This window comes from Longimicrobium sp. (assembly GCF_036388275.1).
In the GTDB taxonomy this organism is placed as follows: Bacteria; Gemmatimonadota; Gemmatimonadetes; order Longimicrobiales; family Longimicrobiaceae; genus Longimicrobium.
This window is the reverse complement of record NZ_DASVSF010000022.1, coordinates 1-115,343: the sequence shown is the minus strand read 5'-3', so window position 1 is coordinate 115,343 and position 115,343 is coordinate 1. Positions and strand designations below refer to the sequence as shown.

The following is a 115,343-nucleotide window of genomic DNA, read 5'->3' as shown; positions in this document are numbered from 1 at the left end:
GCATGGGAGGGGGTTCACACCGATGGAGGGAGAGCGCGTTCAGCCCCTGGGACCAAGCACGCGCAACGCGTTTCAGATGCTGGCGGGAACGGAGCCAAATTGAACGCAATTCGGGGCTTACGTCAACCCCACCGCGGCCCGCATCTGCTTGGTGATCGACTGCCGCGTGGTCCAGTACTCCGCCCACGGGTCTCCCTGGAGCGACTGGATACGTTCGGCGACGGCCTGGGGCGTGAAGTCGTCCGTGCGGAGCTCCGCCGTCAGCTCGTCCCAGCCGATGGGGACCGAGACGGCGCCGGTGGGACGGGCCCGGACGCAGTAGGCGCAGATGGCCGTAGCGCCGCGGCCGTTGCGGAGGTAATCGAGGAAGATCTTGCCCTTGCGTGCCGCCTTGGTGGCCTTGATCAGGTACTTGCCCGGGTTGGCGGCGCTCAGGTCCGCCGACAGGGCCTTGGTGAAGTCCTTGACCTCGTCCCACGACGAGCGCCGGGCGATGGGAACGACCACGTGAAGCCCCTTGCCGCCCGTGGTCTTCACCCAGCTGCGCAGCCCCAGCTCGTCCAGGCGGTCGCGCACCTGGAACGCCGCCGCCACCACGCGCGCCCACGGCACGTCCGGCGCGGGATCCAGGTCCATTACGAACTGGTCGGGCTTCTCGAAGCTGTCGCGGCGCGCGTTTGAAACGTGAAGCTCCAGCGCGCCCATCTGCACCATGGCGACGAGCCCCGCGACCGAATCTACGTAGGTGTAGACGCGCGGATCGCCGTCGTTCTCCAGGATGGTCGTCCGCCCCACCTGCGCGGGAAAGTGCTCATCGCCGTGCTTCTGGTAGAAGCACTGTCCGCCCACCCCCTCCGGGCAGCGGACGAGCGTCAGCGGGCGATCGACGATGTGCGGCAGCATCCACTCGCCGATGGCCTCGTAGTAGTGCGCCAGGTCCAGCTTGGTGGTGCCCAGGGCGGGGAAGAGCACCTTGTCGGGATTCGACAGGCGGATCCCCTCCACCTCCACGTCCGGCGCCTTGCCGCGCCGCGGGGATGCGGACTTGGTCGACGGCGGCACGGGGCGGCTGGACGGGGCCGCGGGCGCATCCTTCGACGCGCCGCGCGCCGGCGCGCGGGCGCGGCCCTTCGCGTTGGCGGCATCGGACCCCGCGGCCGCGGACTCGCCCGCGGGGAGGGCGCGCGGGTCTTCGCGCACCACCTGCGTGGCCGGCTTGTCTTCGCGCAGCCCCTGGAAGACGGGGTGGCGAAGGATGCCGTCGCCGGTCCACTCGGTGAACTCCACCTCGCACACCAGCGTGGGCTCCACCCAGGTGACCCCGGCCGGCTGGCGCCCCCGCCGGCCGAAGTCGGAGAAGGGCGAATCCGCCCGCTTCAGCTTCTTCAGCCGGGCGTGCACCTGGCGCAGCACCTCTTCGTTGAAGCCCGTGCCCACCTTGCCGGAGTGCACCAGCTCGCCGTCGCGGTACACGCCCACGTGCAGCGCGCCAAAGTGCGACCGTGAGCCGCGCGGCTCGCTGAAGCCCCCGATGACGAACTCCTGGCGCAGCAGGCACTTCACCTTCAGCCAGTCCTTCGTGCGTTTCTGCGCGTACGGCGCATCGGCCCGCTTGCAGATGATGCCCTCCAGCCCCATCGCGCACGCCTGCTGATGGAACACGCCCCCGCTCCCCACGATGTGGTCGCTGAACCGCACCGCGCCGGCGGGATCGCCCGCCAGCAGCCCGCGCAACGCTTCCTTGCGGGCCAGCAGGGGAGACCCGCGCAGGTCCATCCCGTCCAGGTGCATCAGGTCGAAGGCGTAGAACACCAGGTCCGCCGTGCGGCCGCTGCTCAGCACGTTCTGCAGCGCCTGGAAGCTCGAGGTGCCGCCAGGCGTCAGCATCACCAGCTCGCCGTCCAGGATGGCGTCGCGGGCGGGCAGGGCAGAGAGCGCCCCGGCCATCTCGGGGAACTTGTCCGTCCAGTCGTTGCCATTGCGGGTAACCAGCCGCGCCTTGCCGCCGCGCAGCATCACGACGAGGCGATATCCATCGTACTTGATCTCGTGGATCCAGCCGTCGCCGGCCGGCACCTCGTCGACCAGGGTGGCCAGGGCAGGGGTGAACTCGGCAGGGAACGCCGCCTTGCGGGCGCCGGGCACGCCGGGAGCGGGGGAGGCCACGGGCTTGGCGGAGCGGGTGGATTTCGGCTTTGCGGCGGGCTTCTTCGCGGCCTTCGAGGGCTTGCCGTCGCGGATCAGCGCCTCGGCCGCGGGCGCCTTCGAGTCCCAGCGGGCGTCGGCGTCGGCGGCGATCTCGTCCATCGTGCGGCCCGTGGCCACGCTGGTGACGAATTCCTCCGTGATGACGCCGGCAGACTCGGAGCGCGCGACGTCATCGTCGTCCTTGAAGAGCAGCCACTGCTCCTTCTGGCCCTCCTCCCGCGGCCGCCGCGAGCGCACCAGGTGCCATCCGCCGGACAGCCGCTCGCCGTGGAGGTGAAAACGGATGTGTCCCTTGCGATAGCCCTGGTGCGGGTCCTCGTCCGGCGTCCAGCGGCCGCGGTCCCACAGCATCACGGTGCCGCCGCCGTATTCCTTCCTGGGGATGATCCCCTCGAAGACGCCGTACTCGATGGGGTGATCCTCGACGTGAACGGCCAGGCGCTTGACGGACGGATCCAGGCTGGGCCCCTTGGGGACGGCCCAGCTCTTCAGGACGCCGTCCAGCTCCAGGCGAAAGTCGTAGTGAAGGTGGCTGGCCGCGTGCTTCTGGATGCAGAAGGAGAGCACGTCCCCCGCGGGGTGGACGTGCCCTTCTGGTTCTGCGGTGACGCGAAAGTCGCGCTTACGCTTGTACTCGTCGAGGCCCATTCAGGCGCGCGGGTTCAGGCGGCCTTGCGCTTCTTGCTGCTGCTGGCGCGCGGCTTGGCCGGCGCGGCGGAGCGGGGCGAAGGCTTGCTGGCCGAGGCCGCCTTGCGTGGCTTGGCGGCAGACTTCGCCACCGCCTTGGGCGCGGCTGCGGGCTTGGCCGCGGCGGGCTTCGGCGCCTTGGCCGCGGGGCGCTCGGCCTCGTCCGCGTCGTTGGCGCCACCGGTCGTGGCTTCGACGCTGCGCTTGAGCAGCGACATGATGTCGATCACGTCCCCGCGCGCCTCGCCCACCTCGGGCACCGGCGACTCGTCGGGCTCGTTGGTCTGGCCGCTGTCGATGCGCCCCTGGATCAGGCCCATCAGGTCTTCGCGATACGTGTCGTGGTACTTCTCGGGCGACCACTCGGCCGTCATGCCCTCTACCAGGCGCTCGGCCATCTCGATCTCGCGATCGTTGACGCCCATGGCCTGCAGGTCTTCGCCCGGCACCTCCAGGTCGTCGGTGGCGCGGATCTCGTCGGCGAAGCGAAGGATTTCCAGCACCAGCACGTTGCCCTGGGGCACCACGGCCGAGAGGTACTCGCGCGAGCGGATGACCACCTTGGCGATGCCCACCTTGCGGGTGCGCTTCAGCGCCTCGCGGAGCAGCGCGTAGCCCTTGGCGTTCTTGCCAGTTGGCGCCAGGTAGTACGGTTTGTCGTAGAACACCGGCTCGATGTCCTCGAGGTCCACGAAGTCGGTGATCTCGACGGTCTGCGTCTTTTCGGGGTTGGCCCGGAGCAGGTCTTCGTCGCTGAGCACGACGTAGTGGCCGCTCTCGTACTCGTAGCCCTTGACGATCACGTCGCTCTCGACCTCTTCGCCGGTGGCCTTGTTGTACTTCCGGTAGCCGACGGGCGAGAGGTTGCGGCGGTCGAGCTGACGGAAGCTCAGGTCGTTGGTCTTCTCGGCGGAGAAGAGGCCCACCGGAATGTGGACCAGGCCGAAGCTGATGCTTCCTTTCCAGATTGCGCGTGCCATCTCGTTGGCTCCTGGGTCAGATGGGACTCGGGCCAAGCGCAATCCCTGAACCAATGCGTATAATATACATTATGTAAACTAAATCATGTGGAGAAGTGTGGATAAAGGCGGGAGCGCTGTGGATTGCGGGATTTGCCACTGGTTGGGGGGTGTTTCAGGCGGGAGATCGTGCCACAGGTGGCGCGTCGATCCGACACGAGAGTTCGGAACCGCGACAATGCCCCGCTGCCACGTTTCGGCCTCAGGAGACGACGTCCCGGCCGTCATCGGCACGCACGGGATCGGCTCCCGGTGTCATCCCGATGGAGCGGCGACGACAGACCTGCCTTCACACCGGAGATGGCAGCGACTGAGGGATCCGCCACACACTCGTCGCAGCGCGCTCAGGATCAGCCCGCATCACGCGAGCTGTGTGGCGGATCCCTCAGTCGCTGCGGAGGGTGGTGTTCGGGCGAGGATGCGGAGGGCGCTCCTTCGGGATGACAGAGCGGCTTGAGGCACGCAACCGAAGCCTCGCGGGATCTTTGCGAGGCTCTCGGCTGTCAGCCGCTCTCAGAGGCTGGCCAGCAACCTCTTCGCTTCCTCTGCCAACTCGTCGCGGCCCGTGGCGACCGACTGCAGCGCCTCGCGGGCGCCCGGCGTGCGGATGCGGGCGATGGCCTGCAGGGCCGCCATCTTGAGGCGCGTCACCTTGTTGAGCGAGAACAAGGAACGCTTGTTCACCACCCCCAGCAGCCCCGGCAGCGCCTCGGCCGAGCCGATGCGGCCCAGCGACTGCGCGGCGAGCGCCTGCAGCTCCTCGTCGCTCCCGTCGTTCAGCACGCGCGCCAAAAACGGAACGGCCGCGGTCTCGCCCAAGCTGCCCAGCCCCTGCACCGCCTCGCGGCGCACCACGCGCTCCGGGTCGCCCAGCAGGTCCACCAGCACCCGCAGCGACCCGCGCCCGCCCAGCGCCGCCGCGGAGCGCGCCGCGTCCGCGCGGATCCCCGCGTCGGCGTGCCGCGCCGCCTCGGCCGCCCAGCGCCGCGCCACCTCGGGGTCCACCCCCGGCCCCCCGGCCAGCTCCAGCAGCGTGCGCACCCGCACCGGGTTGGGGTCCTGCACCGCGTGCGCGATCAGCCGGTCCGCCGTTCCCTCCGCCGCCAGCAGCGTGCGGAACGCGTCGGACCGCGACTCGGCGTCGGGCGAGCGGTGGATGAAGCCCTCCAGCATCAGCAGCGCGTCGCCGCCCGTAAACGCCAGGAAGCGCAGGATGCGCTCGCGCTCAATGCGGCCGTGCCCCAGCAGCTCCACCAGCCGCTGCAGCGTCTCGGCCGAGCCCACCCGGCGGATGGCCTGCAGCGCCGAGTCGCGGAACAGGCGCGTGCGGTCCGGCCGCTGCGCCTCGCGCACCAGGGCGTCGAGCACCTCCACGGCCTCGGCGTGCGCGTCGGAGCGAAGCAGCTGCACCGCGGCGCGCACCGCCGTGTCGGCCAGCTCGTCGAACCGCGACACGTTGTCCGTTGCAGCCAGCAGCCGCGGAAGCGCTTCGGCCTGCTCGTCCGCCGAGGCCGAGGTGCGGAAGAAGTGGAACATGTCGTTGACGGGCGGCTCGTCGCGCCCGTGCTCCCCCGCCCCACGCGACGGCGAAGCGGGGCTCCCTGGGCTGCCCGGAGGGCGCGCGAGAAGGGCGTCCGCGTCCAGGATCTCGAACTCCCCCAGCTCCGTGCTCTCGAAGTCGCTGTCCGACCACGCGCCCGGCGTCACGGGTTCCACGACGGCCGGAGCCGGCGCGTCCACCGTGACAGATGGCGCCTCGGCGGGAGCCGACCGTGTCTCGGCGGGCGACGGCTGTGCGGGAGCAGCGGCGGAGGGCGGTGGTGAGTCGGCCGCGGGCGCAGCGGGGGTGCGAGGGGCGGGCTTGTAGACCTCGGCCGAGGAGGTGCTCAGGTACACGCCGTACGGGCGCGCGGCCGCCATCGCCCCGACGATTCCGCCTTCGCCCAGCTCGCCGGTGCCGCGGGCGAGATGAAAGAAGGTGTCCTGCAGGTCCGCCGCGCGCGCGTCGGGGGTAAAGCCGATGCGGTTTACCCGCAGGGTGATCAGGTGCCCCGCCGCGCGCAGCACCTGTGGATCCACCCCGCCCACGAGCTGGCCCTTGTGGGTGAAGCCGGTGAACTGCACGTCCAGCACCAGGCTCTTCTGCCCGGCCAGCACCTCCGCCAGGGCCGCGTGCGCTTCGGCGGCGCGGGCCGCGGGGTCGCCGTCGCGCAGCACGGCGGCGGCCAGGGCACGGACGAAAGCGGGCGCGGACTCGTGCATTCGGTATCGGCGGAAGAGAAACGGGGTCCGGCTCAGGCGCGCAGCGCGGGGCGGCTTTCCAGCCTCCCGGTGGCGGCCAGAAAGCGCAGCCGCCAGACGCGCCACACGGCCTCGCGGACGATCTTCTTGCTCATCTTGCTCTCGCCCAGGTCGCGGTCCACGAACATGATGGGAATCTCGCCCAGGCGGAACCCCTTCTTCCAGGCGCGAAAGCTCATCTCGATCTGGAACGCGTAGCCGTTGCTTTCCACCCGGTCCAGCTCGATGGACTCCAGCACCTGCCGCCGGAAGCACTTGAACCCGCCGGTGGCGTCGGCGATGGGCAGCCCCGTCACCCATCGTGCGTACGAGTTGGCGAAGTAGCTGAGCAAAAGGCGCCCCATCGGCCAGTTGACCACGGTGACGCGGCCGTGGAGGTAGCGAGACCCCAGCACGAGGTCGTAGTCCTGCACCGCTTCCAGGAACTGGGGAAGGTGCGCCGGATCGTGGCTGAAGTCCGCATCCATCTCGAAGAGGATGTCGTACTTGCGCTCGATCCCCCACTTGAAGCCGGCGATGTAGGCCGTTCCCAGCCCCAGCTTTCCGGCGCGGTGGATGACGTGCACGCGCGGCTCGGCCGCGGCGATCTCTTCGGCGAGGCGGCCGGTTCCGTCGGGCGAGTTGTCGTCGACCACCAGGATTTCGAGCCGCTCATCGCGGGAGAGAACCGACGGAACGAGGCGCGGAAGGTTCTCGCTCTCGTTGAAGGTCGGGATGATGACGAGGGCGCGCTGCAAACGTCCGAAACGCGTGGGGAGTGCTTGTATTTGCTGGGAAAAGCCCCTAGTTTGGGCAGATGCACAACCTATCGCGGCGCTCCCCCTCCCACAAGTGAAGGTACTGTACCTGGTCTCGGCCTATCCGCGAGACCCGGACGACGTCATCACGCCCTGGATGGTGGAAACCATCCGCCGGCTGCGGCCGCTGGGCGTGGACGTAGAGGTGCTGGCGCCCGCCTACCGCGGCCTGCGCGCGCAGACGGTGGACGGCGTGACGGTCCACCGCTTTCGCTACGCGCCCCGCCCGTGGGAAACGCTCACCCACGACCAGACGGCGCCCGACCGCATCCGCGAGAAGCCCGCGTTCCTGGGCCTCGTCCCCGGCTACGTGGCCTCCGGGTCGCTCGCCGCCGCGCGGCTGGCGCGCACGAGGCGCTTCGGCGTGGTGCACGCCTTCTGGCCCCTGCCCCACGGGGTGATCGGGCTGGCGGCCAAGCGCGCGTCCGGCGTGCCGCTGGTGTCCACGTTCTTCGGCGTGGAGCTGACGTGGATGGAAAAGGAGCTGCCGTTCCTTTCCCCCGTGCTGCGGCGCATCGTGCGCGGCTCCGACGCGGTGACGGCCATCTCCACCTACACCGCGGGCCGGCTGAAGCGGCAGGTGCCCGGGGCGGACGCGGCCATCATCCCCTTCGGCGCAACCGTGGAGCCGCCGGTCCGGCTTCCGCCCGCGCGCACGGACCCCGCGGCCCCCTTCGAGCTGCTGTTCGTCGGACGGCTGGTGGAGCGCAAGGGCGTGCACCTGCTGCTGGACGCACTGACCACCCTCGCGCCGGAGCGCCCCGTCCTCCTCCGCGTGGTGGGAGAGGGCCCGGAGCGGCCGCGGCTGCAGGAGCAGGCCGTGCGGCTGGGGCTGGGCGAGCGCGCGATCTTCCACGGCTTCGTTTCCCAGGACGAGCTCAAGGCGCGCATCGCGGCCTGCGACTGCTTCGTGCTTCCCGCCGTGGTCGACGCCAAGGGCGACACCGAGGGGCTGGGCGTGGTGCTGCTCGAGGCGATGAGCTACGGCAAGCCCACCATCGCCAGCGCGGCCGGCGGCATCGTCGACATCGTCCGCGACGGGCGCAACGGCTTTCTCGTTCCTCCCGGCGATGCGGGCCCGCTGGCGAACGCGATTACGCGGATGATGGACGACCCCGCGGCGGCCCGGGCGATGGGGCTGCACGGGCGCGAGGACGTGGAGGCCGGCTTCTCGTGGGACGTGATCGTGGGGCGGCTGGCGGAGGTATACCGGCGGGTGGCGGGGCGCTGATCAGGGCCCGGTTCCCTGTCATGACTCGCTGGTTTGAAACGTTTGTTCGTGTTAGATTTTTCTCTTTCCGCAACCATCCCTTCCCCGCTCCATCGATCACCATGCGTTTTCATCAACTCCGTACTCCGAAGCACGTCCGGATCGCCGTGGGCGCGCTCAGCCTGCTGGTCGTGTCGCTGGTGGCCAGCGCGTGCGAGAACCCGGGCGGAACGAAGAAGCGGGAACCCGCCGGCATCCGCGTGGTTTCCGGGGCCGGCGTCACCGACACCGTGACTGCCTTTCTCCCCCAGCCGCTGATCGTGGAGGTGCGCGACAGCGCCGGCGAGCTGCGGGAGGGGATCTCCGTTCGGTTCGAGTCGAGCGTGGAACGGCTGCGGGGATTTGACCAGCCGACGCTGCTGCTGAGCGCGGCGGCACCAGACCCCTACCAGGGGGCGGCGACCGCCGTGACCGACGCCACGGGCCGCGCGGTGATGCGGGTGCGGATGGGAGTCGTCGCCGCCGCCGGGACCGTGACCATCACCGCGCCCACGCTGGGCCTGGCCGGCTCGGCCTCGTTCACGATCAACGCGGGCGCTCCCGCGCAGCTGACGGTGAGCCCCGCGGATACCGCGGTCTTCGCGGGGGGCAGCTACGCCCTGCGCGTCGGCGCCACCGACCGGTGGTGGAACGCGATCCCCACCCCGGCGCATTCGACCACCTCGTCTGCGACGTCCGTGGCGACCGTGAGCGGCGCCACGGTGAGCGGGCAGGCGGTCGGCCGGGCGACGCTCACTCTCTCGGCGGGCGCGCTCAGCCGGACCGTGGCGGTGAGCGTGGTTCCCCAGGGATACCTGCTGGCCGTCGGTCCGGACGGCGTCTACGGCTTCAACCTTGACGGCTCCAGCTACAAGCGCATCGTGGCCATGAGCGCCACCCGCTCTCCGCGGTGGTTTCCCGGCGGGCAGATGTTCGTCTTCAGCACCCAGCACATCGGCCACGCCTTCGTGTCGGACCTGAACGGAACCACCCGCCCGCTGGTGCAGGGCACGAATCCCCTGGCGGGGGAGGTGTGGCCGCACCCCTCGCGCGACGGGCAGTGGGTGTACTTCGGCGGCTACAACAACGTCTCCCGCGGCTATCCCTACCGGGTTCGCGCGGACGGCACGGGGCTGCAGCTGGTTCCCGGTTTCGTGGCCAACGACCGCACCCAGGGGTATCCCACGACCTCCCCGACGGGTGACCGGGTGGCGTACTTCCTCGAGGCCAGCAGCAGCCGCGACGTCACCATGCGCATCCTGAACATGCAGACGGGGCAGCTGGTGCTGCAGAACGTGCTCGGCCACACCCCGGAATGGTCCCACGGCGACACCATCGCCTACCTCGACGTAAACGGGAACTCGAACGGACCCATCCGCCTGATGTCGTCCGCGGGAGCGGGCGATCGGCAGGTGGGCAGCGGGAGCTATGCGTTCGGCATCGACTGGTCTCCCGACGACCGCTGGATCGCCGGCTACGACGTTGCCAGCCGCCGCCTGGAGGTCGTTCAGGTGGCGACCGGGCTTCGCATTCCCCTGCCCTATTCGGAAGCGCTCAGCGAGCCCGCCTGGCGGCCCTAGCGTCCGGGGACCGGCGCGGGAGGGCGCGCACCGCCGCCTGCGTCCCGGTCTCCTGGCCTGAAGCGTTGTTCACCAGTGCGCCGGACCTGCCGGCGCCCGCGTCCACAGTCGAACCGACCATGCGCAACTGCCTGCGGCTGGCTGCCGCCCTGTCGTGCGCCGCCCTCACCGGCTGCTCGTCGTCGTCGACCGGTTCAGACGGCACCGGGAGCGACCCCTTCACCAGCAATACGATCGGCAAGTACCAGGCGTTCACCGACGGAGGCGGCACCTGGTCGGTGGCCAACGGCGTGCTGAGCGGCCGCGGCACCGCCGAGCACAACGTGCTGGTGCGCACGGGCACCCGGATGAAGACGGGCTGGGTGGAAGCGAAGTCCGACGCGGCGGACGACGGCGGCCTGGTCCTTCGCTTCGTGGACAACCAGAACTACGTGCTGCTGGCCTTTCGCGACGACGCCCAGAGTCCCTGGTTCTACGGAAACAACCTGGCGCTGTACACGCGCGTGGGCGGGGACTTCGACGAACTTGCCTCGCTCAACGTCGCCTGGCCGCGCGGCACCCCGCACACGGTTCGCCTGGAGGCGGGCGACGGCGAGCTGCTGATCTACTTCGACGGCACCTTGCTCGAGGCGGTTCCCATGCCCGCCGACACCCCGGCCGAGGGCGCGATCGGCGTTCGCCACTACGGCGAAGATCCCGCCTGGACCACGCGCATCGACGAGCTGCGCTGGGACCTGGACGGCTAGCCGCGGCCGCTCCGGGCACGCCGCCCTCCCGCGCGCGGGGCTTTGCGCGTAGAATACCCCCTCTCGCGAACGCATCCCGCGTGGCGAGGAGGGGGTTTTCGGTTCCCGGCCGGCCGCTACGGGGCCGCCGCGCCCCGATCGGCCTTCGCACGCACCGCCCATCCGCACTCGTGACGACCCAAGCACGCGTCAGCCGCACCGACACCTCCGCCGTCGAGCCCCGCTACCTGGCGGCGCTCGAGGCCGAGCGCGCCGGCTGGTGGAACTCCGAGAACTTCGACACCTGGAAGAACCTGTACGTCAGCGAGTACGCGCGCGGGTTCTACGTGGTCGACACGCTGCAGAAGTACGTTCCCGGCTTCGCCACGGCGGGGGCGCGGGTGCTGGACATCGGCTGCGGCGACGCGGGGGTGCTCATTGCCTTCGCCGAGCGCGGCGCTCGGTGCGCGGGGATCGAACTCGACGAGAAGAGCCTGGCGCGCGGACGGCTGCGGGCGGAGGAGCACGGCGTGGAGGTGGAGCTGCGCAGCGGCATCGCCGAGGCGCTGCCCTGGCAGGACGGGTCGTTCGACCTGGTGATCCTGGACAACGTGCTGGAGCACGTGACCGACCGCGAAAAGACGCTGCTGGAAATCCGCCGCGTGCTGAAGCCGGGCGGGCTGCTGTACATGGTGACGCCCAAGCCGTTCTCGGCGTACAGCCTGTGGAACGATCCGCACTACGACCTGGCCGGCCTGGTGCTGATGCCGCGGCGGATGCAGATCTGGTACTTCGAAAAGCTGCGCGGCGGCGGCGAGGGCACCTACGACGTGGGGGTGATCCCCACCCGCCCCACGCTCAAGCGGATGCTGCGCGCCGCGGGCTTTTCCATCGAGGTGCCGCCCCGCGAGCTGTGGGTGCACTACCTGCGCAACCGCATCGCCCGGCCGGAAGAGGTGAGGCCGGGGCTGAAGCGAACGCTGGCGGGGTACTTCGGGTCGCGCCGCTGGCCCTTCCAGAACCCGGCGATGCGGCTGATGTGGGACGTGGCCATCGGCAGCAACTTCTTCATCGCGCGCCGCGACCCGTGAAGCCGCGGGTTCTTCACGTCATCTACGACGACCCGGCCAACCCCTGGGTGGCGGGCGGCGGCGCCGTCCGCGTCTTCGAGCTGTACCGGCACCTGGCGGACGACGTCGAGGCGACCGTGGCCACGGGGAGCTACCCCGGCGCCCGGGACGAGACCGTGGACGGGGTGCGCTACCTGCGCCTGGGCGCGGCGGGCCCGTACGCGTGGAGCCGCCTGACGTATGCCCGCGCGGCCAACGCCCTGCTGAGGTCGGCGGAGTACGACGCGGCGGTGTTCGATTTTTCCACCTACACCCCCGTCTTCGTCCCCACGGACCGCCCCGCGGGCATCACCGTCCACCACGTGAGCGGCCCGACGGCGCGGGAGCGGTGGGGGCGGGTGCTGGCCCCCGCCATCGGCCGGCTGGAGACGTCGATGATCCGCCGCGCCGCGCGGCTGAGCGCCACCTCGCTGGCCACGCGCGACCTGCTGCGGACCATCGCGCCGGGCGTGCCCATCGACATGGTGTACGCCGGTGTGCCCGACGAGCTGTTCGCCCTCCCCCGGCGCCCGGAAGAGTACCTGCTGTACTTCGGGCGGCTGGACGTATTCCAGAAGGGGCTGGACACCCTGCTGCAGGCCTTCGCCCTGCTGGTGCGCGGCCGGCCCGCGCTGGAGCTGCGGATCGCCGGGCGCGGCAAGGACGCCGACCGGGTGGCGGCGATGTCGCGCGAGCTGGGCATCGACCGCAGCGTCCGCATGCTGGGCGCCGTCAGCGAGGGCGAGCGCCAGGCCCTGTTCGCCGGTGCCGCCGTACAGCTGATGCCCTCGCGCTTCGAGGGCTTCGGCATGGTGGCCGCCGAGGCCATGGCCGCGGGCGTACCTCTCGTGGCGGCCGCCGCGGGGTCGCTCCCCGAGGTGGTGGACCCGCCCCGCGGCGGCGTCACCGTCCCCGCCGGCGACGCGGCCGCGCTGGCCGCCGCCGCCGCGCGGCTGCTGGACGACCGCGCCGCGCGCGATGCCCTGTCGGCGTCGGCGCGCGTATCGGCCGAGCGCTTCCGCTGGAACGCCGTGGCGGCGGACCACCTGCAGTTCATCCACCGAATCGCCGAGGGGCGCCCCGCGTCCCGTTCCCGAGCATCCCGATGAAGAAGACCGCTCCCCCGCCCCGCCGCCCGCCGCTGGGCACCCCCGCCGAGACCGAGCCCCAGCTGGGCGCCGGCTGGGCCGCCGCGCTCTACTTTGCGCTGGCGCTGCTGTACTTTCTGCCCGCGTTCCTTCCCGGGCGGCACATCTTCGGGACCGACTACACGCAGTCCGGCTTCTTCTACTACGACTTCATCACCCAGAAGACCGGTTCCGGCGGATTGCCCGGGTGGGTGCCGCACGTGTACGGCGGGGTGCCGCTCTTCTCCAATCCCGGCAGCACCTACTATCCGGTGCGCTGGCTGGCGGACTTCGCCGGCTCCACCCGGCTGTTCTTTCCCCTGCTGTTCTGGATCCAGTTCGGAATCGCGGGGTGGGGGATGTACCTGCTGGGGCGGGAGCTGGGGTGCCGCAAGTGGGTGGCGTTCGTGGTGGGGCTGGCCTTCCAGTGGACGGGCATCCTGACGTCGTGGGTGTACGCGGGCCACGACGGGCGCATCATCGTGGTCACCCTGGCGCCCCTGCTCTTCTACTTCCTTCACCGGGGGATCCGCACCGCGGCGGTGGCGCCGTTCGTGGGCGCGGCGGCGACCGTGGGGATGGCGCTGCTCTCGTTCCAGATCCAGAACGCATACTACCTGCTGCTGGCGGCGGGGGTGTGGTCCGCGTTCCTGCTGGTGTCGCTGCGCGTGCACCGCGAGCCCGCGCGGCTGGGGAAGGTGGCGGCGCTGGGGATCGCGGCGGTGGCGTTCGGGTTCGTGACGGCGGCCGTCAACTTCCTCCCCTTCCAGAACTACGTCGACAAGTCGCCGCGCGGCATGACGGGCGGGCGCGGATACGAGTACTCCACCTCGTTCTCCATGCCGCCGCGCGCCGTGCTGGGGCTGGCCGTGCCCGAGCAGGTGGGCGCCAACGTGCAGAACGAGCGCGGCGAGTACGTGTTTCCCGTCTACCGCGGCGAGAACGCCTTTCGCCTTCACACGGAATACGTGGGCGCGCTGGTGATGGTGCTGCTGGCGCTGGGCGCGTACTACTCGCGGCGCAACCGCTACTGGTGGTTCTTCGCGGGGCTGGGGCTGTTCGCGCTGACGCTGGCGCTGGGCGGCAACACGCCCCTGTACAAGCTCTACTACGACGTGCTTCCCGGCCTCAAGCGGTTCCGCGCGCCCGACCTGGCGTACTACGTCCTGAGCTTCTCGCTGATCTGCATGGCCGCGATCACGCTGGAGCGCCTGGCGGAGCTGCGCGCCGCCCGGGGCGAACGGCGTCCGGGGACGGATGCCACGGACGACGCGGGAGCGGTGCTGTGGATCGGGGCCGGCGTGGTGGGCGTCGCCGTCCTGGGAGCGATGTTCCTGGGCAGCGGCGCGGCGGGGATGGCGGAGGGCACCAGCGGCCTGACGCCGTCGCAGGGGTGGATGCGGTTCGCCCTGTTCGCCGCGGCGGTGGCGGGAACGATCTGGGCCTGGTGGGAGCGGAAGCTGTCGAGCGTGGCGGCGATGGCGCTGCTGTCGCTGATCACCGTGGCCGACCTGTGGATGGTGGGAAAGAAGTTCTTCCAGACGATGGACGCGCCCGAGGTGGCCTACGCCCCCGACGACGTGACCTCGTTCCTGATGCAGCAGCCCAAGCCGTTCCGCTACTGGTCCGTTCCCGGGCAGAGCGCCTGGCCGCGGTTCATCAACCAGCCGATGTGGTTCGGCCTGGAGAGCGCGGCGGGCGAGCACGGCAACCAGCTGCAAAGCTACAACGAGTTCGCCGGGGCCGGCACGCAGACGTACGTCGACTTCCACAACTTCGCCGACCCGCGCTTTCTGGCGGCGGCCAACGTGCGGTACCTGGTGATCTCGGCCCAGGTGCAGATGCCGTGGCTGCGCGAGGTGTTCCGGGGCGAGCAGGCCATCGTGTACGAGAACGCCCTGGCCCTGCCCCGCGCCTACCTGGCCGAGCGCGTCACCGCCGTGCAGGGGCCCGCGCAGTCGCTCGCCGCCCTCCAGGACACCACCTGGGACCCTCGCACCACGGCGGTCGTGGAAACCACGGGCGCGCCGCCCGTGGGTGCGGGGCCGCTGCAGGGGAACGCACAGGTGGTGAGCCACGAGCCCGACCGCGTGGTGGTGCGCACGACGGCCAACCGCGCGGCGTACCTGGTGCTGGCCGACAACTGGTACCCGGACTGGCGGGCCACGGTGGACGGTCGCGAAACGCCGGTCTACAAGACCAACCACACCTTCCGCGGCCTGGTGGTGCCCGCGGGCACCCACACGGTGGAGTTCACCTTCCGCTCGGCCGCGCTGCACACCGGCTTTTCCATCTACCTGGCCTGCCTGGCGCTGCTGGCGGCGTACGGCGCCTGGCTGCTGTTCCGCCACCGCCGCCGCGGGGCCGCGGCCGTGGAGGCGACGGACGCGTGAAGCGCTCGCCGGCCCTGCGCCGGGCCGTCGCGTTCCTCCTGGTCGCCGCCACGGTCTGGTACCTGGCGGCGACCATCCATTCGCACTGGGCCGAGCTTCGCGACTTCGACTGGCGGGCGAACCCCGCCCTGCTGGCGGCCAGCGTGGCGGCCCACGTGCTGGTGCTGGCGTGGGGGGTGTGGGTATGGAGCCGGGTGCTGCGCCACTTCGAGCATCCGCCCGTGCGGCTGGGCGCGCTGCAGCGCATCTGGTTCCTTTCCAACCTGGCGCGCTACGTTCCCGGCAAGGTCTTCCAGTTCATCGCCGTCGCGCAGCTCAGCAGGTCGGCGGGGCTGTCCGGCGCCGTGCTGCTGACTTCCATGCTGGTGCACACGGGAATGTCGCTGCTCTCCGCCGTGGTCGTGGCGTCGTGGACGGTCACGGGCGGCATCTTCCGCGGCGTCCACCCGCTGTGGCCGGCCCTCGCCCTCTCCGCGGGCGCTATACTCGCCGTGCACCCGGCCTTCCTGAATCGCCTCCTTTCCACGATCCCGCGCCTGCTGAAGCGCGAGGTGATCCGCTGGAACGGCGGGTGGATCGATGGCTTGATGCTGCTGGGCCTGTCGATCGTGAGTTGGCTGCTGTACGGCGCAGCCTACCACCTGTTCATCGCGTCGCTGATCGACGCGCCGTGGTCGCTGATGCCGGCGCTGACCGGGGTGAATGCGCTCTCGTTCGTGTTCGGCTACGTCTCGCCGCTGCCGGGGGGCGCGGGGCTGCGCGAGGTGTCGATGAAGATGCTGCTGGAGCCGTACATGGCTTCGGGCGTGGCGGCGGTGCTGGCCATCGCGGCGCGCCTGTGGACAATCGCCGCCGAGTTGCTGGGCGGTGCCGCCGCGGTGATGCTGGCGCGGCGGACGACGGACGCGCGCACGGTGGAGCCGTAGCGCCCCGTCTGCGCTTGCCCAGAAGTTTTGGGTGTGATATTCTGCAATTATCGTCCCCTTCGGGGCGGTTGCCCGTGTGTGGGCTTCACCTTCCGTATGAGAGACCAATGCGCTTTCTCGTTCCGTTGATGAGCGCGTCGATGTTCCTGCCGCTGATGGCGTGCAACTCGCCCACCGCTCCACCCGAGGTTCTAATGGTGGAAAGCTTCAACATGGAAAACTCGGGGTTGTACAAGCTGAACTACACGGGGTTCGTGAATTGGGACGTGACGTCCGGCAGCGTGGACTTGGTGGGCACGGCGCCCTTCGACGACTTTCTGCCCAAGGCGCAGGGCCTTTACGTAGACCTGGACGGCACGACGAAGGCCGCGGGAACCCTCCGCTCCAAACAGCGTTTCGACCTGAAGCCGGGCACCTACCGGCTCGAATTCAGAATGTCGGGCACGCCGCGGCCGAACCAGCCGCCGAACACCATGCGGATTTCCGTGGGGAGTGCGTTCAGCGAAACCGTTACCCTGCAAAGTTACGCCCCGCTGACGACGTTCGCGCGGACATTCCGGGTACGCTCTACCCAGCAGGCGCACCTCGAGTTCGCGCATGCGGGCGGGGACGACTACGGCAACTTTATCGACGACATCCGCTTCGAACGGCTCTGAGCAACGCGGCGGATGCGCGGTGCAAGGCACCTGGCAGGGGCGCAGGCGACATGATCGCCTTCGCCCCTTCACTTTCCGCAGGCCCCTTCCCCCGCTGCGCCCTCACGCTGGCGGGCTCCCATCCCCTCCACAGTAGCGCGCTCCGACGGGTTGCGGTTACATTTGCCCCCTTTGCCGCACGTGGACCGTCCATCATCGGAACCGCTACATGCTCGACGAGCTGAAGAACAGACTGGGTGAAGAGATCGAGCGCCTGACGCACGAGCTGCAGGTGGTGCTTCCCGAAGCCATCAAGAAGGCCGTGGAGCACGGCGACCTGCGCGAGAACTCCGAGTACAAGGCGGCGCTCGAGCGGCAGCAGTTCATCCAGGCCCGGCTGAACCACCTGACCATGCGCGCCGGCGAGCTGTCGAAGATCGACCTGTCGCAGATCCCCGCCGACCGCGTGGGCTTCGGCTCGCGGGTGACGGTGACGGACATGCGCACGCGCGAGCAGGAAGTGTTCACGCTGGCCTTCGGCGACTTCATCGACAAGGACAACCTGGACAGCGGGCAGATCTCGATGGCGTCGCCGCTGGGGCAGCAGCTGATGGGCAAGAAGAAGGGCGACAAGGTGAGCATCCAGCTTCCCCGCGGCGAGCGCAAGCTGCACGTAAAGGAAGTGGTCACCCTCCCGCAGATGCTGGACAAGGCCGAGACGGCCTGAGCCGATCGTTCGTCCAGGAACGCGAAAGCCCCGGCCGAGCAGCCGGGGCTTTCGCGTTTCACTCAGGTGCGTTCAGGGAACCCGTTGCACGCTGCCGACGGAGTACCGTACGCCCGCGTCGTTGGCCAGCGTGCCGATTTCCGCCTCGGTGGGGTAGCCCAGCGACGAGTGGTACTTCACGTCCAGGTACGTCCCTTCGTCCGCCGCGGCGTCGATCGCATCGAACAGCTCGTCGATCGTGGGGATGCCCTGCGCCTCGGGCCCGGTAACCGGGCTGCCGGTCTGCGCATCCTTGACGGACACCACGTGGTCGTCGCGCACCTCCACCACCACCGCGCCCAGCGGCACGCAGAAGCAGGTGCGCGCAAAGGTGAAGCGGTAGTCGTCCAGGTTCTGCGATTCCCAGCGGCGGCGCTGGGCCGCCACTTCGCCCTCTTCGTCGCGCGGAAGCAGGAACGGCCGGGCGCAGCCGGACAGGGTCAGGGCAAGCAGCAGCGGAGTGAGGATCTTCATCGTCGGGCGGCGGAAAAGGGAGCGGATACCCTCGTTTCTTGCCCCTGAGAACGTGCGACGCCGATTGGTCCTGACAGTCTTCAAGGATGGCCGATCAGCCGCACCACCCGCGCGACCGCTTCTTCCGTATCGGTGACCACGACGGCGTTGGCCGAGGCCAGGACGGAGATGCTGCCCCGCTCCGTCAGCACGTGCTCCAGCGCGGCCGCGATGCTTTCGGCCGGCACGTAGTTCAGCCGGATCGCACGGCTGACCAGCGGCGCGTCCGGCCGCTGCCCCGCGATGCGCACGGCCGAGTCGATGCGCAGCAGCCCCCCGCTAATCTCCTGCACGCCGAAACCGTAGGCCTCCACGATGGCGCGCAGGGCCACGTCCCACGGCTGGTTCCGCACCTCCGCCGTCACCACTCCGGCAACGTCCGGCCCAACCACGATGGACGATCCCGAGAACTCGGCAAACGCGCGAACCACGTCGCGCATCTCCACGTTCTGGAACGAGGCGGTGATCCGCCGCATTTGCGCATGCGCGGGAGCCGCCGCCAGGCTGATGGCGAGAACGAGCAGGGTCAGGATGCGGATCATGGCCGGATGACTTCCGCGCGGAAGGGGCTCGACTACACGTGAAGAGAAGGAAGATAACACGATGCGGCGCAAAGACGTATCTATCCGGATCTAGACGCATCCCGGGCGAATGACACACGTGGGAATTCGTGGTAGATTCAGAGTGCGGCGCCGGGAACTCGTCGTAGCCGGACGCTGCCCCACCTTCGACTCCATCCGTAGACCCTCCGCCATGCGACTTCCCCTCGTCGTACTCGCCCTGCTCGTGCTCGCCACCGTCGTGCTGGTCGTGGCCCTTGGGCAGGAATCCGACGAGTCGGCCGCCCTTCCACCGGTATCCGGCGAATGGCCAGCCGACACGCTGGGCGACACTCCCCCCGCCGCCGACACCGCCGACACCGCCGAAGCGGAGTGCGATGCCGCACGCGATCAGCGCGTGCTGGAGGTGGCCGAAAGTGAGATCCGTAGCGCGCTGGCGGGGCGTGCGACGGCGGACGAGATCGACGCGCGTGTTTCCGCCGTGCACGAGCGGCTTCGTACCAGCGGGGCGCTGAGCTGCACCGCCGCAACCACCGACACGGCCGAGACGACCGGGGGCCAGTTCGGCGCGATCGCCGTGGGACCAGACGCCGCCTGGGGCGTCAGCTGGGACCATCCCTCGCAGGCCGACGCGGACCAGCGCGCGCTGCGGGAGTGCTCCAACTGCCGCGTCGTGGTACGCATCATCGGTCCCATGTGCGGGGCATATGCCACCAACGGCCTGGGCTCTGGCTGGGCACTCGACGGGACGCGCGCATTGGCCGAAGCCGGCGCCTTCGCCGAGTGCATTCCAAGCGGCCCGGACTGCAAGATAGTGGCGTACGCGTGCAACTCGCGGATACCCCACAGCGGCGCCCCCTGACGATCGCACGGGCAGGTTGAATCGAAGGGCCCTCTCCCGCCACGCGCGGGAGAGGGCGGTTTCGCTCTACGCATCCACGGGAGCAGGCCCGGGCATCGCTGCGCGAATGCGGCCGCCCGCGCAGCCGTGCCGGAACGTGGCTTGCAACTCCGCCCCGCCCCATGACTTGCGCAAGCATCGGAAACCGAACCAGGAGATCCCCATGGACCGCAACCAAGACGACCGCACCAACGTGGACGGGCACCCCGAGGTCGCCGCGCAGGACCGGCTGAACATGCAGCCCGGCCGCCTGGAAGACATCGAAAACGCCACGGCGTACGCCAACCGCACCGGCCAGGGCGACGTCACGGGCGAGGGCGAGCGGCTGCACGACCGCGAGAACATGTCGGCGATGGAGGGGATGGCCAGCGGGATGGACAACCCCGTGGAGCGCGGCGAGCGCCAGGCGGGCACCGGCGGCGGCGCGAACCGCGTGAGCCCGGGCGAGGACCTGGGGAACGGGATCGAGGCGAAGCCCGCCAACGGCCTGCAGGGCGCCGACGGCCGCGTTACCCCGGGCGAGGACATCGGGAACGGCATCCGTGCCCGCCCCGCCGGCGACCAGGACGTGGGGAACCCGCTGGTCTGATCGCGGGCTCATTCGGAACACGGAGGGGCGCGGACGATCTCGTCCGCGCCCCTTTATCAGCCGAGCTGCTTCAGATCTTCAAGGTCCTTGTGCCGGCCGCTCGCGCGCTTGTTCTGCTTCAGATGTTCCAGATCAATGACTGAAACGTCTACCCCATCGATTCTTGCTTCGACGCGATGCGGGTAGCAGTCCTCGAATGCCACTCCGGAAATTTCGTTGAGTATCTCGATCCGGAGGGGCGCCATCCCCATTCGGACCATGCGCCCCTGCTGCAGAAAGACATCACTTGTGAGCTCCGGGGTACCGAACCCGAACTCTTGCAGCGCGTCCACCATGCGCGCTGCATTATCGGGGTCCAGCGCAATCCAGACGTCGATGTCGCCCGTGGCGCGTGGATAGCCGTAGTAGTTAACGGCGTACCCGCCGATCAGCAGGTATCTGACCCCATGGCGCCCAAGCAATATCAAGAACTCTTTGAAGTCTGCCGGTAGCTGCGTCTCCATAGTTGATCCGGCGCAGGAGTTCGAGATGGGCCATGCGTTCGGCGGGGGTGCGCGAACGCCAGTACGCGGCATCTGCGGCGTCGGCCTCCTCGAACGAGTCGAAAACCGAGAATGCGGTGCGATCCACGCGTGGCTCGTCCATCATCCTCCCATCCCGCCGCGTCTACGCAGCTCGTCCACTTCGGTGCGGAGCGTGGCGATCAGCTCGGCCATGAAGCCGAAGCCGAAGAGGATGAAGCCCACCGTCTCCAGCAGCACCACGAACGTCAGCAGGGGGCGGTAGCCGAAGGGGGGCATCGTTCCCGCCACACGCAGGACGATGGTCAGCAGCCCCACCAGGAAGCCGGCGAAGATCAGCATCAGCCCGCCGCCGCCGAAGAACTGCATGGGCTTTTCGCTGAACTTCAGATAGAACCACACCACCACCAGGTCGCCCACGCCCACCAGCACCCGGCGCCGCCCCGAGTACTTGGCCACGCCCGCGCGCCGCGGAAACAGCTCGATGTCGATTTCCGACACCGTGTACCCCTGCGCGTGGGCCAGCACCACGAAGAAGCGGTGCCAGTCGTGGCGAAGGGGAATTTCGCGCAAAATCTCGGTGCGGAACGCCTTCATGCTGTTCAGGTCGCGCACGGGCACGTCGAACAGCGTCTGCGACAGGCGGTTGTAGATGGACGACACGCCACGCTTGTCATAGTGCCCCACCTTGCGCCCCGTGACGATGTCGACGCCCTTCCCCAGCGCCTCCAGGAAGCGCGGGATCTCTTCCGGGCTGTGCTGCAGGTCGGCGTCGAAGAGCACCAGGTACTCGCTCTCGGCGGCGTACGCGCCGGTGACCATCGCCTCGGTCTTGCCGCGGTTGCGGCGGTGGCGAAGCACGCGGGCGCGCGGAAACGAGGCGGCCTCGCGCAGCGCCGCCTCGTAGGTGCCGTCCCTGGACCCGTCGTCCACCACGATCACCTCGCCCGCCAGTCCGTGCCGGTCGAAGGTGGCGCGTAGCTCGGCGAAGAGCGCGGGTACGTTCTCCAGCTCGTCGAAGGCGGGGACCAGGACGGCGAAGTTGCTGCGCAGGTGGGGCGGCACCACGGGAAGCGGCGAAGCCCCGCCAAGTGCAGCGGGGCTCTGCGCGGGCGGAACGTGGAGCAGGGTGCCGTCGCTCACACGCGCTTGCGCATGCGGGCCGAAAGCACGCCCAGCTGGTCGCGGTACTTGGCCACGGTGCGGCGCGCGATCTGGATGCCGTCGTCCTTGAGGATGTTCACGATGGCCTGGTCCGTCAGCGGGTGCGCGGGGTCTTCGTCGCTCACCAGCTTTTCGATCTGCGCCTTGATGCCGCGCGCCGACACGTCCTCGCCGCTCGTCGTGCTAAGGCCCGACGAGAAGAAGAACTTCAGCGGGAACACGCCGCGCGGCGTCTGCACGAACTTCTCGTTGGTCACGCGGCTGACGGTGGACTCGTGCATGTCGATCACCTCGGCCACCTCGCGCAGGGTCAGCGGCTTCAGGTACTGCACGCCCTTGTCGAAGAAGTCGCGCTGCCGGTCGACGATGAAGTTCATCACCTTGAGCATGGTCTGCCGGCGCTGCTCGATGGCCTGGATCATCCAGTTGGCCGAGTTCAGCTTGTTGCTGATGAACTCCTTGTTCTCGCCGACGAACTTCTTCTTGTCCTTGGCGATGTCGCGGTAGGCGCGCGACAGCTTCAGGCGCGGCAGGCTGGTATCGTTCAGGAACACCAGGTACTCGCCCTCGATCTTTTCGACGATCAGGTCGGGGATGATGTAGTTGTCGCCCCCGGACGAGTACTTGAGGCCGGGCTTGGGATCGAGCTTGGCCACCTCGTCCGCCGCGTCCTGCACGTCGCGCGGGGTGATGCTGAGCTCCTTGCTGATCTCGCTCCAGCGGTGGTTGATCAGCTGCTCGAAGTAGTCGCGGACGATGCGGAAGGCCAGGCTGTCGCTCAGCCGCCGCTCGATCTCGGCGATGGGCGGCTCGCTTTCGCCCGTTTCCTTGATCAGGTCCTGCACCACCGAGTCGCGAAGCTGCAGGAGGATGCACTCGCGCAGGTCGCGCGCGGCGATGCCGGCCGGGTCGAAGCCCTGCACGGTGCGCAGCATCCGCTCGGCCTCTTCGAGCACGTACGGCGGCACGCCCTGGAACTCCTCGGTGCCCCGGACGAAGTCGTTGAGCGTCTGGACGATCTCCTCCAGCGGGCACACCAGGTACCCGTCGTCGGTGATGTTGCCGATGATCTCCTCACCCAGCAGGAGCTCGCGCTCCGACAGGCGAAGCAGCGTCAGCTGGTCGTGAAGGTGGTCGCCGAGGTCCTTGGTATCCACCGACACCGGCTCGTAGTACTCGCGCTCCTCGTACTCTTCGCGGCGGCCGCCGGTCTCGAAGCCGTTCAGGAGGATCTCCTCCCAATCGATCTCGTCGTCCTTCTTCTCGTCGTCCTTCTCGGCCTTGACCTCTTCCTCGGCGTCTGGCTCCACGAGGTCCAGGAAGGGGTTGTTCAGCAGCTCCTGCTTGAGGTGCTGCTGAAGGTCCAGCAGGGGCATGTAGAGCAGATCCATCGCCTGGTACAGGCGCGGATTGATCTTCATCTCCTGCTTGAGGGTCGTTCCCTGATAGAGACCGGTCTTCATACCGCTTCGTCCTGTTCTGGATTCCGCGCGCCGCCGTTCCCGGGCCAGCGGCCCTGGGCCGCGGGTTCACGCGTCATCGGTTGGGGGCCTTCAGCCGCCTCGCTCCGCCTCATATCCCGCCGGACTCGCCTCGTCCGGAGCCACCACGTCCGAGTCCGCCACGCCGAAGCCGGTCTCGTCCACGTTCCTGTCCACGCCCGCCGTCTCCAGCTCCGCCGGGCCGTCGTGGGCCACCGCGTCGGCGGGATGCGCCCACGCCAGCTCCGGCTCGTCGAGCACGTCGTCGTAGCCGTCCGCGTCCATCGGCTCGCCCTGATCGGGCCAGGAGCCGTCCTCGTCCGCCACTTCCGGAGTATCGTCGTTCGCGGCCGGCCGCAACAGGGCGGGATTGGGATACCGCTCGCGCATGCGGGCCGTGAGCGTGGGTCCCAGGTAGATCTCGGCCACCTCGTCGTTCCACACCAGCTCCGACACGGTGCCGGAAACGCGCACGCGGCCGTCGTACATGATGTAGGCGCGGTCGACGATGTCCAGCGTCTGCTCGACGTTGTGGTCGCTGATCAGCACGCCGATGCCGCGCTTGCGCAGCCCGCTGACGATCTGCTGGATGTCGTGCACCGCGATGGGGTCCACGCCCGCGAACGGCTCGTCGAGCAGCATGAACTTGGGCTCGCCCACCAGCGCGCGAGTGATCTCCAGCCGCCGCCGCTCGCCGCCGGACAGGGCGTACGCGCGGCTCTTTCGCACGTGCTTGATGGACAGCTCGTCCAGCAGCGTCTCCAGCCGGCGCTTCCGCTCCGCACGGGGGATCCGCATCATCTGCAGGATGGCCATCACGTTCTCTTCCACCGTCAGCTTGCGGAAGATGGACGGCTCCTGCGCCAGGTACCCGATCCCCGCGCGCGCGCGGCGGAACATGGGGATGCGCGTGATCTCGCGCCCGCCCACGAACACCTTGCCTTTGTCGGGGCGGATGAGCCCCACCATCATGTAGAAGCTGGTGGTCTTCCCCGCCCCGTTGGGCCCCAGCAGCCCCACGATCTCGCCCTGCGACACGTGGAGGTCTACCTCGTTGACCACGCGGCGCTTGCGGTACGTCTTCACCAGCCCCGTGGCCTTGAGCGTGGACCCGCCCGGCACCAGCGCCGACGCGCGCGCCACGTAGGCGGTCGACGGGGCCTCTGCCGCGTCCGTCACCGGCGCCTCGGCCTCGGTCGCGTCGACCGACGGCGCGCCCTCGCCCAGGATGCCGCCGATGCGCGCGTCCAGCATCTCCACGATCTGCTGGCGGTCCGCGTCCACCTCGCCCGCCGCCCAGGGGGTCAGCCGCACGGCCGCCCACTCCGCGGCGGGGGCCAGGTCGCCGTCGTCCGGCCCGGGGTGCGGCAGCGGCTCCAGCAGGCCGTCGTCCTCCAGCGCGCGGACGATGTGCTCGTCCAGGTAGCGCACCGTCTCCGCGGCCGGAAAGTTCTGCGGATGCCCCGCGGCGCCGTCGTGCCGGGCGTACCAGCGGCGGTACTCCTCGCGCACGGCGGTCAGCCAGGTGGCGCGCTCCACCGTGCCGTCGCCGTTGGCATGGTCTACCAGCGCCCGCAGGGCGATCAGGGTGCTCAGGTCGGCCGGGCCCTTGGCCGCGGCCACCCGCTCGAAGCCGCCGCTCATGGCACCCTCCGCCGGTCTGGCAGCGTGGTTCCGGGCGGCGCCGCGACGGGCGCGGGCGGCGACGTCGGCTGCCCGCCCGCGGGAGCCGCGGGGGCGCCGGGGCGCACGACCGCTGGGGTGCGCTCGGCCACGCGTGCGGCGGCCGTGTCGCCCCTGGCGGAATCGGCGCGGGCGGTGTCGCGGAGGGCGGGGTCCAGGTAGACGCCCCGCTTCAGCCCTCGTACCGTGGCCACGTCTACCTCGCCGTCGGCGAACGCCAGGTCGATGGTGTCGCCGATCAGGTAGTTGATCCCGCGGCGCCCCCCGGCCCGCGCCGCCTGGGCGGAGTCGCTGGAGGGCGCCATGCGGTACAGCGACCGCGCCGAGCCCAGCGCCAGCAGCCGCTCCAGCTGGGCGTTCTGCGACGTGTCGGCCGGGGCGCCGGCGGGCCGCACCGCCGCACGCGCCGAGTCCGACTGGAAGTAGCCGATGATGGTGTCGCCGAACAGCAGGTCGCGCTGGCCCAGCGACAGCCCCGCGACGGTGTCGGGTTGCCCGGCGGCGTCCTGGGGCGTGGGCCCGGCCACCTGCAGCGTGTCCCACGACTGCCCCTGCGCCGCGCCGATGGCGATCACCTGCCGCACGCGCTGCCCGGGGGTCAGCGCCTCCAGCGAATCGGCCTCCATGCGAAAGCCGCGCGACAGGGCCACGGAGCGCCCCTTGGACTGCGGCGCGTTTCCGGACACGAGGCGCTGCAGTGAGTCGCGGGCGAAGAACATCTGCAGCTGCGGCCCGGTGATGCGAAGCCGCTCCTGCACCAGCCGCGAGTTGCCGCGCGCCAGCACGCGGTCGATGGCGCCCTGGGCCAGGATGCTCTCGATGTAGTCGGCCGTCAACTCGTACTGCTCGCCCTTCGCGCGGGCGTTGCCGCGCAGCTCCATCTTTTCGGCGGTGGCGTCGTAGTATGCCTCGCTGGCCCAGGCATCCATCTCCTTGCCGTCGATCACCACGTTGCCTTCGGCGGTCATGAACTGCTCGCCGGCGGTGGTGATGCGGTTGGCGTCGATCTCCATCGGCTGGCGCCCCCGCGACGAGGGCACCACGGTCAGGTGGGGGCGCTCGGTGGCGATGGCCTGCGCCTGCGGACGGCCCATGCCGGCGCGGAAGTACTCCAGGTTGGGCCCGCGCAGGGTGCTGCCCCGGTTCTTGTCGGTGAACACCACGCTGCCAGTGGCCCACAGCCGGCCCGTGTTGCCGTTGTACGTGGCGTAGTCCGAGGTCAGCGCGCGCGTGGGGTCCTGGTAGTCCACGCGGCCGAACAGGTGCACCTCGTTGATGGCCTCGAACATCACCGCGCTGTCGGCGCGCAGGTCTTCGCCGTTGGCGCACCGCACGTTCAGCGGCCCGCCAGCGTTGATGATGCGCTGCCCCTCGGGGCCGCTGCTGCTCCACCCGCCCTGCTGGTAGACCAGGTTGCAGACGTTCTGCGCCGCGGCCTCGCGCGGAAGCACCATGATCGCAGCGACGGCGAGCAGGATGGCAAGAAGGCGGCGCATCAGAAGTCCCCCGCCCCGGCGTTCACCTGCACGCCCTCGGCCTTGGCCCGGTTGCCCTTCATGTTGGTGAAGCGCGTGTCGGACTCGAAGCCCTGGGTGACCATCGTGCGGCCTTCTTCGACGATGGTCGTTTCGCGCGTGCTCCACACGCGGTCGCCGCGCTGGTCGTAGTGAAGCTCCTCACTGCGGACGGTGCGCTGGCGCCCCTGGTCGTTCTTGGTGATCAGCACCACGTTGCCGCGCGCCACCATCACCGCCGTGGCCTCGTCGTACTCGCCGGTCTTGGACGTGAGCGTGCCGGGGTTCTTTCCCTGCTTGTCGTAGAAGGTCAGCTGCACGCCCTTGAGGTCGAAGATCTGGGTGTTGGGCCGCTGGAAGGCGGTGTCGCCCTTCAAATCGGCCTTCAGCACGCCGCCGTCGCTCAGCTTCAGGTTCAGCCCGTACGTGCGCTGGCCGTCGTCGGCGTCGACGTTGGCCTTGGGCGCGGCGATGCCCGACTCGCCGTCGCAGGCGGCCAGCAGCGCCAGGGCGCACACGAAAACGCGGAGAATGGTCCTGCTCATATGGCCTAGACGGCTCCCGCCCGCATCAGGTCGTGAAGGTGAACCATCCCCACGAGAAGCCCTTCGCCGTCCACGACGGGAAGCGCCATCACGCCGTGCCGCTCCATCACGCCGACGGCTGCGGCGGCGAGCTGGTCGGGCTCGGCGGTTCGGGGAGTGTTCGTCATCACTTCAGATACGGAAATTCGGAAGAACTGTTCCTCCCGCTCCATCAGGCGCGTCAGGTCGCCGGAGGTGACCACCCCCAGCAGACGCCCGTTTTCGTCCACCACGGCCACGGTTCCGCGCCGCTCCGCGAGCAGCACCAGCGCCTCCCGCATGGTCGTGTCCGGCGGCACCGCGGGGGCGTCCGTCATCACGTCCCGCACCCGCAGCAGCAGCCGGCGGCCCAGCGCGCCGCCGGGATGGAAGCGGGCGAAGTCCTCGCGCCCGAAGCCCCGGCGCAGCAGCAGCGCCACGGCGAGCGCATCGCCCATCGCCAGCGTGGCCGTCGTCGACGAGGTGGGCGCCAGGTCGTGCGGGCAGGCCTCCTCGGCCACTGAGCAGTCCAGCACGTGGTCGGCGTGGCGGGCCAGCGCCGAGCTCATCCGCCCCGTCATGGCGATCACCCGCACGTCCATCCGCGTCAAAAACTCCAGCAGCCCGCGCAGCTCCTCGCTCTCGCCGCTCTTGCTGAGCAGGATGGCGACGTCGCCCGTCCCCACGATCCCCAAGTCGCCGTGCAGCGCCTCCACGGGGTGAAGGAAGGTGGCCGGCGTTCCCGTGGAGGTGAGCGTCGCGGCGATCTTGCGCCCGACGATCCCGCTCTTGCCGATCCCCGCGACCAGCACGCGGCCGGTCGCCGTGAGGATGGCCTCCACCGCGCCCGCGAACTCGTCGCCGATGCGGGCTTCCAGCGCCGCGACCGCCTGCGCCTCCATGCGGATCACCAGGCGCGCGCGGTCCAGCGTGTCGGCGACGCCGAGGGCGCCCTCCACCTCCAGAAGCTCCTGCAGGGCGCTCACCGCCCCGCCTCGCGCTCGGCGACGTACTGGGCCACGGCGTCGGCCCACTGGCCGCGCGCGGTCAGCAGCGCCTCGGCGAACTCGCGGACGGCGCCGTGCCCGCCGTGCTTCTTCGCGGCCCACACGGCGGCGGCCCGTGCGTCACTCGTCGCGTTGCCCACGACCGCGGGCAACCCCACGCGGCGGAGCACGGCCAGGTCCGGCAGGTCGTCACCCAGAAACGCCGTCTCGTCCCAGCCGATGCCGTTGCGCTCCAGGATCTCGGTCAAAGCGTTGAGCTTGTCGGCCTTCGGGTCCTGGTGCAGGTCGTCCACCTTCAGCTCGCCGGCGCGGATGCGGACGGCCTCGGAGACGCGGCCGGTGACGATGCCGACGCGCAGGCCGGCGTTCTTCAGCATCAGCACGCCCAAGCCGTCCTGGATGTCGAACCGCTTCAACTCCACGGACTCGCCGCTCGCCGTCGCGCCCAGGTAGACGCCGCCGTCCGTCATCACGCCGTCCACGTCGAAGACGACCATGCGGATGCGGCAGGCCAGCGCGGGATCGATGGGCTCAAACACGGGCGGCCTCCATCCCCAGTGCCGCGCGCAGCCCCAGCACCTCTTCGATCAGCGGACGAAGCCGTTCCAGCGGCAGCATGTTCGTCGTGTCGGACAGGCCCTTGGCCGGCTCCGGGTGCGTCTCGATGAAGAGCGCATCCGCCCCGGCGGCCACGGCGGCGCGGACGAGCGGGGGGATGAAGCGCGGCTCGCCCCCGCTAATTCCCCCGCCCTCTCCCGGGCGCTGCACGGAGTGGGTGCCGTCGAAGATGGCCGGCGCGTCGCAGGCCTCGCGCATCAGCGCGAACGAACGCATGTCCACCACCAGGTTTCCGTATCCGAAGAACGTTCCGCGCTCCGTCGTGGCGACCGCGGGCGAGCCGGCGCCGCGCACCTTGCCGACGGCGCCCTTCATCTCGTGCGGCGCCATCCACTGCCCCTTTTTGACGTTCACCGGCTTGCCCGTGGCTCCCGCGGCGACGAGCAGGTCCGTCTGCCGGCAGAGGAAGGCGGGGATCTGCAGCAGGTCCACCACGTCCGCCGCGGGCGCGCACTGCTCGGGGAGGTGCACGTCGGTGATCACCGGCAGCCCCGTGGCCTCGCGGACGCGCTCGAGCTTCCGCAGCCCCTCGTCCACGCCCGGCCCGCGCGGCGAGCCGGGAGACGAGCGGTTCGCCTTGTCGAACGACGCCTTGAAGACGACGGGCAGCCCCAGGTCGTCCGCCAGCCGCGCCAGCGCCTCGCCCACCTGCAGGTTCAGCGCGTCGTGCTCCACCACGCACGGCCCGGCGAGGAGGAAGAACGGCCCGCCCACGCGGAACAGCTCGGCGGCGTCGGTCATCCCGCGGCCACCCGGGCCCGGATGATCTCGCTCACCTCCAGGAAGTCGTCGGCGGCGCGGAGGCGCAGGTGCGCTTCCCGCTGCGTCTCGGGCGGCGCCTGCCCGGCGCCGAGCATCCCCAGCGCGCCGCGCTTGAGCTGCTCGCCCACTTCCGCGAGGACGTCGGCGTCGCGGGCCGTGAGCTCCGCCGTCCCCGTGTCGCGAAGCTGCTCCAGCCCGCGCGCGATCTCCGTCACGGAATCGGCGGCGTTCCCCGACCCCGCCCCGGCATACGCCAGGAGCGAATCGATGTGAGCTTGGGTCGGAACGTCCATCACGCGACCACCGTCTCCGGCGCGGACTCCGAAGCCGCCACCTTCGACGCGGCCGGCGCGAGGTCGCGGTGCATGCTCACCTGCTCCTCGCCGTTCCGCCGCGCGACCGCCGCGCCGACGAAGGACGCGAAGAGCGGGTGCGGATGGTCGGGCCGCGACTTGAGCTCGGGATGCGCCTGCGTGGCGACGAACCAGGGGTGGTCCGGCAGCTCGATCATCTCCACCAGGTTGCCGTCGGGCGAGGTGCCGCTGATGCGCATCCCCGCGTCCTCCAGCTGCGGCCGGTACTCGTTGTTCACCTCGTAGCGGTGCCGGTGGCGCTCGCTGATCTCATTGCCCCCGTAGATCTCGGCGGAGCGCGAGCCGGGCGCCAGGCGCGCCGTGTACGCGCCCAGCCGCTGCGTGCCGCCCAGGTCGGTGATCTGGCGCTGGCTGTCCATCAGGCAGATCACCGGGTCGCTCGTGTCGCGCTCCCACTCGGCGGAGTGCGCCTGGGCCAGGCCGCAGACGGAGCGCGAGAACTCGATGATGGCCGTCTGCATCCCCAGGCAGATGCCGAAGAACGGAAGGCCGTTCTCGCGCGCCCACTGGATGGCGGAAAGCATCCCCTCCACCCCGCGCACGCCGAAGCCGCCGGGGATCAGCAGGCCGTGGTACTGCGACAGCTTGTCCGCGGGCTGGCCGTTCTCGAAGTCCTCGGACGACAGCCAGTCGATCTCCACCTTGACGTCGTTGGCGATGCCGCCGTGGTACAGCGCCTCCTGCACCGACTTGTACGAATCGACCAGCGCCACGTACTTGCCCACGACGGCGATCTTCACCGCGCCGTTCTTGGGCCGCTTCACCCGCTCCACCAGGCGCTCCCACTCGCCCAGGTCGGGCTTGGCGGTCTGCAGCCCCAGCTTGGCGCACACCTGGTCGTCGAGCCGCTGCTTGTGATATTCCAGCGGCACCTCGTAGATGCTCGCGACGTCGCGCGCCTCGATGACGCTGGCCACGTCCACGTTGGTGAACAGGGCGATCTTGCGGCGCATCTCGGGCGGAAGCGCGTGCTCGCTGCGGCAGATGAGGATGTCGGGCTGAATGCCGATTTCCATCAGCTCGCGCACGGAGTGCTGCGTGGGCTTGGTCTTCAGCTCGCCGGCCGCCGCGATGTAGGGGATCAGCGTCAGGTGGATGAACAGCGTGTGCTCGCGCCCCACCTCCTGCCGGTACTGGCGGATGGCCTCCAGGAACGGCAGCGACTCGATGTCTCCCACGGTGCCGCCGATCTCGGTGATCACCACGTCGTGGTTGGGCGCCAGGCGGCGGATGGCCGTCTTGATGGCGTCGGTGATGTGGGGAATCACCTGCACCGTGGCGCCCAGGTACTCGCCGCGGCGCTCCTTCTGGATGACTTCCTGGTAGATGCGCCCGGTGGTAATGGAGTTGGCGACGGAAAGCGACTCGCCCACGAAGCGCTCGTAGTGGCCCAGGTCCAGGTCGGTCTCGGCGCCGTCGTCGGTAACGAACACCTCGCCGTGCTGAAAGGGCGAAAGGGTGCCCGGGTCTACGTTGATGTACGGATCGAACTTCTGGATGGTCACCCGAAGTCCGCGGTCCACCAGGAGCCGGCCGATGGAGGCCGCGGCGATCCCCTTCCCCAGCGACGACACCACGCCGCCGGTGACGAAGATGTACTTGGTGGGAGTCGTGTTCATGGCGGTCATGCGGGTGCCTCGATCAGGTCGGGTGTAGATGCACTGCCCAGGATGCGCTCGGCGCGCGCCGCGTCGGCCGGGGTGTCGACCCCGCCCTCGGCCGGCGCGCCCACCGCCACGCCGATGCGGATTCCCGCGGCCAGCGGACGGAGCTGCTCCAGCTTTTCGATCCGCTCCAGCGGCGCCTCGGGGAGCGCCACCCAGCGGAGCAGCGCGTCGCGGCGGTAGCTGTAGATGCCGACGTGGCGCAGGTACGGCCCGGATGCGAAGTCCGGCTCGGCGTCACGGGCGAAGGGGACGGGGGCGCGCGAAAAGTACAGTCCCGCGCCGTCGTCGCCCCTCACCACCTTCACCACCGAGGGCTCGCGCCACTCGTCCACCGAGCCGATGGGCGTCGCCACGGTGCCCGCATCCCACCCGCCCTCGCGGACGAGGCGGATGGCAGCTTCGAGATGCTCGCGGCTGACGAACGGCTCGTCGCCCTGCACGTTGACGATGGTGCCGAAGCCCGCGTACTCGCCCATCTCCGCGACTTCCGCGACGCGGTCCGTGCCGGAGGGATGGTCCTCGCGCGTGAGCGCCACCCGCGCGCCGAACCCGCGGGCGACGTCGGCCACGCGCTCGCTGTCCGTCGCGATGACGAGCGCATCGAAAAGGGCGAACGCCGAAACGCGCCGCCAGACCCATTCGATCAGGGGCCGGCCAGCGAGCGGATGCAGCGGTTTTTCAGGGAGTCGTTGCGAAGACAGCCGGGCCGGGATGACGCCGAGAACTCCGGCAGCCACAATACCCGTATGAGGGAAGTCGGCCCGACCGCTTGCAAGTATCACGCCAGGGAAGTTAGCGTCCGCGCGGCGGCGGGACAAGGGCCAGCTTCGTGGAGTGGGTGAGTGCGGTAGTGCGTGAGTGCGGAAGGAGGTTGGGAAGGTAGTGCGCACGGCGCGTGGCGGCTAGGGTATCCCTTGCTGAGCGTGGTCCCATGACGCGACTTTCAGGGGACTGGACTCACGCAGAGGCGCAGAGTCGAAGAGAGAGACAGAGGGAGGGCTCTTCTGCGTCTCTGCGCCTCTCTCGTGATCCATCTCTTTACCCAGGATGGAGAACGACTTGGCGAGCACCGCCCGGACCGAGTACCCCGAGCCCGATCCCGCGGCCGTGGGCTTCGTGATGCACCTGGGGCGCGCCATGCACAGCTATGGCGAGGCGTCGCACCGGCTGGAAGACATCCTGGGCGCCCTGTCGGACCGCCTGGGGCTGCAGGGGGCGCAGTTCTTTTCGCAGCCCACGTCGCTGATGGCGTCGTTCGGCCCCGTGGAGTTCCAGCGTACGTACATGCTGCGCGTGCAGCCGGGCGACGTGGACCTGCGCAACCTGGCGGCGGTGCACGCCGTGAGCCTGGAGGTGGCGCAGGGGCACATCTCTCCCGTGGAGGGAAGCGCGCGCATCGCCGCCATCGCCGCGTCGCCGTCGCCGTACGGGCCGTTCCTGACCACGCTGGCCTTTGGCGGCATCTCGGGGGCGAGCTGCCAGCTCCTGGGCGGCGGCGTGCGCGAGATCGTCGCCGGCACGGTGCTGGGGCTGGGACTGCGCGGGTTCATGCTGGTGGCGGCGCGGGTGCCGCGGCTGGGGCGCGTGTTCGAGCCTCTGGCCGCCCTGCTGGTGAGCGGCGCGGCCGTGGCGCTGGCGCACGTGGGCGGCCCGCTCTCCGTGCTGATCGCCACGCTCGCCGGGCTGATCGTGCTGCTGCCGGGGCTGACGCTGACCAACGCGCTGAACGAGCTCGCCAGCCGGCAGCTGGCGTCGGGGACGGCGCGGCTGAGCGGCGCCTTCATCACCTTCCTGGGGCTGGCGTTCGGCGTGGCGCTGGGCAACCGGCTGGCGACAGCCGCGTTCGGCGCGCCGGCCGCCGTGCAGGCGGGCTCGCTGCCGGGATGGGCCGGGCTGGTAGCGCTGGTGGTGTCGCCCCTGTGCGGCGTGGTGCTGTTGAAGGCGGCGCCGCGTGACATCCCATGGATCGTGGTCGGCACCGCGTTCGGCGTCGGCGGGGGCCAGGTGGGCGCGGCGGCGCTGGGGGTGGAGCTGGGCGCCTTTGCCGGGGCGTTCGCGGTGGGCCTGGCCAGCAGCATCTACGCGCGGCTGCAGAACCGGCCCCCCGCCGTGGTGCTGGTGCCCGGCATCCTGCTGCTGGTACCGGGGAGCGTGGGCTTCCGCGGGCTCACCTCGCTGATGGAGCGGCAGACGCTGGCGGGGATCGAAACGGCGTTCAGTATGATGCTCACGGCCGTGGCCCTCGTCTCGGGGCTGCTCATCGCCGGCGTGATCGCCCCGGAGCGGCGGGTGCGCGATCCCGGCGCCCCCACCCGCCGCCCGCGCCTGAGCGGCTGAAGCCCGGAAACACGAAAGCCCCGCCGGACCGGCGGGGCTTTGCGTTGGGTCGAGGAGCCGGGACTACTTGCCGCCTGAACGGAAGACGCGGACGCCGTAGTGGCATTGGGCACTCGAGCAGGTAGCCATCTGCACCTTCAGCACGGCCTCGACGTTTCTCGTGTTCTCCAGGGCCAGCATCGGCACGTCGTCCATCTCGCGGTCGGCCTCGATCTCCTCGCCGTCGTCGTCCGAGAGCACCAGATCGAGGTCCGAGCAGCCGCCGTCGCACACGCCCACGACCATGTAGGTGACGCCGGCCTCCAGGTCGATCTCGAACTCCTCGTCCTGCCCCTCCCCCAGCGTGCCGGTGACGGCGTCATCGAGCGGGACGAATCCCTGTCCCCGCATCAGCACCACCGCGGAATCGAGCTGCGTGCGGACGAGCGCCGCCTGGGCTTCGGCCGTGGTGGCAACGAGCAGCGCGGCCGCGGCGAGCAGGAGCGATCTCAGTTTCATGGATTTCACCTTGCGTGGGGAGGGTCGGGAGGGATTCCGGACGGTTGGCCGACTGCTCCAAGATAAAGCTGCAGGTGAAGGTTTGCAAAGAGGCGCCGGCCGAAGCGGCTCCGCCGGGCGCGCCGAACGATCTCTCGTCGGGTGGAAGCGGAGGCGGTATGTTGCGAGCGCGCGCTGGCGGGAGGATGCTTGCGCGCAGCGGGAACCCATGGAAAAGGCGACGGATGAAACGCGAACGGCTGGTGCCCGACATCGAGACGTACGCGCAGGACATCGTGGATACCGTGCGTGAGCCCCTGCTCATGCTCGACACCACCCTCCGCGTGCGCAGCGCCAACCGCGCCTTCTACCAGACCTTCCGTGTTTCCGCGGAAGAAACCGAGGACCAGCTCATCTACGAGCTGGGCAACGGCCAGTGGGACATCCCCGACCTGCGGACCCTGCTCGAGGACATCGTCCCCAAGAACTCGGTGTTCGACGACTTCGAGCTGGAGCACACCTTTCCGGCAATCGGGCGGCGGGTGATGCTGCTGAACGCCCGGCAGCTGCGTGCCGGCGGCCACGGCGAGCTGCTGGTGCTGGCCATGGAGGACGTCACCGAGCGCCGGCGCGCGGAAGCGGACCTGGAGGCCATTGACGCCTACGCCCAGGACATCGTCGACACCGTCCGCGAGCCGCTGCTGATCCTGGACCCGTCGCTCCGCGTGCGCAGCGCCAACCGCGCCTTCTACCAGACCTTCGAGGTGGGGGCGGAAGAAACGGAGAACCAGCTGATCTACGAGCTGGGCAACGGGCAGTGGGACATCCCGGCGCTGCGCACCCTGCTGGAAGACATCATCCCCAAGAGCTCGGTGTTCAACGACTTCGAGCTGGAGCACACCTTTCCCCAGATCGGGCGGCGGGTGATGCTGCTGAACGCCCGGCAGCTGCGCGCCGGCAGCCATGACGAGCTGCTGGTGCTGGCCATGGAGGACGTCACCGAGCGCCGCCGCGCCGAGGCGGAGCTGGAGGCCATCGAGACGTACGCGCAGGACATCGTGGAAACCGTCCGCGAGCCGCTGCTGATCCTGGACGCGTCGCTCCGCGTGCGCAGCGCCAACCGCGCCTTCTACCACACCTTCGAGGTGGGGGCGGAGGAGACGGAGAACCAGCTCATCTACGAGCTCGGCAACGGGCAGTGGGACATTCCGGCGCTGCGCACCCTGCTGGAAGACATCATCCCCAAGAGCTCGGTGTTCAACGACTTCGAGCTGGAGCACACCTTTCCCCAGATCGGGCGGCGGGTGATGCTGCTGAACGCCCGGCAGCTGCGCGCGGGGAGCCACGACGAGCTGCTGGTGCTGGCGCTTGAGGACGTCACGGAGCGCCGCCGCGCCGAGGCGGACCTGGTGGCCATCGAGACGTACGCGCAGGACATCGTGGAAACGGTCCGCGAGCCACTGCTGATCCTGGACGCCTCGCTCCGCGTGCGCAGCGCCAACCGGGCGTTCTACCACACGTTCGAGGTGGGGGCCGAAGAGACGGAGGGCCAGCTCATCTACGAGCTGGGCAACGGCCAGTGGGACATCCCCGACCTGCGCGTGCTGCTGGAAGACATCATCCCCACGCGGTCGGTGTTCAACGACTTCGAGCTGGAGCACACCTTTCCCCAGATCGGGCGGCGGGTGATGCTGCTGAACGCCCGGCAGCTGCGCGCCGGCAGCCACGGCGAGCTGCTGATGCTGGCCCTGGAGGACGTGACCGAGCGGCGGCGCGCCGAGGAGGAGGTGGCGGAGGCCCGCGAGGCGGCGGAGTCGGCGAACCGCTCCAAGAGCCAGTTCCTGGCCAACATGAGCCACGAGCTGCGCACGCCGCTGAACGCCATCCTCGGCTACTCGGAGATGCTCCAGGAAGAGGCCGACGAGCAGAGCCTGGGATCGTTCACGGTAGACCTGGGACGCATCAACTCCGCGGGGAAGCACCTGCTGGCGCTGATCAACGACATCCTGGACCTGTCGAAGATCGAAGCGGGGAAGATGGAGCTGTTCGTGGAGCGGTTCGACCTGGCCGAGCTGATCGACGAGGTCGCCTCGACGGTACAGCCGATGGTGCAGAAGAACGCCAACACCCTGAAGGTGGTGCGCGTCGCCGGCCTGGGCGAGATGCGGGCGGACCAGATGAAGGTGCGGCAGGCGCTCTACAACCTGCTTTCCAACGCGGTGAAGTTCACCCAGGGCGGCACCATCACCCTGAACGCCGACCGCCAGCTGATGGACGGGGGCGAGTGGATCGTGTTCCGGGTGGCGGACACGGGGATCGGGCTGAGCGACGAGCAGCTGTCCAAGCTGTTCCTGGACTTCAGCCAGGCCGACGCATCCACCACGCGCCGCTTCGGGGGGACGGGGCTGGGGCTGGCCCTCACCCGCCGCTTCTGCCAGATGATGGGCGGCGACGTTTCCGTGCAGAGCGTGCTGGGCGAGGGGAGCGTGTTCACCATCAAGCTTCCCGCGCTGATGCAGGAGAGCGCGCCGGAGGGCGACGGGGCCCGGGCCGGCGCCTTCGTGGCTTCGCGTGCCGGCGAGATCCCCGCGGGCGGCGAGGCCCCGCCCGGAACGCGCTACGTGCTGGTGATCGACGACGACCCCGCTCCGCGAGAGCTGCTGCAGCGCTACCTGACGGAGGAGGGGTTCGCCGTTCGCACCGCGGCCAGCGGGTCCGAGGGGCTGCTCCTCGCGCGCACCCTGCACCCCGCCGCCATCACGCTGGACGTGATGATGCCGGAGATGGACGGCTGGAGCGTGCTCAAGGCGCTGAAGGAAGACCCGGAGCTGCGCGGCGTCCCCGTCATCATGCTCACCATGGTGGACGACCCGGAGCGTGGATTCGCGCTGGGCGCGGCCGAGTACGCCACCAAGCCGGTGGACCGGAGCCGCCTGTCCGCCACCCTTCGCCGGTATGCGCGCCCGGGGCCCGAGTCGCTGGTGCTGATGGTGGAGGACGACCCGGCGACGCGTGCGATGATGCGCAACGTGCTCGACAAGGAAGGGTGGCGCGTCTGCGAGGCCGACGACGGCCGGGCCGGGCTCCGGTGCATGGAGCGGGAGCGCCCCGACGTGATCCTGCTGGACCTGATGATGCCGGAGATGGACGGCTTCGAGTTCGCCGACCAGGTGCGCCACCACCCCGAGTGGCGCAACGTGCCCATCATCGTCATCACCGCCCACGACCTCAGCGCCCGCGACCGCCAGCGGCTGAGCGGCTACGTAGAAACCATCCTGCAGAAGACGGGCGACTCGCACGAGTCGCTGCTGTCGCGCGTGCGCGAGCTGCTCGACGACTTCGCCGTTCCCCGCGGCGCGAGGACCACCCCCACTGGAGACGAAGCGGCGCGGCCGGCGCCTGACGCTTCGGGTACGCGATGAAGAAGATCCTGCTGGTGGAAGACAACGAGATGAACCGCGACATGCTGTCGAGGCGCCTGGAGAGGAAGGGCTACGACGTGGTGGTCGCGGTCGACGGGCAGGACGGGGTGGACAGGGCCGCCAGGGAGCTGCCGGACCTGGTGCTGATGGACATGAGCCTCCCGGTCCTGGACGGATGGGAGGCCACGCGGCGCCTGAAGGCCACGCCGGCTACGGGCCACATTCCCATCATCGCGCTCACCGCGCACGCCATGGCGGGCGACCGGGAGCACGCCATGGGTGCCGGGTGCGACGACTACGACACCAAGCCGATCGACCTGGCGCGCCTGCTCACGAAGATCGAGAATCTCCTGGCCCGGCACGCCCGGGGCTGACGTCGGGCCGGTTCGCCGGACCTCGCGGCCCAACGACGCGGCGGCCGCTCAGGCCTTTTCGCCGCACTCCGGGCAGAACTTGGCGCTGGACGGCATCTCGGCCGAGCAGCCGCCGCACGTCTTGTTCAGCGAGAGCGCCACGCCGCACTCGGGGCAGAACTTGCCCCGCCCCGCGGGCGCGCCGCAGTCGCGGCAGCTGACCACGCGCTGCTCCAGGTCTGCTTCGCTGACGCTGGCCTTTTCGTACGCCACCTCGCGGGCGCGGGCGATTTTGGCTTCGCGGTTGATGGCGGCCAGCTCGGGATCCAGCCGCGGCACGCACGAGATGCAGGTGCCCTCGTCCTCGTTCCAGCAGTTGTCGCAGTTGTGGTTGGCGCACCGCGGGCAGCGGTGAAAGTGCTCGCGCGCGCTCGTCACCGCCTCGCGCAGCGCCGTGTCGCGGGCCTTGGACCAGCCCGCGTTCCGCACGTGCGACAGCGCGTTGCGCGCGCTGCCGAAAATGCCGCCGAACAATCCCTCCGCCGCGCCCAGCAACCCATCCGCCGTTCCCGCCGCGTACCGGTCGAACTCCGAGCGCCAGGCTTCGCCGCAGTGCTCGCAGTGGAACTCGAACTGAAAGCCGCTGTCGGTGGACAGGTCGTTGTAGTTGTCGGAGATCTGGATTTCGCTCATGGGAAGGTCTCGCGCGGTGGGTGGGGCGGGCAGGTGTACGGGGTGCAAGCTAAACGGGAGATTCCCCCGGCGACAGGGTCATTTGCATCACGCAGGTGAGGATCAGCGAGGCGGGGCGGCCGGTGTTCGGGTGCAGGGGCTCGCGCAGGTTCGCGAGGGCGTAGCCCGCGGCCGCGATTACGTCCGTCCACGATTCCAGGGTGCGGAAGTACCAGGGCATGGGCTCCGCAAAGCCCTCGCCGAAGCCCTCGAAGGTTTCCGTCCGCCATCCGTCCTCGTAGCGCCCCTCGCCCGCCGCGGTCCACGGATGCACCGTCTGGATGACCAGCGCCCCGCCGGGATGCAGGACGCGCCGTAGCGCCGAGAGCAGGGGGACGGGATGCTCGTCCAGCAGGGCAAAGTTGCAGACGACAGCGTCGTACTCCCCGCCGGCGAGCGCCGGGTCCGCCGCCAGCGCGTCGTAGGCCAGGGCGTGGAACTCTCCCCCGCCCGCCCGGCGCGCCGCGTCCACCAACTCAGGCGAAACGTCGATCCCCACGACGCCGATCCCCTGCTCCGCCAGCGCCCTCGCCAGCCACCCCTCACCGCAGCCCAGGTCCAGCACCCGTTCCGGCCGGCGCTCCAGCACCGTGCGGACGATGGCGACATCGGTCACCAGCCGCCGGCTCTCGATCCCTCCCTCGCGCACGGTGCGGGTCCACGCCTCGGCGTTGTGGCTCCAGCTACGGACGAGCGCGTCTTCCCGGCTCACGCTCAAAACTGCGGGAGGGAGATGCCGAAGCTGAGGTTGGGTTCGAAGTCGGCCGGGTTCACCAGCACGCGGGCGTAGATGAAGGGGAAGACGATGCCCACCCCGGCGTTCTGCACCCAGTCCGGCGACGCATCGCCCACCCACGCCGCGCCCACCGCGTGCCCGATCTCCAGGCTGGGCGAGCCGACGTACGGCAGCACCAGGCGGGGATACGGGATCAGGTAGCTGGACTCGATGAAGGCCAGGTGGTCGCCGCGGAACGCCGCGATCTCTTCCGTGGGCAGGGTGCCGCTGCCGCCCAGGATGCCGAAGCGCTGCGGCGGCGCCCCGCCGCCCAGGGGCATCATCCCGCGGAAGTACACGCGCATGGTGTGCGTGCGCAGCGCCATCGCCCAGTAGGTGCCCTCCACCAGCGCCTGCGTGAACGTGGCGTCGCCCGCCCCCTGCAGCGCGTGCTCCAGGTTCACCTGGCCGTCGAAGGTGGAGGTGATGCCGCGCCAGTGGTACTCGGTGCCGGCGATGGCGGAAACGATGGTGCCCTCCCGCGCCTCCATGTTGGGCCGGTCCAGCCCGTCCCCGAACAGCGACCACGGGTCCTGGGCCTCCAGCCGCCGGTCGCGCGACGCCTGCACGCCGAAGCGGGGCCCCAGCCACGACTCGCCCGCGATCAGCGGCTTGCCCACGGGGCGCTCCACCATCACGCGCAGCACGTCGGCGTCCCAGTAGTCGCGGTAGTCGTTCCCGAGCACCAGCGCGTGCAGCGAGTTGGTGATGTCGCCGTATATCCACGCGTCGTTGGTGCGGGTGGCGCGCGAAAGCTCGGCCGTCAGGTGGATGTTCTCGCGCCCCAGCGGCAGGTCCGCCCGCACGCCGCCGCCCAGGTGGTTTTCCTGCTCGAACCGGTACGAGCCCCACACGTTCAGCCGCGGGCCGCCGCGCCGGCGCGTGGGGTGGATGTTGGCGCTGGCGGAGAGCGTGAGCCCGTTGACGCGGTCGTACGTGGGGAACGGGCCCACGGCGGGGGCGAAGAAGGCCGGGCGCGCGGGCGGGGTGACCGTCACCGAGGCCGTGTAGGTGCCGTCCGCGGCGGGAACGGTGGCGATGGCGACGCGGGTGGTGGGATCCTGCCGGAAGATGGAGTCGCGCTCCAGGATGGCCAGCCCCGACGGGTACACCCCGCCGTCCAGCACGGCGACGGCACCGCCCACCCTGCCCCCCGGGCGAATCCAGAAGTCGCCGCCGAGGACCGCGACGGAGCCGTCGACGTTGCCTTCGAGCTTCACCTCGGCGTCGTAGATCACCAGATCGCCGGGGGTGCGGAACTCCGGCCCCAGCACCGTGTCGCGGTCGATCCACACGTACGTGCGCCGCGCCAGGATTTCCCGTGCGCGGCGTACGGCCGGCGAGTCGTCGTCGCCGGCGATGTCCGGCACCTGGGCCGCGGCGGGCGCGGCCAGCAGCAGCCCGGCTGAAAGGAGAAACGCCCGGAAGATGCGCGTCATCCCATCCGCAGGAAGTTGCGCAGCAGGTCGTGCCCGTGCTCGCTGGCGATGGACTCGGGGTGAAACTGCACGCCCCACACCGGGTGCTCGCGATGCCTCACCGCCTGGATCTCGTCCTCCCACCCCTCCTCCTGCGTCCAGGCGATCGCTTCCAGCTCGTCGGGAAGCGTGCTCGGCTCGATGACCAGCGAATGGTAGCGCGCCACCGTAAGCGGCGAGGGCACGCCCGCGAAGATCCCCTCGCCGTGGTGGCGGATGGGCGACGTCTTGCCGTGCATCACCCGCCGCGCGCGCACCACGTCGCCGCCGTACGCGGCCCCAATGGACTGGTGGCCCAGGCACACGCCCAGGATGGGCGTGGTGGGCCCCAGCTGCTTGATGACGTCCACCGACACGCCGGCCTCGGCCGGGGTGCACGGCCCGGGAGAGATCACGATTCGTTCCGGCGCCATCTCGCGGATCTGGTCCACCGACAGCTCGTCGTTGCGCCGCACTTCCATCTCCGCCCCCAACTCGCCCAGGTACTGCACGAGATTGAAGGTGAAGCTGTCGTAGTTATCGATAACCAGTATCATGAGATAGGCGCATTCGCCTGATGTGATTCGTAGATGGTCCTGGCGAGAAACATCGGCCACGTCCCTCGTCTCGCCGCTCCCGAAAAGTCACACCCCGTGCCAGGGCCGCGCAATGCCGGCCGACGTCCGGAGCTGCACGGGCGAATGAATTCGCTGCAACGACCACACGAAGTCCACCTTCGTGGACTGGCTTGCTGTGGCGTGGGTTGCGGGCCGTGGCGCGCCTCTCATCCAGCGGCCAGAACTACCGGACCCGGAAGGGGACGGTGAATGCACTGCGGTCCCAGATGATGCGCAGGGTTCCGCCGTTCCCGGCGGGCTCCACGTCGATGGTGAACGCCTCCACCGGCTCGGCGTGCGTCGTCCGCGTCATGCGCACGCGGCCCAGGTCGCGCGCGGCGTCGTAGGTGGTGCCGCCCTGGCCCGTCTGCCGGTTGACGATCAGCCATCCGCCGTCCTGTTCCGGGATGGTGTACAGCGTGTACTCGCCCGGCGGCACCACGAGGTCGCTGCACGGGTCGTCGCCCAGCACCAGCGTGCGGTCGGTGGTGAAGTGCGTGGCGCGGTTGGCTCCCGTCCTCCACACCTGCCCCCACGGCACTACCTGCCCGAAGATTTCGCGCCCGCGCCGCATGGGCGTGCCGTAGTCCACCAGGATCTGCGCGCCGGCCACGGTAGCTTCCTCGCGGCCGCGTCCGGATAGCTCGCCCACACCGCGTCCCTCGCGGTCGGCGCGGGCCCAGCGCGCGGCGGGCTCCTCAATTTCCAGCCACGGTACGCGCGTGACGATCACCTTACGCGTGGTCCCTGCGGCGTCGAGGGAAAGCAGCCGGCCTTGCGCGTCCACCCGCGCGACCGACGGTCCGCGCAGGGGATGCGTGAGCGTCCATCCCCCGCCCTGCGCCGGCGCCACGCCGTACGCCAGCGAGCGGCCGCCCACCAGCATGGGCTGGGTGCCGCCCTGCCCGCCCACGGCCCGCATCAGCGCCAGCTCGAAGGGCCAGTGCACCAAGTCTACCCACGGCAGCGCATCGGCCGTGGCCTCGACGCGGCTCGTGGCCACGGAATCGCCCAGCGTCACCGTGCGCGTCCATCCGCCTTCCACCGCCTCGTACACCTCCGTGCGAACGGGCGTTTCCGGCGTGGCGGGATCGAACATCCGCTCTGCAAACCGGCGCATGCGGCCGTCCGGCGCCAGGTCCATCTCGTAGCGGCGGTGCGTGGTGCGCGGCGAGCGAACGACGGCCTCGGCGGTGATGCGCGTCGGCGTGCGCGTCCACCGCTCCAGAGCCAGCGTGTCGCGCCCCAGCACGGTGACCAGCGCCGCGCTGTCGGTCTGCTGCGCGGCGGCGGGTGCGGCGGCCAGCAGCGGCAGCGCGCAGGCTACGGACAGGAGAGGGCGTGTCACGATCGATCGCATCGTTCGGCTCCTGGTGGGTCACGGGTCTCGGTCGATGTCGCCACGCAACCTAACCGGGGCGCGCGGCGGCACAAGCGGGGCCGCCCCTCAACTCCCAAGCAGCCGGCGCTCGCGCCGCAGAACGCGCAGCCGCAGGCCGATGGCGGAGATGGCGAAGCCCGCCATCCCATAGAGCATGGCCAGGGCGGGCTCGCCCGTGGCCACGAGGGCGACTCCCCCCGCTGCCAGTGTTCCGAGCGTGGTGCCGCCCACGGCCAGCCCCAGTGGTACGTGCCGCATCAGCAGCCATGCCGCGACAGGCCCCAGTACGGCGCCCAGCACGCCCCCGAAGATGACGGAGATCTGCAGCAGCAGGCTCAGGTCGTTGAGCGTGAAATGAAAGGGCCCACCGTCGAACATCCCCCACGCGATCAGCACGACCATCCCCGCGATCGTCCCGAACACTCCGCCCGCCACCATCAGCCCCGCCGTCACCGCGGCGATCCGCTTGATCCGCATACCACCTCCTGTGCTTTGGAAGAGTACTTTGCATTACAAAGCAATGTGCAGCGCTACGCCTCTGCCGTCAAGGGATCTGTGTCGCGGGAGAGATGATCAGCCGCGCAGGTCGTCCAGCGTGTGGCCGAGGCGCGCGAGGCCTTCCGCGAACGTCGCTGGCGCCACGCCCAGGCCGATGCGGACGTGGTCCGGCGCGCCGAAGAAGCTGCCGGGGACTACCGCGGCGTCGTAGCGGTCGTGCAGCAGGGCGCAGAGCGGGTCCGCATCCCCTGTCCGCAGGCGCGGAAAGCTGACGGTTCCGTGCACGTGCGGGGCGACGTCCAGCTCCTGGCGCGTCGCGTAGAATGCGTTCAGTGCGGCTGCGTTGGCATCCAGGAGCGTCCGCGAACGGCGGGCGAGCGCATCCAGGTTATGGAAGGCAGCCAGGGACATCCGCTCGGCCGCGTGCACGCCGATGTTGTTGAACAGCTCCATCAGCCGCCACATCCGTTCCGCCAACTGCGGCTCGGCGAGCACCCATCCGCAGCGCAGGCCGTTGAGCCCGTAGACCTTGGTGAGGCTGTTCGTGGACACAAAGGCCGGACCCAGGTGGAACGCCGTCCGCGGCTCCGGCTCCCACAGCGCGTCCAGGTACACCTCGTCCACGATCACCCGCGCGCCGTACGCCTCCGCGATGTCGCCGATCCGTCGCAGCGCGTGGTCATCCGCCAGGGCGCTGCTGGGGTTGTGGAGGTTGGTGATGACGATGGCCCGCGTGCGGCCGGTCATCCCCCGCTCCACCGTGGACGGATCCAGCCGGAAGCCGTCCTCCGTGCGCCGGGTAAAGTGGCGCACCTCCGCGCCCAGGTACCGCGCGACGGCGACCAGCGGCTCGTACGTCGGATACTCGATCAGCACCTCGTCCCCGGGCTGGACGAGCGCGGCGAGGGCCAGGTGGTTGGCCATGGACGTGCCCATCGCCGCGACCACGCACGCCGGATCGACGCGATATCGATCCGCGATCGCCTGCTGCAGCGGCGCATAGCCGTACGCACCCGTGCCGCTGATCTCCAAATCCTCCACCGTCACCGGCAGCTCGTCGATTGAGACGTACGGCACGCCGCTGGAGGTGAGATCGTATCGGACCGGCGCGCGCGTCTTGGCCCAGCGCAGGTACTCGCTGCCGTACGGGCGCACGCCGGTCATGCCTCGCGCCTGCGCCAGAGGAGGTAGACGGGAAGTCCGGTGAGCATGATGCCCAGCCCGATGGCGCTGTCCACGGGCGCCTCCAGCACCGTGCTGATGACGATGAGCGCCGCGGCGGCGATGAACAGCGCCGTCGTCAACGGATGCCCGGGGATGCGCGCCGATCCATCGTCGTCATCACCCGCGCGGCGGCGGAAAAGGAAGACGGCGCCCGCGGTGAGGCCGAAGAACACCCAGTCCACCGCGACGACGTAGCTGAGGATCTGCTCGTAGCTGCCGGAAAGCGCAATCAGCAGCGAGAGCGCGCCCTGCAGCAGGACGGCGACGACTGGCGCCTGCGTGCGCGGCGACACCCAAGCGACGGAGCGGAAGAACAGTCGGTCCTCGGCCATGGCGAAGTACACGCGCGGCGCCGTCAGCATCCCCTGGCTGAGGAAGCCGAGCGTGGAGATGGCGATGCCCGCCGCGATGATCGTCGCCCCCGTGGGGCCGAACGCCAGGCGCATGACGCTCGACGCGGGCGCCGTCGTCTCCGCCAGCCCCGCCGCGCCCAGCGCGTGCACGCACGCCAGCGTAACGCCGACGTACAAGGCGATCACCCCCAGGACGCCGATCAGCAGCCCGCGGGCAAGGTCGCGCCGCGGGTTCTTCATCTCGCCCGCGACGAAGCTGGCCGTCTGCCATCCCCCGTACGAGAACATCACCGGCGTCATCGCCGCGCCGAACGCCAGCAGCACGCTCCCGCCGCCGACGGCCGGGGCCGCCGCGGGGGCCGCATCCGCCGGTCCCGTCACGAAGAACAGCCCGGCCGCCACGAGCGCCAGGATGGCGGCGATCTTCAGCACCATCAGCGTGTTCTGCACCGTTCCACCGGAGCGCACGCCCATGCAGTTCACCGCGGCCAGCAGCGCGATCCCCAGCCCGGCGATCACCGGCTCCCCGATCGGCACCTGCGTGACCTCGCGGAAATAGCGCGCAAACGTCACCGCGACGGCCGCCATGCCGCCCGTCTGAATGACCAGCAGCAGCGCCCACCCGTAGACGAACGCCACGGCCGGGTGGTAGGCGTCGCGCAGGTACGCGTACTGGCCACCCACGTGCGGGCGCCGTGCGGCGAGCTCCGCGTACACGAACGCGCCGGCCAGCGCGATGAGCCCGCCCGCGAGCCACGCGCCCACGATCAGCGCCGGCGTGTGCACGTGGCGCGCGACGACGTACGGCGTGACGAAGATGCCGCTGCCCACGATGCCGCCCATCACGATCATCGTGGCGTCGAACAGGCCCAGGCGCCGGGCCAGCCGTGGCGCCTCGGGACGGGCGGATGCGGGGGCGGGCGTGGAGTTCACGGGAGGCGGAACGGTGCGGGTCGGGAGGCGGACCGGAGATTGCGCGACAGAATCAGCCCCCGGCCCGGCCGGGCGCAAGGGCACACCATTCCCCAACCCGATGAAGGGCCGTTCCTTGCATAAGGGCAGCGACACTTCCACCGGCAGCTCGATGAACCCAGCAGACACGGCGGCCCCGCGGCCGAGTGCAGACCTCGTATTTTCCGGCTCCAGCGAAATGGCGCGTCTGTGCCGCGCCACCGACTGGGCGTCCACGCCCCTGGGACCCGTCGAGCAGTGGCCGCAGAGCCTGCGGACCGCGGCGGGGATGGTGATCGAGCAGGGGATCGCGCAGAGCCTGTGCTGGGGGCCGGAGCTGGTGCAGATCTACAACGACGAGTACCGCGTGATCATGCGCGACAAGCACCCGTCGGGGCTTGGGCGCTCGGTGCTGCTGAACTGGGCCGAGATCGCGGAGTTCATCGCGCCGCTGTTCCAGCGCGTGATGGCGGGAGAAACGGTGTTCTTCGAGGACCAGCCCTTTCGCGTGGAGCGTGGCGGGGTGATGGAAGACGCCTACTTCACTTTTTCGTACAGCCCCGTGCGGCTGGAGTCGGGCGAGGTGGGCGGCGGGCTGATCAACTGCTTCGAGACCACCCGGCAGGTGCACGCCCGCGCCCTGCAGAAGGAGCGCGACGCGCTGTACGATTCGCTGGTGTTCGAGCGCTCGCGGCTGGAGTACGTGTTCCAGCACGCGCCTGCGTTCCTGGCCGTTTTGCGCGGCCAGCAGCACGCCTTCGACCTGGTGAACCAGGCGTACTACCAGCTGGTGGGCCACCGCGACATCGTCGGCAAGCCGGTGCTGGACGCGCTTCCCGAAATCCGCGGGCAGGGGTTCGTGGAGCTGCTCGACGGGGTGCTGGCAACGGGCGAGCCGTTCCTGGGCCGCGAGCTTCCCGTGATGCTGGCCCGCACGCCCGGCGCGCCCCCGGAAGAAAAGTTCATCGACCTCACCTACCTGCCCCTGGTGGAGGCGGACGGAACGCGCTCCGGGATCATCGCGCACGGCCACGACGTGACCGCGCAGGTGCACGCCCGGCGCGAGGTGGAGCGCCTGCTGCGCGAGAGCGAGGAGGCCCGCAACGCGCTGCAGGAGGTAAACCACCGGCTGGAGCTTCAGCGGCTGGAGCTGGAAACGGCCAACCACCAGCTGCAGGAAGGCGCCGTGGAGCTGGAGGCCCAGGCCGAGGAGCTGCAGAGCACGGCCAACGCGCTGGAGGCGCGCACCCGCGAGACGGAAGCCGCGCGCGCCCAGGCCGAGCGCGCGCGCGAGCACCTGGCGCGGGTGATCGACCAGGCCCCCGTGGCCATGTACATCGCCACCGGGCGCGACCACGTGTTCGACATGGTGAACGCCCCATACGCGGCGATGGTGGGAAGGCGGCGCGAGGACATGCTTGGGCGCCCCGGCCGAGAGGTGTTTCCCGAGTTCGTACCGCAGGGCGTGTTCGAGGTGATCGAGCAGGTGTACGACACCGGCGTGCCGTACCGGGCCGCCGCCACCCCCGCCACCTTCGACGCGGACCGCGACGGGGTGGCCGAGACTCACTACTTCAACCTGGTGTACCAGCCGCTGCTGGACGTGGGGGGCGCGGTGTACGCCGTGGCCCTGGTGGCCACCGAGGTGACGGAGCTGGTGCAGGCCCGCGAGGCGGCCGAGGCGGCGCAGCGCGACGCGGAGCTGGCCAACCGGGCGAAGGCCGACTTCCTGGCCAGCATGAGCCACGAGCTGCGCACCCCGCTGAACGCCATCGGCGGGTACGTGGACCTGATCGACATGGGCATCCAGGGGCCGGTGACCCCGGAGCAGCAGGCTGCCCTGGCCCGGGTGAAGGCCAGCCAGCAGCACCTGCTGGTGCTCATCAACGACGTGCTTTCCTTCGCCAAGGTAGAGGCGGGCACCATCGAGCTGGACCTTCGTCCCCTGGGCGCCCGCGAGCTGGTGGCCGGGGTGGAGCCGCTGGTTTCGCCGCAGGCCCAGGCCAAGGGGATCGCCCTCTCCGTAGACGGCAGCGGCCCCGAGCGCCAGCTGCTGGGCGACGAGGAGCGCGTCCGGCAGATCCTGCTGAACCTGGTGGGCAACGCCATCAAGTTCACCCCCGCGGGCGGGTCGGTGCAGCTGTCCATCGGCGGCGACGCGGAGTGGGTGCGCATCTCCGTTCGCGACGACGGGCCGGGGATCGCCATCGAGAAGCAGCAGGCCATCTTCGACCCGTTCGTGCAGGTGGAGCGCCGCTTCAGCAACCCGCGCGAGGGGGTTGGGCTGGGGCTGGCCATCAGCCGCGACCTGGCGCGCGCCATGGGCGGCGACCTGGGCGTGGTCAGCACTCCCGGCGTGGGCAGCACCTTCACCGTTCAGCTTCCCGCGGCGGCTTGATGGATGCGTCCCTGCCCTGGATTCCCGCGCCGCACCCGTCGAGCCCCATGAGCGCATCCGAATCGTTCGCCCACTCCCTTCGCGGGATCATCGCCGAGCTCGACGGCGCCGAGCCGTCGCACACGCACCTGAACCGCGCCGCCATCGACGTCGACCGGCTGGGCCGCCATCTGGGCGGGCTCGGGCTGGCGAACGACCGCGAGATCGGCCGGGCCTTCACCGGCGCCATCGCGGCGCTGGCCTCCGCCCACCCCGTCGCCCAGGACAAGCGCGCGGACGCGGTGGATCGCGCCCTGGCGGAGCTGCGGACCGCCCTGGCGCACGCGGAGAACGGGACGCCGCACCCACCATCCCGGAAGGCCGATGCAGAGCGCCCCTGAACGGCAGACCATCCTCATCGCCGAGCGTGACCCCAGCGTCCGCGAGCTGCAGGAGCATTTCCTGGGCAGGGCCGGGCTGGCGGTGGAGTTCGCCGGCGATGGACTGGACGCGCTGGAGCGCGCCCGGCTGCTGCGCCCCGCCGTGGTGATCACCGAGATCCTGATCCCCAAGCTGGACGGCCTCGCCCTGTGCCGCCGACTGGGGGAAGACCCGGATACGCGCGACATCCCCGTCCTCGTCTTCAGCATCCTGGCGGCCGCGCCGCGGGCAGCGGAGGCCGGGGCGAGGGCGTACCTGCGCAAGCCCCTCGTCGAATCGCTTTTCGTGGCCACGGTCCAGCAGTTGATCGAGCCCCCCATCGATATCCTGGAGACGCAATGAGCCTCGAACCGATGGTGGACCGCCGGACGGCCGCCAGGGACGACGAAGCGGTGGACGCCGCCGAACGGATGAGCGCCGGAAACCCGGAAGCCGACCACATCCTGGGCGGCGGGTTCCCGGCCAACTCCATCAACATCATCATGGGCCACCCCGGCTCGGGAAAGACGATCTTCGCCGAGCAGCTGATCTTTCACAACGCGGGGGACGACCGGCCCATCCTGTACTTCACCACCCTTTCCGAGCCGCTCGCCAAGGTCGTGCGGTACCTGCAGGGGTTCCGCTTCTTCGACGAGGAGAAGCTGGGGACGCAGGTGATCTACGAGGACGTGGGCCCGCAGCTGGCCAAGGAGGGGGCGCCCGCCCTGATCCCGCTGCTGCGCGAAGCGATCATGACGCTCTCGCCCAAGGTGATCGTCATCGACTCGTTCAAGGCCGTGCACGACCTGGCTCCGTCGATGGCCGACCGGCGGCGGATGGTGTACGAGATGACGGCCCTGCTCACCGCGTACGGCACCACGGCGTTCCTGCTGGGCGAGTACACCGAGGACGACATCCTGCTGTATCCCGAGTTCGCCGTGGCCGACGCCATCGTCGAGCTTTCGCGGCGCCGCCTGGGCAACCGCGACGAGCGCTACTTTCGCGTCTACAAGCTGCGCGGCAGCCGCTACCTGGAGGGCGCGCACGCCTTCCGCATCACCAACTCGGGGCTCGACGTGTATCCGCGGCTGGTCAGCCCGCGGATGCCGGAAGGGTACGAGCCCGCCTCGGAGCGCATTTCCACCGGCGTGGCGGGGCTGGACGAGATGATCGGCGGCGGGCTGTGGCGCGGGACCACCACCCTGCTGGCGGGGCCCTCCGGTGCCGGGAAGACGACGATCGGGCTGCAGTTCGCGCTGGAGGGCGCCCGCCGCGGCGAGCCCACGCTGTACATGAACTTCCAGGAGAACCCCACCCAGCTCGTCCGCACCATCCGCGGGCTGGGGGTAGACCTGGAAGAGGCGCAGCGCCAGGGGCTGGACCTGGTGTACGCGTCGCCGGTGGAGCTGCAGATCGACAGCATCATCGTCGACATGTTCCGCCGCATCCAGCAGGGCGGCGTCCGGCGGCTGGTGATCGACGCGCTGGGAGACCTGGCCAGCGCCGCCACCGATCCCCAGCGCCTTCACGACTACCTGTACGCGCTGGTGCAGCACTTCGCGGTCAGCACCATCACCAGCGTGCTGAACTTCGAGACGATGGGCAACACCATCTCGGGGAACGGGATGCAGAACGCCATGAGCTACCTGTCCGACAACGTGCTGCTGCTGACGGTGGACGGCGACGAGCGCACCCGCCGCCGCCTGCGCGTGCTCAAGACGCGCGGAAGCGCCCACGACACGCGGGTGCGCGAGGTCAACATTACCGACGCCGGGCTGAGCATCCTGGAATGACCGTTCCGTCCCCGGGCGACCCGCACCTGGCCCAGCTTCGCAAGCTGACGGAGGTCAGCCGCGCGCTCACCTACACCACGTCGCTCCAGCAGGTGACCCGGCTGACGGTGGAGCGCGGCGCCGACCTGATCGACGCCGCCTGCGCCGTGCTGATGCTTCCCGATGCCTACGGCGTGCTCCAGGTGCGCTCTTCGTGCGGGGTGCGCGACGAGGACGTGGAGCGCCTGCACGCGCCGCTGACGGACGACGGGGTCGGGCGGCTGCAGGAGCTGCTGGGCGTGCCTGACGACCGCTTCGTTGCCGTGCCCCTGGTCGTGGGCGGCGCGGTGACGGGGCTGCTGGCGGCCGCCACGCGGCAGCCGTCCACCTCCACGGACGAGACGCTGCTCTCCGCCCTGGCCGACCAGGCGGCCCTCGCGCTGGAGAATGCGCGGCTGGGCGGCGAGGTGCGCGAGGAAATGGAGGACCGCCTGCGCGCCAGCGAGGGCGCCACGGACGCGCAGGAGCGCGCGCTGTCGACGCTGGCGCACGACATCCGCACGCCGCTGGGGGCCATCGACGGGTACTGCGAGAACCTGGAGATCGGGGTGTACGGCCCCGTCAACGACCGCCAGCGCGAGGCCCTGGGCCGGGTTCGCATGAGCGGCCGGCACCTGCTGTCGCTGCTGGACAACGTGATGGAGATGGCCCGCCTGAACGCGGGGGTGCTGCGCGTGGGCGCGGAGCCGGTGGAGCTGGCCGAGGTGGCGGGCGAAGCGGTGCACATGCTGCTCCCCGCGGCGCAGGCCAAGCTGGTGGCGCTGGAGCCGGGCGCCGTGGAGGAGGTGACGGTGACGGCGGACCACGCGCGGGTGCGGCAGGTGCTGGTGAACCTGGTGGGCAACGCCGTGAAGTTCACCCCGCCGGACGGCTCGGTGACGGTGAGCACGGCCGTCGTGTCCATCGAGGGCGTCGCCTGGGGGGAGATCCGCGTCACCGACACGGGCCCGGGGATCGCGCCGGCGGAGCAGGCGGCGATCTTCGAGCCGTACTACCGCAGCGAGGAGACGGCGCAGCTGCCCGGTGTGGGCCTGGGGCTGGCGATCTCGCAGGCGCTGGTGCGGCAGATGGAGGGCGAGCTGGCGCTGGAAAGCGAGCCCGGCGCCGGCTCCACGTTCATCGTCCGCTTTCCGGCGCTTCCCTTCCCTGACGACGTCCTGAACCGCGTATGACCGTACGGCCGACTGCACGATGGTTCGCGCTGATGCTTCTGTGGGGATGCACGCCGGGGATGCCGGAAGGCGCGCCCGACCTCGCCGGGGTGGTGGTGGCGGCGGAGCGTGCGGCGGAGGAGGTGAGGATCGTCGTCGACACGTCGGGGGATCGCACCCCCGATTACGTGGTCGCCGTGGACGGTGCCACGCGGCTCCTTCGATCAGAGGCGGACGGGAAGGTGGCGAAGGTGTCAGCGGAGGCGATTTCCGAGGGAGCGCGCGTCCAGGTCTGGCACACGGGAACGGTCGCTCTGTCCCACCCCGCCCAGGTACGGGCTCGCAGTATCCTGCTGCTTCAACCCGGGTCGCGCTGAGAGGCTTTCGCGCGACACCGAGTATCCCTGGGCCGGCCCGCGCGATGAGCGAGGGCCGGCCTTTACGCGCCGGGCGGCACGCGGCCCACCAGCAGCGTGTGCTTGCCGCCGGAGGTGGCGTGCGCCCTCGCCTTGACGATGTGCACGGTCAGCCCGGCCTCCCGCAGGAGGGCGGCGAAGTGCGGATCGTCGTCCGCGGACCAGTAGGCCACGCGTCCGCCGGGACGGAGCGCCGCGATCGCCTGGCGGATGCCGTTCATCCGGTACAATTCCGCGTTGCCCCCCGTCGTCAGCGCGTGGGCGCCATTGTCCACGTCCAGCATGATGCCGTCGAACGCGCCGGGGCTCTCGCGCAGCACGCGGGCGACGTCGTCGTGCCGCACCTGCACGCGGGGGTCGGCCAGGGCCTCGGCGGCCAGCGGGTACTCGGGGTTGCGGTTCCACTCGATGATCTCGCCCACCAGCTCCGCCACCACCACCCGCGCGTCCGCCGGCAGCGAGCGGAGCGCGGCCTTGAGCGTGAACCCCATCCCCAGCCCGCCGATGAGCACGCTCGGCGCCTGGGCATCGCGCAACGGCTTGCAGACGAGCTCCGCCAGTTGCTCCTCGGAGTGATAGCGGCGGGTGGACATCAGGTCCGTGCCCTCCACCCGGATGGTGTAGTCGCCGTCGTGGCGGTACAGCGTCAGCCTGGTGCCGTCCGGCGTGACGGCCTCGCCCAGTCGTTCGGTTTGCTTCATGGGTCAGTGCCGGATGGCGTCCAGGCGTGCGATCTCCTCTTCCGACAGCCGGAAGGTGCCGGAGCCCATCACCCCCTCCACCTGCTCGCCGTTGCGCGCGCCGACGATGGCGCCGGTGACGGACGACAGGCGAAGCGTCCACGCGATGGCCACCTCGCCCGGCGAGCGCCCGTGCGGTTCGCCGATGGCGCGCAGCTCGTCCACGATCCGCAGGTTCTTCGACAGGTTGGGCTCGGTGAAGTCCGGGTGCCCGCGCCGCCAGTCGCTCTCGGGCAGGTTCGCCGCCCGCTCGCGCGTCATCGCTCCCGTCAGCAGCCCCGATTGCATGGGCGAGTAGACGATCACGCCGATGCCGTTCTGCTCGCAGAAGGGCAGGATCTCGTCTTCCACCTCGGGGTGCACCAGCGAGTACGGGGGCTGGAGTGACGTCACCGGCGCGATCTCCTGCGCCATCGTCAGCAGCTCGACGTTCCAGTTGCTCACGCCGATCCAGCGCACCTTTCCCTCGCGCTGCAGCTCGGCCATGGTGCGCCAGCCTTCCTCGTTCTGCGCCGGGTCGTCGTCGACGGGCCAGTGGATCTGGTACAGGTCGATCGCCTCCACCTTCAGCCGGCGCAGGCTGTCTTCGCACTCCTTGCGGATGGAATCGGCGGTGAGGTTGTTGTAAGGATCGCCCTCGCCTTCGTTCCAGCGCAGGCCGCACTTGGTGAACACCCACGGACGCGCGCCAGACCATCCCTCCAGCGCGCGCGCTACCAGCTCTTCCGAGTGGCCCAAGCCGTACACCGCGGCCGTATCGATCCAGTTCACCCCCAGGTCCAGCGCCCGGTGGATGGCCTCAATGGCCTGCTGGTCGTCCTGCGGCCCCCACCCGAACGCCCACCCCGGCCCGCCAATGGCCCACGAGCCGAAGCCGATGGGTGTTATCTCCATGTCGCTGTTGCCGAGCTTTCTCGTCTGCATCTTCCCCATCTTCACATGCCGTCGTGCGTCGCGCCCCTGTTTGCGCGGGCCGCAGGCGTTGCGTGATCCGTGCCCGAACAGATCGGAGCCGCGGCGCGGCTTTCGCTGCGGAGCCGGTTCCCGACACAATCGTACCGTCGATAGCCCCCGTTCCGAAGGAGCGTTCCGGTGAAGACTCGTTCGACGTTGATGATGGCCTGCGTGCTGGCTGCGTGCGCACCTACACAGACGCCGCCCGACTGGAGGATTGAGACCGCGCCGACCACGTTCGCCTACGCCACCCAGGAATTGGACCAGCTGGCGGAGGCGTACTTCGAGGCTACCCTGCCCCTGAGCCCCACCTCGGCAACGTTCATCGGCGACGCGCGGTACAACGATCGGTACACGGCGGGGTTCGTCCCGGAAACGCGCGCCGCATTCCGGGCGCTCGGGGCGGACTACGAGGCGCGGCTGCGGGCCATCGACCGCGCCGCGCTCGACGAGGAGCACCAGCTGACCTACGACGTGTTCCGGTGGAACCTGGAGAATGTGCGAGAGGCCGAGCAGTTTCCGTCGCACCTGATGCCGCTCAACCAGTTCTTCAACTTCACCGCCTCGTTCGCGCAGATGGGGTCCGGGACGGGGCTGCACCCGTTCAAGACGGTGAAGGACTACGAAGACTTCCTGTCGCGCATCGGCGACTTCGAGCGGGTGGTGGATGCGTCCATCGCCAACATGCGCGAGGGGATCGCCACCGGTGTCGTGCAGCCGCGCATCTTGATGGAGCGCGTGCTGCCGCAGCTTTCGGCTCACGTGGTGGCTGACCCGGCGCAGAGCCTGTTCTGGGGGCCCATCACCAGCATGCCGTCGACGTTTTCCGCCGCGGACCGCGAGCGGCTGACGGCGGCGTACACGCAGGCCATCCGCGAGCGCATCGTCCCCACCTTCCGCCGGCTGCACGACTTCGTGCGCGACGAGTACCTGCCGCGCACCCGGACGACAGTGGGCCTCTCGGCGCTCCCGAACGGCCGCGCCTGGTACGAGTACATGGTGCGGACGAGCACCACGACCAACCTGACGCCCGAGCAGGTGCACGAGATTGGGTTGGCGGAGGTGGCGCGCATCCATCGCGAGATGGAGACGGTGATGCGGCAGGTGGGGTGGACGCGCGACCTGAAGTCGTTCATGCAGCACATGCAGATGGCGCCGCAGTTCCGCTACACCACCCGCGAGGAGATGCTGACCGACTACCGGGCCGCGCAGGCGCGCATCGACGCGTCCACGGACCGGCTGTTCGACGTCAAGCCGCGCGCGAACTACGAGATCCGCCCCGTGGAGCCGTTCCGCGAGCGCAGCTTCTCGGGCGGATCGTACACGGCGGCCAGCCCGGATGGCTCGCGCCCCGGCGTGTTCCATCTGAACACCTACGATCCCGGCTCACGGCCGCGGTATGGAATGGAGTCGCTGCTGATCCACGAAGGATCGCCCGGGCACCACTTCCAGATCTCCATCCAACGCGAGCTGGAGCACCTGCCCCGCATCCGGCGCTTCGGCGGGTTCACCGCCTATTCGGAGGGCTGGGGATTGTACGCGGAGACGCTGGGGCGCGACCTGGGGCTGTACCAGGACCCGTACCAGTACTTCGGATACCTGTCGTCGGAGCTGTGGCGCGCCATCCGGCTGGTGCTGGACACGGGCATCCACGCCAAGGGGTGGACGCACGAGCAGGCGATCGCCTACGCGCAGCAGAACTCGGCGAACAGCCTGACGAGCACCCAGTCCGAGGTGGAGCGGTTCAGCGCCATTCCCGGGCAGGGCCTGGCGTACAAGATCGGCCAGATGAAGATCACTGAGCTGCTGGAGCGCGCCCGCGCCGCGCTGGGCCCGCGCTTCGACATCAAGGCCTTCCACCGCGCGATCCTGGAGAGCGGCGCCCTGCCCCTGGACGTGCTCGACGCCAAGATCAACCGCTGGATCGCGGCCCAGCTGCGGGGGTGAAGAATTGCGCAGTTGAGGTCAACGAGGGGAGCGCCACCTCGGTAGGTGCTCCCTAGCGGAGATTGGCTATAGAGCCAAGACGACTAGGACTTTCATCCGCCAAGCCGGCGCGTCTCAATATCCTCCAAGAACTCCTCTCGAGTGACGAATCTCTCGGTGCGCTCCGCAAGCCCGAGGAAGAAGTGCGAGACGAGTCGAAGGAAGTTCTGGACTTTATCGTAATCCTCGATCCCAGCACCATGGTGCACAAATCGGCTCCGGAGAGAGTATGTATCCTTAACTGTACGGATGATCTGTTTTCGTTCATCAACATTGGTGGTCAGCAAGAACGCTAAACGATGCGCGAGATTCTCTTGGATCGGTTCTTGTGAGTTCCGAAGCAGCAACGATTCAAGCGCGGAAAGAACGTAGATTAGCTTACCCTCAGGCGAACTCTCGAGTGAGCACCGGGAGTACAGTAACCACGCATCGAGCACTACTTGCTGAAATTCGGACCGGTGTTGCGATGTCAGGACAGCGGACATCTTGTCGAGCCCAAGTTCGCGGATCTCACGTATCCATCCCGCGTCCAAATGCCAGAACGTTCCTCCTGACGCGAGCATTCGCTCAGTAGTCCCACGCAAAACACACGGCGCGGCGCCAAGATCTGGCGCCGCGCCGAATGCAATCTGTCTACCCCCTCGTCAGCGGATCAGTTGATGACGATCACCTGTGAGCCCAGGCTGGAGTAGACACGTTGGTAATGCGGGCTGGTCGGCCGTTTCTCTACGACCTGCAGGCAGTACGTTCCGGGCGCGGAGGGCGTCCATGTCGCGCTGTGCCACTGCGTCTGGCCAGGCACCAGCTGCACCTGCGTGGCGAACGTATACGCCGGGACGTGCGTGGTGCTGATCGAGGGATCGCAGTACGGGTCTGAGGAGTTCTTGACGCGCACGTCCACTCCCACCTCGCTCAGCAGGATGGCGTCGTCGTCGAAGTTGCCCAACGTGAACCCGGCGGTGACCGGCTTTCCGACGGCAAACCCCTGGGGCGCGGACACCTGGATCGAGCCCACCACCTCGGTGCCGCGGGTCATCGTGAGGGTCTGCCAGTCGGCCGAGGCGCAGACCCAGTCCGTCGCCCCCACCTCGTAGACGCGGTTCGAGGCGTAGTCCAGGTTCTTCCAGGCATCCAGGCCTCCCTGCACGAGGGCCGGCCCCTGCACGCGGACCCGCGCCTCCATCCAGACGCTGTCGGCACCGGAGATGTCGGCCCGCAGGTCGGGCCACGACTCCAGGTACGGGTGCCAAACGTCGTTGGGACTGCTGCTGGGATGGATGACCAGCGCGCCGTTCGTAATCTGCACGGGCATGCTCCGCCAGGCCCCGCCGAACCACGGATTGCGCAGCCTGAGCTCGCCCGCTGCCTTGGCGTCGGTATACTCGTTCCTCGCGACGATCTGCGCCACACCGTTGATCCGGGCCCACAGCCGGATGTAGTCGATCTCAACCGCGCTGGTCGCGGTTGTCCCGGCTTTCTGGACGGCGTTCAGCCACGGCGTGGCGCCCCGGAACCCGAACGGGGAACGCCAGAACGCGGTGTAGCTCTGATGCTGGAACGCTTCCGGGGGAGCGCAGCTCTGTGCGCGGCCAAAGCGGCCCGCCGTGGCGATTCGCCACTCCTTGGCCACGGTGGGCAGAAGGGTGTGGGTGCCGGAGTACGAGGTGCCCTGCATGTGCCAGATGGAGCGCTCGCCCGTCAAGGTGTTCTGCCACACCAGATCGGGGGATGCGTCCCCGGTGAACTCGCCCGCCGCCGCGATCTCCCACTGCACGGGCACCGTCGGCAGCGTCGCGAACTGCTGCGTGTACACGGTGCCCTGCATCAGCCAGATGGAGCGCTCGCCGGTGGACGTGTTCTGCCAGACCAGGTCCGGGCTTCCGTTGCCGTTGAAATCCGCTGCCGCGGCGATCTTCCACGCGATGGGCACCGTGGGAAGCATCATCGCCTGGCCCGTGTAGGTGGTGCCCTGCATCACCCAGATGGAACGTTCACCGGTCTGGTTGTTCTGCCACACCAGGTCGGGCTTGCCGTCGCTGGTGAAGTCGGCGGCCGCCGCGATCTCCCATGACGAAGCTACCTGGGGGAGGAGGGTGTAGGCGCCGGGCCAGGACGAGGCTTTCATGTGCCAGACGGACCGCTCTCCCGTGGCGGTGTTCTGCCACACGAGGTCCTGACGCCCGTCCCCGGTGAAGTCGCCAGCGCCCGCAATGTCCCAGGACGTGCCCACCTGCGGAAGCAGCGAGGTGCCGTCCCACGACGTACCCTGCATGTGCCACATGGAGCGCTCGCCGGAAACCGTGTGCTGCCAGACGAGTTCCGGGCTGGCGCCCCCCGAGGTCGCCGGCGCGGTCGATGCCGGCGCGTCCGCTACTCCGAAGAGGGGCTGAGGGCCGGCCCCTTTCGCCCCCGGCTGCATGATGGGTACGGGCCCGCGGGTGCTCAGGGGACCGGCGATGGGGCCGCCCCTCTGGCTCGCCGAGGGAGCTGTGGGATGGCGCTCGTCATGACAGGCCACCAGAAGGAGGGGGAGGAGAATGGACGCGTGAAACGGCCGGAGAGACATGAAGCACCTCGCAATACAGAAGATGAACGGAAGTGGATGAACGGGGAGGGAGTCGGAGTCCGGCGACCGATTCGGCTACCTTAGCCGGGGATCCGGTGGGCTGCGACTCCCACAGAAGGCGCGCGCAAATATCACGCCATTTACGCCACAACGTGCGGAAGGTGATTTGCCCGAGCAGCAGCCCGCGTCCTGCGAAAACGCACCGCGCAACGACCCGGAAGCGAGTCGCTGCGCGGCAGGGACCGGCGCTCGAGGCGCCGTTCAGGAGTAGCTTGCCATAGGGCGGAGTGGAATGGGCGGCATCCCACGCTTCCACTCGTCGGAACCTTGGTGTACGGCGAGGCGACCGGCACCTCGCGGAGATTGCGGTTTTACGGCGCTCGCGTCAGGCGGTGGCGGCGAGCGGCGCGGCGGCCGGGACACGGACGACCCCGCGCGCCGGCAGGAAGGTCGCGATCAGCTCCCAGAGCGCGAACAGCACGACACCGGGGAACAGAAACGTGAAGTCCGTCAACCCAAGCCCCACCACCAGCGGCGGCGCCATCCCGTGCATCGCGGCGCCCAGGATTCCCAGCCAGGTGATCCACCGCGACCCGATCACCCGCTCGCGGGCACCCGCCAGCATGAAGCCGATCATGGTGACGGAGAACACGGGATACAGGACCACCGCCAGCGCCAGGTGAATGGTCAGGATGGGCGTGGTGCGGCCAGCCATGAGGTTCGCGTGGTCCAGGTAGGCGAACGTATGGAACACGGCCTCGGTAGCCATGAGCGCCGTGCCGATCACCGCCAGCCGCGCCCACTTGGCGGTGCGGGTGGGGAGGCCGCCGTCGCGGCGGAACAGGATGAGCGCCACGAGCAGCGAGATGTATCCCGCGAGCACCAGCACGTGCGAAAGCACCCAGTCCGGGTGCGCCAGCATTTCGGCCATGCTGCCGCCGGGGTGGCGCGGGCCGCCGGCGAGAATGCCGACCGCGCCGAGAAGCAGGAAAAGACGCCAGGGTTGGAAACGAACCTTGCTCATACCGTTCTCACTTTAGGGAATCGGGTGAACGCTTCACATCCGGCGAAGATACGGCAGTCAGGCGGAGGCGTCTTGTACAGAACGGCCATCGTCATGGTGGCCCACTACGAGGTCCGGGCAACGAGGCGTTCAGAGTTGGGGGCAGAGCGGGTTAATCGGCCGCAACAACAGCTGTCGCGGCCCTGCTCGGGGCTTCACCTGCACGAACACGAAAGCTGCCGCCGCACACCTGTCATCCCGACCGAGCGGCCACCCGGAACCTGCCCGCACGCGGCACTGCGCAGCGACGGAGGGATCCGCCACACACGCGCCGGAGCGCACCGCCATCCGAACGCGCCGCTAACCCATCAGCCGCGCGTCGCTCCGCGTTCCGCGAAGTTGACGTCGGCGCCGCGCATAGACTCGAAGGGCCAGCGCCGCCAGGGCGAACCCGGCGGCCGGCGTAGACAGAGTGACCCGGGCGAGTTCGAAACGAGAGCCGCCACGCCACCGAGCACCATGCCCAGCGTGGTCCCGCCCACCGCCAGGCCAAGCGGCACGTCGCGCATTAGCAGCCACGCGCCGAGAGCCCAACCACGGCGCCGGAGAGCCCTCCGACGACGGTGCCGACCGCCAGGTACTCCCACGGGGGCAGGCCGCGCCAGCCGTCGGGCGGCCCCCATCAGGAACATCAGCACCGCGTCGGCGATGCCCCGAAGACGCTTCCCGCCACCATCAGCCCCGCCGTGACCAGGAGAATCCGGTTCGCTCGCATGCGTCCCTCATCGCGTTGAAAGCTAGCCGGACAAAGAAAAATTAGGACCAGCCCATAGTTGCTTTTATAGGCAACGAACGAGCACGCGGCGGCCGAGTGAGAGCCACCGCGCGCACGAAATCTAAAGTGGTGGAATGTGTCCCGGCTCTCAGAAAAGCCTGAACACCGTGACATCGATCCCTACAAAAAACGCGCTGCGATACACGTCTACCGATTGCGAACTCTCGCCGGATCGCCGGAGGTCTGACACTTTTTGGACGCCATACCCGAGAACTAGGGGAACCCCGCGGAAGCCAACGAACCCATACAGCCCTGGTGCAACAATCTGGTTCCAGCCGACCTCGGCGTCGGCGTCCACCCCTTCATCATCTCCTCGGCGGCTGGCGAATGATCCTACGTCAAGCACCGAGAAAAACGCGGAAGCTGATCCGAACGGCAGTCCAAGGCTGGCTTCGAGCCCAATTGGAATAGAGAGGCCGTAGAAAGAGTCGTCGTCCTCGTTCTGCAGGCCGATCGTACGTTCGGAACCGATCTGACCACCGAGGAATGCGGTGACGCCGAGAGTGAAGGGTCCATAGCTGGATGGGCTGGTAGAGTACCGAAGCACATCCCACTCCGCCGGCCTCGCGAACTGATTCCGTTTCGCCCGGTAGGAACCGACCGGTGCACTTGCTGCTTCAAGGACGCTGCTGACTTCTTCAGGAGTATCGGCAGAGGCTAGGTTGGCAGCAAAGACAAAGTAAGTAGTCCCTCGCTCCCCCAGAGCAGTCCGGATGCTCTTGTCGCTCAACATCCACGTCACGAGCGCGCGGTAGTCGCGTGCGAGAAGCTCTTGATGCAATTGTACACCGCGATCGAGCCATGTGCGGAGTTCTGCAATGCTGTCGCCCTGCACAGCGATATTGGCGGGGATCAATCCAGCACCGATCGAGGCTGTTTGCAGCACAGCCGCCGATGCTCCTATGTATCGACTGATCCGCTCGGAATTGGACAGACCCGATTCCTGAACGCGCTGCACGGCCAGCCTCGCAGCCTCGAGTTGCTGCTCGAGTTGGAGTATGACGCCGTGCCTGTCTCGAAAGCTCTCCAAGATTGAGGCTCCGGCGGGGCTCGTCCGTTCGACACCTTCCTGTTGAAGCAGATCCGACACTAGGAACGCCGAAAACATCTGCCGGGATTCGCCTTCTTTAAGCCATTCCAGCAGGTCCTCGGGATCTGAATTGTTGTATTCTCTAGCGATTTGGCCAGCCAAGCGAAACGTCAGTCGCGTGGGAGAGCCCTTCGGAAGTTCCGATGCCGCGATTTCGTCGGCCAAATTGGCGAGAGCAATCGCCGGTGACACGCCGCGGTGAATTTCGAGCCCATGTCGATACAGTAGACTCATTGCGAGGACATACGGTCGCTTCCCTGCAAGGCCCAAAGCCGCCGAGACTGAGTCTTCCATCAATCTGGAAGGAAATTCCTGAAGATCTTGCGCCACGGCCAAGCGCACGACTGGCATCAATGACTGGAACGTTCCCACTTCAATATCGGCCATCAACGCAACGGATCGTGGGAACCCGACTCGGAACAGAGCGATCCCGCTGACGTCATCACCAAGATTTGTAACGAATGTATAGACCATCTCGTCCTTCGCCCGCTCAACCACGAAGTCAGCCGCGCCGCCGGCCAGCGCTGTTGGGTTGAGCCATGCCCCGGCACCGGAAGACTTGCCATCTGGACTATACCCCACAGGGACGAGGTTCCGGAAATCGACTGACTTGACGATCGAGTCAGGTGCGAGAGCCTCGATGATCAGACGTGCGTCATTCAGTTCGTCCGAGCCGGGGGCTTTTGCAGTAGGAGCAAACGGGTTCGCCAGGAACGAAGCGACGGCATCGCACTTCTGGCGGAACTGCTCCGCTCGGTCTGATGATAGGGCCGTGAGCACGCTTAGTATTTGTGTAGCTGCTTCTGAACGGCGGGCAATTGTAACGGGTGAGTTCGTCGTTGATGATGTGCGACATGCAGGGGGCGTTTGCGCGGGCAGTTGTGGCGCAGTAAGGAGAAATCCGAAAACTAGACAGAAGCAGAACGAGCGCGTGTTGGGCATGGGTCAACCGGTAGGCAGGTGTTAGGTGTTGGCTCGCAAGAGGATATCATTCCAATTGCGACGGGAGATACAGGTGGGGTCTGGGCTCCCAAGCAGTGGTGTCAGCCAGCGCCGAACCCGGCTTACGTCTGAAGGAGGGGATCTGGACGTGCGGCCAAAGCGCCAATGAATTGGGGCTGCGGAGAAGTGCACGGATTGGAAAGCTAAGAGCGAAGTACGGCACCTCCTGGGAAATGGGTACGTTAATGTCGCTACTTCGATAGATTGCGGCGGCCTTTGGTCGGAGTCAAGAGGGATACTTGTTGCTTATTTGGCCGCAGTGAACCGCGCGGAAATGTTTAAAGGATCCGAGGCGGGAGTAACGCCTCAATCTATGCCCGCGGGTGGTGGCTGCGGTGCTCCTGTTGCAGGTAGGTGCGGTCCACATGGGTGTAGCGCTGCGTGGTGCCGATGTCGGCGTGGCCCAGCATCTCCTGCACGGCCACCAGGTCTGCCCCGCCCTCCAGCAGGTGCGTGGCGAACGAGTGGCGCAGCACGTGGGGGCTCACGCGCTTCTCGATGCCCGCCGTCTGCACGTGCTGCCGCAGGATCTTCCACACGCCCATCCGCGTCAGCGGACCGCCGCGCGCGTTCAGGAACACGCGCCCCTCGCCCTTGCCGCGGTCCAGCACGGGCCGGGTCTCGCGCAGGTAGATGGAGAGCGCGCCGATGGCCCGCCGGCCGATGGGCACCAGCCGCTCCTTGGCCCCCTTCCCGAAGACGCTGGCGAACTCCTCGTCCAGGTACAGGTTGCGGATGCGCAGGTCCGTCAGCTCCGACACGCGCACCCCGCTGGCGTAGGCGAACTCCAGCATCGCACGATCGCGCCACGCCAGCGGATGCGACAGGTCAGGCGCCTCCAGCAGCGCCTCCATCTCGGCCACGCTCAGCACGTCGGGCAGCCTCTTCCAGGCCTTGGGCGTGGCGATGCCCTCACTAGGGTCCGCGACGACCAGGTTTTCGCCGAGCAGAAAGCGGAAGTAGGTGTGCAGCGACGAGACGTTTCGGCCGATGGACGACGGGGCCAGCCCCAGGTCCTTCAGCAGCAGGAAGTAGTTGCGGAGATCCGACGTGGTGACGTCGCCCGGGGTGGCGCGCCCCTTGGTGCGGGCGAACTCGGCCATGCGGACGATGTCGTGCTCGTACGCCTCGAGGGTCAGCTCCGAAAGGTTGCGCTCGAACCGCAGGTAGTCGATGAACTGCTCGACCGCGAACGAGATTGGCGGCGCTGGCTTGTCGGCAGCTGCGACGACAGACTCGGTCACTCGCGCGATTCCCTGCGGCTGCGGTACCACCACCACAGGACGATAGCGCCCAGGACGGCGGCCGCGATGGCCAGGTATCGGCCTGACGCCTCGACGCTGGCGCGGATCTGCTCCCAGTTCTCGCCCGCGGTGGCGCCCAGGTACACGATCAGCCCGTACCACGCGGCACTGGCGACGGCGATGGGCACGGCGGCGCGCCAGAAGCTCATTCCGCTCGTTCCCGCGAAGATGGGGACCACGGCCCGGAACGCGGGAAGAAAGCGGCTGATGAAGATCACCTTTACGCCGTGCTTGTCGTAAAAGCCCGACAGCCGCTCCATCTGCTTGGGCTGCAGCAGGAATCGTCCGGCGCGTGTCCGGAAGAACGCGTCCCCGTACTTCCTGCCGATCAGGTATATCACCAGCGCGCCGCCCACGTTGCACCCCCACACGATCAGGAACGCCATCCACGGGTTCACGACCCCCTGCCCCGCCAGGAACCCGCCGGTGAGCGCGATGACGTCCGCCGGCACGGGGGGAAAGAAGTTCTCCAGCCCCGCGAAGGCGCCGATTACCACGTACACCAGGGCTTCGGGAAGCCCCTGCATCCACTCGATCAGCCGGTCGATGAATCCACCCACTTGTGATCCCTGCTCTCGTAGTTAGGTGCGTCGCCACGCCCGTGTTGTCATCCCGATGGAGCGGCCACAGAAAGCCCAGCCGATACTACATGGACCGCAGCGACTGAGGGATCCGCCACACACGTCGCCCATTCGCGATGCAGTCCGCCCTGCCCCGAATCCAGAGCCGTTTCGTCGCCTCCGCCGAATGCAGCATCGATGCAGCCGCAGCCATGGGGCCACAGGCGTAGTGTGTGGCGGATCCCTCAGTCGCTGCCGGCTTCGGTGTGTCGGACGGTTCGGCTTGGCCGCTCCATCGGGATGACGTCCGCCGCCGCGGAGTGCCGCTACAGGCTGGTGTCGCGGCGGTGCCGGGCGTGGAGGACGTCCAGGTCTTCCAGGCTGTCCACCAGCGCCACCGCGAACACGGCGATCCCCTCGCCACGGCCAATCCATCCCATCCCCTCGTTGGTCTTGCCCTTGATGGAGATGTGCCCGGGCGAAATGCCGATCACCGACGCCAGCCGCTCCTGCATCGCCGGCGCATGCGGCCCGATCTTGGGTTGCTCGCAGATCACGGTCACGTCGACGTTGACGACCTGGTAGTTGCGCCCTTCCAGAAGACGGACCACCTGGGCCAGCAGTTTCAGCGAGTCGGCGTCCTTCCACTGTTCGTCCGATGGCGGAAAGTGCCGGCCGATGTCGCCCAGCCCGGCGGCACCCAGCAGCGCGTCCGTCACGGCGTGCGCCACGGCGTCGGCGTCGGAGTGCCCGGTCAGCCCCCGGTCGTGGGGAATTTCCACCCCGCCCAGAATCAGCTTGCGCCCCTCGGCGAACCGGTGGGAATCGTAGCCGTGCCCAATCCGCATGCCGCCCGCGTCCTTCGTTGTGAGTTGGATCCCGCCGCTCCGGGCAAGATACCGCGTCGCCGAAGCCGATGAAACATCCCGCGCACGAGACCCGCGTGGCAGAGGCCGTGCGCGAAGGCTACCTTCGCCTGCCCTAACGCTAACCCCCCGACCGACGTCCCATGCTGGAGCTGTCGCCCGACGAGATGCGCGCCCTCGGCTATCGCGCCGTGGACATGATGGTGGACCACCTGGCCGCCCTCCCCGACGAGCCCGTGTTCGGCACAGCCACGCGCGCCCAGATGGAGTCGTGGCTGCGCGAGCCGCCACCGGCCGAGGGACGCGGCTGGGAAGCGGTGCTGCAGCGCGTGGGCGACGAGGTGTTTCGCCCGATGACGCACCTCGCACATCCCCGCTTCTTCGCGTACGTCCCCGGCCCCAGCAACTTCGTCGGGGCGATCGCGGACGCGCTGGCATCGGGCTTCAACCCGTTCGCCGGCGCGTGGGCCATGTCGCCCGGGGCGGCGCAGGTGGAGCTGGTGACGGCCGATTGGCTGCGCGAAGCGCTGGGGATGCCGTCCACCGCGGGCGGATTGTTCGTCAGCGGGGGATCGATGGCCACCCTCACCGCGCTGGCCGTCGCCCGGCACAAGCAGCTGGGGGATGATGCCAGCCGTGGCGTAATCTATTGCTCGGACCAGACGCACACGGCCGTGGACCGCGCCGGGCATGTCCTGGGATTCCGCCCCGACCACGTCCGCAAGCTGGCGGCGGACGAGGAGTATCGCCTGGATGTGGACGATCTTGCCGCGGCAATGGACGCGGACGCGGCGGCGGGGCTGCGACCGTTCTGCGTGGTGGCCAACGCGGGCACCACCAGCACGGGCGCGGTCGATCCGCTCGCGGAGATCGCCGAGTTGTGCCGCGCGCGCGGCATGTGGATGCACGTGGATGGCGCGTACGGCGCCGCCGCCGTGCTCACAGACGAGGGCCGCGCCGCGCTGCACGGCATCGGCGAGGCGGACTCCATCGCGCTGGATGCGCACAAGTGGCTGTTTCAGCCCGTGGAGTGCGGCTGCGTCCTGGTCCGCCAGGCGGAAGACCTCCAGGACACGTTCCGCATCGTCCCGGCGTACCTGCGCGACAACGACCTGTCGGCGGAGGAGGTGAACTTCCGCGACTGGGGCGTGCAGCTGACGCGCGGCTTCCGTGCGCTGAAGCTGTGGATGACCATCCAGGTGTTCGGAATGGATGCCATGCGCCAGGCGATCGGCCGGGGGATGCGCCTGGCCGAGGTGGCGGAAGAGGAGATCCGGTCGCTGGCCGGCTGGGAGATCGTCACCCCCGCGCAACTGGGCATCGTCACCTTCCGCCATCGCCCGAACGGCCTCGACGGCGCCGAGGCAGACGACCTGCAGCGGCGGATCGCCACGGGGCTGGCGGCGGACGGATACGCCCTGCTGAGCACGACGGAGCTGCGCGGCCGCACCGTGCTGCGCCTGTGCACCACCAACCCGCGGACGACCGACGAGGAGATGCGCCGGACCGTGTGGACGCTGGACCGGCTTGCGCGGGAGCTGGCGTGAGCATGAACCTGCCGCCCCGGCGCGGCAGATGCTCTCCGGCGTACTCGGAGCGGCATCCAAGGTGTGCGCGATTGCAGGATACGTGAAGCCTCGCGTATTTTGACGACGATGCAACGCACTTCCCTCACTCCGACGATGCAACGCACTTCCCTCACTCCGAACCCGATGCGGCGTCTCCAGATCCTGTTCCTGCTGCTGATATCAGCAATCCTTTCGGCCTGCGAGCGGAGCCCGACCGCCTCTCAGCGCACCGGAGCCGCGGAGATCGCGCTGACCACCGCCGCTGGAACCGTCCAGCTCCCGCGCGCGCAAGCAGGCGCGCTGGTGTACAGCCCGGGGCCCACCCCCGACACGCGCTCGTACTACCTGGTGTTCACGGCGGGAGACATCGCGAACGTGGGCATCGAGGTCGAGTTCTCTCAGAACCTTCCCAGCAATCAGGATCTCCCCAATCCAGGGACGTACATCGTGGGGGTAAGCGGGCCGATGCGGGTGGCATACGGCTCGAGCCTACTCTGGCGGGGCGGGAAGTTCCAGCAGTACGTCGCCTACTCCGGGCCGAGCTCCCTGACCATCGAAACCGCCACACCGGAGCGGATCACGGGCCGCTTCACGATCGAGGAGACGCATGAGTACACGAAGGAGCGTGTCACGGTGAGCGGGACGTTCTCGGCAGACCAAGTCGTGGAATTCGCCGACCTGCCGCGCCTCGTCGGCCACTGAGGCGGGAACCGGGGAACCGCGGGTAGCCTGCCGAGCATGGAAACCAAGCCCGTCTACGTCGTCTCCGACGTGCATCTGGGAGGCGTGCCACCCGCCACCGAGCGCGCATTCCGCCGGTTCCTGGACCACGTGGCGGAACATGCGTCGTTCCTGCTCATCAACGGCGACCTGTTCGACTTCTGGTTCGAGTACCGCCACGTGATCATGGCCGAGCACTACCGCGCGCTGTCCAAGCTGAAGGACGTGGTGGAGGCCGGCGTCCCGATCGCCTTCGTGGGCGGCAACCACGACGGGTGGGCGGGGCCCTTCCTGCGCGACGAGATCGGCATCGCCCTGCACGAGGGTCCGGTGGAGATGGACCTGGGAGGGCGCCGCGCGCTGGTGGCGCACGGCGACGGCGTGGGGAGCGGCGACCTGAAGTACCGCGCGCTGAAGTGGACCATCCGCAACCCCGTGTTCACCGGCGCCTTCCGCGTGATTCACCCCGACCTGGGCACGCGCATCGCCATGCTGGCCAGCAGCACGGAGCACAAGTCCGAGGGGGGCGACAAGCGCGGCAAGAACCGCGCGGCGTTCATCCAGCACTGGGCCGAAGGCGAGCTGCGCGCGCGGCCGGAGATCGACCTGGTGCTCGCCGGGCATGCGCACGTGGCGTCCATCACCGAGGTGGAGCCCGGACGGTACTACGTGAACTCGGGGGACTGGCTGCGGACGTTCGACTACGTGGTGCTGCCCCCCGGCGGTGGCCCGCCGGAGCTGCGCGCCTGGCCCGCGGCGTAGCAAACCCCGCGCGAAACCTTCGGAGTGCCGAGGCTTTAACCTTGCGCACGCGGAGACAACTGTCGTAGACTGTGGTAGCAGTTCGGAAGCAGAAGACCTACCTCCCCACTCCGCGCTCTCTCCGTCTCTTCTCGGGCCCATGCCGCATCCCGTCTCCCGGGCACGGTCATCCGTGTTCCGGTTGCGCTCCATCCCGGGCATGCCGAGGTACTCCGTCCCTGTACTGGTCCGGGTGTTCGTACTGGTTGGGGTTGTCTGCGCATCCGTTGCTTCGGCCGTGACGAGCGTGGTCAGGCGCGACGCTCCGCGCGGGCTGCTGGGAGAGCTCGCCCGCGAGATGCACAAGCTCCCCCGCGTCACACCGCGCCTTTCCATCGCACACCCCGATCGGCCATGCCCCTCGGCCGCCGGCTCACGGCCCGGGTGCGCACCCGGGCGCGCGGCGGCACCGCGATCAGACCGTATTACGGGCATCGCCGCGCGCGCTTCGCAGGCGATCGGCAAGGGCGCCGATCCGAACGCGCTTCACGCCGCCGGGCTGGTCGACCTGCTGTACGGGAGCGGGGCGGGAAAATCCCTGGACCGGGCCATCTCTCTATTGCAGATGGCGGCGCGGCTCTCCGAGCGCCCCGCCCCCGTGCTGGCAGACGTTGCGGCTGCGTACATGGTGCGGGCCGAACGAGCCCGCTCGCCCCGCGACCTGCTCGCGGCCATCGAGGCGGCGGAGGAGGCGCTGGAACGAGAGCCCGCCAACCGTGCCGCGGCCTACAATCTCGCGCTGGCACTGGAGCAGTTCGGGTTGGTCGAGGAAGCGACAGACGCCTGGCGAGCGTATCTCGAGAGCGACGCGACGTCTGGGTGGGCACACGAGGCAATGCGACACCGGAGCCAGCTACTCGCCCTGCCCACCGAAGCCGCGGCGCCGGCAGCCGGCGCGCCGCTCTCGGATTACGCGGCGTACGCCGCCGCTGAGCCCCAGCGGGCGCGGGAGCTGGGATGGTGCCGTGTCCTGGGTGCCTGGGCAGAGGCGAAACTGGCGGGTGACGCGGCTGACGCCGAGGAACACCTGCGGCGCGCGGAGATCCTTGCCACCACGCTGGAACGCCGCACGGGCGGCGACGCCACGCTGGGCGACGGAGTGCGGGCGATCCGCGCCCGGCCCAGGGAGCGGCTGGCCCGCGCACACCAGGAGTTCTCCGCGGGGTGCGTGGCGCAGGGGCTCGTGGATTTTCCGGCCGCCGCGTCGCGGTTCAACGCGGCCGCCGTTGCCGCGCACGACTCTCCGCCGCTGCGTTCGTGGGCGCGGATGATGTACGGAGGGATGAGCTTTCGTATGGGCGACATGCCCACGGGCGAGGCGGTGCTCCGAGACCTATGCGCAACGGCCGATCCGGTCCGCCACCCTGGGCTGGCCTTGGCGGCGCGGCTGGCGCTTTCCGCACTGCTCATTCGGGCAGACCGGTATGAGGCCGGGCTCCGGCACGCACAGCAAGCCGCCGTTATCTCACTGCGCGCCGGCGAGGCCGAGAATCATGGAGTGGCCCTGGACAACATCTCTATCGCCTATTTCCACATGCGCGATATGGACCAGGGATACGGATATGCCCACCAAGCCTTGAAGCACCTGCGTCCGTATCGCACGTCCTTCCGGCTGCACAACATGCTTGGATTCGCTGCCAACACTGTCGGCGACGACGGGTTCCCTAACGCCGCGCTCCGCATGCTGAACGAAGGGGTACGCGTGGCGGAGCGCACCGGAATTCCCGTGTTCGCGGCAGAGGCCTACCTGATCCGGGCCCGCTTGGCGGCGCAGATGGGCGCCGCGGCCCGGGCCCGCCAGGACATCGCCGCCGGGCAGGAAGCCATGGCCAGGCTCACGACACCCCGCTCCCGCGCGTGGAGCATCGCCCGGCGGCAGATGGCGGAAGCGACACTGTCGCTTGGCAGCAACCCGGCAGGGGCCGCCGAGGACTTCGACTCGGCGGCGGCGTTCTTCACGGGCATGCGGGCGCCCATCGTGGCTTTCCCGGCCCTTGTCGGCGGTGCCCAGGCATGGCTCGCCTCCAACCGTCCCGCGCAGGCAAGCGCACGTCTGGAACGCGCTCTCGCGATCCTGCAGAACCGGCGTGACTCCGTTCACATGGAGCCGCGGCGGGCAGCGATTTTCGACGCGGCGCGCGGCGTGGTGGATCGGATGACGATGCTGAAGCTGGCCTCGGACGGCCCTGCCGCAGGGCTGGCGTACCTGGATCGGGGGCGCGCGTCGCTCGCGCCCGTCGGACGAGCCGACGGGCGGAACTGGGAGGTGGCGGCTCCTCCGGGCGAGAGGGCCCTCGAATATGCGATTGTGGCCGACACGCTCCTGGTCTGGGTAGTCACAGGCAGAAAGGTGGAGCTCTACCGCGCCCGGGTGGATACGGCGCGCGTAGTCCGCCTGGTGGTGCACCTGCAGCAGCAGCTGGACGCATTCGCGGGAGAGGCGGAACTCCGCCCCGCGTTGGCCGAGCTGTACGAGCAGCTGATTCGCCCGGTAGAAGGGTGGCTCGGCGAAGCGGGAACCCCGCTGATCGTCGTCGCTGACGGGGTTCTCGGGCTGGTCCCGTTCCCGGCGCTGTACGATACGCGCCGGATGCGCTACCTGGTGGAGGCTCGCCCCGTCAGATTCGCGGCGAGCCTTCGCGAGGCGTGGCGCCGCGCTCCGCGTCCCGCCGCCGCGTCGGAGGTGTGGTTCGTCGCGGATCCGGCTTTCGCCCCGTCGACTGGGTTCCCGCGGCTTCCCGCCGCGGCCGAGGAGGTCCGCGAGATCGCGTCAGGCTATCCCCGTGCCCGGACCCTCGTGGCCTCGGCGGCAACTCCCGGTGCGGTGAGGGCAGCACTCGGCAGGGCGGGCGTGATGCACTACGCCGGGCACGCGGTGTTTGACGACGAGCGGCCGGAGCGGTCGTACCTGCTTCTGGCACCGGAACCGGGCGCAACGACCCTGCAGGCGATGGAGATCGCCCGGCTCGACCTCAGCCACCTTTCCATCGTGGTGCTGGCGGCGTGCCAGACGGTACGGACCGGGCCCGGACGGGCCTCGGGGTTCTCCGGGCTCGCAGGCGCCTTTCTGGCCGCCGGCGCCGGGGGGGCGGTCGGAAGCCTGTGGGAGGTGGACGACCGGCTCACGCGTCCCCTGATGGTCGAGTTCCACCGCGCGTACCACGCCTCGAGCAATGGCGCCGCGGCGCTGCGCCAAGCGCAGCTCCACCTGCTGCGGTCCAGTGACCCGGAGCGCCGTTCACCAGCCGCCTGGTCGGGTTTCCGATACATTGGCGGCTGAATCAGTCAACCCGATGGGAGGTTCCGATGCCCACGCTGAAGATCGACTTCAACTGCATGTGCCTCTTCGTGACGAGCCGGAATGATGGGGCCGTTCACGTCCTCATGCCGAGTACGGCCGGCCACGGCCCGGATCACCAGCACCTCGCCCGGCTGGTGTACAGGGACCGGGACGGGAGACTGCAGCTCGCACCGCTGGAGGGATGGGCGCTTTCCCTGGGGAAGCCGATGCCGTCCACCGACGACGCACTCACCCCTGCGGAGGCGGTACGGCGCCAGGCGCTGATCGTGAATCTCAGCGACCTTACAGACAGCCTTGTCCTGCCGGAGCTCGTCACGGGGGAGAACCCCGACGGGGTGATCTCGCGGGTCACCATCCACAGCGGGCAGCTGCCGTCCGTCGGGGCTGACACCGCCCACAAGTGGACGCTGAGGGGCCGCAGGTATTTCATGGCGCACCGGGTTACGTTCCACATCGAGAACGTGCCCGACGTGCTGGACTGGACTCCACTTGGTACGCATCCCGACGACGACGCGGACGTGCCACTCGAGAGGCTCGGGCACGTGATGCCTGAGCCTGGCACTGACGACAACACCTTCGCGCTCAAGGTGTATTATGTGACCGAGAAGGGCCTGCCTCCTCAGATGAACCCGAACCTCACCGCGGAGGAGACGCGGCACCACTTCGCGGCGTTCTACCCCCTGCTCGGCATCAGGCATGTGGACGACGGCCTCCTGCCGGAGCGGGGGCCGGCCGACGTGGGCACGGCGCCCCCGACAGGGATGGAGTACTGCAAGACGGCCAAGGCTTCCATGTAGCCTCAAAAGGCAGGGCAAAGGAGCGATCCTTTGCCCTGCCTCGTCGCTTGCCGGCCTCGATCGGCGCCACCCTGGCGATCAGACCGCCGTTCCGAGCGTGGGCGGGGCCGCCTCTGCCTTTCGGGCTCCCGGCCGGCGGAGGGCCTCGCGAACGGCCGCCGCGGCATCGAGGAAAACGCCGGCCTGCTTTTCCGGAGCCTGCGGGTCCGTCTGGATCGGTGTGCCCGTCAGGTGCAGGATCTCGCGGATGTGCCCGGGCGACAGCGTCGGGTTGACGGAGAGCATCAGCGCCGCCACCCCGGCCACCTTGGCCGCGGCGCCCGAAGTACCGCCGAATCCGTCGGTATGGTAGCCGTCGTCCCAGCAGGTGACGTCGTGCTCGGGGTCACCGGGCGCGGAAACCACGAGCGCCGGTCCCCAGTTGCTGTCCACCCACGGGCGGTTCACCACGGCGTCCCATGACGTTGCGCCCACCAGGATGGAGCCCGTGCGGTCGAAGTGGGTGGCACCGTCGTCCGCAAGATCCGCCGGCTTGCCGCCGTTCCCCGCGGGTACGCAGACCACGACGCCGTGGGCAATGGCCCAGCGGATGGCTGCATGGGTGGATGGGATCTGTTCGCAGTTCCCTAGCGCCCCCGTCTGGGCTTCGACAATAATCACCTTTCGCCGCCCGCCGCTGTCTTCCCCCGTTACGTGCATGATGGCATCGTGCCACCCGCCGTCGGCCCCCGCCCGGCCGCCGATCGCCGCCTGGATCGGCCAGAGCGATGCTTCGGGGGCGTAGCCCGCCATGCCGGCGCCGTCCCCCGCTGCCCCGGCCAACCCAAGCACAGCGGTGCCGTGGCCGATATACGTTCCCTCGTCGACAGCGTCGTCGTGATCGATCGCGTTATACGCTTTCCTCATGTCGAGGCGCGGTGCCAGCTCCGGATGGCTGGTGAGGAACCCCCAGTCGATAGCGGCGATCACCACGCCCGCGCCGCGCGCCCCCAGCCCCCATGCTTCGAGTACGGAAGTGCGGTGAAGGTACCACTGCGGCTGGTGCTGGGTCAGCGGATCCCTGGAGACACCCTGTTCCGGAGTGCCGATGAACGGGTCGGTGGGCAGCGGGGACACGGTAGGGGGAATCGTGCGTGGAACCACGACGGCTTTCTCCACCTCCGGCTGGAGCCTGAGATCGCGCGCCGCGTCAGCCGCCGCTTCCGCGCTAGGGAACTGGAGCCGCACGAAGTTCCGCAACGAGGGTAGCCCGGCGAGCGCGTCGGAAAGATCGGCTGCACCGGCCGCCGCGTTCTCCGCCAGCTGCTTTTCCTCGGCCCGGATGAACCGCTGGGCAAAGCTGGGCCTGCTCTCCACCAGCTGGTGGCGAAGCAGTACCGTACGTACCGCCATGCCTCCGGGGCCGACGTCTTTGAAGTCGTTTTCCTCCAGTAAGCGTTCTGCATTCGATGCGAGAGCAGTTGCGAGACGGGTTGCACCGGGACGGAACTGCACTTCTACGATCCTGCCCTCCTGCGGTGCACCCGCGCGGGGTGTCACCATTCCGAACCGTGGCTTCCCCCCACGGGCCGAAAGGTCGTCGACGGTCACAGGAAGCTGGCCGCCTACGGCATCAGGATCGACGCTGTCAGAACCGTCCTTGGGAGAGCCAGGCGCGGCACGTTCCTCATGGGTTGGCATGGGATTGTCACTCCGGGTGAATGAAGCCGCCTCGTCGAGGATTGCATCGAGGCGTCATTCAATTGGATGGTCCCGGGACTCGATTTTACCCATGATTGCGTGGGGTGGCCGGAGGGGCGCATCCACTCGCACAGCGGCGGTAGGTTCGCCACACGTCGGCCCCAGCGCCGGATCCTTGCGCACTCTCACGGCATAGCCGCTCCGTGCCGCGAGCGGAGTTGGTCAGACACTGGCCGTCCTCACCCGACCAGCTCGTCCACCCGCTTGGCCGAGAACCCCGCCGTCGCGCGATCGCCGCGGACGATCACGGGGCGCGTGATGAAGGTGTACTCCTCCGTCATGTGCCGCAGGAGGTCGTCTTCTGAGAGCTGCTGCTCGTGGAGGCCCATCTTGCGGTACTTCATCGCGCGTTTGCTGAACAGCTTCTCCGCGCCACCGACCTTCCGCGCCAGCTCCTCCACCTCGGCGCGCGAGAGCGGCTGCGTCTTCACGTCGCGGAAGTTCTGAATCGCCACCCCGCGCTCCTCCAGGTACGCCACCGCCTTCTGGCACGTCGTGCAGTACGGCAGGCCCACCACCTCGACGCTCACGCTGTCCGCCATCATCAGCTCCCCCTCCGAAGATTCCAGGGCGCCCGCTCCTCGTTCGCCGCGTCTGCTCAAGAGAACCGGGAAGGCTGGTGCGAGGCAACACCCTTCCCTGCCGCATGAGGGCACCTGATCCGCCACCCCCCGTGCGATTTCCTGGCCTCCCGCCCGACGATATCTCCTGCGTGCCCGTTCCCCTCCCCCGTGGAAGATCATGAGCAAGGTCAAAGTCCTCTTCTTCGCCGCCGATCCTACGTCCCTGTCGGCCCCTCATCCAAGGCTGCGGCTGGACGAGGAAGTCCGGCAGATCCAGAAACGGGTGGACGCCGCCGTGTTCGGCAACCTGCTGAAATTCGATTGGCGGCTGGCCACCCGTACTGGCGACCTGCAGCAGAAACTGGAAGACACGCGTCCGCAGATCGTTCACTTCAGCGGTCACGGCGGAAGCCAGGGGCTGGTGCTGACGGGTGCCGACGGCCTGACTCCGCGCCCGGTCGACACGGAGGTGCTGCGGGAGCTGTTCGAAAAGGACGTGGGCGCCATCCGGCTCGTGGTGCTCACCGCCTGCCATTCGCGCGCGCAAGCAGAGGCGATCTGCGAAGTGGTGGGATGCGCGATCGGCGCGCGGGACCGCATCTCGGACGATGCGTCGATCACCTTCAACGCAAAATTCTACAGCGCCATCGCGACCGGGCGGTCGGTGCAGGACGCGTTCGAGCGCGCGCGCATGGCGTTGAGGTTGGAGCATCCCGCGGAGAGCGAGATCCTTGAACTGCTGCACCGGAAAGATGTCGATCCCGGGAAAATCGTCCTGGTATCCCGCTTCCGCCGCTATGCCCGCATCGCGGCTCCGGCAGCCGCTGTCCTCGCGCTCACCGCCGCCCTCGCGGCCACGGTGATCGATTCGCCGGCTTCGCCTCCGCCTGAGCCCGTCCTCGTAGATGGGCTCCGTCTCGGTGACTGTACTTCGGAGGGCACACAGCGCCCGGCGGCGTACCGTCCCCTGGCGGCGGTTTCCATGGAACCGGAAAGCCCGTCCGACGCAGCGACGGCCCTGGCCCAGGCGAAGTCGTTCTGCCACGACGGAAACCATGATTCCGCCGTCGCCTACTTCAAACGAGCGGCGGGCGAGGGCGAGCCAGAAGCGATGTCGTTCCTCGCAATCGCCTACCTGAGCGGAGAGGGAGCGGCGCGCGACTCCGTGCGAGGCATGCGCTGGCTGTCCGAGGCTGCCAAGAAGAAGCGAGACCCCCGCGGGATGAACGCCCTGGCCGTCGTGTACGAGAACGACCAACGCATGCACGCGCGCTACTACTGGGCGCGGCACTGGTATACGGAGGCCGCGGAGCTGGGTGATGTCGAAGCCATGCGCAACCTGGCCAGGCACTACCGCGCGGGCCTGGGCATCGAACAGAGCGACTCACTGGCGCTGGAGTGGTACCGGAACGCGGTCGAGGCTACGATCGGTGGATGCCCTGGCCCAGATCGGGTGGATGCACGAGCAGGGGGTGGACGGGCGGCGTGACGTAGCCGAGGCGATCCGCTGGTATCGCCGGGCCGCGGCGGCCGGATCACCGTTGGGCATGGACGCGCTGGGAAGGGTGTACCAGGGCGCGGTGGGCGTGCCGAGGGACTACGGGCAGGCGCGGGCCTGGTTCCTCCAGGCCGCGTGCGCGGGCTCTGCCCCCGCCATGAACGGACTCGGCGTTCTGTACGAGCGGGGGCTGGGTGTCACGGCGGACGAGGGAACCGCGATGCAGTGGTTCCGTCGCGCCGCGGCGGCGGGGTCGTCGGAAGCGGCGAGGAACGTCGCCCGGTTGAAGCCCCGGGGCGTGCGGACGGTGCTCGCCGCGCTGGACCGGCCGTCGGCAGGCCATCACGCCGGCTGCGCGGCGTCGCAGGGGTGACGAGGGTGGCTCGTGGACGTGTCGCTCGTGGACGTGCGGTACGGGTCAGGAAAGCGCGTGCGTGCGGCAGACCCTCCAACGCACGCGTTCATGCAGACCGAAGCGGCCCGACATCGAAGACGACGATCAGTCCGCCGCCGCGGCCGAGGGCTCGCGGCCCCCGGCGTACGACCGGCAGAGGGCGTGCACCTCGTCGTCGGAGAAGGTGTGGTCGCAGGTCTTGGCGGCCTCGAACACGTGCGCGCACAGCGCCTCGTCGGTGCCGTACCCGTGCGCCTTCAGCCAGTAGCGCACGTTGCTGATGCCGCTCATGGGCGAAATCTCGATCACCTGGTGCAGCCCGAACCAGCCGGCGGGAACGCCGGAGTAGATGCGGTCCGCCAGCCAGGCGTCGCCCTTGGCCTCGGCCTTGATGATGGCCGCCGCGTGCACGCCCGTCCCCGTGCGGAACGCGTCCTCGCCGAACACCGGCCAGTTGTAGGCGAGCGGCACTTCACACGCCTTCGACGCCAGGGTGACGTACTCGTTCAGGCGGGAAACATCCCAGTCGTGCAGTCCCAGCAGCTTCAGGTTCACCAGCAGCAGGTCCATCTCGGCGTTGCCGCAGCGCTCGCCGATGCCCAGCGCGGTGCCGTGGATGCGGTGGGCGCCCTCCTCGATGGCCGCCAGGCAGTTGGTAACGGCCAGCCCACGGTCGCGGTGCCCGTGCCAGTCTACCTTCACGTCCTCGCCCGACGGCTTGACGATCTCGTCCAGGACGAAGCGGATGAGCTGGCGTACGCCGTGGGGAGTGGCGTGGCCCACCGTGTCGCAGACGCAGATGCGGCGCGCTCCGCACTCGATGGCGGTGGTGTACAGCGCCTTCACCGTCGCGGGACTGGCGCGGGTGGTGTCTTCGGTCACGTACATCACCGGGAGCCCCTCGCTGACGGCAAAGGAGACGGCGTCCTCGGTGGCGTGCAGCATCCGGTCGAGCGTCCAGTCTTCCGCGTACTGGCGGATGGGGGACGAGCCAATGAACGTGGCGGCCTCGATGGCGATCCCCACCTTCTGCGACACGTCCACGATGGGCTGTATGTCGGCGCGCACGGTGCGGGCGGCGCAGTTGGGCTCAATGCGCAGGCGGTTGGTGACGATCTCGCGGGCCAGCGCTTCTACGTCCCGCACGGCGCGCGGCCCCGCCCCCGGCAGCCCGATGTCGGCGGAAGCAATGCCCAGCTCGGCCATCAGGTGCAGGAGCTGGATCTTGTCTTCGATGCTCGGGTCGGTCACCGACGGCGACTGCAGCCCGTCGCGAAGCGTTTCGTCGTTCAGTTGAACGCCGCGCCGGGTACCCCAGTCGAACGACCCGTGCAGGGTGTTCCAGTCGTGGATCAACTCGCTCTGCTGCATGGCCGGGCGGTGGTGCGCGGGATTGATTGGCGCGGGTGGCCCGCGCATCGGAACGCGTAGAACGTAACGCACGCGCGGGCGGCGCGAAACGGGGCGAGGCGGACGGCCCGCGGTTTGACAGGAGGGGGCGTGTACGGCAGAATCCGCGCTCTCACGCTTCCCGCACCTGGACGGTTTTTTCTGCGCAACCTTACCCGTCACTCTGTGCTCTTTCCGCTGCGCGCGCGCGTGCACCACGCCGACGCCGACATCCTTCGCGAGCAGCTGCGGCTGGTGTCCATCCCCGCCCCGCCCTTCGGCGAGGCGGAACGCGCCGCGTGGGTGCTGGAGCGGTTCCGCGCCATCGGCCTGGCGGACGTACGGGCCGACGAGGCGGGGAACGTGGTGGGCACCTGGGCGGCGGACGGCGCGGACGGCGCCCCCGTCGTGGTGGCGGCGCACCTGGACACGGTGTTCCCCGCGGGCACGGAGGTTACGCCCCGGCACGAGGGAAAGCGGATCTACGCGCCGGGGATCACCGACAACTGCCGCGGGCTTGCGGGGATGCTGGCCATCGCCCGCGTGCTCGCGGAATCCGGCCCCGCGGCGCAGCGTCCCGTGGTCTTCGCGGCCAGCGTGGGCGAAGAGGGGATCGGCGATTTGCGCGGCGTGAAGCACCTCTTCCGCGAGGATTCGCCGCTGCGCCAGGCGGCGGCGTTCGTGGCGCTGGACGGGTCGGGGATGCGCAGGATCGTCCACCGGGCCATCGGCTCGCGGCGGCTGCGGGTGGAGGTCACCGGGCCGGGGGGGCACTCGTGGTCCGACCGGGGCGCGGCCAACCCCATCGTGGCGCTGGGCGCGGCGGCGGCGGAGATCGGCACCCTGGCCAGGCCGGAGCCGCAGCGATCGGCGCTGACGGTGGCGCGTATGGCGGGGGGGAGCAGCGTAAACGCCATCCCCGAGTCCGCGTGGATGGAGCTGGACATGCGCAGCGAGGTGGCGGATGCGCTCGCGCGGATGGAGGAGAGCGTGCGCGGCGTGCTGGCGCGCGCGGTGGACGAGGAAAACGGGTCGCGGCGAATGGGGACGGAGCCGCTGCGATTGAAGGTGACGGTGATCGGCGACCGGCCGTCGGGCGAGACGCCGGCCGGCCATCCCCTGGTCCGCGCCGCCATGGACATCACGGGCTCGCTGGGATCGCCGCCGGAGCTAGTAGGCTCGTCCACCGACGCCAACGTGCCGATGGCGCTGGGGATTCCCTCCATCGCCATGGGCGTGGGCGGCGACTCGGGCGGCATCCACACGCTGGACGAGTGGTACAGCAACGACGGCGGCGCGCTGGGGGTGGAGCGTGGGCTGCTGGTCGTTCTCGCGGCGGCGGGAGCGTGAAAAGAGGGTAACAACAGTAACGACGGTCGAAAAGGTAACTACGGGGCACCGCACGACGGCCCTCCCCCGCGCTTCGGGGAAGGGCCGCTCTCGTTTCGACCGCAGTTACCGCAGTTACCGCAGTTACCGTAGTTACCGTAGTTACCGTAGTTACCGTAGTTACCGTAGTTACCGTAGTTACCGTAGTTACCGTAGTTACCGTAGTTACCGTAGTTACCGTAGTTACCGTAATTACCCGATCGTCACCACGGAGTGGTCCCCCAGGTCCACCTGCCCGCGCACGCCGCTGACCTTTACGTTCGTGCCGATCAGCGAGTCGTGGAGGTCCGCGTTCTCGATCGTGGACTTTTCGCCGACGATGGTGTGGCGAAGCTTGCTGCCGCGGACCGTCGCGCCGGCGGCCAGCGTCACGTTCGGGCCGATCTCGCTCGCCTCCAGCGTCACGCCGTCCGCCACGTGCACTGGCTCGTGGATCGTCACGCCGTCGGGAACGGTGGACGGGGTGCGGCCGCGGGTGGTGCTCAGCACGTGCTGGTTGGTTTCCAGCAGCGTCTCGGGCTTCCCCGCGTCGTACCAGCCGTGCACGGGCTCCACCTTGAGCTTGGCGCCCTTATCCACCATGTACTGAAAGGCGTCCGTGAGGTAGTACTCGCCGCTGGGGCCCGGCTCGGCGTTCATCACGTGGCGGATCCCCTCGAACAGCAGCTTCCAGTCGCGGATGTAGTACAAGCCGATGTTGGCCAGCTTGCTCACCGGCGTGCTGGGCTTCTCGATGATCTCGCGCATGAAGCCGTTCTCGTCGGTCACCAGCACGCCGAAGCGCTGGTAGTCTTCCACCTCCATCGCCCAGATCACCCCCGCCACGTCCTCTGGCAGGCGCTTCACCAGTTCCAGGTCGGCGTCGAACAGCGTGTCGACGAAGATGATCAGCATCTCCTCCTGCACGAACGGCTCGGCCAGCGCAATGGCGTCGGCCGTGCCGCGCTGCTCCACCTGCTCCGTGTACACGGCGTTGAAGTCCGGGTACTCGGTAGACATGAACTCCTGCACCTTTTCCTTCAGGTGCCCGGTAATGAGCACCGCCTCGTTCACCCCCAGCTCGCGCAGGTCGTCGAGGATGTAGCTGAGCACGGGCTTGTCGCCCACCTTCAGCAGGGGCTTGGGTACCAGGTGGGTATGGGGGCGCAGGCGGGTTCCCTTCCCCGCCACAGGCATCACGACTTTCACTCGGGAACCTCCGCGTGGTGATAAACGATGGGACTTCAAGATCCGGGAGAGGGCGGGCCCCTCCCCCGGCCCCTCCCCCGGCAAACTGCGCCGGGAGAGGGGGGAACTTCGGTCGGGGTTCGACGGACGGTGGGTCATGCCGCGGCCGCCCCCTCTCCCGGCCTCTCCCCCGCAAACTGCGCGGGAGAGAGGAGAACTTCGCTTGGGGTGAGGCTGGCTGCCTCGCATGCCTCAGGAGCCCCCTCCCCCCGGCCCCCGCTTCGCAGGGGAGGGGGAGAACTGCTCAACCCGGGGCGTGCAGCGATGATGAACCCGCGCCGCGACAAGCCAGTCCACGAAGGTGGACTTCGTGTGGTTGTTGCAGCGAATTCATTCGCCCGTGCGGACCTGCCTGTCCGCACCCCGACCTGACCCTCCCGCGAACGGTGCGCGCTCGGGCACGATCCATACCGCGGCACCTGCCCGCGCCGGCCGCGCGCGTTAGATTCGGGCCCGCGAACAACGCCGGCGTGCCAGTGGCCGAAAACGTGCCCGATGAATCCGTTCCACCTCGGACACCCGTACTTCCCCGCGGCGCCCGGCCGCACCCCATCGTGAGCCTCTGGACCGCCCTGACCCGCAACCGCGCCCACACGCGCGCCGACCACCCCGACCCGCGTCTGCAAGGCCGCGCCTACGCCGTTCCCTTCGCCACCGTCTGGACGGCCGCGCTGGAGACCGCCACTTCGCAGACCCGGTGGACCGTCACCGAGAGTGACCCGAGGGCGGGGGAAATCGTCGCTGAATCGCGCACCCTGTTGTGGCGGTTCACGGACGACGTGCGCATTCGCGTGTCGCTGGACGCCGACGGAAACACCCGCGTGGACGTCGAATCGGCCTCGCGCAAGGGAAGCGCCGACCTGGGCACCAACGCCCGGCGGATTGCCCGCTTCTTGCACGCGCTCGACCGCCACCTTTTCGGGCACCAACGCACAACCCGTTAGCCAACAAGCGTTTTAGATGCCAGCATCGGATGTCAGGAAGGTTTCGGAACTCGCCGGCGAGCGCATCCCCGTGCTCCCCATCCGCAGCACGGTGGTGTATCCGTCGGGCGCCACGGCACTGCAGATCGGCTTCGCGCCCAACGTCGAGGCGCTGAACGCGCACCCCGAGCCGGAACTGATCGTCGCCATCGCCAGCACCCTCGACGATGGGCACGACATCCCGCCCCGCTCGCTGGAAAAGGTGGCGACCGCCGTCCGCGTGCTCGACCGGCTGAACCTGCCCGGCGGTACCATCCAGACCACACTGCAGGGCCTCAGGCGCATTCACCTGGACGACGTGCGCTTCGAGGACGGCTTCTACACGGCCCGCGTGCGCCCGGTGGAAGAGGTGCCGCTCTCGCCCCAGGAGGCAGAGCCGGTGGTGGAGCGCATCCTGGCCACCGTCGCCGGGCTGGCCGCCAAGGTAGACCGGGTGCCCGACGAAGTGCCGCGCATCCTGCGCATGAACCTGGGCGACCCCGGCCGCTTCGCCGACCTGGCCGCCACCCTGTGCAACCTGCGGCTTCCGGACCGCGACGCCGTCCTGCAGGAGCTGGACGTGGCCCGACGGCTGGCGCTGGTGCTCCGCAGCGTGGAGCAGGCGTGGGACCGCGCGCGCGAGGTGGAGACGGCGGTGGCGGCCGGCGAGGCGGCCGCGGAGGGGGAAGAGCAGCCGCGCTCCACCCGCGACCGCACCGCCGACATCCGCAAGCGCATCCAGGCGCTGCAGGCCGAGCTGGGCGAGGTGGACCCGCTGGAGCGCGAGGCCGACGAGATGCTGCGCCGGCTGGAGATGGCGCGCCTTCCCTCGCGCCCCGCCGCCGTCGCCCGGCGCGAGGCCGAGCGGTTGCGGTCCACCAGCACCACGGCGCAGGAGGCCGCGGAGATCCGCGCCTACCTCGAGGCGCTGATCTCCATTCCCTGGAACAAGCGGGCGGGGGACGGGCGCATCGACCTGGCGGCCGTGGAAGCTGCGTTCGCCCAGGAGCACCTGGGGATGGACGAGGGAAAGCAGCGCCTGCTCGAGGTGCTGGCCGTCGCCGCGCTGCGAGGCGACCTGCGCGGCCCCATCCCCTGCATCGTCGGCCCACCAGGGGTGGGAAAGCGCACGCTGGCCATGGCCATCGGCCGGGCGCTGGAGCGCCCCGTGGTGCGGCTGGAGCTGGGCGGCCGCGGCGCGGCGCAGCTGTTCGGAACGCGGCGTACCCGGGCGGGCGCGCAGATCGGCAAGGTCATGCAGCTGATCGCCGACGCGGGGGTCAAGAACCCCGTGTTCCTGCTGGAGGAGCTGGACGAGATCGGCCTGGGGAACGTGGAGGGCGATCCCGTGGAGGCAATGGAGGAGATGCTGGACAACGACAACCGCGACGCCTTTTCCGACCTGTACCTGGACGTGCCCTTCGATCTCTCGGAGGCGTTCTTCATCGGCTCGGCGGGCGACTACTACCGCATTCCCCGCGGCCTGCGCGACCACTTCATCGAGATCCGCATCGCCGGCTACACGCCCGAGGAAAAAATCGCCATCGCCCGTGACTGGCTGCTCCCTCGCATCGTCGAGGAACACGGGCTCAAGACGGGCGAGGTGGAGATCGCCGACGAAACGCTGCTCTTCCTGACCCGCGGGTACGCGCGCGACGCAGGCGTCGGCAACCTGCGCCGGTCGCTGGCGGCCATCCTTCGCTTCATCGCCCGCCAGAAGGCCGACGGCGAGGCCACGCACTGGACGGTGACGCGCGAGACGATCGAGGCGGTGCTCGGGTTTCCACGCTGGGCCACCACCCCGGCGGAGATCCGCCCGGAGGTGGGCGTGGTCACCGGCCTGGCGTGGACGGCCTCGGGGGGCGAGCTGATGTTCATCGAGGCGCTCAAGATGCCCGGCACGGGGCGCCTGGTGATCACCGGCCTCCTGGGCGACGTGATGCGCGAGTCGGTGAACGCGGCCTTCAGCTACGTGCGCTCGCGGGCGGAGGAGCTGGGCATTCCGCGCGACACCTTCAGCGAGTACGACATCCACGTGCACTTTCCCGTGGGCGCCACCCCCAAGGACGGCCCCAGCGCGGGCGCGGCGGTCACGCTGGCGCTGGCCTCGTCCCTGTCCGACCGTCCCGTGCGGCACGACCAGGCCATGACGGGCGAAGTGACCCTGCGGGGCAAGATCCTGGAGATCGGCGGCGTCAAGGAAAAGGTGCTGGCGGCGTATCGGGCGGGGATTACCGAGGTGATCCTTCCCGCGGGGAACGAGCGCGACCTGCGCGACGTTCCGCCCGACGTGAGGGACCGGATGACGTTCCACAAGGTGGAGCGGATGGACCAGGTGTTCGACCTGGCGCTGCTGGGCGAGCCGCGACGCGGCCCCCGCGTGGAGGTGGAGGGCGATGCCCCACACGCTTCCCGCCTTCCCGAGCGCCAGGGGGCGCGCGACGCGGACCGGTAGGGCGGGACTCGATCCGCCACGAAAAAGCGAGGGGGCGGGCCCGTGCGGACCCGCTCCCTCGCCCGTGTTCAGGGCATTGAACGGATCAGGAGCCCGAGCCCAGGGTTCCGCCACCGCGGTTGGTGGTGTCGGCCGGGGCCGTGGGCGGCGGGGGGGCGTCGTCCATGGAGGCGGCTTCCGGGTGTGCGGCGGGGGCGGTGGGGGCGGCGTCACCGCATGCGGCGGTGGCGAGCAGCAGGGCGGCGAGAAGGGTTCCGCGGATCATGATGGCTCCCATAACAGGGGGTTCGCGCCGGCCCGGCCCCCGCATTCGCACGGGTCGGGGATGTCGACGCGCCCCTACTCTATCGCGCCGCCCGCACACGTCCCGCACGCATCTCGCACGGGCGTTGACGCGATCCGCACGAACCCCGCACGCGGCCCGCACAAGCAATCTCGTCAGCGTTCAGTAGCGTTCCTAAGGGGCCAGCGGCGTGAAAAACACAGGAATCGTCTGGACATGTTCATTGCGCCCGGGCGTGCTAAAGAGGATAATTTCCGTATTCTTGGGGATCATGGCAGGCTCTTCTTCTACCTCGTAGCCGGTGTTCCTGATCACCTTAGGTCACCCCGTTCTGCACGACGCCGACGGATCACCCGTTTGCGGGCTGCGTCGAAAGGACCTCGCGCTGCTGATCTTCCTGTGCGTTGAAGGCGCGGGGGTGCACTCGCGTTCGCGGCTGGCGTCGCTGCTGTGGGGCGAAAGTCCCGAGGAGCGCGCGCGCCACTCGCTGACCCAGGCGCTGGGCCGGCTGGGCCGGGTGCTGCCCCCGGGCCTGCTGGCGACGGACAAGGAAAGCGTGAGGTGGCCGGGCGGCCTGGCGTCCGACGCCAACCTGCTGCTGGGCGCGTCGCGCGGCGAGCCGTGGAGCGAGGCGCAGTGGCTGTACGCGGGGCACTTCCTGGAGGGGTTCGACGCGGGGCGCGGGGCGGGCGACTTCGCCGACTGGGCGGACCGGCGCCGCGTGGAGCTGCGCAACACCGCGCTGCGGCTGCTGGAGGCCGAGGGCGTGGCCGCCGAGGCGGAGGACGCGTGGGAGCGCGCGCTGCGGCTGGGCGAGCGGGCCGTGGAGATCGATCCCTTCTGGGAGGGCGGCCACCGCCGCATCCTGAGGGCCCTGGCCGCGCGCGGCGAGCGCAACCGGGCGCTCCGGCACTACCAGGCGTTCGAGGCGTGGCTGAGGGAGGAGGTGGGCGCCCGGCCCGACCCAGACACCCGCGCCCTGGCGGACCGCCTGCGCCTTCCCGACCCGCCGCCCGACGCCCCCGCACCACCGCCGCGCCCGGCGGAGGCCAGCGTCCCGGCCGTGGTCTACGAGGCGGCGATCCCTGGCGAGGCACCGGTGCCCGTGACGCCGTCCGCGGAGCCCGGGACCGATCCGGCGCCCCCGGCGGACCCGCGCCCGGCGCCTGCCCCCGCCCGCAGGACCGCGCTCGCGATCGTGGCCATCGTTCTCGCGCTGCTGGTGCTGGTCTGGATGGTCGCCTCGGCGCTGGCGGGGTCTCCGCACGAAGACGGGGCCGGCGGAAGGCATTCCGCCGGCCCCGTGGGCTCCCCTTCCCTGCTCCACGCGCTAGGGAGAGACGTCCCCGGCTTCGTCCTCGTCGTCGGCGAACCGCGCGTCGCGGCGGCGGAAGCGGTCGGTGACCACCACCAGCATCCCCGCGCCCAGCAGGGCGATGGCCACCAGCGCCACCGGCTTGCGGTCCAGCACGATGGAGAGCAGCAGCACGGCCGCGCCGGCGAAGAACAGGCGCACCTTCCAGTGCAGCAGCGGGTCGGGCCCACCACGCCGCACCCGGTCCACCATCAGGCGCGCTCCAGGAACCGGGCGACGCCCGCCTTCATGTCGTCCGTCATCCGCGCGACCACGTTCACGTCGGCGCCGGCGTGGATGGCGGCGTCGAAGCCCATCCCGTCGCTGTGGTACAGCAGGCGCTTGGAAAGCTGGACGGCGGAGGGGCTGCGCGCGGCCAGGTCGATCAGCAGTGCGTCGCGCTCGCGGTCGAACTCGGCGTCGGGCCACGCGTGGTTGATCAGCCCCATCCGCTCCGCCTCGGCGGCGGCGATGGGCTGGCCGCGTACGATCAGCTCGAACGCGCGCTTTTCCGAGACGTTGCGGCGCAGGATGGCCATCACCATGGCGGGAACGAAGCCGATTCTCACCTCGGGATATCCGAACTGCGCCGTCTCTGCGGCGACCACGAGGTCGCACGCGGTCGCCAGCCCGCATCCCCCAGCCAGCGCCCGCCCGCGGACGCAGGCGACGACCGGCTTCTTCATCTTGCGCGGAAGCAGGAACAGCTCGGCCAGCTCCTCGACGTCATCCAGGTTCTCCATCACCGACGCCTCGGCGATCCTGCGAAGGGCCGAAAGGTCGGCGCCGGAGCAGAAGTCCTTCCCCGCCCCCTGGATCGCGACCACCCGCACTTCGCCGTCCGCATCCGCGGCGCGCAGGGCGGCCTTGAGGTCCGCCACCAGCCGCGCGTCGAGGGCGTTGCGCTTGTCGGGGCGGTTGAGCGTCAGCCGGCAGACCCCGCCCGCGACCTCGGCGAGCAGGGCGTCGGTGGACGGGATCACGCCGCGGCCCCGGCCAGCCGGGCGATGTCGTCGTCCACGTCCACTTCCATGCGCAGGATGGCCGTGGAGTACACCTTGCCCTGCGCGTCGGTCTTGAGCGACACCGTGCCGCCGCCGCCCAGCGCGTTGTGGAGGAGGAAGTTGAGCGCCTCCAGGTTGGGCAGCTCGAACCGCTCCACGGCGCCGTGCACCATCCCCTGGAAGTGCTGCTTCACGCGGTCGACGGTAAGGTGTTCCACCAGGACGGGGTAGAACTCCGGCTTGAGGGCGATGACGCCCACGTTGGCGGTGTCGCCCTTGTCTCCGGAGCGGGCGTGGGCCAGGTGAAGAAGCTGGATGCGCGGCATGGGCCTGAGTAGAGGGTCAGTCGGTCGGTGTCTTGGCGCGCGAAAAGAGCAGCATGATGCCCAGCGCGATCGCTACGATCACGAGGAATCCGGCAAAGTACAGCTGCCCCATGAACCCGAAGATCAGGGCGACCAGCACGGCCGCGACGATCAGCACCACCTTGAACACGGAAGCGCCCCTGTTGTCCATTCTCACACGCTCCATCCGGGGAAATCGACTGGGTCGCCCGCGGGATTGCAAGGGGCACGCCGGGAACGGGGTCACTACGGTCACCACGGGTCACCACGGGTCACCACGGATCACCACGGGTCACCACGGGTCACCACGGTAGGGACGGTAACAACGGTCACGACAGGAATGCGTGCGGCGGGCTGCCCCTCGCGTCAGCTGGTACCGTAGTGCCGTAGTTACTGTTCCTACCGTCGTTACCTCAGTTACGAGTGGTAGTTCGGCGCCTCTCGCGTGATCGTCACGTCGTGCGGATGGCTTTCGCGCAGCCCCGCGCCCGTGATGCGCATGAAGGACGGGCCCGTGCGCAGCGTCTCGATGTCGGGGCAGCCCAGGTAGCCCATCCCGCTGCGCAGGCCGCCGACCATCTGGTAGATGGTGTCCGACGCGGGGCCCTTGTACGGCACGCGCCCCTCGATACCCTCCGGGACGAACTTGCGCGCGTCGGACGAGTCCTGGAAGTAGCGGTCGGCCGAGCCCTCGCTCATGGCGCCCAGCGAGCCCATCCCGCGGACGATCTTGAAGCGCCTGCCCTCCAGCAGGAATGATTCGCCGGGGCTCTCCTCCGTTCCCGCCAGCATGGAGCCCATCATCACCGCGTGTGCCCCGGCCGCCAGCGCCTTGACGATGTCGCCGGAGTACTTGATGCCGCCATCCGCGATCACCGGCACCCGGCCGGCGGCGCCCTCCACCGCGTCCATCACCGCCGTCAGCTGCGGAACGCCCACACCCGCCACGACACGGGTGGTGCAGATGGAGCCCGGGCCCACGCCCACCTTCACCGCATCCACTCCGCGCTCCACCAGCGCCGCGGCGCCCTCGCGAGTCGCCACGTTGCCACCGATCAGCTGCGCGTCGGGAAAGGCCTGCCGGATGCGCGCCACCGCGTCCAGCACGCCCTCGGAATGGCCGTGCGCTGTGTCGACGATCAGCACGTCCACCCCCGCCTGCACCAGCGCCCCCGCGCGGTCCACGTCGCGAAGGCTGGCGCCGATGGCCGCGCCCACACGCAGCCGGCCCCGCTCGTCCTTGCACGCGTTGGGAAACTGCGCGCGCTTGCGGATGTCCTTCACCGTGATCAGCCCGCGCAGCACGCCGTCCGCATCGACGACGGGCAGCTTTTCGATGCGGTGCTTGTGAAGGATCTGCACCGCCTCTTCCAGCGACGTGCCCACGGGAGCCGTCACCAGCCCCTCGCGCGTCATCACCTCGTGGATGGGGCGCGTGCGATCCGACTCGAACTGCAGGTCGCGGTTGGTGATGATGCCCACCAGCCGCCCGTCGGCGCCCACCACGGGAATGCCGCTGACGGAAAACTTCTCCATCAGCCGCATCAGGTCCGTCAGCGTCTCGTCGGGGCCGATGGTGACCGGGTTCTGGATCATCCCGCTCTCGGAACGCTTCACCCGGTCCACCTCCTCGGCCTGGCGGTCGATGGACATGTTCTTGTGGATGATGCCGATGCCGCCCTCACGCGCCACCGTGATGGCCATGCGGCTTTCGGTCACCGTGTCCATGGCCGCCGACATCAGCGGGATGGCCAGGTCGATCTTGTTCGTCAGGCGGGTGGCGACGCTGGTCTGCGCGGGGAGCACGGCCGAGCGGCGCGGCACCAGCAGCACGTCGTCGAAGGTCAGCCCCTCGCCCACGAAGCGGGGCGCGGGCGCATCCGGTCGGTTCATCGGTCCTCCACAATGCGGCGCGCCCGCCGGGCCTCGGCTCCGCGATGGCGGAGGAGGACGGCGGGCGTTTGGGTTGTCTCTGCGGCGTTTCGTCTTTCCATGGCGGAAGTTAGGGCCTTCCGCGCACCCCTGTCAACGCCCCTCACGGCTTCTGTCCGGCGCCTCCACATCATCACCCTTGATATGCCTAATCCCATTAGTTATACTCGTCTGCACGTCTAATCTAGTTAGGCATACAAGTCCACCGCGGATGGAGAACACGTGGCACGCAAGGTCGGGCTCACCATCGAGGACGTCACCCGCGCTGCGGTGGAAATCGCCGACGCGCAGGGGCTCGCCGCCGTGACGATCGGCTCGGTGGCCGCGCGGCTGGGCATCCGCTCCCCTTCCCTGTACGCGCACGTCGCGGGGTTGGACGAGGTCCGCCGCCTGGTCGCCCTCCACGCCGCGGGGGCGATGGCGGCGGCGCTCCGCGAGGCGACCGGGGAGCGGGCCGGCCTCGAAGCCGTACGTGAGCTGGCCTTCGCCTACCGCCGCTTCGCCGAGGGGTACCCCGGACGATACGCGGCGGCCCAGCGGGCGGTACGTCCCGGCGAGGACGACGAGCTGTACCGGGCCCTGGCCGCGGCGGCGATGCCCGCGATCGAGGCACTGGCCCAGGCGGGGGTCGGTGCCGGCGATCTGGTGCACCTGGCGCGGGCACTGCGCGCCGCGCTGCACGGGTTCGTGGCGCTGGAGCAGGCCGGCGGCTTCGGCATGCCGGAATCGGTGGACGAGAGTTTTGCCCGGCTGGTGGAAGTGCTCCTGGCCGGCGTGCGCGCAGCCGTTCCCACCTGATCGATTCCCTCTGACCCTGGAAATGGAGAGAACGTCCCGTGATCCTTGGACATTACGCCGTAGCCCTGGCCGCCAAGCGCGCAGCCCCCGACACGTCGCTGGGCACGCTGGTGCTGGCGGCGCAGTGGCTGGACCACATCTGGCCGGTCTTCCTGCTGCTGGGATGGGAGCAGGTGAGGATCGCGCCCGGACACACGGCGGCGAATCCGCTGGAGTTCGTGCACTACCCCATCTCGCACAGCCTGCTGGCCGTCGCGGGATGGGCGCTGCTGCTCGGTGCCGTCTACTTCGCCGCCCGGCGAAACCGTGCCGCGGCGTGGGTGGTGGGTGCCGCCGTGGTGAGCCACTGGTTCCTGGACGTGCCCATGCACACGCCCGACCTGCCGCTGTGGCCCGGCGCGTCGCCCCGGGTGGGCGGGGGATTGTGGAACTGGATCCCGGCAACCATCGCCGTCGAAGTCGGCCTGTTCGCCGCCGGAGTGGTCATCTACCTGCGGACCACGCGGGCGGTGGACCGGATCGGCAGCTGGGGATTGGGCGTGATGGCGGCGCTGCTGGGCCTGATCTTCCTGGGAGGGTTCGTCAGCCCGCCGCCCGCGGACGTGACGTCGCTCGCGTTCGGCGCGCTGGGGCTGTGGCTGTTCGTGGGCCTCGGCTACTGGGTGGATCGCCACCGCGTGGTCCGCGCCTCGGACGAAGTGCCCGCAACGAGCCACGCCGCCCTGGCGTAGTGCGTCCGCGCGACGTGAGAAAGCCCGCTCCCCATTGAGGAGAGCGGGCTTTTCCCGTTCCAGCCGGACTACCGCGCGCCGATCAGGTTGCGCAGGGCCCCGGGAAGCGCCGCGCCGGCCCGGTCCAGCACCGACATGGCCTGCTCCAGCGTTTCCATGTCGCCGTGCCAATGGTCAAGCAGCACCTCGCTTCCCGCGTTGCTCAGCAGGCGCCCCAGCGCCACGCCGAGGACGACGACATCATCCACCTGGCCCACGAACGGTGCGGCGAAGTCGGGGATGGCGTCTTCGGGAACGAAGAAGTAGGCGATGGCCACGCCCACCAGCGCCTTGTCGACCATCGACACGCGGCGATCGCGGGCCAGGCCCATCAGCAGCCGAAGGAAGCTGGGCAGCTCGCGGACGACGGAGAGCGCCACCTGCGCCGGGTCTCCCCCGCTCCCGCCCGTGCGCGTGGAGCGGGCAGCCGCAAGCCGCACCGGAGGCTCGTCGGCCCCGTCGGCTTCCAGCGAGAAGCGAGAGCGCCTGCGGGGGCCGATCAGGTCCTCGTCGCCCTCCGCCGGCTCCCACGGCCCGCCGGAGGCCGCCGCGCCGCCGGATTCCGCACCGCCGCCTTCGGAGCGGTGGACGCCTCCGCCGCGGCGCGGGCCCACCAGGTCGTCGTCGTGCTCGCCGCCGTGCGGCTGGGGATCGTCGTCGCTGTGCTGCACGTGCCCTCCAGGATGGGGTAAGGCGATCTGCTTACGGGGTCCGCGGCGGACCCGGGTCGCCGTCCGGCTGCCGCACTGGCTCGGGCTCGGCCGGGCCGCCGTTCTGCGCGGGCGGCGGCGCGCTCACCTCGTTCCACATCGTCCGGCCCGCCTCGGTGATGCCCGACACCATCCGCCCCGCCGTGTCGAACCATCCTCCGCCCTGCGCGGGCGCCGGGCCGGGCGCCGCGGACGTGGGATGCGCGGCAGGCGGAAGGGCGGAGGGCGGCGGCGGCTCCGGCGCGGGGGTCACCAGGTTCTCCACCTCGCGAACGACGGAGCGGCCCGCGTCGGTGATCCCCGACACCACCTTGCCCGCCGTCCCCACCACGCTCAGCGCGCCGCGGATGGTGCCGAAGGCCAGCCCCTGCTGCCGCATCTTGTCTTCCAGCACCTCGCCGAAGCGCTGGATGCCGCCGGGCTGCCGCACGGACCGGTTGTACTTGGACGACATGAACTCGATGTAGTCCAGCGCCTGGTACAGCTGCGCTTCGGGAAGCGCCTCCAGGTGCCGCATCACGCGGTCGCGCAGAACGTCGTGCATCACGGACATGGCGGTTGCCCTTCAGTTGAACGGACCGGAGACGCGCATCGGTCGTGCCGCGCCGCAGTCCGGTGGGTGTCGGAGGCCGATCCACACAGGTACGCGCCCGTGCCCGCCGGGGTTTCGGATCAAGGAATCTGTTCCGCCGCGCGGCTCCCGGCAATGACGCGAGGTTTGCGGGCGCGTACGGGCCGGGATTACCTTTGGGCATCATGGCGCACACTCCGCGCCGCACGCACCGACCGACCGACGCGCTCTGACGATGCCCCGATATCCCCTGAGAAAGCTGGAGCCCGCGGCGGATGCCACGGCGCTGTACGCGGAGTGGCTGGAGGAGATCCGCATGGCGCTGGAGCGCGGCGACGACCGCTGGGAATTGTGCCGCCGCACGCTGACGGCGCTCTTCTATCCCGGCATGCTGGACCGCGACCACACCACGCTTCCGCTGGCCGTGCGGGCGGGGCTGGCGCAGATGGACGCGCGCAACGTGACGCTGGAGCCGGAATACTACGCCGAGATCGACGACGAGGCGTTCCAGGCGCGCAAACCGCTGCTGTGGATGTGGCAGATGTTCGACCGCAGCCCGCTCGGCGGCAACGTGCACCTGGGCGTGCAGTTCCGGCGGACGCTGGCGCCGTTCATCTTCAGGCGCGTGGGCCGCAACTTCAAGTGCTTCCACAACGTGGAGTTCAGCTACGGGTACAACCTGGAGGTGGGCGACGACGTGGTGGTGCACCGCAACGTGCTGCTGGACGACCGCGGCGGCATCGTGCTGGGCGACCGCGTGTCCATCAGCGACTTCGCCAACATCTACTCGCACACGCACTCCATCGTCGACCAGGCGGACGTCAGCAACCTGAAGACGGTGATCGCCGACGACGTGCGGATCACCTATCACGCCACCGTGCTGGCGGGCACGCACGTCGGCACGAACGCCATGGTTGGCGCGATGGCCGTGGCGACGAAGAACGTGCGGCCGTACCACGTGAACGTGGGCATTCCGGCCAAGTCGGTACGCGTAAAGCCCAACGCCCCGCCCGAGGTGTACAAGGTCACCCTGCGCGAGGACGCTCCGGCAGCGGGGACCGGCGCAGGAGAGGGCTGAGACTGGCGGTTCCCAGGGACCGATCGCCACGCACGGGATGTCATCCCGATGGAGCGGCCACGGTTGACCTGCCCGCACGCCGGAGCGAACAGCGACTGAGGGATCCGCCACACACCACGGTCGCGCCACATTGAGGCGGAAGCACGAAAGCAAGCCAGTCCACGAAGGTGGACTTCGTGTGGTTGTTGCAGCGAATTCATTCGCCCGGGCGGGCGGGGCGGTCGCTCCCCAAAGGGCAGGTCGGAGCGCTTCGGAAAGGGCCGTGCGGGCCCCGGCTGCCCTCTCCCCCCGGCCCCCTCTCCCGCAAGCGGGAGAGGGGGAGAACTGCACCACCTTCCGGGCGCGCGCCGGGCTTCGACCCACGCCCAGGCAGGCCAGTCTGCGAAGGCAGACTTCGTGTAGTCGTTGCAGCGAATTCATTCGCCCGTGGCAGGCCGGGCGGCGCACTCCGGGCCAAAGTTCCGCGCGGCAGCCCACGCGCCAGAGCCTGAAGTGTACCCCCTCTCCCACGCTGTTTGTGGGAGAGGGTGGACGAGCCTAGGCGAGGACGGGTGAGGGCCCCCGCGGAGCCGAGGCAAATGCTTCCGTGACCGCTGCCGCGCCCGGGTTAGTACGTGGCCGCGGCTAGATCCTTCGGCCCGCATCGATTGTCGTACGGGCGAGGACAGTGCGCCTGGGCCTCAGGATGACAGGCTGCCCGCGTGGACGCTGGTTCCGGCGGGTCTGGCCTGGGCGTCAGGACGACAGATTGCCCGCGTGGCGGACCGTTGGGGTGTGCCGTGGCCTCACGATGACAAAATAGAAACCGAGCAGCAGATGACCGATCGATTGAATGAGGCCGCGGCGGGGACCGTGCCGGTGGAAACCACCGACCCGGTGAACGCGCGCATCCTCGCCGTTTCGGAAGACCGCATCCAGGGCTTCCAGGCCCAGCCGTTCCACGAGATCAGCCGGCTCTCCGGCGTGGACCTGGAGACCGTGATCGAGCGCGTGCGCGCCATGCTGACCGCGGGCGTCATCCGGCGCGTCCGCCAGACCATGCTGGCCACCAACCTGGCCCCCGGCGCGCTGGTGGCGTGGAACGTCTCGCCCGAAAAGCTGGACGCAGCCTTCAACTACATGTTCCAGCAGGACCCGTTCAGCGGCCACGTGGTCGTCCGCTCCACCGATGCCGAAACCACCGGCAGCAAATACCGCCTGTGGACCACGCTCAAGGTGCCCCAGGGCTTCTCGCTTCAGAAGCACGCCGAGTACCTCCGCCAAAAGGTGGGCGCCGAAGCGTACAAGCTGCTTCCGGCCAGGGCGCTCTTCACCCTGGGCGTAGGCCACGTCCGCCGCCGCGGCATGGAGCCCGGCGCGCGCAGCGACGAGCCCGGCGCCGTGCAGAATACGGCCATGGTGGAGCTTTCGGAGCTGGAGTGGCAGGTGCTGGGGCCGCTGAAGCGCGAGTTCGCCGTCGACGAGATCTCGGCCGATCCGTGGGCCCCGCGCGCCGCGGAGGCCGGGGTGCCGCTGGAGACGTTCCTGGAGGTCGCCCGCGGGCTGAACGAGCGCGGCGTGGTCGGCCGGTTCAGTACGTTCCTGGAGCACGTGAAACCCTCCGCCGCGGGAACGCGGGTGACGCGGTACAACGCCCTGTTCCACTGGAAGGTGCCGCCGGGGCGCGAGATGGACGCCGGACGCGAGGTGGGCCGGCACTACGTGATGACCCACGCCTACTGGCGCGAGGGCGGCCCCGATTTCGGCGACGTGAACGTGATGGGCGTGGCGCACGGGACGGAAAAAGAGCTGGTGCTCGCCCACAAGGCCGCCATCGACCGGCACCTGGAAGAAGCGGGCATCCCGCTGGGCTACACCAACGTCTTCTGGGGCGGACGCAGCGAGATCAAGCCCTCCGAAATCCTTCCCTCCGTCTACCGCGAGTGGTGCGTGCGGGAGGGAATCGATCCGGCGGAAATGCGCGGAGGCTGAACCACCTGGTACGAGGTGCGGAGTACGGCGGTACCAGCGGGTGAACGCGGCCCGGGAGACGTTTCCCGGGCCGCGTTTTTCCGTATATCGGATTTCTTGGACGCGCGCGCTGGTGCATGTTGATGGGGATTCCTGTTACACAACGGAGTAAATCGAATGGCGAAAAGCGAGCGTACAGGCGCGATTTTGCACCCGGGGCTTGCGTTTTTCCATTGGGCGCAACATTCTTCTGCCATGTCCCAAGCATTGAACGACAAACAGGTCGATCTTCTTCGCTACCTGCACCGACAGGCCAGCCCCGTTTCAACGGCGGACCTGGACGGACGCATCGTGCGCGCGCTCAAGTCGCGCGACTGCATCGAAGAGCACAACGGCCGCGTGATGGTCACGGAAAGCGGGCGCGCCGTCCTCGAGGGCGGCGCCGTTCCGCGGAAGCGGCAGCGCCGGATCCGGGCCGAGCAGGGCGCCAGCCACGCACGCGCCAAGGCCATCCGCCGCGCCATCGAGCTGCTGGAGATGGCGCTGCCCAAGGAAGCCGAGGTGGCCGTCGGCAACATGTTCGCGTACGCGGACGACGTGGTGGACGGCTTCCGGAAATACGCACGGGCGCTAGAAAAGAAGAAATCGGAGCGGGCGGCGGCGGAATGAAAGGAAGGCGGGACGAGCGGCTGCTCGTCCCGCCTCTTCTTTTTCCGACACCGACGTGCAATGTGGCGCCGTGACATTGATTCGGCCCCGTGCTACTCCGCGTCCTGCGTCCACTCCGTCAGCCGGTGAAGCAGCCGGTCGATGCGGTCGCGCAGGTCCAGGTCGTCCACGTGCGCGGCGGCCGCGCGAAGGTACGACACCAGCAGCCCGATTTCGCCCTGCGCCAGCTCGCGCGCGAACAGAAGCGGGTTGAGGCCCATGTCGAGCGCGGCCGTCTCCACGGCCTGCACGGCGAGCTCGGCCAGCTCGCCGGTGGTGCCCCCGGCCAGTTCGGCCTCGTGAAGCGGCTGCGCCACCATCAGGGCTCGATTCCGGCGGCCGGCATGGCGTTGATCATCGCCGCGAAGCTGCCAGTAAGCAGTACCCGCCACTGCCCGTCCACCCGCCGCACGGGCGCCACCTGCACCTGGTCGATCTTGTTCCCCATCACTTCCATGCTCATGCGGTAGACCACGTGGGCGGTGTCGCCCTCCAGCACGTGGCCCAGCGCGTTCACGCGCGCGGCCGACAGGACCTCGCGCATCTCGCCCTGCCCCAGCACGGACCGCAGCATCCGCTCGTACAGCACCGCCGACTCCAGCGCGCGAAGCTCCGCGGTGTTCTGCACGCCGAACGTCTCGCGGAGGTGGGCCTGCGTTTCGTCCGCGGACACCCCGGTGGCGTCGGCGACGCCCACCATTGCCGTCTTCAGCTCGGTCAGCGCGGCGGGGTCCATCATCGCGGCGTTCGCGGCGAAGTCGCCGCTCTTGAACGTGTCGAAATAGCGCTGCACGACCGCCTCAGGCGTCTCCTGCGCCGCCAGTTCCATCGGCGCCAGCAGAAGCCCCGCCACGAGCAGAATCCATCGCATCCCTCTCATCCACATCTCCCGTAGCTCATTGGACCGCGGCAGCGCTTCCACCCGCGGAAGCACTGCCGTCCCTCGTACCCCGAACTTCCGTACTTTCGACTACCGGGAAGGACGCCGGAACTCCGCGCCCGGGCTCCACGCCGGCATCTCGCTGCCGTTGGCGATCTGCATGGCGTAGCTCAGCACCGCTTCGGAGAGCTGCACCGCGCCCGTGAGGTCGAAGTCGGCGCGGTACTCGTCGCAGGGCTGGTGATAGCAGCGCGCCGTGTACGCCTCCTGCTGCTGCGTTCCCCACCCCGCCGGCCGGCCCTCGTACTCCGTCCCCGCGGCGATGGAGATGGCGGGAATGCCCGCCTTGGCGAAGGAGAAGTGGTCGGAGCGGTAGAAGTAGCCGCGCTCCGGGTGCTCGTCTGGCGCGGTGCGCCATCCCTGCCCCGCCACGAAGCGTGCGAAGCCCGGCCCCAGTGTGCTCTTGTTCTCACCCAGCACGCGGAAGTCGGTGGAGCGGCCCAGCAGGTTGCCGCCGTCGACGTTCAGGTTGGCGACGATGCTGGCGAGGGGCACCGTAGGGTTGCGGGCGAAGAACTCCGAGCCCAGCAGCCCCGACTCTTCGGCCGTGACGAAGACGAACAGCAGCGACCGCTTGGGCGCGGGGCTCTGCGCGGCATAGCGGGCGATGGCCAGGATGTCGGCGACGCCCGACGCGTTGTCGAGCGAGCCGTTGTAGATGGAGTCGCCGTTCACCGCCGGGCCGATGCCCAGGTGGTCCCAGTGGGCGCTGAACGCCACGTGCTGGTCGCGCAGCTGGGCGTCGCTGCCGCGCACCACCCCCACGACGTTCTCCGATTCCAGGTGCTGCACAGTGTTGCGGAACGCCACGTCCATGGTGATGCCCGTCCGCACGGGGCGGAAGCTGCGCGACTCGGCGCGGCGGCGCAGGTCGGCCAGGTTCAGCCCGGCCTGCCGGAGCAGCCCGGTGGCGGCGCTGTCGGTGACCCATCCGCGGAAGGCCAGCGGCGCCGGCAGGTTGGGGTCGCGCGGCAGCATGCGCTGCTCCTTGGCCCACGAGCCCACCACGGTGTGCCAGGGGTAGCCCGCGGCTTCCGTGGTGTGCACGATCAGCATCCCCGCGGCGCCTTGCCGCTCGGCTTCCTCGAACTTGTACGTCCAGCGGCCGTAGTAGGTCATCGCGCGCCCGCCGAACAGCTCGGGCTCACCCGCGCTGGCGGGCGGATCGTTCACCAGCACCATCAGGATCTTGCCGCGCACGTCCACGCCCTGAAAGTCGTTCCAGCGGTACTCCGGCGCGGTGGAGCCGTATCCCACGAACACGATCTCGGCGTTGGCGGCGCTGTTCTCGGAAGCCGAGCCGCCCCAGACGACCACGTCCTCGGGGTAGCGCAGGGTGCCGCTCGCCTTGCCGCCGGCCGACACGCGGATGCTGCTGGGCACGGCGCCCACGATGTCGATGGGCACGCGCTGAAAGTAGCTGCCATTCACCCCCGGCTGCACGCCGCTTTCGCGCAGCTGGCTGGCGATGTACTCGGCGGTCAGGCGGCCGCCGCGGGTGGCGGGGGCGCGGCCCTCCAGCAGGTCCGACGACAGGAAGCGCAGGTGCCCGTCGATTTCGGCGGGAGTGATCCGCGGTGCCTGCGCGCTGGCGGCGGTGGCGGCCAGCAGCCCCAGCGCCGCGGCGGAGAACAGGGTGCGTCGTTGCATCGGATGGATCGGAGGTTCGATGGATTCCAGGCGCCGGACGGATCGTCCGCATCCGCCGTAACGTAATCGTCCCCCCGCGCGGCAACAATCGGACGAGCTGCCTCGGGCGAATGAATTCGCTGCAACAACCACACGAAGTCCGCCTTCGCGGACTGGCTTGCTCTCGTGTGAGGAGGACGCGTGTGGCGCGCCCGGGCTGTGTGGCGGATTCCTCATCGGATGCCATCGCGACCGTCGCGCGCCGTTCAGCCTGCGGCGTCCAGTCCCGCAAGGACGAGGTTCAGGATCCCGAGCGCGATGAGAACTCCACCGACGACAAGACTTCCATGAAATTCCTCCTGTCGATGCTGAGCCGCGAAATGATCGCCCCATGCTTTGCGAGAGCGCCTGTTGGCGGGGGCGGCCGGCTTGCCGTCGTCGCTGAGGATGACGGCGAGACCCACGGCCAAGGTGGCGAGTCCCCGCAGGAGGCTCTCCACCCCTTCGGACAACTCCCCAAAGGCGATCCAGAGCAACACGATGAGGATCACGACTGCGATGGCGCCGTTGCGGAGCCATGCAGACCGCTTTGTCGGCTGCTTCTGGCGATGCGCCCCCGCACGACCGGAATCGCCAGCTGCGGCCATCGGCCGTGGAGCCACACCGGTGCTCAGCGGGCGGTTCGGGCGGCCGCAGTGGATGCAGGCCGGAGCGGCGTCCGAGATCTGCTGATGGCAATCGCCGCAGGTGATGAGCGCCATGGCTGCTGTGTGGGAAGTGCGTGAGTGCGTGAGTCGTGAGTGCGGACCAGCAACGAGAGCGGCGGAGAGGCGCGTTGTCATCCCGATGGAGCGACCTCCCGAGACCTCTCCTCCACGACAAACTCCGCAGCGACTGAGGGATCCGCCACATAGCCTGCAGACGCACCGCAAACCGACGGTGGACGATTGCCTGTGCTCCTGCGTGTGTGCGAAGATGGTCGCGTGTGCACGCCTCCACAACCGGATGCCGCGCCGAGGCGGGGTCAGAGGCGCTACGACAAGTGTGTGGCGGATCCCTCAGTCGCTGCCATCATCGGTGCACGGGCAGGGTCGGCTTGGCCGCTCCATCGGGATGACATCCGCTGGCTACGTCGTGGTTCTACAGCGGTTTTCACTTCCGCACTCACGCACTTCCCCCGACGACGAGAGCCGCGAAGGTGCCTGTCAGCACCTCCGCGGCTCTAAACCTCACCGCAGCCGGGCTACTGCCGGCAGGGGGCGTTCGGGTCCGGGATGGGCTTGTCGACCACCAGCCGCGCGTTGCGGTTGGCGATTTCCAGCCCCACCGCGCCGATGAAGCTGCTGATGGCGGCCAGCTTGTCGTACGCGATGTACTGCGGCTCGTCCGTCAGCTGGTGGTAGTCCGAGTGGCCGCCCGTGGTGAAGAACGTCACCGGGATGCCGTGCTTGGCGTAGTTGGCATGGTCCGACCGGCAGTAGATGTTCTGCGGGTGGCCGTTGGCGTCCATCGAGTAGTCGAACGCAAAGCCGTGCCGGCCCGACGTGTTCACCGACTCCACCAGGTCGCCCAACTGCGTCGAAAGCCGGCGCGAGCCCACGAGCTGCAGGTAGCCGGGGCCGCCGCCCTCGGTGTCGCCCGCGGCGCCGCGGCCGATCATGTCGATGTTCAGCTGCGCCACGATGCTGTCGAGCGGTACCGTGGGGTGCGCGGCGAAGTGTTCCGAGCCCAGCAGCCCCAGCTCCTCGGCGTTGTGCCAGACGAACAGGATGGAGCGGCGCGGCTTGTGGCGCAGCGACACGAAGTGCTCGGCGATCTCCAGCACGCCCATGCTGCCGGAGCCGTCGTCATCCGCGCCGTTGTAGATGCTGTCCACCCGCGCCGGACGCCGGGCGCGCACGCTGTCGAGCGCGGCGCGGAACCGCGCCTTTTGCGGCGCCGAAAGCGTGTCGGCGTCGATCCCCGGCTGGTCCGCGCCCTCGGGGCGGAACAGGCGGTGAAGCACCTTCACGGAGTCGTGCTCCACCGCGTCGTGCTCGGTGCCCACGTGGTCCGGGTGCGCGCCGATGGCCACGTACTGCCCGCGCATGGCCGGGTCGCTCCCCGGCAGCACGGCGATCACGTTGCGCACGGGGTGCGGCGTCGGGCGCTCGAAGAAGGTGAACGCCCCGGTGACCGTCTTCCCCGCGGCGCCCACCTGCAGGCTGGCCAACGGAGCGCCCAGGATGCGCTCCGCCGCCGCGTTGCTGATGATCAGCCCCGCGGGAAGGCGCGCCGGGGCCTGCTCCGCGCCCTTCAGCTCGGTGCGCTCGTTGGAGAGGAACCCGCGCAGCCCCTGCCCGGTGAGGTCCAGCGTGGCGAACGCCACGCCCGCGGCGTCGGCGTACTGCGCGTACGTGCGGCCGGCGGCCCAGAACGCGAACGTCGGCTGGCCGTTCTGCCCCATGGGCGCGGCGAACACCACCAGCTTTCCGCGCGCCTGCTCGGGCGAGATCATCGTGCTCGGGTCTCCCACGCGGCCGCCGTACACGGCCTGCACGCCGCTGGCGCTGAACGCCGGGGCGAACTGCAGGATCTGTCCGTAGCGGGGAACGGCGAGAAAGTCGGTGCCCACCGCGTAGCTCTGCCCGTCCACTGTCAGCGTGGCGCCGGGGGCAAGGCCGCGCTGCACCATCGGCACGTCCTGGAAGTAGCCGCCGTTCTCCCCCGCGGGCTGCAGGCCCAGGCGGCGCAGCTCGGATGCGATGTAGGCGGTTCCCATCGCGTTGCCGCGCGTTCCCGCCTCGCGCCCCATCATGGAGTCGTCGGCGAAGACGTACAGGCGCGTGCGCAGGTCCTGGGCGGAGATGGCGCCGGCGGTGGGCCGCGGCGCGTGCGTCAGGGGTTCCTGCGCGTGCGCCGGATGCGCGGCGAGGGCGGCGGCCGCGCAGGCGAGCGCGGCAAGACGGGCGTTTCGGATCACGAAAACGGCTCCTGGATGGGAGATGGGATGGCCGGGACGCCGACGGGCGCCCCGGGATCGGTCGATGAACGGGTTCAGGTGCCCGTGGGCTGGGCGGGCGCGCCGGTGGGCACGCGGGAAAGCGCCTCGGTCTGGGTGGCCGCGCCGCGCAGAACGCGCAGCGCCGCCTGCAGCTGCGCGTCGCGGGCCACGCCGCGCCGGAACGCCGCCGCGTCGCCGAAGGCGTAGCCGGAGACGCGGTCCTCGATGACGCGGTCGATCAGCGCGGCGCCCGCGTTCCACGCCGGCAGGGGAACCTTCACCCCGCGCTTTTCCAGCCGGCGGTACAGGTCTGCCCGCCACTCGGGGGTGGCGCGGAAACCTTCACCCAGCCCCGGGGCGCGGTCTACGGCCATCTCCTGCACGGCCGCGTTGAACTCGCTCGCACGGGCGCCCAGCACCACGGCGAGCGCGCGCTCGGCACCGGACAGGGTGTCGGCATCCACGTGCAGGTCGGGGGTGATACCGCCGCCGCCGTACACCACGCGCCCCGCGTCGGAGCGGAAGACCGGCCGGTCGGCCACGGAGTCGGTGGGGATCTCCACCAGCCGCCCTTCCGGCGTCATGCGGCGCGGGCGCTGGATGGTGCGCCCGCTGGGCGTGTACCAGCGGCCGGTGGTGAGCTTGAGCGCCCAGCCGCCCTCCAGCCGGAAGATGTCCTGCACCAGCCCCTTGCCGAAGGTGGTCTCGCCGATGATCACCGCGCGGTCGTGGTCCTGCAGCGCGCCGGCCACGATCTCCGACGCCGACGCGGCGTTCTCGTCCGTCAGCACCACCAGCGGCGCATCCGGAACGACGGGCTCCGTGCGCGCGAGGACGTTCTCCGTGGGCGCGTTGCGGAACTCGGCGCGCAGGATGGACTGCCCCGGCTGCAGGAACAGGTCGCTGATGCGGATGGCCTGCTCCAGGCTGCCGCCACCGTTGCCGCGCAGGTCCAGCACGAACGCGTGGGCGCCGGACTTCCGCAGGCTCACCAGCGCGCGCAGCACCTCTTCGCCCGAGCTGTCATTGAAGCCCTCCAGCGGCACGTACCCGATCCCCGGCTCCAGCATCACCGCATAGGCGACGGAGGGATAGCGGATGCGCTCGCGGGTGAACTCGTGGTGGATGGTGCCCACACCCGGGCGATGGTAGTCCACGGCCACGGTGGTGCCCGGCTCGCCCAGCAGCCGCCGGGTGACCTGGTCCACCGGCTGTCCGGTGACGTTCTCGCCCGCCGCGCCGATCACCCGGTCGCCGGGCCGCACGCCGCCGCGCGCCGCGGGCGAGCCCTCGAACACGCGGGTGACCAGCGCCGTGTCGCGCACGGTGGTGATCTGCATGCCCACGCCACCGTACGAGTTCCGCAGCGTTTCGCGGGAGAACTGCGCCAGCTGCTCGGGCGAAAAGAGCTCCGCGTACGGATCGCCGATCTGCACCAGCAGCCCGCGCGCGGCCTTCTCGTACAGCTGCGCGTCGGAGATGGAGTCGATCCCGCGTGCCGACAGGGCCGAGATCACCTCGTGGAACACCTGCTCGCCGGGCCGGCCGCCCAGGGCCTGCAGCGCAAAGCCGCCCGCCAGTGCGGGAAGCAGCAGCGCGGCGGCAAGCGAGCGGCGAAGGGAACTGCGGCGCCGCTGGTCGGCGGCGGAAGCGCGGGGCATCCGGGTCTTCATCAAGGGCGATCAGGCATTCGGAAAACGGCGTCCCGCAGGTACACCGGACGTGGGTGGTTGATCCGGAGTTGCTGGTGGTTCACGGCTCGTCCCTGGAAGAACATCAGCCGGGGTTCATAGGGGCGGCGCGACGGCGGCGCCCCCCATCCCCAACCCTTCCCCCGCAAACTGCGCGGGGGAAGGGAGCCAGTGCCGTGCGTCGCGTGGGATCCGGCGCATCCGGCAGGCGACCCGCACGAGCCACAGTGCGTTTCGATCGAGCCCGGCGCAGTCCCCCGGCTGCCCTCACCCCCGGCCCCTCTCCCGCAAGCGGGAGAGGGGAGAATTCGCTCGCGATTCCGCCGGCCCGGCGCACCCGACTACGCTTGCAGTCCGCGAAGGCGGACTTCGGGCCGTCGTTGCCGCGACTTCAGTCGCCCCAGCCGGGCGAGGGTCAGCTCCGAAGCATCGGCGCGAGCGGATCCCGAGCCCCTTCCCTCGCGCGCCGGCAGTCCCTGCGCACCAACTTTGCCCCAGCGGAATCACCCTCGTGGACGACCCGCCGCACGATGAGCTTCTCCGCGGCCGCGGCTCCCTGCGCACCGCCCTCGTAGCGCACCGTCGAGACGGCGTCCGCCCCGCTGACGACGATCTGCACCTCGTGCGGCTGGACGGCTCCATCCAGCTCACCCGGCTCGGCGCGGAGCGCATGGGCGAGGGCGCCGCCCAGGGCGGTTGCGGCGGCGAGAATCGTCAGGGAGCGGAGCATCGTACGTCCTCCGGAAAGCGGGAAAACCGGGCGATCCGTCCCGCGCCCCCGGTGGGGACGCGGGACGGACGCCATCCATCAACCGATCCAGTACGTCGCCTTGATCATGAACACGTTGCGGGCGGGGGCGCGGAACAGGCTGCCCACGTCGCGCCGGGCGTCGAACCCGCCGACTCCCTCGAATCCCTCGCGCTCCTGCTGCCACACGAAGAACAGCGCCGAGCCGGGCCGGTACTCCCACCGCACCACCGCGTTGCCGCGCAGCGAGCGAACGTTGAAGTCGGGGTTCCCCACCACCTGCAGCCCGTCCTCCTCCGCCTCCGCAACCGTGGCCGGGCACGCCACCGACGCCACCGGGCTCAGCGCGTACTCGCCGTCGTAGGCGCACACCCAGCCGCGGTCCCTGCCGTACACGTCGTACTCGGCCTTGCCCGGCGTGGTGAACTCGCGGAAGTCGCGGAAGTCGCCGGCCGCCACGAACGGCTGCGCGTACAGCTGCAGCGAGAGCGTGGGGGTGAACGTCCAGTCGAGGCGCGTGTTGACCGCGAACACCGTCTGGTCCAGCGCGCCGAACACGTAGCGCTGCCCGAACGTGGCCTGCGCCGACTCGTCCTCGAAGTCGAACAGGTACTGGTCGGGATCGCGCCCCTGGTCCCACGACGGCCCCATGCTCAGCCGCACGGATGGGCTGGGCCGGTAGTTGAGGTTCAGCCCCACCGAGCGCGATTCCCCGCCCGCCTGGTCGCCGCCCACATATCCGCCCATGCTCACCGAGAACGGCTTCCGCGAGTCGGAGTTGAAGTGCGCGTTCACCCCCCACGAGGTGGGCCGCGCGCCCAGCGGGCCGCCGCGGGTCAACCGGTCGTCACGCGTACCGGGCGACACGCTCAGGTTCAGCCCGCCGCTCCACAGGCTGTGCAGCTGGCCCCACAGCCCCATTCCGAAGTCGGCGAAGATGGCGTCGCCCGCCGTGTTCCACGCGTGCGTGGTGAAGCCGGCGATGGAGTACTGGCGCAGCACCGGGGTCGGCCTGGTGCGGCGGGTGCCCAGGAAGGTGGCCAGCGACCGCACGTCGGCGCGCTGCGCGAAGCCCAGGTCGTTCATCTCGAAACCCGGCGAGATGTTCTGCACCTTGACGCTCATGTCCCAATCGCCCGCGCGCTGGATGGCGAGCGACGCCGAGTGCCCCGACAGCCGCGTGCGGTCCGCGTCCAGCTCCACGTGGTCCGCGTCCGGCCGCTGATAGTAGTGCCCGCTGCCGCGTTGCGTGCTCTCGATGGCCTGGGCGCTGCCGCCCACGCTGCTGGCGGCCACGTAGCCGCTGACCGTCCACAGGCGCTTGGCCCAGGAGTGCTCGAAGTCCACCCCGCCCACGTACGCGTCGCGGCGCAGCAACGGCTCCAGCCGGTCGTCCAGGCTGCGGTTCGTGGCCGTCACCATCCCGCCGACCACCGTGCTCCCCCCGTTCAGGTCGCGGCGCACGCGGCCCACCAGGTAGTTGGTCATGGGCTCCACGGGCGCGGTGTGCTCGTCGCCCTCCGCGTCCACGTACCGCGCCTGCTCCTGCCCCGTAACGGCGTTCAGCAGGCCCAGCGACCAGCCGCCGGCGGTGCGCCCGGTCACCTTGGCCGCGCCCAGGATGCTCGATTGGTCCGGCTGGTCCACGAACGGCCGGTCGTCGCTGGTCCCCAGCCCCGCCTGCGGTGCCCGGCCGATGCGCCGGCTGTAGAAGAACCCCTGGCCGCCGTAGCTGTTGAACGCCTGCGACTGGCCGAACTGGAATACGTCGTTCCCTTCCACGAAGAAGGGCCGGCGCTCCTCGAACTGCGTCTCGAACGCGGTCAGGTTCACCACGGCCGGGTCCAGCTCCACCTGGCCGAAGTCCGGGTTCACCGTTCCCGTCAGCGTCAGCCCGGAGGTGAGCCCCATCTTCACGTCCACACCCACCGCGGCGCCGCCTTCCGTGGCGCTGTAGTACGGGTCGCCGGGGCGGTCGGGCTGCTGGTCTACCCGGGCGCTGGAGTACGGCATGATCTCCAGCCGCCGCGGCGCGCGCAGTCCGGCCAGCCCTTCCACCGTGCCGAAGCGCGAAATGATCCCCGACGTATTCGGCATCAGCGGCGCCCAGAACGACGACTCGTCACGCCGCGCGATCACCCGGCCGAAGTTGATGCCCCACGTTTGCGCCGCGCCGTCGCGGGGCACGTTGAAGCGAAGCTGCGAAAGGGGAATGCGGAACTCGGCCGACCACCCGGCGCTGTCGCGGGAGACGGCGACGTCCCACACCGCGTCCCAGGTGTCGTCGTCGTTGTCGTCGTTGAAGTGGTAGATGTCGCGCCGCAGCCCGGCCGGGTTCACGCTGAAGCGAAAGCCGGTGCGGCGGTCGTGGTAGCTGTCCAGCGCCACGTCGAACCAGTCGGAGTTCGACACGCCCTGGTCGCGCCGGGCCAGCGGCGCGGCGATGCTGTCGGGGTGCCGGTCCCACATCCGCGCGGCCACGTACACCGCCTGGTCGTCGTACAGGAACCGCACCTCGGTGCGCTCGGTGCTCGCCTCGCCCGGGCGTGGGCCGCGCTGCACGAAGTCGGTGGCGACCTGGGCGGCCGCCCACGCCGCCTCGTCGGCGCGGCCGTCCACGCGGATGGCGCCGCTGGCGCGCACGGCCTGCAGCACGCGCGGCGCTTCCAGCGAAGCGACCGCGGGCGGCTGCAGGGGCTGCGAGGAGCCCTGCGCAGTGAGAGGGATGGATATTGTCGACAAAAACATCGCCAACGAGAGATGCCGCAGGGGGTTGCGACGCATGGTCGGGCTCCGTGGCTACGAACGGTTGAGGGTCTGAATCGGGGGCCGGCCGCGCAAAGGTGACGGCGGACTGTCACTTGGATGCGCAGGGGTCCGCGATGGTTGCAAACGGCCCTGGCCAACGAGAGGGCGTCCGTCCGTGCTAATACTTTAGCACCCTGCCCTTCCCCGCGCCAGTGTTTTCTTTCTACGGGTGCGCCGGACGAGAGTTTCAGCCACAGGGGCGACACGTGGCCGGGCGCGGGCGCGCCTCGTGCGAAGGGTGTAGCCAATCGCGAGGAACCGCCGCCCCGCTGGCGGTTTACGCCATCAGCCGCGTCTTCGTCGACGCGGCGATGTGAGAGATCCCGGAACCCGTTCTACGAATGATCACGATCGTTGTGCGGGCCGCCCCGCTCGCGCTGGCGGCGCTCCTGGCGTCCCTTCCGGCCGCCGCGCAGGAAACCGCCCCGGATACCGCAACCGCCGCATCCGACAGCACCTGGCGCGAGCACTACGAGGCGGGCGAAGCGGCCCGGCGCGCAGGCGACTGGGGGACGTGGCGCTACGCCCTGGTGCGCGTGCGAGAGCAGATCGGCTATCATCCCTCCATCGTGCTGAACCTGGCCCGTGCCGACGCGCGGCTGGGCCGGACGGAAGACGCGGTCGAGTGGCTGCGCGCGTACGCCGCCACCGGCCTGACCAGCGACGTCGCGGCGGACTCGGCGCTGGAGTCGATCCGCTCGGCCCCGGGGTGGGATGCAATCGCGGAGCGTATCGCCGCCAATGCGCGGCCGGTGGGTGCGGCCCAAGTGGCGTTCACACTCCCGGATTCTGCGTTCGTCCCCGAGGGTGTTGCGTTCGATCCGCGCACGGGCCGCTTCTTCCTTTCCAGTCTGCGCCACGGCGGCATCGCCACGTACTCGCCGGCGGGCGGATGGACGGAGTTCGTCCCCCCGCGGCGCGACGGGCAGTGGTCCATGCTGGCCGTGGCCGCCGACACCCTGACGCGTACCCTGTGGGCCACCACGGCCGCGTCGCCGCTCTTCTCCGGGTACCAGCCGGCGGATTCCGGGCGCTCTTCCCTGCTGGCGTACGACATGGACACAGGCGCCCTCCGCCGCCGCTACGAGCCGCAGGGGGACGGGCGCCACACGCTGGGCGACATGGCCGTGGCGCCGGACGGCACCGTGTACGTGTCGGATGCGGACCAGGGCGTGGTCTATCGGTTGGAGCGCGGCGCGACGGAGATGGAGCCCTTCGCGGCCGAAGGGCTCGTGTCGCCGCAGGGGATCGCCGTGGCGGCGGACGGGCGGCGGCTGTACGTGGCGGATTACGTGCGCGGCATCGCCATCGTCGACCGGCAAAGCAGCGAGGTGGAGTGGGTGCAGGCCGCCGACTCCGTCGCGATCTCCGGCGTCGACGGGCTGGTGCGCGCCGGCCGCGGGCTGATCGCCCTGCAGAACGGGGTTACGCCCAAGCGGGTAGTCTACCTGGAGCTGGATGCGGCCGGAAGGACGGTGACGGGCTGGCGCGCGCTGGAGTCGGGCACGCCCCTGCTCACGCAGCCGACGCACGCGGTGGTGGTCGGGGGCGAGCTGTTCTTCATCCCCGACAGCGGCTGGGAGCGTATCGGTGACGACGGCGCGGTGAAGCCCGGGATGGTGCTGGAGCCCGCGCACGTGATGCGGATGGCCTTGCCGTAGGGCCCTCACCCGGCCGCGCTGACACGCGTGCCACCCTCTCCCAAACAGCGTGGGAGAGGGAGCACACACCAGACCGTGGTGCCGGATCCTAACTCGTTGCCGCACCACAGCCTGTCATCCTGGGCCCGGGGCACCGACCCGGCCAGCGCTACCCGCCCCACAGCCTGTCATCCTGAGGCCCAGGCGCACCGACCCGGCCCGCAGCTCCTGCTTCGCGGGCCGAAGGATCTAGCCTGAACCACGTACCAGCCAGGGCGCGGCAGCGGTCACGGAAGCCCGGTGCGCACCCTGCTGGGGCGACTAAAGTCGCGGCAACAACGGCCCGAAGTCCGCCTTCGCGGACTGCGCCTTCAGCCCTGTGGCGCGCCCGAAGCAGCGGCGTCTCCCTCCAGGAACTGCCTCCACTCGTCGGACTCGGCGGTGCGCTTCAGGACGGCGTTGCGGGTCAGCAGGAAGTGCGTCATGTACCGTCGCAGCACCAGGCGCTCGGCGATTCGTCCCAGGATGCCGAGCGGAGCGGCGAACCGGAACTCATCCCGCAGCACCGTCCCGCCATCGGGCGCGGCGTCGAAGAAGTGGTCGTGCACCATCCACGCGAACGCCCCGCGCACCATCGTATCCTGAAAGTACCGCGGCCGGTCGAACGCGCTGATGCGGCTGGTCAGGTGCTGCCGCACGCCGAAGTGCCGCGCGCGCCACGTCACGGACTCGCCTAGGTCGATCAGCCCCGACGTCCGCCCGCCCACCGCCTCCTCACCCGTGTGCGCCAGCGACACGCTGTGGAAGTCGATGCTCCGCGCCAGGTCGAACACGCGCTCGGGCGGCGCCGCGATGACGATCGACAGGCGGATGATGGTCATCGCCGCTCCCGGATCGCTCGCATGCGCCTACTCCGGGGCCGGCGCGGGGGCGGCCGCCCGCCGTACTTCCTCGCGCAGCGACTCGGGATCCCAGCCGGCGTCACGGTTCAGCTCCACCCCCTCCAGGTCCGCCAGCAGCATCTGCTCCAGATCCGCGATGCGGCGCCGGGCCGCACCCAGGTAGCGCGACCGGTCTTCGCGGCTTTCCGTCAGCTCGCGAACGGAGTCTTCGTCGTGGCGACGGAACTTCTGCGCGGCGCGGTGGGCCTGGTGCGCCCGGAATCCCAGCAGCGAGAGCGCCTGCTCGCCCATTCGCAGCGACGAGTCCAGCGACTCGCGGTACACGTGCGTCACCCCCGACGCGATCAGGTCGTGCGCGTCGTCCCAGTCGAAGGCGCGGGCCAGGATGGTCAGGTGGGGAAAGTGCTTGCGCGCGGCGTTCGCCAGCTCGCGGGTGCGCTCGGGCGTATCCAGCGCCAGGACCAGCAGTCGTGCGCGTTCCGCCCCGGCGGCGCGCAGCAGCTCGTGGCGGGTCGCGTCGCCGTAGTACACGCGCAGCCCCAGCGAGCGCAGCAGCTCCACCCGGTCGGAATCGATGTCCAGCACCGTGGTGCCCACGCCATTGGCCGCCAGCAGACGCCCCACCGTGGCGCCGAATGCGCCGAACCCGGCGATGAGCACGGGGTGTTCGGTGTGCGCCACCCGGTCGGCCTCGCGCGCCGGGGCGGCGCCCGGGCCCAGGCGGGGCTGGATCACGCGCTCGTTCAGCAGCATCAGCAGCGGCGTCAACGCCATGGAGAGCGCGACGGCGGCCACGAGCGGCGCCGTGACGGCCGCGCCCAGCACCCCCTCCTGCTCCGCGAACGACAGCAGGACGAACGCGAACTCGCCCACCTGCGGCAGCGCGAACGCAAAGAGCAGCCCCTGGTCGCGGCTCAGGCGGAACGCGCGGGCCAGCACCAGAAGCAGCACCAGCTTCACCGCCACGAGCCCGGCCACCAGCCCCGCGATGGCGAGGGGCTGCGCCGCCACCCGGGCAAAGTCGATCGTAGCGCCGACGGCGATGAAGAACAGCCCCAGCAGCAGCCCCTCGAACGGCTCCAGGTCGCTCTCCAGCTCGTGCCGGTACTCGCTCTCGGCCAGCACCACGCCGGCCAGGAAGGTGCCCAGCGCCGGGCTCAGCCCCACCCGCGTCATCAGCAGCGCGATCCCCACCACCAGCAGCAGCGCGGCGGCGGTAAAGATCTCGCGGCTGCGCGAGCGCCCGATGGCCCGGAACACCGGCCGCGTCACGAACCGGCCGCCCAGGACCACGGCGGCCACCGCGCCGAGCACGGCCACGGTCTGTGCCCAGGCCGGCAGGCCGGATACCCACGTCTGCGCGCCTGCGTGGCCATCCCCGCCCGCCGGCGCGGAATGCGCCGTGGCCAGAAGGGGAAAGAGCGCGAGCATGGGGATGACGGCGATGTCCTGGAAAAGGAGCACGGAGAACGCGCTCTGGCCCCCTTCCGTCTTCATCAGCCCCTTCTCCGCCAGCGTCGACAGCACCATGGCGGTGGAGGAGAGCGAAAGGATCATCCCCACGGCAAGCGCGGCGCGCCACTCCAGCCCCAGCGCGCCGGCGATCGCCGCGAAAACGGCGGTGGTCGCCGCCACCTGCAACCCGCCAAGCCCCAGGATGGGCGCTCGCAGCCGCCACAGCAGCGACGGCTGCAGCTCCAGCCCGATGACGAACAGCATCATCACCACGCCGAACTCGGCCACGTGCATGACGCTCTCGCCCTCCGCGCCCAGCAGCCCCAGCCCGAACGGCCCGATCGCCACGCCGGCCAGCAGGTATCCCAGCACGGCGCCCAGCCCCAGGCGCCGCGCCAGCGGAACGGCGACGACCGCCGCCAGCAGGTAGACGAAGGCCTGCTCCAGGAACCCGGTCATCGCGCCGCCTCCCGAGCGGGGGGCAAGCGCTCCAGGTCCAGCTCGGGAAGCGGCGCGAGGGCGTGCAGGTCGTACTCGTCCGCCATCAGGGCGGAAAGGAACGCGCCGTACCGGTCTGCCTCACGCTCGATGGCGGGCTCGCCCAGGCTGTGGGTGCCGTGGATGACGTACGGGGGCAGGTAGTGCATCCCGCACAGCCGCGCCGTCTGCTCGATGGGGGCGAGCAGCTCGCGCACGGTGAACCGGTTGTAGCCCTCGCGGTGGTACGCCGCGGACCGCCCACCGGCGGTAAGGACGTTGATCATCCACTTGCCCCGCAGCTGCGTGCCGCGCGAGCCGTATGCCCAGCCGTGCTCCAGCACCAGGTCTTCCCACTGCTTGACGAGCGGCGGCGTGCTGTACCAGAAGAACGGGTGCTGAACGATGATCAGGTCGTGCGCCAGCAGCAGCGCCTGCTCGCGCGGCACGTCCACGTCGAAATCGGGATACGCCTCGTACAGGTCGTGGAGCGTCACGCCGGGCGGAACGCGCGTCAAAAGCCGCCGGTGAACGCGCGACTTTTCCAGCGCGGGGTGCGCAAAGAGGATGAGGATCCGTGCCATCGGCCGGGGAACGTGAGGGCGGGCGGATTGTGGGCGTTCACCGGATCACGCACGTCCATCGCGTGGCGCCGCGTACCGCTCGCGCGGCGCGTCGATGTGCATCGCCACGCGGATCGTAATCACGCGCCAGCGCCAGCGCTCGGGGCGGATGCACGTGATCACCAGCCCTTCTCGTCTGGGTCCCAGCCGAAAGCCTTGACCATCAACTCGCGGCCGAGTCGTGGCGCGGCAAGACGGAGTCGCATCTCGCGTTCGGAGATCGCCCCGTACCGCACGCGGATGTCGGCCCGGCGCCGCTCATCCTCCAGCCGGTTGAGCTCGGCGATGCATTCCAGCTTCTCACCAACCGACATGCGCCGGTATCGCTCGATCCTGGCTTTCTCGTCGCCCGGAAGGAACCCGGAGATGGGCATCAGGCGACCTCGCGGATCTTCATCGATTTCACCGCGCCGCTTTCTACGTCTACCACCAGCGTCTTGTAGACACGGGGAAGCACGCGCGCGTTGCTGTTGAGCGCGGTGGCTAACGCGTTCTCCCGCACGGCCGGCTCAACCCAGCCGAGCGTGATGTTCCAGTACCGCTCGTCGCCCGAAAGCTCCACCTCCTCCAGCCGGAGGTGCTTCAGCGCGGATTTCGGGTAGAGATCGCGAACCCAGTCCTGCGCCGCCTGGGCAGCCTCTTTGACCGTGAGCATGGCCGTTTGGTGCGGGTAGCGTCGCGATGGCCGGAACGCCGTCGCACACCGAAATATCGCTTCCGCTGCCATGTTCAAGCCAGAAACGTTATGCGCCAGCGGCCGCACTCCCGACCAGGTGGCCGGTGCGCTCCTGGATGCTGCGCACCTCGCGGGTGCGGCTGCGGAGCGCGCTGATGGCGTCTACCGCGGCTTCGGCGGCCGACATGGTGGTGATGTACGGCACCTTGTAGGTGATGGCCGCCCGCCGCGCCGTGTAGTCGTCGTACTGGCTCTGCTTGCCCAGCGGGGTGTTGATCAGCAGCGCCACGTCGCCCGAGATGATGTGATCGGCCATGTTGGGCCGCCCCTCGTTCACCTTGAAGATGGCGTCGCACGGGATCCCGCGCTGCCGCAGGTACTTTGCCGTGCCGCCGGTGCCCTGGATGCGGAACCCCATGTCGTGAAGGCGCCGCGCGATGGGCGTTACCGTGCGCTTGTCGCGGTCGTTCACCGTGATGATCACGTTGCCCCCAGACGGCAGCTCCATCCCCGCGGAGATCTGGGCCTTGGCGAACGCCATCCCGAAGCTGTCGTCGAAGCCCATCGCCTCGCCCGTGCTCCGCATCTCCGGCCCCAGCACCGTGTCGCCCTCCAGCTTGTTGAAGGGGAACACGGACTCCTTTACCGCCACCCCGCCGACGGGGATCTCCTCCGGCAGGTGGAAGTCCGCCAGCCGCTCGCCGCCCATCAGCCGCGCCGCAATCCGGGCGAGGGGCACGCCCGTGGCCTTGCTGACGAACGGCACCGTCCGCGAGGCGCGCGGGTTCACCTCGATCACGTACACCTCGCCCTCGTAGACGGCGTACTGCACGTTGATCAGCCCGATCACCCCCAGTTCCAGCGCGAACCGCCGCGTGCTTTCGCGCATTTGCTCGATGTGGCGGTCGTCCAGCAGGTACGGCGGCAGCACCTGCGCGCTGTCGCCCGAGTGGATGCCGGCCTCCTCGATGTGCTGCATCACCCCGCCGATCACCACCGTCTCGCCGTCGCACAGGGCGTCGACGTCGGCCTCGAAGGCGTCTTCCAGAAAGCGGTCGATCAGCACCGGGCGCTCGTGGCTGACGCTGGCCGCCGTCGCAAAGTAGTGGCGCAGCTGCGGCTCGTCGTACACGATCACCATCCCCCGGCCTCCCAGCACGTAGCTGGGGCGCACGAGCACGGGATAGCCGACGCGCTCCGCGATCTCCGCCGCCTGCTCCATGCTGGTGGCCAAACCGTTCGGCGGCTGGCGGATTCCGAGCGATCGGGCCAGCTCCTCGAAGCGCTCGCGGTCTTCGGCGCGGTCGATGGCCTCCACCGAGGTGCCCAGGATGGGAACGCCCAGCCGGTCCAGCGGCTGCGCCAGCTTCAGCGGCGTCTGCCCGCCCAGCTGCACGATCACCCCCTCGGGCTGCTCCAGGCGCACGATCTCGATGACGTCTTCCAGCGTCAGCGGCTCAAAATACAGCTTGTCGCTGATGTCGAAGTCGGTGGAATTCGTCTCCGGGTTGGAGTTGACCATCACCGTCTCGAACCCCGCCTCGCGCAGCGCCAGCGCGGCCTGCACGCAGCAGTAGTCGAACTCCACCCCCTGCCCGATGCGGATGGGCCCGGAGCCCAGGATGACCACCGTGCGCCGGTCCGACGGCTCGGACTCGTTCTCCTCGCCGTAGGTGGAGTAGAGGTACGGCGTGGTGGCGGGAAACTCGCCCGCGCAGGTATCCACCCGGTTGTAGACGGGGTGCAGCTTCATCCCCCAGCGGCGCTCGCGGACGGCGTCTTCCGTCTCGCCGCGGATGCGCCCCAACTGCATGTCGCTGAACCCCAGCTTCTTCATCCGCTGCAGCGCGTCGCGATCCACCTCGCCCAGCCCGGCGTACTCGCGCTCGGCCTGCACCAGCTGCTCGAGCTGCGCGATGAACCAGGGGTCGATGAAGGTGAGCTCCGCGATCTCGTCGACGGTGAAGCCGGCCTCCAGGGCGCGCTTCAGCTGGTAGTAGCGCTCGGGGGTGGGGCGGCGCAGGGCGCGGCGCAGCGTCTCAGGCTGGTCGTCGTCCAGGCGGTCTTCCTTGAGCGTGCTCGTCTCCCAGCCGCTGCGGCCCACTTCCAGTGCGCGGATGGCCTTTTGCCACGCCATCTTGAAGGTGCGCCCGATGGCCATCGACTCGCCCACGGCCTTCATCTGCACGCCCAGCGTGGGGTCGGCCTTGGGGAACTTCTCGAAGGCGAAGCGCGGGAACTTGACGACCACGTAGTCCAGCACCGGCTCGAACGACGCGGGCGTGCAGGCGGTGATGGCGTTGGGCAGCTCGTCGAGGGTGTAGCCCACGGCCAGCTTGGCGCCGATGCGGGCGATGGGGTAGCCCGTGGCCTTGGACGCCAGCGCGGACGAGCGCGACACGCGCGGGTTCATCTCCACGATCAGCATTTCGCCATTAGCGGGGTTCAGCGCGAACTGCACGTTGCAGCCGCCCGCCTCCACGCCGATCTCGCGGATGATGGCGATGGCCGCGTCGCGCATCTTCTGGTACTCCACGTCCGACAGCGTCTGCGCCGGCGCCACGGTGACGCTGTCGCCCGTGTGCACGCCCATGGCGTCGACGTTCTCGATGGAGCAGATGATGACGACGTTGTCGGCCCCGTCGCGCATCACCTCCAGCTCGAACTCCTTCCAGCCGATCACCGACAGGTCGATCAGCACCTCGTGCACGGGCGAAAGCTCCAGCCCATGGCGCACCTGCTCCTCGAACTCCTCGCGGTTGTACGCGATGCCGCCGCCGGTGCCGCCCAGGGTGAACGACGGGCGGATGATGGCGGGATAGCCCGTGTCGTCCACGATGCGCCACGCGTCGTCCAGCGACCGCGCGAAGCCCCCGTGCGGCACCTTCAGGCCAATGCGGTCCATGGCCTTGGCGAACTCACTGCGGTCTTCGGCCATGCGGATGGCGCGCGCGTTGGCGCCGATCAGCTCCACGCCGTGGCGGGCCAGGACTCCCGTGTCGTGGAGCTCGAGCGCCACGTTCAGCGCCGTCTGGCCGCCCATGGTGGGGAGGATGGCGTCGGGCTTTTCCTTTTCGATCACCCGCTCCACCCACTCGGGGGTGATGGGCTCGATGTAGGTGGCGTCGGCCAGGTCGGGGTCCGTCATGATCGTGGCCGGGTTGCTGTTGACCAGGATCACGCGGTACCCCTCTTCGCGCAGCGCGCGCACGGCCTGCGTGCCCGAGTAGTCGAACTCGGCCGCCTGGCCGATGACGATGGGCCCGGAGCCCAGGATCAGGATGCTCTGCAGGTCGGTGCGCTTGGGCATCGGTCGCTACGTCGTGTGCGCGTGCGCGAGCGCCGGC

98 protein-coding genes and 2 pseudogenes (1 of these 100 running past the window's edge) are annotated in these 115,343 nt (G+C 69.5%); 38 read left to right on the top strand and 62 right to left on the bottom strand.

Going from position 1 to position 115,343, the window contains the following annotated elements; genetic code table 11:
- From VF632_RS06645 to VF632_RS06625, 5 genes are all read right to left on the bottom strand, one after another.
- Window positions 1–4 carry the 5' portion of a cytochrome-c peroxidase gene (locus tag VF632_RS06645; protein ID WP_331022081.1) on the bottom strand. It extends 1,385 nt beyond the left edge of the window, so only the first 4 of its 1,389 coding nucleotides appear in the window; the start codon lies at window positions 2–4; its stop codon lies off the left edge, out of view.
- A gap of 113 nt (window positions 5–117) precedes the next feature.
- Entirely contained in the window at window positions 118–2,856 is a 2,739-nt protein-coding gene (gene ligD, locus VF632_RS06640; RefSeq protein ID WP_331022080.1) for a DNA ligase D, read from the bottom strand.
- A 14-nt stretch (window positions 2,857–2,870) separates the two neighbouring features.
- Window positions 2,871–3,875: a Ku protein gene (locus VF632_RS06635; protein ID WP_331022079.1), complete on the bottom strand. Its 1,005-nt coding sequence runs from the start codon at window positions 3,873–3,875 to the stop codon at window positions 2,871–2,873.
- A gap of 552 nt (window positions 3,876–4,427) precedes the next feature.
- On the bottom strand, window positions 4,428–6,176 hold the full coding sequence (locus VF632_RS06630) for a HEAT repeat domain-containing protein (RefSeq protein ID WP_331022078.1): 1,749 nt from the start codon (window positions 6,174–6,176) through the stop codon (window positions 4,428–4,430).
- A 32-nt stretch (window positions 6,177–6,208) separates the two neighbouring features.
- The gene (locus tag VF632_RS06625) at window positions 6,209–6,952 is read right to left on the bottom strand and encodes a polyprenol monophosphomannose synthase (protein ID WP_331022077.1); all 744 of its coding nucleotides are present in this window, start codon (window positions 6,950–6,952) and stop codon (window positions 6,209–6,211) included.
- 94 nt (window positions 6,953–7,046) lie between these two features.
- Here VF632_RS06625 and VF632_RS06620 point away from each other — a divergent pair, with 94 nt between their 5' ends.
- The 9 genes from VF632_RS06620 (at window position 7,047) to VF632_RS06580 (ending at window position 17,483) form a co-directional block, all read left to right on the top strand.
- Window positions 7,047–8,243, top strand: a complete 1,197-nt coding sequence (locus VF632_RS06620; RefSeq protein ID WP_331022076.1) for a glycosyltransferase family 4 protein — start codon at window positions 7,047–7,049, stop codon at window positions 8,241–8,243.
- A 101-nt stretch (window positions 8,244–8,344) separates the two neighbouring features.
- Window positions 8,345–9,841: a hypothetical protein gene (locus VF632_RS06615; protein WP_331022075.1), complete on the top strand. Its 1,497-nt coding sequence runs from the start codon at window positions 8,345–8,347 to the stop codon at window positions 9,839–9,841.
- 119 nt (window positions 9,842–9,960) lie between these two features.
- A complete protein-coding gene (locus VF632_RS06610; protein WP_331022074.1) occupies window positions 9,961–10,587 on the top strand; it encodes a hypothetical protein in 627 nt (208 codons plus the stop codon).
- Window positions 10,588–10,757: 170 nt separating this feature from the next.
- Window positions 10,758–11,657 (top strand): class I SAM-dependent methyltransferase, encoded by a 900-nt coding sequence (locus tag VF632_RS06605; protein ID WP_331022073.1) that lies wholly within the window; start codon window positions 10,758–10,760, stop codon window positions 11,655–11,657.
- On the top strand, window positions 11,654–12,784 hold the full coding sequence (locus VF632_RS06600) for a glycosyltransferase family 4 protein (RefSeq protein ID WP_331022072.1): 1,131 nt from the start codon (window positions 11,654–11,656) through the stop codon (window positions 12,782–12,784). The genes VF632_RS06605 and VF632_RS06600 overlap by 4 nt, the downstream gene beginning before the upstream one ends.
- A complete protein-coding gene (locus VF632_RS06595; protein WP_331022071.1) occupies window positions 12,781–15,195 on the top strand; it encodes a YfhO family protein in 2,415 nt (804 codons plus the stop codon). Before VF632_RS06600 ends, VF632_RS06595 begins: the two co-directional genes overlap by 4 nt.
- Window positions 15,192–16,121, top strand: coding sequence for a lysylphosphatidylglycerol synthase domain-containing protein (locus VF632_RS06590; RefSeq protein WP_331022070.1), 930 nt, complete (start codon window positions 15,192–15,194; stop codon window positions 16,119–16,121). Before VF632_RS06595 ends, VF632_RS06590 begins: the two co-directional genes overlap by 4 nt.
- 107 nt (window positions 16,122–16,228) lie before the next feature.
- Entirely contained in the window at window positions 16,229–16,777 is a 549-nt protein-coding gene (locus VF632_RS06585; protein ID WP_331022069.1) for a hypothetical protein, read from the top strand.
- Between the two features lie 208 nt (window positions 16,778–16,985).
- A complete protein-coding gene (locus tag VF632_RS06580) occupies window positions 16,986–17,483 on the top strand; it encodes a GreA/GreB family elongation factor (protein WP_331022068.1) in 498 nt (165 codons plus the stop codon).
- Between the two features lie 72 nt (window positions 17,484–17,555).
- On the opposite strand, the gene VF632_RS06575 is transcribed toward VF632_RS06580, so the two are convergent.
- Together VF632_RS06575 and VF632_RS06570 are read right to left on the bottom strand one after the other, a co-directional pair.
- Complete coding sequence (locus VF632_RS06575; protein WP_331022067.1) at window positions 17,556–17,996, bottom strand: DUF6174 domain-containing protein; 441 nt, start codon at window positions 17,994–17,996, stop codon at window positions 17,556–17,558.
- An 80-nt stretch (window positions 17,997–18,076) separates the two neighbouring features.
- Window positions 18,077–18,577, bottom strand: a complete 501-nt coding sequence (locus VF632_RS06570; protein ID WP_331022066.1) for a secretin N-terminal domain-containing protein — start codon at window positions 18,575–18,577, stop codon at window positions 18,077–18,079.
- A gap of 211 nt (window positions 18,578–18,788) precedes the next feature.
- Here VF632_RS06570 and VF632_RS06565 point away from each other — a divergent pair, with 211 nt between their 5' ends.
- Together VF632_RS06565 and VF632_RS06560 are read left to right on the top strand one after the other, a co-directional pair.
- Complete coding sequence (locus VF632_RS06565) at window positions 18,789–19,457, top strand: DUF4189 domain-containing protein (protein WP_331022065.1); 669 nt, start codon at window positions 18,789–18,791, stop codon at window positions 19,455–19,457.
- Window positions 19,458–19,659: 202 nt separating this feature from the next.
- Window positions 19,660–20,085 carry a hypothetical protein gene (locus VF632_RS06560; protein WP_331022064.1) on the top strand — a complete coding sequence of 142 codons (426 nt, stop codon included), beginning with the start codon at window positions 19,660–19,662 and terminating at the stop codon, window positions 20,083–20,085.
- Between the two features lie 56 nt (window positions 20,086–20,141).
- Here the strand turns inward: VF632_RS06560 and VF632_RS06555 are convergent, their stop codons facing one another.
- The 12 genes and pseudogenes from VF632_RS06555 to kdsB all read right to left on the bottom strand — a co-directional run bounded on the left by VF632_RS06555 (window position 20,142) and on the right by kdsB (window position 32,176).
- Entirely contained in the window at window positions 20,142–20,588 is a 447-nt protein-coding gene (locus VF632_RS06555) for a nucleotidyltransferase (protein ID WP_331022063.1), read from the bottom strand.
- Window positions 20,589–20,729: 141 nt separating this feature from the next.
- On the bottom strand, window positions 20,730–21,749 hold the full coding sequence (locus VF632_RS06550) for a glycosyltransferase family 2 protein (protein WP_331022062.1): 1,020 nt from the start codon (window positions 21,747–21,749) through the stop codon (window positions 20,730–20,732).
- Window positions 21,746–23,233 carry an RNA polymerase factor sigma-54 gene (rpoN, locus tag VF632_RS06545; protein ID WP_331022061.1) on the bottom strand — a complete coding sequence of 496 codons (1,488 nt, stop codon included), beginning with the start codon at window positions 23,231–23,233 and terminating at the stop codon, window positions 21,746–21,748. The genes VF632_RS06550 and rpoN overlap by 4 nt, the downstream gene beginning before the upstream one ends.
- Before the next feature lie 426 nt (window positions 23,234–23,659).
- A pseudogene (gene lptB, locus VF632_RS28025) lies at window positions 23,660–24,505 on the bottom strand (LPS export ABC transporter ATP-binding protein); the annotation flags it as partial.
- A gap of 386 nt (window positions 24,506–24,891) precedes the next feature.
- Window positions 24,892–26,430, bottom strand: coding sequence for an LptA/OstA family protein (locus VF632_RS06535; protein ID WP_331022059.1), 1,539 nt, complete (start codon window positions 26,428–26,430; stop codon window positions 24,892–24,894).
- Window positions 26,430–26,993, bottom strand: a complete 564-nt coding sequence (lptC, locus tag VF632_RS06530; RefSeq protein ID WP_331022058.1) for an LPS export ABC transporter periplasmic protein LptC — start codon at window positions 26,991–26,993, stop codon at window positions 26,430–26,432. The genes VF632_RS06535 and lptC overlap by 1 nt, the downstream gene beginning before the upstream one ends.
- A gap of 5 nt (window positions 26,994–26,998) precedes the next feature.
- Window positions 26,999–27,913: a KpsF/GutQ family sugar-phosphate isomerase gene (locus VF632_RS06525; RefSeq protein ID WP_349263975.1), complete on the bottom strand. Its 915-nt coding sequence runs from the start codon at window positions 27,911–27,913 to the stop codon at window positions 26,999–27,001.
- Between the two features lie 80 nt (window positions 27,914–27,993).
- The gene (locus VF632_RS06520) at window positions 27,994–28,557 is read right to left on the bottom strand and encodes a KdsC family phosphatase (protein ID WP_331022056.1); all 564 of its coding nucleotides are present in this window, start codon (window positions 28,555–28,557) and stop codon (window positions 27,994–27,996) included.
- Entirely contained in the window at window positions 28,550–29,377 is an 828-nt protein-coding gene (kdsA, locus tag VF632_RS06515; protein ID WP_331022055.1) for a 3-deoxy-8-phosphooctulonate synthase, read from the bottom strand. Before kdsA ends, VF632_RS06520 begins: the two co-directional genes overlap by 8 nt.
- Window positions 29,374–29,694 (bottom strand): hypothetical protein, encoded by a 321-nt coding sequence (locus VF632_RS06510; protein ID WP_331022054.1) that lies wholly within the window; start codon window positions 29,692–29,694, stop codon window positions 29,374–29,376. Before VF632_RS06510 ends, kdsA begins: the two co-directional genes overlap by 4 nt.
- Window positions 29,691–31,391: a CTP synthase gene (locus tag VF632_RS06505; RefSeq protein WP_349263974.1), complete on the bottom strand. Its 1,701-nt coding sequence runs from the start codon at window positions 31,389–31,391 to the stop codon at window positions 29,691–29,693. The genes VF632_RS06510 and VF632_RS06505 overlap by 4 nt, the downstream gene beginning before the upstream one ends.
- A gap of 5 nt (window positions 31,392–31,396) precedes the next feature.
- Entirely contained in the window at window positions 31,397–32,176 is a 780-nt protein-coding gene (gene kdsB, locus VF632_RS06500) for a 3-deoxy-manno-octulosonate cytidylyltransferase (protein ID WP_331022052.1), read from the bottom strand.
- Between the two features lie 322 nt (window positions 32,177–32,498).
- Here kdsB and VF632_RS06495 point away from each other — a divergent pair, with 322 nt between their 5' ends.
- A complete protein-coding gene (locus VF632_RS06495) occupies window positions 32,499–33,776 on the top strand; it encodes a threonine/serine ThrE exporter family protein (RefSeq protein WP_331022051.1) in 1,278 nt (425 codons plus the stop codon).
- Between the two features lie 63 nt (window positions 33,777–33,839).
- Here VF632_RS06495 and VF632_RS06490 read toward each other — a convergent pair whose 3' ends face one another.
- The gene (locus VF632_RS06490) at window positions 33,840–34,274 is read right to left on the bottom strand and encodes a hypothetical protein (RefSeq protein WP_331022050.1); all 435 of its coding nucleotides are present in this window, start codon (window positions 34,272–34,274) and stop codon (window positions 33,840–33,842) included.
- A 224-nt stretch (window positions 34,275–34,498) separates the two neighbouring features.
- Here VF632_RS06490 and VF632_RS06485 point away from each other — a divergent pair, with 224 nt between their 5' ends.
- Entirely contained in the window at window positions 34,499–37,675 is a 3,177-nt protein-coding gene (locus VF632_RS06485; protein ID WP_331022049.1) for a response regulator, read from the top strand.
- A complete protein-coding gene (locus VF632_RS06480) occupies window positions 37,672–38,049 on the top strand; it encodes a response regulator (protein WP_331022048.1) in 378 nt (125 codons plus the stop codon). The genes VF632_RS06485 and VF632_RS06480 overlap by 4 nt, the downstream gene beginning before the upstream one ends.
- 48 nt (window positions 38,050–38,097) lie before the next feature.
- On the opposite strand, the gene VF632_RS06475 is transcribed toward VF632_RS06480, so the two are convergent.
- The 8 genes from VF632_RS06475 to VF632_RS06440 form a co-directional block, all read right to left on the bottom strand.
- Window positions 38,098–38,721 (bottom strand): double zinc ribbon domain-containing protein, encoded by a 624-nt coding sequence (locus VF632_RS06475; protein ID WP_331022047.1) that lies wholly within the window; start codon window positions 38,719–38,721, stop codon window positions 38,098–38,100.
- A gap of 49 nt (window positions 38,722–38,770) precedes the next feature.
- Window positions 38,771–39,472 (bottom strand): class I SAM-dependent methyltransferase, encoded by a 702-nt coding sequence (locus VF632_RS06470; protein ID WP_331022046.1) that lies wholly within the window; start codon window positions 39,470–39,472, stop codon window positions 38,771–38,773.
- 2 nt (window positions 39,473–39,474) lie between these two features.
- Window positions 39,475–40,974: a hypothetical protein gene (locus VF632_RS06465; protein WP_331022045.1), complete on the bottom strand. Its 1,500-nt coding sequence runs from the start codon at window positions 40,972–40,974 to the stop codon at window positions 39,475–39,477.
- Window positions 40,971–41,549, bottom strand: coding sequence for an aminodeoxychorismate/anthranilate synthase component II (locus VF632_RS06460; RefSeq protein WP_331022044.1), 579 nt, complete (start codon window positions 41,547–41,549; stop codon window positions 40,971–40,973). The genes VF632_RS06465 and VF632_RS06460 overlap by 4 nt, the downstream gene beginning before the upstream one ends.
- Before the next feature lie 244 nt (window positions 41,550–41,793).
- Window positions 41,794–42,969 carry a DUF2911 domain-containing protein gene (locus VF632_RS06455; RefSeq protein WP_331022043.1) on the bottom strand — a complete coding sequence of 392 codons (1,176 nt, stop codon included), beginning with the start codon at window positions 42,967–42,969 and terminating at the stop codon, window positions 41,794–41,796.
- Between the two features lie 87 nt (window positions 42,970–43,056).
- Window positions 43,057–43,467: a hypothetical protein gene (locus VF632_RS06450; protein WP_331022042.1), complete on the bottom strand. Its 411-nt coding sequence runs from the start codon at window positions 43,465–43,467 to the stop codon at window positions 43,057–43,059.
- Window positions 43,468–43,563: 96 nt separating this feature from the next.
- Entirely contained in the window at window positions 43,564–44,652 is a 1,089-nt protein-coding gene (locus tag VF632_RS06445) for a pyridoxal phosphate-dependent aminotransferase (protein ID WP_331022041.1), read from the bottom strand.
- Complete coding sequence (locus VF632_RS06440) at window positions 44,649–45,998, bottom strand: APC family permease (protein ID WP_331022040.1); 1,350 nt, start codon at window positions 45,996–45,998, stop codon at window positions 44,649–44,651. The genes VF632_RS06445 and VF632_RS06440 overlap by 4 nt, the downstream gene beginning before the upstream one ends.
- 217 nt (window positions 45,999–46,215) lie before the next feature.
- Here VF632_RS06440 and VF632_RS06435 point away from each other — a divergent pair, with 217 nt between their 5' ends.
- The 6 genes from VF632_RS06435 to VF632_RS06410 are packed head-to-tail and all read left to right on the top strand — an operon-like array spanning window position 46,216 to window position 52,173.
- Window positions 46,216–48,414, top strand: a complete 2,199-nt coding sequence (locus tag VF632_RS06435) for an ATP-binding protein (RefSeq protein WP_331022039.1) — start codon at window positions 46,216–46,218, stop codon at window positions 48,412–48,414.
- Between the two features lie 47 nt (window positions 48,415–48,461).
- Window positions 48,462–48,794, top strand: a complete 333-nt coding sequence (locus VF632_RS06430; protein WP_331022038.1) for a hypothetical protein — start codon at window positions 48,462–48,464, stop codon at window positions 48,792–48,794.
- Window positions 48,778–49,176, top strand: a complete 399-nt coding sequence (locus VF632_RS06425; protein WP_331022037.1) for a response regulator — start codon at window positions 48,778–48,780, stop codon at window positions 49,174–49,176. Before VF632_RS06430 ends, VF632_RS06425 begins: the two co-directional genes overlap by 17 nt.
- Entirely contained in the window at window positions 49,173–50,606 is a 1,434-nt protein-coding gene (locus VF632_RS06420) for an ATPase domain-containing protein (RefSeq protein WP_331022036.1), read from the top strand. Before VF632_RS06425 ends, VF632_RS06420 begins: the two co-directional genes overlap by 4 nt.
- Complete coding sequence (locus VF632_RS06415) at window positions 50,603–51,817, top strand: HAMP domain-containing sensor histidine kinase (RefSeq protein WP_331022035.1); 1,215 nt, start codon at window positions 50,603–50,605, stop codon at window positions 51,815–51,817. Before VF632_RS06420 ends, VF632_RS06415 begins: the two co-directional genes overlap by 4 nt.
- Window positions 51,814–52,173, top strand: a complete 360-nt coding sequence (locus VF632_RS06410) for a hypothetical protein (RefSeq protein ID WP_331022034.1) — start codon at window positions 51,814–51,816, stop codon at window positions 52,171–52,173. Before VF632_RS06415 ends, VF632_RS06410 begins: the two co-directional genes overlap by 4 nt.
- A gap of 62 nt (window positions 52,174–52,235) precedes the next feature.
- Here the strand turns inward: VF632_RS06410 and VF632_RS06405 are convergent, their stop codons facing one another.
- Both VF632_RS06405 and VF632_RS06400 read right to left on the bottom strand, forming a co-directional pair.
- On the bottom strand, window positions 52,236–52,913 hold the full coding sequence (locus VF632_RS06405; protein WP_331022033.1) for a hypothetical protein: 678 nt from the start codon (window positions 52,911–52,913) through the stop codon (window positions 52,236–52,238).
- 3 nt (window positions 52,914–52,916) lie between these two features.
- Window positions 52,917–53,876, bottom strand: a complete 960-nt coding sequence (locus VF632_RS06400) for an aldo/keto reductase (protein ID WP_331022032.1) — start codon at window positions 53,874–53,876, stop codon at window positions 52,917–52,919.
- A gap of 168 nt (window positions 53,877–54,044) precedes the next feature.
- Between VF632_RS06400 and VF632_RS06395 the strand changes: the two genes are divergently transcribed.
- The gene (locus VF632_RS06395) at window positions 54,045–55,853 is read left to right on the top strand and encodes a DUF885 domain-containing protein (protein WP_331022031.1); all 1,809 of its coding nucleotides are present in this window, start codon (window positions 54,045–54,047) and stop codon (window positions 55,851–55,853) included.
- A gap of 691 nt (window positions 55,854–56,544) precedes the next feature.
- Here VF632_RS06395 and VF632_RS06390 read toward each other — a convergent pair.
- The 6 genes from VF632_RS06390 to ispF form a co-directional block, all read right to left on the bottom strand.
- Window positions 56,545–58,173 (bottom strand): VCBS repeat-containing protein, encoded by a 1,629-nt coding sequence (locus VF632_RS06390; RefSeq protein ID WP_331022030.1) that lies wholly within the window; start codon window positions 58,171–58,173, stop codon window positions 56,545–56,547.
- A gap of 670 nt (window positions 58,174–58,843) precedes the next feature.
- Complete coding sequence (locus VF632_RS06385) at window positions 58,844–59,482, bottom strand: hypothetical protein (RefSeq protein ID WP_331022029.1); 639 nt, start codon at window positions 59,480–59,482, stop codon at window positions 58,844–58,846.
- Between the two features lie 902 nt (window positions 59,483–60,384).
- On the bottom strand, window positions 60,385–62,166 hold the full coding sequence (locus VF632_RS06380; RefSeq protein WP_331022028.1) for a hypothetical protein: 1,782 nt from the start codon (window positions 62,164–62,166) through the stop codon (window positions 60,385–60,387).
- 533 nt (window positions 62,167–62,699) lie between these two features.
- Window positions 62,700–63,632 (bottom strand): site-specific tyrosine recombinase XerD, encoded by a 933-nt coding sequence (gene xerD / locus VF632_RS06375; RefSeq protein WP_331022027.1) that lies wholly within the window; start codon window positions 63,630–63,632, stop codon window positions 62,700–62,702.
- Window positions 63,629–64,252 (bottom strand): DedA family protein, encoded by a 624-nt coding sequence (locus VF632_RS06370; protein ID WP_331022026.1) that lies wholly within the window; start codon window positions 64,250–64,252, stop codon window positions 63,629–63,631. The genes xerD and VF632_RS06370 overlap by 4 nt, the downstream gene beginning before the upstream one ends.
- A 326-nt stretch (window positions 64,253–64,578) precedes the next feature.
- Window positions 64,579–65,100: a 2-C-methyl-D-erythritol 2,4-cyclodiphosphate synthase gene (gene ispF, locus VF632_RS06365; protein ID WP_331022025.1), complete on the bottom strand. Its 522-nt coding sequence runs from the start codon at window positions 65,098–65,100 to the stop codon at window positions 64,579–64,581.
- Between the two features lie 161 nt (window positions 65,101–65,261).
- On the opposite strand from ispF, the gene VF632_RS06360 reads away from it, so the two are divergent.
- The 5 genes from VF632_RS06360 (at window position 65,262) to VF632_RS06340 (ending at window position 72,305) form a co-directional block, all read left to right on the top strand.
- A complete protein-coding gene (locus VF632_RS06360; protein ID WP_331022024.1) occupies window positions 65,262–66,665 on the top strand; it encodes a pyridoxal phosphate-dependent decarboxylase family protein in 1,404 nt (467 codons plus the stop codon).
- Window positions 66,666–66,830: 165 nt separating this feature from the next.
- The gene (locus VF632_RS06355) at window positions 66,831–67,388 is read left to right on the top strand and encodes a hypothetical protein (protein WP_331022023.1); all 558 of its coding nucleotides are present in this window, start codon (window positions 66,831–66,833) and stop codon (window positions 67,386–67,388) included.
- Window positions 67,389–67,424: 36 nt separating this feature from the next.
- Window positions 67,425–68,168: a UDP-2,3-diacylglucosamine diphosphatase gene (locus tag VF632_RS06350; protein WP_331022022.1), complete on the top strand. Its 744-nt coding sequence runs from the start codon at window positions 67,425–67,427 to the stop codon at window positions 68,166–68,168.
- 277 nt (window positions 68,169–68,445) lie between these two features.
- Window positions 68,446–71,487, top strand: coding sequence for a CHAT domain-containing protein (locus VF632_RS06345; RefSeq protein WP_331022021.1), 3,042 nt, complete (start codon window positions 68,446–68,448; stop codon window positions 71,485–71,487).
- Between the two features lie 26 nt (window positions 71,488–71,513).
- Complete coding sequence (locus VF632_RS06340; RefSeq protein ID WP_331022020.1) at window positions 71,514–72,305, top strand: hypothetical protein; 792 nt, start codon at window positions 71,514–71,516, stop codon at window positions 72,303–72,305.
- 78 nt (window positions 72,306–72,383) lie between these two features.
- On the opposite strand, the gene VF632_RS06335 is transcribed toward VF632_RS06340, so the two are convergent.
- Together VF632_RS06335 and VF632_RS06330 are read right to left on the bottom strand one after the other, a co-directional pair.
- The gene (locus VF632_RS06335; protein WP_331022019.1) at window positions 72,384–73,985 is read right to left on the bottom strand and encodes a S8 family serine peptidase; all 1,602 of its coding nucleotides are present in this window, start codon (window positions 73,983–73,985) and stop codon (window positions 72,384–72,386) included.
- A gap of 239 nt (window positions 73,986–74,224) precedes the next feature.
- Complete coding sequence (locus VF632_RS06330) at window positions 74,225–74,590, bottom strand: arsenate reductase family protein (RefSeq protein WP_331022018.1); 366 nt, start codon at window positions 74,588–74,590, stop codon at window positions 74,225–74,227.
- 196 nt (window positions 74,591–74,786) lie between these two features.
- Here VF632_RS06330 and VF632_RS06325 point away from each other — a divergent pair, with 196 nt between their 5' ends.
- Both VF632_RS06325 and VF632_RS06320 read left to right on the top strand, forming a co-directional pair.
- Window positions 74,787–76,097 carry a CHAT domain-containing protein gene (locus VF632_RS06325; RefSeq protein ID WP_349263973.1) on the top strand — a complete coding sequence of 437 codons (1,311 nt, stop codon included), beginning with the start codon at window positions 74,787–74,789 and terminating at the stop codon, window positions 76,095–76,097.
- Window positions 76,039–76,479: a tetratricopeptide repeat protein gene (locus tag VF632_RS06320; protein ID WP_349263972.1), complete on the top strand. Its 441-nt coding sequence runs from the start codon at window positions 76,039–76,041 to the stop codon at window positions 76,477–76,479. Before VF632_RS06325 ends, VF632_RS06320 begins: the two co-directional genes overlap by 59 nt.
- A 126-nt stretch (window positions 76,480–76,605) precedes the next feature.
- Here the strand turns inward: VF632_RS06320 and VF632_RS06315 are convergent, their stop codons facing one another.
- Entirely contained in the window at window positions 76,606–77,871 is a 1,266-nt protein-coding gene (locus tag VF632_RS06315; RefSeq protein WP_331022017.1) for a hypothetical protein, read from the bottom strand.
- A 228-nt stretch (window positions 77,872–78,099) separates the two neighbouring features.
- Here VF632_RS06315 and VF632_RS06310 point away from each other — a divergent pair, with 228 nt between their 5' ends.
- Window positions 78,100–79,239: a M20/M25/M40 family metallo-hydrolase gene (locus tag VF632_RS06310; protein WP_331022016.1), complete on the top strand. Its 1,140-nt coding sequence runs from the start codon at window positions 78,100–78,102 to the stop codon at window positions 79,237–79,239.
- Between the two features lie 231 nt (window positions 79,240–79,470).
- Here VF632_RS06310 and VF632_RS06305 read toward each other — a convergent pair whose 3' ends face one another.
- The gene (locus VF632_RS06305) at window positions 79,471–80,466 is read right to left on the bottom strand and encodes a sugar phosphate nucleotidyltransferase (protein WP_331022015.1); all 996 of its coding nucleotides are present in this window, start codon (window positions 80,464–80,466) and stop codon (window positions 79,471–79,473) included.
- Between the two features lie 593 nt (window positions 80,467–81,059).
- On the opposite strand from VF632_RS06305, the gene VF632_RS06300 reads away from it, so the two are divergent.
- Window positions 81,060–81,449, top strand: a complete 390-nt coding sequence (locus VF632_RS06300) for a DUF1499 domain-containing protein (protein ID WP_331022014.1) — start codon at window positions 81,060–81,062, stop codon at window positions 81,447–81,449.
- A 16-nt stretch (window positions 81,450–81,465) separates the two neighbouring features.
- Complete coding sequence (gene lon, locus VF632_RS06295; protein ID WP_331022013.1) at window positions 81,466–83,922, top strand: endopeptidase La; 2,457 nt, start codon at window positions 81,466–81,468, stop codon at window positions 83,920–83,922.
- A gap of 85 nt (window positions 83,923–84,007) precedes the next feature.
- Here lon and VF632_RS06290 read toward each other — a convergent pair whose 3' ends face one another.
- Entirely contained in the window at window positions 84,008–84,187 is a 180-nt protein-coding gene (locus tag VF632_RS06290) for a hypothetical protein (protein WP_331022012.1), read from the bottom strand.
- A 319-nt stretch (window positions 84,188–84,506) separates the two neighbouring features.
- Between VF632_RS06290 and VF632_RS28215 the strand changes: the two are divergent.
- Window positions 84,507–85,190 (top strand): annotated as a pseudogene (locus VF632_RS28215) (AfsR/SARP family transcriptional regulator); the annotation flags it as partial.
- 345 nt (window positions 85,191–85,535) lie between these two features.
- On the opposite strand, the gene VF632_RS06285 reads toward VF632_RS28215, so the two are convergent.
- The 5 genes from VF632_RS06285 to guaB form a co-directional block, all read right to left on the bottom strand.
- Window positions 85,536–85,772, bottom strand: coding sequence for a hypothetical protein (locus VF632_RS06285; protein WP_331022011.1), 237 nt, complete (start codon window positions 85,770–85,772; stop codon window positions 85,536–85,538).
- Window positions 85,772–86,542 (bottom strand): enoyl-CoA hydratase/isomerase family protein, encoded by a 771-nt coding sequence (locus VF632_RS06280; RefSeq protein ID WP_331022010.1) that lies wholly within the window; start codon window positions 86,540–86,542, stop codon window positions 85,772–85,774. The genes VF632_RS06285 and VF632_RS06280 overlap by 1 nt, the downstream gene beginning before the upstream one ends.
- A complete protein-coding gene (locus VF632_RS06275; protein WP_331022009.1) occupies window positions 86,539–86,889 on the bottom strand; it encodes an AtuA-related protein in 351 nt (116 codons plus the stop codon). The genes VF632_RS06280 and VF632_RS06275 overlap by 4 nt, the downstream gene beginning before the upstream one ends.
- Before the next feature lie 16 nt (window positions 86,890–86,905).
- Complete coding sequence (locus tag VF632_RS06270) at window positions 86,906–87,079, bottom strand: hypothetical protein (RefSeq protein ID WP_331022008.1); 174 nt, start codon at window positions 87,077–87,079, stop codon at window positions 86,906–86,908.
- A gap of 245 nt (window positions 87,080–87,324) precedes the next feature.
- The gene (guaB, locus tag VF632_RS06265; RefSeq protein ID WP_331022007.1) at window positions 87,325–88,800 is read right to left on the bottom strand and encodes an IMP dehydrogenase; all 1,476 of its coding nucleotides are present in this window, start codon (window positions 88,798–88,800) and stop codon (window positions 87,325–87,327) included.
- Window positions 88,801–89,061: 261 nt separating this feature from the next.
- On the opposite strand from guaB, the gene VF632_RS06260 reads away from it, so the two are divergent.
- Window positions 89,062–89,637: a TetR-like C-terminal domain-containing protein gene (locus tag VF632_RS06260; RefSeq protein WP_331022006.1), complete on the top strand. Its 576-nt coding sequence runs from the start codon at window positions 89,062–89,064 to the stop codon at window positions 89,635–89,637.
- Between the two features lie 38 nt (window positions 89,638–89,675).
- Window positions 89,676–90,368 carry a hypothetical protein gene (locus VF632_RS06255; RefSeq protein ID WP_331022005.1) on the top strand — a complete coding sequence of 231 codons (693 nt, stop codon included), beginning with the start codon at window positions 89,676–89,678 and terminating at the stop codon, window positions 90,366–90,368.
- 68 nt (window positions 90,369–90,436) lie between these two features.
- Here VF632_RS06255 and VF632_RS06250 read toward each other — a convergent pair whose 3' ends face one another.
- Window positions 90,437–91,078 carry a YkvA family protein gene (locus VF632_RS06250; protein WP_331022004.1) on the bottom strand — a complete coding sequence of 214 codons (642 nt, stop codon included), beginning with the start codon at window positions 91,076–91,078 and terminating at the stop codon, window positions 90,437–90,439.
- 31 nt (window positions 91,079–91,109) lie between these two features.
- The gene (locus VF632_RS06245; RefSeq protein WP_331022003.1) at window positions 91,110–91,670 is read right to left on the bottom strand and encodes a hypothetical protein; all 561 of its coding nucleotides are present in this window, start codon (window positions 91,668–91,670) and stop codon (window positions 91,110–91,112) included.
- Window positions 91,671–91,923: 253 nt separating this feature from the next.
- Here VF632_RS06245 and VF632_RS06240 point away from each other — a divergent pair, with 253 nt between their 5' ends.
- From VF632_RS06240 to VF632_RS06230, 3 genes are all read left to right on the top strand, one after another.
- Window positions 91,924–92,766 carry an acyltransferase gene (locus VF632_RS06240; RefSeq protein WP_331022002.1) on the top strand — a complete coding sequence of 281 codons (843 nt, stop codon included), beginning with the start codon at window positions 91,924–91,926 and terminating at the stop codon, window positions 92,764–92,766.
- A gap of 816 nt (window positions 92,767–93,582) precedes the next feature.
- Window positions 93,583–94,737 (top strand): hypothetical protein, encoded by a 1,155-nt coding sequence (locus tag VF632_RS06235; protein WP_331022001.1) that lies wholly within the window; start codon window positions 93,583–93,585, stop codon window positions 94,735–94,737.
- A gap of 156 nt (window positions 94,738–94,893) precedes the next feature.
- Window positions 94,894–95,385 (top strand): hypothetical protein, encoded by a 492-nt coding sequence (locus VF632_RS06230; protein ID WP_331022000.1) that lies wholly within the window; start codon window positions 94,894–94,896, stop codon window positions 95,383–95,385.
- Window positions 95,386–95,477: 92 nt separating this feature from the next.
- Here the strand turns inward: VF632_RS06230 and VF632_RS06225 are convergent, their stop codons facing one another.
- From VF632_RS06225 to VF632_RS06190, 8 genes are all read right to left on the bottom strand, one after another.
- Window positions 95,478–95,744, bottom strand: coding sequence for a hypothetical protein (locus VF632_RS06225; protein WP_331021999.1), 267 nt, complete (start codon window positions 95,742–95,744; stop codon window positions 95,478–95,480).
- The gene (locus VF632_RS06220; RefSeq protein ID WP_331021998.1) at window positions 95,744–96,295 is read right to left on the bottom strand and encodes a hypothetical protein; all 552 of its coding nucleotides are present in this window, start codon (window positions 96,293–96,295) and stop codon (window positions 95,744–95,746) included. The genes VF632_RS06225 and VF632_RS06220 overlap by 1 nt, the downstream gene beginning before the upstream one ends.
- Before the next feature lie 99 nt (window positions 96,296–96,394).
- Window positions 96,395–98,014, bottom strand: coding sequence for a M28 family peptidase (locus VF632_RS06215; RefSeq protein ID WP_331021997.1), 1,620 nt, complete (start codon window positions 98,012–98,014; stop codon window positions 96,395–96,397).
- A 245-nt stretch (window positions 98,015–98,259) separates the two neighbouring features.
- Complete coding sequence (locus tag VF632_RS06210; protein WP_331021996.1) at window positions 98,260–98,754, bottom strand: hypothetical protein; 495 nt, start codon at window positions 98,752–98,754, stop codon at window positions 98,260–98,262.
- A gap of 482 nt (window positions 98,755–99,236) precedes the next feature.
- The gene (locus VF632_RS06205; protein ID WP_331021995.1) at window positions 99,237–100,955 is read right to left on the bottom strand and encodes a M28 family metallopeptidase; all 1,719 of its coding nucleotides are present in this window, start codon (window positions 100,953–100,955) and stop codon (window positions 99,237–99,239) included.
- Between the two features lie 74 nt (window positions 100,956–101,029).
- Window positions 101,030–102,649: a S41 family peptidase gene (locus tag VF632_RS06200; protein ID WP_331021994.1), complete on the bottom strand. Its 1,620-nt coding sequence runs from the start codon at window positions 102,647–102,649 to the stop codon at window positions 101,030–101,032.
- A gap of 433 nt (window positions 102,650–103,082) precedes the next feature.
- Entirely contained in the window at window positions 103,083–103,397 is a 315-nt protein-coding gene (locus VF632_RS06195; protein WP_331021993.1) for a hypothetical protein, read from the bottom strand.
- 78 nt (window positions 103,398–103,475) lie between these two features.
- Window positions 103,476–106,199 carry a DUF5916 domain-containing protein gene (locus VF632_RS06190; protein WP_331021992.1) on the bottom strand — a complete coding sequence of 908 codons (2,724 nt, stop codon included), beginning with the start codon at window positions 106,197–106,199 and terminating at the stop codon, window positions 103,476–103,478.
- A gap of 365 nt (window positions 106,200–106,564) precedes the next feature.
- Between VF632_RS06190 and VF632_RS06185 the strand changes: the two genes are divergently transcribed.
- Window positions 106,565–107,884 (top strand): SMP-30/gluconolactonase/LRE family protein, encoded by a 1,320-nt coding sequence (locus VF632_RS06185; protein WP_331021991.1) that lies wholly within the window; start codon window positions 106,565–106,567, stop codon window positions 107,882–107,884.
- A 350-nt stretch (window positions 107,885–108,234) separates the two neighbouring features.
- On the opposite strand, the gene VF632_RS06180 is transcribed toward VF632_RS06185, so the two are convergent.
- The 6 genes from VF632_RS06180 to carB all read right to left on the bottom strand — a co-directional run bounded on the left by VF632_RS06180 (window position 108,235) and on the right by carB (window position 115,306).
- Window positions 108,235–108,744, bottom strand: coding sequence for an SRPBCC family protein (locus tag VF632_RS06180; RefSeq protein WP_331021990.1), 510 nt, complete (start codon window positions 108,742–108,744; stop codon window positions 108,235–108,237).
- 27 nt (window positions 108,745–108,771) lie between these two features.
- A complete protein-coding gene (locus VF632_RS06175; RefSeq protein WP_331021989.1) occupies window positions 108,772–110,679 on the bottom strand; it encodes a monovalent cation:proton antiporter-2 (CPA2) family protein in 1,908 nt (635 codons plus the stop codon).
- Complete coding sequence (locus VF632_RS06170) at window positions 110,676–111,281, bottom strand: NAD(P)H-dependent oxidoreductase (RefSeq protein ID WP_331021988.1); 606 nt, start codon at window positions 111,279–111,281, stop codon at window positions 110,676–110,678. Before VF632_RS06170 ends, VF632_RS06175 begins: the two co-directional genes overlap by 4 nt.
- Window positions 111,282–111,439: 158 nt before the next feature.
- On the bottom strand, window positions 111,440–111,694 hold the full coding sequence (locus VF632_RS06165; protein ID WP_331021987.1) for a hypothetical protein: 255 nt from the start codon (window positions 111,692–111,694) through the stop codon (window positions 111,440–111,442).
- Complete coding sequence (locus tag VF632_RS06160; protein WP_331021986.1) at window positions 111,694–111,975, bottom strand: hypothetical protein; 282 nt, start codon at window positions 111,973–111,975, stop codon at window positions 111,694–111,696. Before VF632_RS06160 ends, VF632_RS06165 begins: the two co-directional genes overlap by 1 nt.
- Window positions 111,976–112,063: 88 nt before the next feature.
- Window positions 112,064–115,306, bottom strand: a complete 3,243-nt coding sequence (gene carB, locus VF632_RS06155) for a carbamoyl-phosphate synthase large subunit (protein ID WP_331021985.1) — start codon at window positions 115,304–115,306, stop codon at window positions 112,064–112,066.
- Window positions 115,307–115,343: the final 37 nt, after the last annotated feature.

Coding starts and splice junctions, on each gene's coding strand:
- VF632_RS06585 (WP_331022069.1), top strand. CDS start 16,229: ATGCGCTTTCTCGTTCCGTTGATGAGCGCGTCGATGTTCCTGCCGCTG.
- VF632_RS06170 (WP_331021988.1), bottom strand. CDS start 111,281: ATGGCACGGATCCTCATCCTCTTTGCGCACCCCGCGCTGGAAAAGTCG.
- VF632_RS06475 (WP_331022047.1), bottom strand. CDS start 38,721: ATGAGCGAAATCCAGATCTCCGACAACTACAACGACCTGTCCACCGAC.
- VF632_RS06490 (WP_331022050.1), bottom strand. CDS start 34,274: ATGAAACTGAGATCGCTCCTGCTCGCCGCGGCCGCGCTGCTCGTTGCC.
- VF632_RS06455 (WP_331022043.1), bottom strand. CDS start 42,969: ATGCGATCGATCGTGACACGCCCTCTCCTGTCCGTAGCCTGCGCGCTG.
- VF632_RS06570 (WP_331022066.1), bottom strand. CDS start 18,577: ATGATCCGCATCCTGACCCTGCTCGTTCTCGCCATCAGCCTGGCGGCG.
- VF632_RS06240 (WP_331022002.1), top strand. CDS start 91,924: ATGCCCCGATATCCCCTGAGAAAGCTGGAGCCCGCGGCGGATGCCACG.
- VF632_RS06290 (WP_331022012.1), bottom strand. CDS start 84,187: ATGATCCGCGGAACCCTTCTCGCCGCCCTGCTGCTCGCCACCGCCGCA.
- lon (WP_331022013.1), top strand. CDS start 81,466: ATGCCAGCATCGGATGTCAGGAAGGTTTCGGAACTCGCCGGCGAGCGC.
- VF632_RS06435 (WP_331022039.1), top strand. CDS start 46,216: ATGGCGCGTCTGTGCCGCGCCACCGACTGGGCGTCCACGCCCCTGGGA.
- VF632_RS06360 (WP_331022024.1), top strand. CDS start 65,262: ATGCTGGAGCTGTCGCCCGACGAGATGCGCGCCCTCGGCTATCGCGCC.
- VF632_RS06160 (WP_331021986.1), bottom strand. CDS start 111,975: ATGCTCACGGTCAAAGAGGCTGCCCAGGCGGCGCAGGACTGGGTTCGC.
- VF632_RS06195 (WP_331021993.1), bottom strand. CDS start 103,397: ATGCTCCGCTCCCTGACGATTCTCGCCGCCGCAACCGCCCTGGGCGGC.
- VF632_RS06560 (WP_331022064.1), top strand. CDS start 19,660: ATGGACCGCAACCAAGACGACCGCACCAACGTGGACGGGCACCCCGAG.
- VF632_RS06535 (WP_331022059.1), bottom strand. CDS start 26,430: ATGCGCCGCCTTCTTGCCATCCTGCTCGCCGTCGCTGCGATCATGGTG.
- VF632_RS06415 (WP_331022035.1), top strand. CDS start 50,603: ATGACCGTTCCGTCCCCGGGCGACCCGCACCTGGCCCAGCTTCGCAAG.
- VF632_RS06350 (WP_331022022.1), top strand. CDS start 67,425: ATGGAAACCAAGCCCGTCTACGTCGTCTCCGACGTGCATCTGGGAGGC.
- rpoN (WP_331022061.1), bottom strand. CDS start 23,233: ATGAAGACCGGTCTCTATCAGGGAACGACCCTCAAGCAGGAGATGAAG.
- VF632_RS06565 (WP_331022065.1), top strand. CDS start 18,789: ATGCGACTTCCCCTCGTCGTACTCGCCCTGCTCGTGCTCGCCACCGTC.
- VF632_RS06575 (WP_331022067.1), bottom strand. CDS start 17,996: ATGAAGATCCTCACTCCGCTGCTGCTTGCCCTGACCCTGTCCGGCTGC.
- VF632_RS06165 (WP_331021987.1), bottom strand. CDS start 111,694: ATGCCCATCTCCGGGTTCCTTCCGGGCGACGAGAAAGCCAGGATCGAG.
- VF632_RS06275 (WP_331022009.1), bottom strand. CDS start 86,889: ATGCCGCGCATCCAGCTTCTTCACCTGGCCCACGCCCGCTCCGGAGAC.
- VF632_RS06225 (WP_331021999.1), bottom strand. CDS start 95,744: ATGGTGGCGCAGCCGCTTCACGAGGCCGAACTGGCCGGGGGCACCACC.
- ligD (WP_331022080.1), bottom strand. CDS start 2,856: ATGGGCCTCGACGAGTACAAGCGTAAGCGCGACTTTCGCGTCACCGCA.
- guaB (WP_331022007.1), bottom strand. CDS start 88,800: ATGAACCGACCGGATGCGCCCGCGCCCCGCTTCGTGGGCGAGGGGCTG.
- VF632_RS06270 (WP_331022008.1), bottom strand. CDS start 87,079: ATGGACAACAGGGGCGCTTCCGTGTTCAAGGTGGTGCTGATCGTCGCG.
- VF632_RS06445 (WP_331022041.1), bottom strand. CDS start 44,652: ATGACCGGCGTGCGCCCGTACGGCAGCGAGTACCTGCGCTGGGCCAAG.
- VF632_RS06355 (WP_331022023.1), top strand. CDS start 66,831: ATGCGGCGTCTCCAGATCCTGTTCCTGCTGCTGATATCAGCAATCCTT.
- VF632_RS06420 (WP_331022036.1), top strand. CDS start 49,173: ATGAGCCTCGAACCGATGGTGGACCGCCGGACGGCCGCCAGGGACGAC.
- VF632_RS06220 (WP_331021998.1), bottom strand. CDS start 96,295: ATGCGATGGATTCTGCTCGTGGCGGGGCTTCTGCTGGCGCCGATGGAA.
- ispF (WP_331022025.1), bottom strand. CDS start 65,100: ATGCGGATTGGGCACGGCTACGATTCCCACCGGTTCGCCGAGGGGCGC.
- VF632_RS06285 (WP_331022011.1), bottom strand. CDS start 85,772: ATGGTGGACCGGGTGCGGCGTGGTGGGCCCGACCCGCTGCTGCACTGG.
- VF632_RS06630 (WP_331022078.1), bottom strand. CDS start 6,176: ATGCACGAGTCCGCGCCCGCTTTCGTCCGTGCCCTGGCCGCCGCCGTG.
- VF632_RS06480 (WP_331022048.1), top strand. CDS start 37,672: ATGAAGAAGATCCTGCTGGTGGAAGACAACGAGATGAACCGCGACATG.
- VF632_RS06405 (WP_331022033.1), bottom strand. CDS start 52,913: ATGAAGCAAACCGAACGACTGGGCGAGGCCGTCACGCCGGACGGCACC.
- VF632_RS06245 (WP_331022003.1), bottom strand. CDS start 91,670: ATGTCCGTGATGCACGACGTTCTGCGCGACCGCGTGATGCGGCACCTG.
- VF632_RS06505 (WP_349263974.1), bottom strand. CDS start 31,391: ATGAACACGACTCCCACCAAGTACATCTTCGTCACCGGCGGCGTGGTG.
- VF632_RS06385 (WP_331022029.1), bottom strand. CDS start 59,482: ATGAGCAAGGTTCGTTTCCAACCCTGGCGTCTTTTCCTGCTTCTCGGC.
- VF632_RS06210 (WP_331021996.1), bottom strand. CDS start 98,754: ATGGCGCTCATCACCTGCGGCGATTGCCATCAGCAGATCTCGGACGCC.
- VF632_RS06215 (WP_331021997.1), bottom strand. CDS start 98,014: ATGCAACGACGCACCCTGTTCTCCGCCGCGGCGCTGGGGCTGCTGGCC.
- VF632_RS06400 (WP_331022032.1), bottom strand. CDS start 53,876: ATGCAGACGAGAAAGCTCGGCAACAGCGACATGGAGATAACACCCATC.
- VF632_RS06615 (WP_331022075.1), top strand. CDS start 8,345: ATGCGTTTTCATCAACTCCGTACTCCGAAGCACGTCCGGATCGCCGTG.
- VF632_RS06390 (WP_331022030.1), bottom strand. CDS start 58,173: ATGTGGCACATGCAGGGTACGTCGTGGGACGGCACCTCGCTGCTTCCG.
- VF632_RS06430 (WP_331022038.1), top strand. CDS start 48,462: ATGAGCGCATCCGAATCGTTCGCCCACTCCCTTCGCGGGATCATCGCC.
- VF632_RS06525 (WP_349263975.1), bottom strand. CDS start 27,913: ATGGAGGCGCAGGCGGTCGCGGCGCTGGAAGCCCGCATCGGCGACGAG.
- VF632_RS06200 (WP_331021994.1), bottom strand. CDS start 102,649: ATGAAGACCCGGATGCCCCGCGCTTCCGCCGCCGACCAGCGGCGCCGC.
- VF632_RS06315 (WP_331022017.1), bottom strand. CDS start 77,871: ATGCAGCAGAGCGAGTTGATCCACGACTGGAACACCCTGCACGGGTCG.
- VF632_RS06235 (WP_331022001.1), top strand. CDS start 93,583: ATGACCGATCGATTGAATGAGGCCGCGGCGGGGACCGTGCCGGTGGAA.
- VF632_RS06465 (WP_331022045.1), bottom strand. CDS start 40,974: ATGACGCGCATCTTCCGGGCGTTTCTCCTTTCAGCCGGGCTGCTGCTG.
- VF632_RS06335 (WP_331022019.1), bottom strand. CDS start 73,985: ATGCCAACCCATGAGGAACGTGCCGCGCCTGGCTCTCCCAAGGACGGT.
- VF632_RS06175 (WP_331021989.1), bottom strand. CDS start 110,679: ATGACCGGGTTCCTGGAGCAGGCCTTCGTCTACCTGCTGGCGGCGGTC.
- VF632_RS06180 (WP_331021990.1), bottom strand. CDS start 108,744: ATGACCATCATCCGCCTGTCGATCGTCATCGCGGCGCCGCCCGAGCGC.
- VF632_RS06555 (WP_331022063.1), bottom strand. CDS start 20,588: ATGGAGACGCAGCTACCGGCAGACTTCAAAGAGTTCTTGATATTGCTT.
- VF632_RS06460 (WP_331022044.1), bottom strand. CDS start 41,549: ATGATACTGGTTATCGATAACTACGACAGCTTCACCTTCAATCTCGTG.
- VF632_RS06230 (WP_331022000.1), top strand. CDS start 94,894: ATGGCGAAAAGCGAGCGTACAGGCGCGATTTTGCACCCGGGGCTTGCG.
- VF632_RS06325 (WP_349263973.1), top strand. CDS start 74,787: ATGAGCAAGGTCAAAGTCCTCTTCTTCGCCGCCGATCCTACGTCCCTG.
- VF632_RS06425 (WP_331022037.1), top strand. CDS start 48,778: ATGCAGAGCGCCCCTGAACGGCAGACCATCCTCATCGCCGAGCGTGAC.
- kdsA (WP_331022055.1), bottom strand. CDS start 29,377: ATGACCGACGCCGCCGAGCTGTTCCGCGTGGGCGGGCCGTTCTTCCTC.
- lptC (WP_331022058.1), bottom strand. CDS start 26,993: ATGAGCAGGACCATTCTCCGCGTTTTCGTGTGCGCCCTGGCGCTGCTG.
- VF632_RS06410 (WP_331022034.1), top strand. CDS start 51,814: ATGACCGTACGGCCGACTGCACGATGGTTCGCGCTGATGCTTCTGTGG.
- VF632_RS06580 (WP_331022068.1), top strand. CDS start 16,986: ATGCTCGACGAGCTGAAGAACAGACTGGGTGAAGAGATCGAGCGCCTG.
- VF632_RS06190 (WP_331021992.1), bottom strand. CDS start 106,199: ATGCGTCGCAACCCCCTGCGGCATCTCTCGTTGGCGATGTTTTTGTCG.
- VF632_RS06450 (WP_331022042.1), bottom strand. CDS start 43,467: ATGCGGATCAAGCGGATCGCCGCGGTGACGGCGGGGCTGATGGTGGCG.
- VF632_RS06610 (WP_331022074.1), top strand. CDS start 9,961: ATGCGCAACTGCCTGCGGCTGGCTGCCGCCCTGTCGTGCGCCGCCCTC.
- VF632_RS06185 (WP_331021991.1), top strand. CDS start 106,565: ATGATCACGATCGTTGTGCGGGCCGCCCCGCTCGCGCTGGCGGCGCTC.
- VF632_RS06485 (WP_331022049.1), top strand. CDS start 34,499: ATGAAACGCGAACGGCTGGTGCCCGACATCGAGACGTACGCGCAGGAC.
- VF632_RS06595 (WP_331022071.1), top strand. CDS start 12,781: ATGAAGAAGACCGCTCCCCCGCCCCGCCGCCCGCCGCTGGGCACCCCC.
- VF632_RS06635 (WP_331022079.1), bottom strand. CDS start 3,875: ATGGCACGCGCAATCTGGAAAGGAAGCATCAGCTTCGGCCTGGTCCAC.
- carB (WP_331021985.1), bottom strand. CDS start 115,306: ATGCCCAAGCGCACCGACCTGCAGAGCATCCTGATCCTGGGCTCCGGG.
- VF632_RS06330 (WP_331022018.1), bottom strand. CDS start 74,590: ATGATGGCGGACAGCGTGAGCGTCGAGGTGGTGGGCCTGCCGTACTGC.
- VF632_RS06340 (WP_331022020.1), top strand. CDS start 71,514: ATGCCCACGCTGAAGATCGACTTCAACTGCATGTGCCTCTTCGTGACG.